This is a genomic window from Streptomyces hamibioticus, assembly GCF_047946815.1.
Lineage (GTDB): Bacteria > Actinomycetota > Actinomycetes > Streptomycetales > Streptomycetaceae > Streptomyces.
On sequence record NZ_JBKKQY010000001.1, the window covers coordinates 3859441 to 3974783 of the forward strand.

Annotated in this window: 75 protein-coding genes, 10 tRNA genes, 3 rRNA genes, 1 other RNA gene, 1 pseudogene and 1 riboswitch (2 of these 91 only partly in view); of the genes and pseudogenes, 54 read left to right on the forward strand and 36 right to left on the reverse strand. The window is 71.7% G+C overall.

The features are described from left to right. The 4 genes from ACLGIH_RS17420 to ACLGIH_RS17435 all read left to right on the forward strand — a co-directional run. On the forward strand, positions 1-27 hold the 3' end of the coding sequence (locus ACLGIH_RS17420; RefSeq protein WP_416526168.1) for a GNAT family N-acetyltransferase. 582 nt of this gene lie to the left of the window's left edge; the window shows 27 of its 609 coding nt (coding positions 583-609); the start codon falls outside the window, past its left edge; the stop codon is at positions 25-27. Between the two features lie 195 nt (positions 28-222). After that, positions 223-702, forward strand: a complete 480-nt coding sequence (locus tag ACLGIH_RS17425; protein WP_416529406.1) for a cupin domain-containing protein — start codon at positions 223-225, stop codon at positions 700-702. Continuing rightward, positions 699-1478: an SDR family NAD(P)-dependent oxidoreductase gene (locus tag ACLGIH_RS17430; protein ID WP_416526169.1), complete on the forward strand. Its 780-nt coding sequence runs from the start codon at positions 699-701 to the stop codon at positions 1476-1478. The genes ACLGIH_RS17425 and ACLGIH_RS17430 overlap by 4 nt, the downstream gene beginning before the upstream one ends. 355 nt (positions 1479-1833) lie before the next feature. After that, positions 1834-3837, forward strand: a complete 2004-nt coding sequence (locus ACLGIH_RS17435; protein WP_416529407.1) for a copper resistance CopC/CopD family protein — start codon at positions 1834-1836, stop codon at positions 3835-3837. A 110-nt stretch (positions 3838-3947) separates the two neighbouring features. Here the strand turns inward: ACLGIH_RS17435 and ACLGIH_RS17440 are convergent, their stop codons facing one another. Next, positions 3948-4391, reverse strand: a complete 444-nt coding sequence (locus tag ACLGIH_RS17440; RefSeq protein WP_416526170.1) for a hypothetical protein — start codon at positions 4389-4391, stop codon at positions 3948-3950. A gap of 207 nt (positions 4392-4598) precedes the next feature. On the opposite strand from ACLGIH_RS17440, the gene ACLGIH_RS17445 reads away from it, so the two are divergent. From ACLGIH_RS17445 to ACLGIH_RS17460, 4 genes are all read left to right on the forward strand, one after another. Then, a complete protein-coding gene (locus ACLGIH_RS17445) occupies positions 4599-5813 on the forward strand; it encodes a sensor histidine kinase (protein ID WP_416526171.1) in 1215 nt (404 codons plus the stop codon). After that, positions 5810-6493 carry a response regulator gene (locus ACLGIH_RS17450; protein ID WP_416526172.1) on the forward strand — a complete coding sequence of 228 codons (684 nt, stop codon included), beginning with the start codon at positions 5810-5812 and terminating at the stop codon, positions 6491-6493. The genes ACLGIH_RS17445 and ACLGIH_RS17450 overlap by 4 nt, the downstream gene beginning before the upstream one ends. Before the next feature lie 103 nt (positions 6494-6596). Then, complete coding sequence (locus ACLGIH_RS17455; RefSeq protein ID WP_416526173.1) at positions 6597-8768, forward strand: MMPL family transporter; 2172 nt, start codon at positions 6597-6599, stop codon at positions 8766-8768. Between the two features lie 233 nt (positions 8769-9001). After that, a complete protein-coding gene (locus tag ACLGIH_RS17460) occupies positions 9002-9694 on the forward strand; it encodes a hypothetical protein (protein WP_416526174.1) in 693 nt (230 codons plus the stop codon). Positions 9695-9824: 130 nt separating this feature from the next. Here ACLGIH_RS17460 and ACLGIH_RS17465 read toward each other — a convergent pair. Further along, positions 9825-9912, reverse strand: a tRNA-Ser gene (locus ACLGIH_RS17465). A gap of 72 nt (positions 9913-9984) precedes the next feature. Between ACLGIH_RS17465 and ffs the strand changes: the two genes are divergently transcribed. The 6 genes from ffs to ACLGIH_RS17495 all read left to right on the forward strand — a co-directional run bounded on the left by ffs (position 9985) and on the right by ACLGIH_RS17495 (position 19538). Continuing rightward, positions 9985-10083: signal recognition particle sRNA small type (ffs, locus tag ACLGIH_RS17470), an RNA gene on the forward strand. Positions 10084-10175: 92 nt separating this feature from the next. After that, positions 10176-12608, forward strand: a complete 2433-nt coding sequence (locus ACLGIH_RS17475; protein WP_416526175.1) for a DNA polymerase III subunit gamma and tau — start codon at positions 10176-10178, stop codon at positions 12606-12608. Positions 12609-12952: 344 nt separating this feature from the next. Then, positions 12953-14206, forward strand: a complete 1254-nt coding sequence (gene purD, locus ACLGIH_RS17480; RefSeq protein WP_416526176.1) for a phosphoribosylamine--glycine ligase — start codon at positions 12953-12955, stop codon at positions 14204-14206. 305 nt (positions 14207-14511) lie between these two features. Then, on the forward strand, positions 14512-16692 hold the full coding sequence (locus ACLGIH_RS17485; RefSeq protein ID WP_416526177.1) for a hypothetical protein: 2181 nt from the start codon (positions 14512-14514) through the stop codon (positions 16690-16692). 296 nt (positions 16693-16988) lie between these two features. Beyond that, positions 16989-18560, forward strand: a complete 1572-nt coding sequence (locus ACLGIH_RS17490) for a N,N-dimethylformamidase beta subunit family domain-containing protein (RefSeq protein WP_416526178.1) — start codon at positions 16989-16991, stop codon at positions 18558-18560. 69 nt (positions 18561-18629) lie between these two features. Beyond that, the gene (locus ACLGIH_RS17495; RefSeq protein ID WP_416526179.1) at positions 18630-19538 is read left to right on the forward strand and encodes a phosphoribosylaminoimidazolesuccinocarboxamide synthase; all 909 of its coding nucleotides are present in this window, start codon (positions 18630-18632) and stop codon (positions 19536-19538) included. A 51-nt stretch (positions 19539-19589) separates the two neighbouring features. On the opposite strand, the gene ACLGIH_RS17500 is transcribed toward ACLGIH_RS17495, so the two are convergent. The 8 genes from ACLGIH_RS17500 to ACLGIH_RS17535 form a co-directional block, all read right to left on the reverse strand. Then, positions 19590-19662: transfer RNA gene (locus ACLGIH_RS17500), tRNA-Gly, on the reverse strand. A gap of 23 nt (positions 19663-19685) precedes the next feature. Continuing rightward, positions 19686-20300, reverse strand: a complete 615-nt coding sequence (locus ACLGIH_RS17505) for a response regulator (protein WP_416526180.1) — start codon at positions 20298-20300, stop codon at positions 19686-19688. Continuing rightward, positions 20297-21529: a sensor histidine kinase gene (locus tag ACLGIH_RS17510; protein WP_416529408.1), complete on the reverse strand. Its 1233-nt coding sequence runs from the start codon at positions 21527-21529 to the stop codon at positions 20297-20299. The genes ACLGIH_RS17505 and ACLGIH_RS17510 overlap by 4 nt, the downstream gene beginning before the upstream one ends. Positions 21530-21558: 29 nt before the next feature. Then, positions 21559-22374, reverse strand: coding sequence for an ABC transporter permease (locus tag ACLGIH_RS17515; RefSeq protein ID WP_416526181.1), 816 nt, complete (start codon positions 22372-22374; stop codon positions 21559-21561). After that, positions 22371-23339, reverse strand: a complete 969-nt coding sequence (locus ACLGIH_RS17520; RefSeq protein ID WP_416526182.1) for an ABC transporter ATP-binding protein — start codon at positions 23337-23339, stop codon at positions 22371-22373. The genes ACLGIH_RS17515 and ACLGIH_RS17520 overlap by 4 nt, the downstream gene beginning before the upstream one ends. Before the next feature lie 176 nt (positions 23340-23515). After that, a tRNA-Gly gene (locus ACLGIH_RS17525) sits at positions 23516-23588 on the reverse strand. An 80-nt stretch (positions 23589-23668) separates the two neighbouring features. Then, positions 23669-23740 (reverse strand) — tRNA-Gly (locus ACLGIH_RS17530). Between the two features lie 114 nt (positions 23741-23854). Then, on the reverse strand, positions 23855-24172 hold the full coding sequence (locus ACLGIH_RS17535) for a histone-like nucleoid-structuring protein Lsr2 (protein ID WP_416526183.1): 318 nt from the start codon (positions 24170-24172) through the stop codon (positions 23855-23857). A gap of 339 nt (positions 24173-24511) precedes the next feature. On the opposite strand from ACLGIH_RS17535, the gene purS reads away from it, so the two are divergent. The 9 genes from purS (at position 24512) to purM (ending at position 33807) form a co-directional block, all read left to right on the forward strand. Continuing rightward, the gene (purS, locus tag ACLGIH_RS17540) at positions 24512-24784 is read left to right on the forward strand and encodes a phosphoribosylformylglycinamidine synthase subunit PurS (RefSeq protein WP_184818923.1); all 273 of its coding nucleotides are present in this window, start codon (positions 24512-24514) and stop codon (positions 24782-24784) included. Next, entirely contained in the window at positions 24781-25461 is a 681-nt protein-coding gene (gene purQ / locus ACLGIH_RS17545; protein WP_416526184.1) for a phosphoribosylformylglycinamidine synthase subunit PurQ, read from the forward strand. The genes purS and purQ overlap by 4 nt, the downstream gene beginning before the upstream one ends. Continuing rightward, positions 25458-27770, forward strand: a complete 2313-nt coding sequence (purL, locus tag ACLGIH_RS17550; RefSeq protein ID WP_416526185.1) for a phosphoribosylformylglycinamidine synthase subunit PurL — start codon at positions 25458-25460, stop codon at positions 27768-27770. The genes purQ and purL overlap by 4 nt, the downstream gene beginning before the upstream one ends. Positions 27771-27908: 138 nt before the next feature. Beyond that, the gene (locus tag ACLGIH_RS17555) at positions 27909-28391 is read left to right on the forward strand and encodes an ArsR/SmtB family transcription factor (RefSeq protein ID WP_416529409.1); all 483 of its coding nucleotides are present in this window, start codon (positions 27909-27911) and stop codon (positions 28389-28391) included. Positions 28392-28555: 164 nt separating this feature from the next. Then, the gene (locus ACLGIH_RS17560; RefSeq protein ID WP_416526186.1) at positions 28556-29389 is read left to right on the forward strand and encodes a M23 family metallopeptidase; all 834 of its coding nucleotides are present in this window, start codon (positions 28556-28558) and stop codon (positions 29387-29389) included. Between the two features lie 31 nt (positions 29390-29420). Beyond that, positions 29421-30218 (forward strand): maleylpyruvate isomerase family mycothiol-dependent enzyme, encoded by a 798-nt coding sequence (locus ACLGIH_RS17565; protein WP_416526187.1) that lies wholly within the window; start codon positions 29421-29423, stop codon positions 30216-30218. A gap of 73 nt (positions 30219-30291) precedes the next feature. Then, complete coding sequence (locus tag ACLGIH_RS17570) at positions 30292-31089, forward strand: META domain-containing protein (protein ID WP_416526188.1); 798 nt, start codon at positions 30292-30294, stop codon at positions 31087-31089. Positions 31090-31151: 62 nt separating this feature from the next. Next, complete coding sequence (gene purF / locus ACLGIH_RS17575; protein WP_416526189.1) at positions 31152-32678, forward strand: amidophosphoribosyltransferase; 1527 nt, start codon at positions 31152-31154, stop codon at positions 32676-32678. Positions 32679-32721: 43 nt separating this feature from the next. Continuing rightward, the gene (purM, locus tag ACLGIH_RS17580) at positions 32722-33807 is read left to right on the forward strand and encodes a phosphoribosylformylglycinamidine cyclo-ligase (RefSeq protein ID WP_416526190.1); all 1086 of its coding nucleotides are present in this window, start codon (positions 32722-32724) and stop codon (positions 33805-33807) included. 70 nt (positions 33808-33877) lie between these two features. Here the strand turns inward: purM and ACLGIH_RS17585 are convergent, their stop codons facing one another. After that, positions 33878-34132, reverse strand: coding sequence for a DUF3073 domain-containing protein (locus tag ACLGIH_RS17585; protein ID WP_416526191.1), 255 nt, complete (start codon positions 34130-34132; stop codon positions 33878-33880). A 306-nt stretch (positions 34133-34438) separates the two neighbouring features. Next, positions 34439-35533 carry a Leu/Phe/Val dehydrogenase gene (locus ACLGIH_RS17590; RefSeq protein WP_416526192.1) on the reverse strand — a complete coding sequence of 365 codons (1095 nt, stop codon included), beginning with the start codon at positions 35531-35533 and terminating at the stop codon, positions 34439-34441. A gap of 233 nt (positions 35534-35766) precedes the next feature. Between ACLGIH_RS17590 and ACLGIH_RS17595 the strand changes: the two genes are divergently transcribed. Both ACLGIH_RS17595 and bldC read left to right on the forward strand, forming a co-directional pair. Further along, positions 35767-36612, forward strand: a complete 846-nt coding sequence (locus tag ACLGIH_RS17595) for a DUF8083 family protein (protein ID WP_416526193.1) — start codon at positions 35767-35769, stop codon at positions 36610-36612. Between the two features lie 530 nt (positions 36613-37142). Then, the gene (bldC, locus tag ACLGIH_RS17600) at positions 37143-37349 is read left to right on the forward strand and encodes a developmental transcriptional regulator BldC (protein WP_003949541.1); all 207 of its coding nucleotides are present in this window, start codon (positions 37143-37145) and stop codon (positions 37347-37349) included. A 421-nt stretch (positions 37350-37770) separates the two neighbouring features. On the opposite strand, the gene ACLGIH_RS17605 is transcribed toward bldC, so the two are convergent. From ACLGIH_RS17605 to ACLGIH_RS17635, 7 genes are all read right to left on the reverse strand, one after another. Continuing rightward, a complete protein-coding gene (locus tag ACLGIH_RS17605) occupies positions 37771-37977 on the reverse strand; it encodes a DUF6274 family protein (protein ID WP_416526194.1) in 207 nt (68 codons plus the stop codon). Between the two features lie 402 nt (positions 37978-38379). Then, positions 38380-38454: transfer RNA gene (locus ACLGIH_RS17610), tRNA-Asp, on the reverse strand. Between the two features lie 93 nt (positions 38455-38547). Beyond that, positions 38548-42492, reverse strand: a complete 3945-nt coding sequence (gene hrpA / locus ACLGIH_RS17615) for an ATP-dependent RNA helicase HrpA (protein WP_416526195.1) — start codon at positions 42490-42492, stop codon at positions 38548-38550. A 103-nt stretch (positions 42493-42595) separates the two neighbouring features. Further along, positions 42596-42669: transfer RNA gene (locus ACLGIH_RS17620), tRNA-Phe, on the reverse strand. A 24-nt stretch (positions 42670-42693) separates the two neighbouring features. Continuing rightward, positions 42694-42768 (reverse strand) — tRNA-Asp (locus tag ACLGIH_RS17625). Positions 42769-42818: 50 nt separating this feature from the next. Further along, positions 42819-42891, reverse strand: a tRNA-Glu gene (locus tag ACLGIH_RS17630). 80 nt (positions 42892-42971) lie between these two features. Continuing rightward, entirely contained in the window at positions 42972-44624 is a 1653-nt protein-coding gene (locus ACLGIH_RS17635; protein WP_416526196.1) for a metallophosphoesterase family protein, read from the reverse strand. Positions 44625-44720: 96 nt separating this feature from the next. Between ACLGIH_RS17635 and ACLGIH_RS17640 the strand changes: the two genes are divergently transcribed. The 5 genes from ACLGIH_RS17640 (at position 44721) to ACLGIH_RS17660 (ending at position 49446) form a co-directional block, all read left to right on the forward strand. Further along, positions 44721-45071 carry a metallopeptidase family protein gene (locus ACLGIH_RS17640; RefSeq protein ID WP_416526197.1) on the forward strand — a complete coding sequence of 117 codons (351 nt, stop codon included), beginning with the start codon at positions 44721-44723 and terminating at the stop codon, positions 45069-45071. Positions 45072-45156: 85 nt separating this feature from the next. Further along, entirely contained in the window at positions 45157-45717 is a 561-nt protein-coding gene (locus tag ACLGIH_RS17645; protein WP_416526198.1) for a hypothetical protein, read from the forward strand. 282 nt (positions 45718-45999) lie between these two features. Then, positions 46000-48147: a DEAD/DEAH box helicase gene (locus ACLGIH_RS17650; protein ID WP_416526199.1), complete on the forward strand. Its 2148-nt coding sequence runs from the start codon at positions 46000-46002 to the stop codon at positions 48145-48147. Positions 48148-48254: 107 nt separating this feature from the next. Next, positions 48255-48327 (forward strand) — tRNA-Lys (locus tag ACLGIH_RS17655). A 258-nt stretch (positions 48328-48585) separates the two neighbouring features. Continuing rightward, positions 48586-49446: an SCO2400 family protein gene (locus tag ACLGIH_RS17660; protein ID WP_416526200.1), complete on the forward strand. Its 861-nt coding sequence runs from the start codon at positions 48586-48588 to the stop codon at positions 49444-49446. Positions 49447-49558: 112 nt separating this feature from the next. Here ACLGIH_RS17660 and ACLGIH_RS17665 read toward each other — a convergent pair whose 3' ends face one another. Next, positions 49559-51370, reverse strand: a complete 1812-nt coding sequence (locus ACLGIH_RS17665; protein WP_416526201.1) for a S8 family peptidase — start codon at positions 51368-51370, stop codon at positions 49559-49561. A 312-nt stretch (positions 51371-51682) separates the two neighbouring features. Then, entirely contained in the window at positions 51683-54682 is a 3000-nt protein-coding gene (locus ACLGIH_RS17670) for a helix-turn-helix transcriptional regulator (RefSeq protein ID WP_416526202.1), read from the reverse strand. Between the two features lie 361 nt (positions 54683-55043). On the opposite strand from ACLGIH_RS17670, the gene pglW reads away from it, so the two are divergent. After that, entirely contained in the window at positions 55044-59477 is a 4434-nt protein-coding gene (gene pglW / locus ACLGIH_RS17675) for a BREX system serine/threonine kinase PglW (RefSeq protein WP_416526203.1), read from the forward strand. Between the two features lie 70 nt (positions 59478-59547). Here the strand turns inward: pglW and ACLGIH_RS17680 are convergent, their stop codons facing one another. Both ACLGIH_RS17680 and ACLGIH_RS17685 read right to left on the reverse strand, forming a co-directional pair. Beyond that, entirely contained in the window at positions 59548-59892 is a 345-nt protein-coding gene (locus tag ACLGIH_RS17680; protein ID WP_416526204.1) for a hypothetical protein, read from the reverse strand. A gap of 55 nt (positions 59893-59947) precedes the next feature. Beyond that, a complete protein-coding gene (locus ACLGIH_RS17685) occupies positions 59948-60421 on the reverse strand; it encodes a hypothetical protein (protein ID WP_416526205.1) in 474 nt (157 codons plus the stop codon). A 257-nt stretch (positions 60422-60678) separates the two neighbouring features. Here ACLGIH_RS17685 and ACLGIH_RS17690 point away from each other — a divergent pair, with 257 nt between their 5' ends. The 4 genes from ACLGIH_RS17690 to pglX all read left to right on the forward strand — a co-directional run bounded on the left by ACLGIH_RS17690 (position 60679) and on the right by pglX (position 68000). Next, entirely contained in the window at positions 60679-61155 is a 477-nt protein-coding gene (locus ACLGIH_RS17690) for a hypothetical protein (protein ID WP_416526206.1), read from the forward strand. Further along, on the forward strand, positions 61155-62594 hold the full coding sequence (locus ACLGIH_RS17695) for a KGGVGR-motif variant AAA ATPase (protein WP_416526207.1): 1440 nt from the start codon (positions 61155-61157) through the stop codon (positions 62592-62594). Before ACLGIH_RS17690 ends, ACLGIH_RS17695 begins: the two co-directional genes overlap by 1 nt. Further along, positions 62591-64078: a hypothetical protein gene (locus ACLGIH_RS17700; protein ID WP_416526208.1), complete on the forward strand. Its 1488-nt coding sequence runs from the start codon at positions 62591-62593 to the stop codon at positions 64076-64078. The genes ACLGIH_RS17695 and ACLGIH_RS17700 overlap by 4 nt, the downstream gene beginning before the upstream one ends. 133 nt (positions 64079-64211) lie before the next feature. Beyond that, entirely contained in the window at positions 64212-68000 is a 3789-nt protein-coding gene (gene pglX / locus ACLGIH_RS17705; protein WP_416529410.1) for a BREX-2 system adenine-specific DNA-methyltransferase PglX, read from the forward strand. Between the two features lie 30 nt (positions 68001-68030). Here the strand turns inward: pglX and ACLGIH_RS17710 are convergent, their stop codons facing one another. Further along, the gene (locus ACLGIH_RS17710; protein ID WP_416526209.1) at positions 68031-68324 is read right to left on the reverse strand and encodes a winged helix-turn-helix domain-containing protein; all 294 of its coding nucleotides are present in this window, start codon (positions 68322-68324) and stop codon (positions 68031-68033) included. A gap of 165 nt (positions 68325-68489) precedes the next feature. Here ACLGIH_RS17710 and ACLGIH_RS17715 point away from each other — a divergent pair, with 165 nt between their 5' ends. From ACLGIH_RS17715 to ACLGIH_RS17765, 11 genes are all read left to right on the forward strand, one after another. Beyond that, positions 68490-68738 (forward strand): hypothetical protein, encoded by a 249-nt coding sequence (locus tag ACLGIH_RS17715; protein WP_416526210.1) that lies wholly within the window; start codon positions 68490-68492, stop codon positions 68736-68738. Next, positions 68738-69100 carry a hypothetical protein gene (locus ACLGIH_RS17720; protein WP_416526211.1) on the forward strand — a complete coding sequence of 121 codons (363 nt, stop codon included), beginning with the start codon at positions 68738-68740 and terminating at the stop codon, positions 69098-69100. The genes ACLGIH_RS17715 and ACLGIH_RS17720 overlap by 1 nt, the downstream gene beginning before the upstream one ends. Positions 69101-69267: 167 nt before the next feature. After that, positions 69268-73212 (forward strand): BREX-2 system ATPase PglY family protein, encoded by a 3945-nt coding sequence (locus ACLGIH_RS17725; RefSeq protein WP_416526212.1) that lies wholly within the window; start codon positions 69268-69270, stop codon positions 73210-73212. After that, on the forward strand, positions 73209-75947 hold the full coding sequence (gene pglZ / locus ACLGIH_RS17730; protein WP_416526213.1) for a BREX-2 system phosphatase PglZ: 2739 nt from the start codon (positions 73209-73211) through the stop codon (positions 75945-75947). The genes ACLGIH_RS17725 and pglZ overlap by 4 nt, the downstream gene beginning before the upstream one ends. After that, positions 75944-77290: a BREX system ATP-binding protein BrxD gene (gene brxD, locus ACLGIH_RS17735; RefSeq protein ID WP_416526214.1), complete on the forward strand. Its 1347-nt coding sequence runs from the start codon at positions 75944-75946 to the stop codon at positions 77288-77290. Before pglZ ends, brxD begins: the two co-directional genes overlap by 4 nt. Beyond that, entirely contained in the window at positions 77287-79485 is a 2199-nt protein-coding gene (locus ACLGIH_RS17740) for a DEAD/DEAH box helicase (protein ID WP_416526215.1), read from the forward strand. The genes brxD and ACLGIH_RS17740 overlap by 4 nt, the downstream gene beginning before the upstream one ends. Before the next feature lie 50 nt (positions 79486-79535). Then, a complete protein-coding gene (locus ACLGIH_RS17745; protein WP_416526216.1) occupies positions 79536-80666 on the forward strand; it encodes a dihydrofolate reductase family protein in 1131 nt (376 codons plus the stop codon). Between the two features lie 490 nt (positions 80667-81156). Beyond that, positions 81157-82278: an alginate lyase family protein gene (locus ACLGIH_RS17750; protein ID WP_416529411.1), complete on the forward strand. Its 1122-nt coding sequence runs from the start codon at positions 81157-81159 to the stop codon at positions 82276-82278. Between the two features lie 117 nt (positions 82279-82395). Next, a tRNA-Met gene (locus tag ACLGIH_RS17755) sits at positions 82396-82469 on the forward strand. Between the two features lie 414 nt (positions 82470-82883). Beyond that, the gene (locus ACLGIH_RS17760) at positions 82884-84008 is read left to right on the forward strand and encodes a PP2C family protein-serine/threonine phosphatase (protein ID WP_416526217.1); all 1125 of its coding nucleotides are present in this window, start codon (positions 82884-82886) and stop codon (positions 84006-84008) included. Between the two features lie 294 nt (positions 84009-84302). After that, positions 84303-84470: riboswitch (cyclic di-AMP (ydaO/yuaA leader) on the forward strand. 12 nt (positions 84471-84482) lie between these two features. Continuing rightward, positions 84483-85514, forward strand: a complete 1032-nt coding sequence (locus tag ACLGIH_RS17765) for a M23 family metallopeptidase (RefSeq protein WP_416526218.1) — start codon at positions 84483-84485, stop codon at positions 85512-85514. Here ACLGIH_RS17765 and ACLGIH_RS17770 read toward each other — a convergent pair. From ACLGIH_RS17770 to ACLGIH_RS17785, 4 genes are all read right to left on the reverse strand, one after another. Next, the gene (locus ACLGIH_RS17770) at positions 85504-86997 is read right to left on the reverse strand and encodes a PrsW family intramembrane metalloprotease (protein ID WP_416526219.1); all 1494 of its coding nucleotides are present in this window, start codon (positions 86995-86997) and stop codon (positions 85504-85506) included. The two genes, ACLGIH_RS17765 and ACLGIH_RS17770, sit on opposite strands and share 11 nt — an antisense overlap. Before the next feature lie 56 nt (positions 86998-87053). Continuing rightward, on the reverse strand, positions 87054-87890 hold the full coding sequence (trmB, locus tag ACLGIH_RS17775; protein WP_416526220.1) for a tRNA (guanosine(46)-N7)-methyltransferase TrmB: 837 nt from the start codon (positions 87888-87890) through the stop codon (positions 87054-87056). Positions 87891-87970: 80 nt separating this feature from the next. Continuing rightward, positions 87971-89203: an L-2-hydroxyglutarate oxidase gene (lhgO, locus tag ACLGIH_RS17780; RefSeq protein ID WP_416526221.1), complete on the reverse strand. Its 1233-nt coding sequence runs from the start codon at positions 89201-89203 to the stop codon at positions 87971-87973. Positions 89204-89251: 48 nt separating this feature from the next. After that, positions 89252-90676, reverse strand: coding sequence for an NsdA family TPR-like regulatory protein (locus ACLGIH_RS17785; protein WP_416526222.1), 1425 nt, complete (start codon positions 90674-90676; stop codon positions 89252-89254). A gap of 682 nt (positions 90677-91358) precedes the next feature. Here ACLGIH_RS17785 and ACLGIH_RS17790 point away from each other — a divergent pair. Continuing rightward, positions 91359-93563 carry an asparagine synthase-related protein gene (locus tag ACLGIH_RS17790; RefSeq protein ID WP_416526223.1) on the forward strand — a complete coding sequence of 735 codons (2205 nt, stop codon included), beginning with the start codon at positions 91359-91361 and terminating at the stop codon, positions 93561-93563. Between the two features lie 479 nt (positions 93564-94042). Here the strand turns inward: ACLGIH_RS17790 and ACLGIH_RS17795 are convergent, their stop codons facing one another. Beyond that, a complete protein-coding gene (locus tag ACLGIH_RS17795; protein ID WP_416526224.1) occupies positions 94043-95926 on the reverse strand; it encodes a sigma-70 family RNA polymerase sigma factor in 1884 nt (627 codons plus the stop codon). 175 nt (positions 95927-96101) lie between these two features. After that, on the reverse strand, positions 96102-96875 hold the full coding sequence (locus ACLGIH_RS17800; RefSeq protein ID WP_416526225.1) for a TetR/AcrR family transcriptional regulator: 774 nt from the start codon (positions 96873-96875) through the stop codon (positions 96102-96104). A gap of 370 nt (positions 96876-97245) precedes the next feature. Here ACLGIH_RS17800 and ACLGIH_RS17805 point away from each other — a divergent pair. After that, a pseudogene (locus ACLGIH_RS17805) lies at positions 97246-98656 on the forward strand (NAD(P)/FAD-dependent oxidoreductase). A gap of 172 nt (positions 98657-98828) precedes the next feature. Next, complete coding sequence (locus tag ACLGIH_RS17810) at positions 98829-100481, forward strand: ATP-binding SpoIIE family protein phosphatase (protein WP_416526226.1); 1653 nt, start codon at positions 98829-98831, stop codon at positions 100479-100481. A 39-nt stretch (positions 100482-100520) separates the two neighbouring features. Here the strand turns inward: ACLGIH_RS17810 and ACLGIH_RS17815 are convergent, their stop codons facing one another. Next, positions 100521-101795 carry an MDR family MFS transporter gene (locus ACLGIH_RS17815; RefSeq protein WP_416529412.1) on the reverse strand — a complete coding sequence of 425 codons (1275 nt, stop codon included), beginning with the start codon at positions 101793-101795 and terminating at the stop codon, positions 100521-100523. Between the two features lie 123 nt (positions 101796-101918). Here ACLGIH_RS17815 and ACLGIH_RS17820 point away from each other — a divergent pair, with 123 nt between their 5' ends. The 4 genes from ACLGIH_RS17820 (at position 101919) to rrf (ending at position 108219) form a co-directional block, all read left to right on the forward strand. Then, a complete protein-coding gene (locus ACLGIH_RS17820; protein ID WP_416526227.1) occupies positions 101919-102467 on the forward strand; it encodes a MarR family winged helix-turn-helix transcriptional regulator in 549 nt (182 codons plus the stop codon). 586 nt (positions 102468-103053) lie between these two features. Continuing rightward, positions 103054-104583: ribosomal RNA gene (locus ACLGIH_RS17825) — 16S ribosomal RNA — on the forward strand. Positions 104584-104892: 309 nt separating this feature from the next. Then, a 23S ribosomal RNA gene (locus ACLGIH_RS17830) occupies positions 104893-108015 on the forward strand. Positions 108016-108102: 87 nt separating this feature from the next. Continuing rightward, positions 108103-108219, forward strand: a 5S ribosomal RNA gene (gene rrf, locus ACLGIH_RS17835). Together the 16S, 23S and 5S rRNA genes form the textbook arrangement of a ribosomal RNA operon. A gap of 61 nt (positions 108220-108280) precedes the next feature. Here the strand turns inward: rrf and ACLGIH_RS17840 are convergent. Together ACLGIH_RS17840 and ACLGIH_RS17845 are read right to left on the reverse strand one after the other, a co-directional pair. Next, positions 108281-108958 carry a response regulator gene (locus ACLGIH_RS17840; RefSeq protein WP_416526228.1) on the reverse strand — a complete coding sequence of 226 codons (678 nt, stop codon included), beginning with the start codon at positions 108956-108958 and terminating at the stop codon, positions 108281-108283. After that, positions 108955-110229 carry a sensor histidine kinase gene (locus ACLGIH_RS17845; protein WP_416526229.1) on the reverse strand — a complete coding sequence of 425 codons (1275 nt, stop codon included), beginning with the start codon at positions 110227-110229 and terminating at the stop codon, positions 108955-108957. Before ACLGIH_RS17845 ends, ACLGIH_RS17840 begins: the two co-directional genes overlap by 4 nt. Before the next feature lie 220 nt (positions 110230-110449). Between ACLGIH_RS17845 and ACLGIH_RS17850 the strand changes: the two genes are divergently transcribed. Beyond that, positions 110450-110989: a GNAT family N-acetyltransferase gene (locus ACLGIH_RS17850; protein ID WP_416526230.1), complete on the forward strand. Its 540-nt coding sequence runs from the start codon at positions 110450-110452 to the stop codon at positions 110987-110989. A gap of 10 nt (positions 110990-110999) precedes the next feature. Here the strand turns inward: ACLGIH_RS17850 and ACLGIH_RS17855 are convergent, their stop codons facing one another. The 3 genes in view from ACLGIH_RS17855 to ACLGIH_RS17865 are tightly spaced (at most 18 nt apart) and all read right to left on the reverse strand, a layout consistent with a single transcriptional unit that may run on beyond the window. After that, on the reverse strand, positions 111000-112523 hold the full coding sequence (locus ACLGIH_RS17855) for a type VI secretion protein (RefSeq protein ID WP_416526231.1): 1524 nt from the start codon (positions 112521-112523) through the stop codon (positions 111000-111002). An 18-nt stretch (positions 112524-112541) separates the two neighbouring features. Beyond that, positions 112542-113954, reverse strand: coding sequence for an ATP-binding protein (locus ACLGIH_RS17860; RefSeq protein WP_416526232.1), 1413 nt, complete (start codon positions 113952-113954; stop codon positions 112542-112544). A gap of 12 nt (positions 113955-113966) precedes the next feature. Continuing rightward, on the reverse strand, positions 113967-115343 hold the 3' portion of the coding sequence (locus tag ACLGIH_RS17865) for an SCO6880 family protein (protein ID WP_416526233.1). The gene runs 183 nt beyond the window's last position; the window shows 1377 of its 1560 coding nt (coding positions 184-1560); its start codon lies off the right edge, out of view; it ends in the stop codon at positions 113967-113969.

The following is a 115343-nucleotide window of genomic DNA, read 5'->3' on the forward strand; positions in this document are numbered from 1 at the left end:
CGCCGGCACGCGGCCTTCGCGGGCTGAGGCCGGGGGGCGATGGCCTCCGCGGGCTTGGGGCCGGGGGGCGATGGCATGTGTGGGCTTGAGGCCTGGGGCGATGGGCATTTGCTTGGTTGAGGCCGGGGGCGATGGCATGTGCGGGCTGGATCCGCCGGGCAGCCGGCATCCCGGGCCGAGTTCGCCGGGGGTAGCCTTCACGGGGTGAGTCCGGTGACCCCTGTGACCCCCGAGGACCTCGTCGCGCACTACGGGCTGGAACCGATTCCCCGCGAGGGCGGCCGGTTCCGGCGCACCTGGGCCGGCCCCGAGCGGCCCGACGGCCGTCCGGCCGGAAGCGCGATCGTGGCGCTGCTGACCGCCCGCCCGGGGGACTTCTCCGCGCTGCACCGGCTGCCCTCCGACGAGATCTGGCACTTCTACCTCGGCGACCCGCTCGACCTGCTGCTGCTCGCCCCCGACGGCACGGCGCGCACGGCCGTGCTGGGCCCGGACGTCCTGGCCGGGCAGCACGTCCAGCTCACCGTCCCGGCGGGCACCTGGATGGGCGGGCGGGTCGCGCCGGGCGGCTCCTGGACGCTGTTCGGCTGCACGATGGCGCCCGGCTTCGCCTACGCGGACTACGAGCACGGCGACCCGGCGGGCCTCACGGCGCGCTACCCGGCGGTGGCCGCGCGGATCGCGGAACTGTGCCGTCCATGAGTCCGTTTCCGGGCGCGGGTCTGCTCGACGGCCAGGTCGCCCTGGTCACGGGCGCGGGCGGCGGCATCGGCCGGGGCATCGCCCTGCGGTTCGCGGAGGAGGGCGCCGCCGTCGCGCTGCACTGCCGTACGGCGGTCGAGGCGGCGCGGGACGTGGCCGAGCGGGTGCGGGAGCGGGGCGGCCGGGCGGTCGTGCTGCGGGCCGACCTCACCGACGAGGACGCCTGTCGACGGCTGGTGGCGGAGGCTTCCGAGTGGGGCGGGGGCCGGTTGACCGCGCTGGTCAACAACGCGGGTGTGCAGCCGGTGCGCGAACTCGCGGGGATGACGGCGGCCGAGTGGCGGGCCGTGGTGGACACCAACCTGACCAGCGTTTTCGCCTGCACGCAGGCGGCGGCGGAGGTGATGCGCGCGTCCGGCGGAGGCTCGATCACCCACATCGCCTCCATCGAGGCGGGCGCGCCCGCCCCCGCCCACGCGCACTACAGCGCCTCCAAGGCGGCGGTCGTGATGCACGCCCGCGCGGCGGCCCTGGAGTACGGCCCGTGGGGCGTCCGCGTCAACACCGTCTCGCCCGGCCTGATCGACCGGCAGGGCCTGGCCGAGGTGTGGCCGGACGGCGTACGGCGCTGGCGGGCGGCGGCGCCCACCGGCCGGCTGGGCCGCCCGGAGGACGTCGGTGACGCGTGCGTGTTCCTCACCTCTCGGCTGGCGTCCTGGGTGACGGGCCACGACCTGGTGGTGGACGGCGGGGTGACGGCACGACCGTCGTGGTGACGGCACGGCTGTCGTGGTGACGGCACGGCTGTCGTGGTGACGGCACGGCTGTCGTGGTGACGGCACGGCCCTCGTGGGAGCGGGGCTGCCCGAAGGTTGGGGCTCGGCCCGGGGCCGGGGCTGGAGCGGGGACGAGAGTGAGGGCCGGGGCGAGGGCGGGGCGGCTGTTCGAGTTGGGACCGGCTTTCGGGGGCCGGCCGGGGCCGGTTCCCGGAGAGCCCGGCCGTCCGGGTGAGCGCGGCGTCCCCCGCGTCCGTATCCCCCTGCGAGCGGTGGGTTCCGACGACGGAGATGCGACGTGGGATGTGCGGGAGCGCGGCAGGCAGGCCGGGGGCGTCGGGCGGTGCGGAGGGGGCTGCTGCTGGGAGTGGCACTGGTGCTCCTGCTCCTCGGCGGCACCGGCCCCGCGTCCGCGCACGCCACCCTCACGTCCTCCGACCCCGCGGACGGCACCGTCCTGGACCGGGCCCCGCGCCGGCTCACCCTGGCCTTCACCGAGTCCGTCGGCCTGCGCGACGACTCCTTCCGCGTCCTGGACCCCGACGGCCACCGGCTGCGCCTGGGGGAGGCGGGCCACGCCGGCGACCGGTCGGACACCGCCCGTGTCACCCTGCCGGGCGGGCTCGGCGAGGGCACGTACACGGTGGCCTGGCGGGTGGTGTCGGCCGACAGCCACCCGGTCTCCGGCGCGTTCACCTTCTCCGTCGGGAGGCCCTCGGCGACGACCGCCTCCGCGGACACCGGCCCCACCGAGGACCCGCTGACCAAGGGCCTGCACACCGGCGCCCGTTACCTCGCCTACCTCGCCGCTGCCCTGCTCATCGGCGCGGCGGCGTTCGCCCTGCTGTGCCGCCCGCCCGACCCGGCCGTCCTGCGCCGGCCGCTGGCGGCCGCGTGGTGGACCCTGCTGGCGGCCACCGTGTCCCTGCTGGCGCTCCGCGCGCCGTACGAGGCGGGGACCGGCCCGACGGCCGCCCTCGACGCCGGGGCGCTCGGCGACACGCTGACCTCCCGGCCGGGGGTGCTGCTGGCGGTGCGGGTGGGGCTGCTGATGTCGGCCGCGGTGTTTCTGGCGGGGGTTGCCCGCGGGGCGGGGCGGGTGGACGGGGCGTCACCGGCTGCGGAGACGGGACGGGCGGCACCGGCCTTGGAGACGGGACGGGGAACACCGGCCGGGGGTGCGGTCCTTGCCGCGGGTGGTGTCCTCGCCGTCCCCCTGGCGCTGACCTGGGCCGCCGCCGAGCACGCCGCCGCCGGGATCCAGGTGCCGGTGGCGATGGCGTCGGCGGTGCTGCATCTGCTGGCGACGGCGGTCTGGCTCGGCGGACTGGTCGCCCTGCTCCTCGTCCTGCGCCGGTCCACGCCCACGGCGCCGCTCCCGGCCGCCGTCGTCGCCCGGTTCTCCCGCACCGCGTTCGCCTCGGTGACCGTCCTCGTGGTCACCGGCGTCTACCAGTCCTGGCGCGGCCTCGGCTCCTGGACCGCGCTCACCGGCACGTCGTACGGCAGACTGCTGCTCGCCAAACTCGGCGCGGTGGCCGTGCTGCTGGCGGCCGCAGCGCTCTCCCGGCGCTGGACGGCGCGCCTGGTGACGGCCGACGCCCGGACGGTCGTACCCGCGCGTGAGCGTGTCCCCGAGCTGGTCGGGGCGCCGCCACTGCCTCTGGAGCCGGACCCAGAGCCCGAGCCGTACCCAGAGCCGGATCCGGAGCCGGACCGGGACCGGGGCCGGGACCGGAAACGCGACCGAAGGCCCGACCCCGCCCGAAAGCCCGACCCCGCCGCCGATGCTGACCCCGCCCCCGAGCCCTCTCCCGCCCCCGCCCCCGAGTCCGGATCCGCCCCGCCCGGCGAGCCCCGTCCGCCGCACGTCCACCGCCGGGCGCTGCGCCGCTCCGTGCTGGTGGAGGCCGCCGTCGCCGTCGTCGTCCTCCTCGTCACGAGCCTGCTCACCAGCACCGTGCCGGGTCGCGCCGAGGCCGAGGCGGCGCGGGCGGCACCGGCGGGCGCGCTGCCGCCCGCGTCCGTGACCACGATCCCCTTCGACGTGGGGGTCCCCGGCGGCCGGGGCCGGATGCAGATCACCCTCGACCCGGGCCGTACCGGCGACAACGCGGTGGAGGCCGTGGTCTTCACCGCCCAGGGAGGCCTGACCTCCGTCCCCGAACTGCGGCTGTCGTTCACCCTCCCCGACAAGGACATCGGCCCGATCGATGCCGAACTCGTCGACCGGGGCGGCTACTGGAGCGCGAACGCCCTCACGCTGCCGCTTCCCGGCGACTGGAGGATGAAGGCGACGGTCCGGGTCTCGGAAGTGGACCAGGCGAGCGAGTCCCGGCAGGTGCGGATACGTCCGTGAACAGGCGGCATCCGTCCGTGAGCAGGCGGCATCCGTCCGTGAGCAGGCGGCACCCGTCCGTGAACAGGGGCATCCGTCCGTGAACAGGCGGCCCCCCGCCCCCGGCCGACTCACCCACCCCCGCGCAACCGGCGCACGCCGAGCGCGCACACGCCGCAGACCGCGCCCCACACCCCGTTCACCAGGAAGAGCGGGAGCAGGGCCTGCGGCTGCGCGAGCGGCCCCTGGAGCCGCCCCGTCAGGAGGGGGGACAGCACCGCGCCGAGGACCAGGACGGCCAGCGCGTACCCCAGCCCGGCGGCGACCGGCGTCAGCACCGGCTCCCGCACCCGGCTCAGGCCGACGGCGAGGATCCAGGTCAGCGTGGTCACCAGGGTGAGGAGCAGCGGCGTCAGCGGCCGGCCGAGGACGTCGGTCAGGCCGGTGACGGAGAACAGCGGCCGAACCAGCGCGACGGTGATCAGCAGGGCCACCATCGGCCGGTTCAACCGGCGCAGGCGGGCGGAGAAGCAGGCGGGCGGAGAAAGGGGGTCGGTTCCGGGATCGGTGCTCATGGAGCCAGCCTCGGCGGCAGACCCGCCCCGCGGCGTCGGCCGCCGGCCGGTACCTGCCGTACCCCGCCGGTTGCGGCGCCCGGCCTCCGGCTACCCCCGCAGTTGCGGGGCGTCGGCCGTCCGGTCCCCGGGGGTTGCGGGGCCGGCCCCGTACGGTCCACCGCTCGGAGGACGGCACGGCGGGGGCGGTCTGCCTACGCTGGCGGCATGGTTTCCCGCGCGGTCCCCCGTCCGCGGCTGCCGCGCGGCCGTGCGGCGGACGCCGCCCTCGCCGGGGGTGTCCTGCTGCCGGTCGCCGTCGGCAGTCTGCGGTCGCTGTTCGGCGGCCGGGAGGAGACGTGGCAGAACACCGCCCTCGGCTGGGCGCTGCTCGTGGCCGCCTGCGCCGCCCTGTACGGCTGCCGCCGCCACCCGGTGCCGGTCGCGACCTTCGTACTGGCCGCCACCATCGCGTACTACCTGGTCAGCGCCTACGACGGCCCGCTCATGGTCGCGTTCGTGGTGGCCCTCTACATCGTCGCCGCCCAGGGCCTGCTGCGGGCGGCGATCGTCCTGGCCGTGCTCGGCCTGCTGCTCACCGGCACCGGGACGCTGCTGGGCAACGAGGACGTCAACGGCGTCGCCCTGTTCATGATGACCGGCTGGCTGGTGGGCGTCGTGGCGCTCGGCCGGGTGCGGCACAACCGGCTGGTCCTGGCGCGGGAGACGGAACAGCGCGCGGTGAGCGAGGAGCGGCTGCGCATCGCCCGCGAGCTGCACGACGTCGTCGGCCACCACCTCTCCCTGATCAACGTCCAGTCCGCGGCGGCCCTGCGCCGGCTGCGCAAGGACCCGGCCGGCGGTGCGGAGCGGGCACAGGACGCGCTCGGCGCCGTCAAGGACGCCAGCAAGGAGGCGCTGCGGGAGCTGCGGGCGACGCTGGGTGCGCTGCGGCAGGTCGGCGAGGCGGCCCCCACCGCGCCCGCCGCCGGCCTCGACCGGCTCGGTGAGCTGGTGGACTCGGCGCGGCTCGCGGGACTCGACGTCCGGGTGCTCCGCGACGGCGGCCGCGGGCCGCTGCCCGCCGAGGTGGACCTGGCCGCGTACCGCATCGTCCAGGAGTCGCTGACCAACGTCGCCCGGCACGCGCACGCCACGGCGGTCACCGTCCGTACCGAGCAGGGGCCGGGACAGGTCGTCGTCGAGGTCACCGACAACGGCCGGGGACCCGCCCGCACCGGTACCCCGGCCGGGAGCGGCATCAGCGGGATGCGCGAACGGGCCCGGGCACTGGGCGGCGAACTGACCGCCGGACCGGCCGCCGGACCGGCCGGGGACGGCGGCTTCACGGTCCGCGCCACCCTCCCGTGCCCGCACCTCCGGGACCCGGACCACCCGCGCCCCGGCCCCCCGCACCCGAACGGAGAGCCTCCTTGGACATGACCGGACCGGAACGGATCAGAGTCGTCCTGGCGGACGACCAGAGACTGGTGCGCGCCGGTTTCCGTTCCATCCTCGAGGACGAGGACGACATCGAGGTGGTCGGCGAGGCGGGCGACGGCGGCCAGGCCCTGGCCGCCTGCCGCGCCCACCGTCCCGACGTCGTCCTGCTGGACATCCGCATGCCCGGCGTCGACGGCCTCCAGGCCGCCCGCGACATCGCGGCCGACCCGCGCCTGACGGACGTACGCGTGGTCATCCTGACCACCTTCGACCTGGACGACTACGTCTACGGCGCCCTGCGGGCCGGCGCCAGCGGGTTCCTGGTCAAGGACACCGAGCCCGAGGAACTCGTGCACGCCGTCCGGGTCACGGCCCGCGGCGACGCCCTGATCAGCCCCTCCGTCACCCGCCGCCTCATCGCCGAGTTCGCCGGCCGGGTCCGCCCGCCCGAGCCCGGCCCGCGCCTGAACGCCCTCACCGAACGGGAGCGGGAGGTGATGCGCCTGGTCGCCGCCGGCCTGACCAACGACGAGATCGCCGCCCGCCTGGTGCTGAGCCCCGCCACCGCCAAGACCCACGTCAGCCGCATCATGACCAAGCTGGACGTCCGTGACCGCGCCCAACTGGTGGTGCTGGCGTACGAGTCGGGGATGGTCAGCCCGGGCTGGCTGCGGGAGTAGCCGGGCGGAGTACGACGGGCCGGGGGCCCGCAACCCGGGGAGTACGCCGGTCGCCCACCCGGGGCCGACGCGCGGCGGCACACCGGCGCCGGACGCTGCGCCCATGGACACACACAGCGTCAAGCCGGCGGCCGACGCCACCGCCGTCGCCGAACCCCGGGCCGGCGTCTTCGGCCGCCTCGCCTCCTGGTCCCGGCGCCACCGCTGGGCCGCGCTGCTCCTCTGGCTCGCCGTGGTCGCGGTCGTCACCGCCGGCGCGCAGAGCGCGGGCAGCGCCTACCGCAACGACTTCAGCCTCCCCGGCACGGACTCCCAGGCCGCCGCCGACCTGCTCGAACGGCACGGTGCGGCACAGGCGGGGGACAGCGTGCGGATCGTCCTCCAGGACGACGCCGGGCTGACCGGCGACCGCACGGCCGTCGAGAGGATGCTCGACCGGGTGCGCGACCTGCCCGCCGTCGCCGAGGTCCACAGCCCGTACGCCGACGCCGCCGCCGTCTCCGAGGACGGCACGATCGGCTACGCGACCGTCGTCCTGGACGACAAGGCGGAGGAGGTCCCCAAGGAGGACGTCACCCGGATCAGCGACACCGCGCAGGACGCGGCGGGCGACGGCCTGACCGTGGAGCTGGGCGGCGAGGCGGTGCGCGGCGCCGAGGAGGAGGGCGGCGGCGCGGCCGAGGGCGCGGGCATGCTGGCGGCGCTGGTCGTCCTCGTACTCCTCTTCGGTTCCCTGGTGGCCGCCGCGCTGCCCCTGGTGACGGCGCTGTTCGCGGTCGGCGGCGCGATCGGCCTGATCGCGCTGGCCTCGCACGTCCTCACGGTCGCCGACTTCACCCCGCCGATCATGATGCTGGTCGGCCTCGGCGTGGGCGTCGACTACGCCCTGCTGATCTTCTACCGCTACCGCCACGAACTCCTCGCCGGCAAGGACCCCGCCGCGGCCACCCGCACCGCCCTGGACGCCGCGGGCCGCACCGTCTTCTTCGCCGGCTGCACGGTCATCATCGCCCTGCTCGGCCTGGTCGCCCTGGGCCTGGGTGCCCTGCAGGGCGTGGCACTGGCGGTGGCCCTGACCGTTCTGGTCACGATGGCCGCCTCCCTGACCCTGCTGCCCGCCCTGCTGGCCCTGTTCGGCGCCCGCATCGAGCGGCAGGTGCGCAGGCGCGCCGCGAGGTCGGAGGCGAAGGGCGCGGTGGAGGGCCACCGCTGGCGCCGCCTCGCCACGGCGGTGCAGCGCCGCCCGCTGCCCGCTCTGCTGGCGGCGGCCGTCGCCCTGTTGGCCCTGTCCGGCCCGGCGCTCGACATGCGCCTGGGCTTCGCCGACGCGGGCAACGACCCGGCGACGTCCACCAGCCGCCAGGCCTACGACCTGCTCGCCGAGGGCTTCGGCCCCGGCTTCAACGGGCCCCTGGTGGTCGTCACCCAGGGCGGCGACGACGCGGCGACGGCGCTGCGCACGACGCTCACCGACACCCCCGGCATCGCGGCGACGACCCCGCCCTTCCCCTCCCGGGACGGCGAGGTGTCGACGCTGATCGCCTTCCCGGCCACCGCCCCCCAGTCCGAACCGACCGCCGAGCTGGTCCACACCCTCCGCGACGACGTGCTGCCCGCCCTGTCCGACCGCACCGGAGCCACGTACCTGATCGGCGGCCCCACGGCAGCCGCCCAGGACTTCGCCGACTCGGTCTCGGCCCGCATCCCGCTCTTCGTCACCATCGTCGTGGGCCTGTCCGCGCTGCTGCTGCTCCTCGTCTTCCGCTCGCTCTGGATCCCCGTGAAGGCGGCGGTCCTCAACCTCCTCTCCATCTCCGCGGCGCTGGGGGTGGTCACCCTGGTCTTCCAGCACGGCTGGTTCGGGGTGCAGCCCGGCCCGGTCGAGGCGTTCATCCCGGTGATGGTCTTCGCGATCGTCTTCGGCCTGTCCATGGACTACGAGGTGTTCCTGATCGCCCGCATCCACGAGGAGTGGGAACGCACCCGCGATCCCGCCCGTGCCGTCCGCGAGGGCCTGGCCGCCACCGGCCGGGTCATCACGGCCGCCGCGGCCATCATGATCGTCGTCTTCGCCGCGTTCGTGCTGAGCCCGAGCCGCATGCTCCAGCAGTTCGGCCTGGGCCTCGCGACGGCGATCCTGCTGGACGCGGTGGTGATCCGCTGCCTCGTCGTCCCGGCCGCCATGCACCTCCTGGGCCGCCACGCCTGGTGGCTCCCGGCCCTCCTGGCCCGCCGCCTGCCCCGACCGGCCCCGGAGCCGCGTGCGGAAGCCTGAAGCCCGCGGCGACGTGGCGGCCACCCCGGCGCGCCACGCCTCGGGGTGTCTCCGGCATGCCTTGACGGCATGTCGGCGGGCAGCAGCATCAAGTACTACGCTCTCGCCTCCTCACAACCCGACGACGACCCCCTTCCGGGTCCCGGAGAGAGCGGGGACGGACGCTTGAACCCCGGCCGCGAACAGCAGCAGAACCGCACTGCCCACAGAACGCCGGGACGGGCGGACGGCCGATGAACGACGTCGAGACGCAGGCGAACGGGGCTGCCGCCGAGCCCCCTCCGGGCGCCGGCGGCCGCGGTGGCCGTCGCCGAGGACTCCTCGCGGGGCTGGCCGTCGGCGGGCCGGCCCTGGTGCTCGCCGTGGCCGCGGCCGGCCGGCTGCTCGTCGGCCAGGACGGCGCCGGGGGGCGCGTGACGGAGGACGCGGCGGACGCGAGGTGGGCGGACGGCATCACTCCGCAGTGGATGAGCGAGGTGATGGGTGTCGGGGTCCCGGCGACGGCCCGGTCCCCGCAGGCCGCCTACGAGGTCACCTCCCGCTTCGACACCGGCCTCCTCACCTTCACGCTGACCAGGTCCGAGGCCGAGGCCTACCTGAAGCGGCATCCCCCGAGCGGCGCGTGGCTGGAGCCCACCTCCGCGCCTGCCGATGCCACCCCCCACGACTTCGCCCACCTCGGCCTCCGGGAACCGGAGGAGTTCGGGGCCGGTGTGCGCTACGGCTACGTCTGCCCCGGCACGGGCGGCGCCTCCGCGGCCCCCGGTGACCCATACGGCGCGCCCGGCGCCCACGACACGTCCGACGGACGCTGCGTCCGCCTGTACGCACACGAGTACTCGCCCCAGCGCACCCGCATCTACCTCCGCGCCCACTTCGAGCCGGGTATCAGCCCCCTCCCGGCCACCCCGGCCTCGCCGAGCTGACGGGTCAGTGAGGTGAGACACGGTCCCACCCGGCACGGCGTTTGCCGGCGACTGCACCTCTGACACGGACAACGCCGAAGGGCCCCACCGCAAGCGGTGGGGCCCTTCGACATCGTGCCCGGTGAGGCACTGGCGGAGGATACGAGATTCGAACTCGTGAGGGGTTGCCCCCAACACGCTTTCCAAGCGTGCGCCCTAGGCCTCTAGGCGAATCCTCCGCCGGAAACACTACATGACGACGGGGAGTGCTCGCGAACTCGTTCCCGGCCCCCCGGATCAGGTAACCTGGGCGCAGCCCCTCACGCGGCGCTATCTGACTGAACTCCCCCAGGGCCGGAAGGCAGCAAGGGTAGGTTGGCTCTGGCGGGTGCGTGGGGGGCGTTTGCGTTCCGTACCCGTGTCCCTCCCGTACGTGTTCCCCGTACCGGCCGCGTTCCCGGGGCCCGGTCGGTTGTCAGTGCGCGCCTATAACCTCGTATGCGTGTCGTCTCTCGCGCTGTACCGCCGCTACCGCCCCGAGTCCTTCGCCGAGGTCATCGGGCAGGAGCATGTCACCGACCCGCTGCAGCAGGCGCTGCGGAACAACCGGGTCAATCACGCGTACCTGTTCAGCGGTCCGCGCGGGTGCGGCAAGACGACCAGCGCGCGGATCCTGGCCCGCTGTCTGAACTGTGAGCAAGGTCCCACGCCCACGCCGTGCGGCGAGTGCCAGTCGTGCCGGGACCTCGCTCGCAACGGGCCGGGTTCGATCGACGTCATCGAGATCGACGCCGCTTCGCACGGTGGTGTCGACGACGCCCGTGACCTGCGCGAGAAGGCGTTCTTCGGGCCCGCCCGCAGCCGGTACAAGATCTACATCATCGACGAGGCCCACATGGTCACGTCGGCCGGCTTCAACGCGCTGCTCAAGGTGGTCGAGGAGCCGCCCGAGCATCTGAAGTTCATCTTCGCGACCACCGAGCCCGAGAAGGTCATCGGGACCATCCGGTCGCGTACCCATCACTATCCGTTCCGCCTGGTCCCGCCCGGCACCCTGCGGGACTACCTCGCCGAGGTGTGCCAGAAGGAGCAGATCCCGGTCGAGGACGGGGTGCTGCCGCTGGTCGTGCGGGCCGGCGCGGGGTCCGTGCGTGACTCCATGTCCGTCATGGACCAGCTGCTGGCCGGCGCCGGGGACGACGGTGTGACCTACGCCATGGCCACCGCCCTGCTCGGCTACACGGACGGTTCGCTGCTCGACTCCGTCGTCGAGGCCTTCGCCTCCGGGGACGGCGCCGCCGCCTTCGAGGTCGTGGACCGGGTGATCGAGGGGGGCAACGACCCCCGACGATTCGTGGCCGACCTGCTGGAGCGGCTGCGTGACCTGCTGATCCTCGCCGCCGTGCCCGATGCGGCGGAGAAGGGCCTCCTCGACCACCCGGCCGACGTCGTCGAGCGCATGCAGGCCCAGGCGCGGTCCTTCGGCGCCGCCGAGCTGAGCCGCGCCGCCGACCTCGTCAACGAGGGGCTGACCGAGATGCGCGGCGCCACCTCGCCCCGGCTCCAGCTGGAGCTGATCTGCGCCCGCGTTCTCCTGCCGGCCGCGTACGGCGACGAGCGGTCCGTGATGGCCCGCCTGGACCGCATCGAGCGCGGCGTGAGCTTCGCCACGGGCGCGGGCACGCCCGCGATGGGATACGCAGCCGGGTCCGATGCCCACGCGGCCCCAGCGGCCCCCGCCGCCCACCCCGGCAGCGGTGTCGCCGGCGGTCCGGTGCCGCCCGGGGGCGGTCCCGCGGCAGCCCGGGCGGCGGTACGGGCGTCCGGAGCCGTCACCGGGGAGGGCGAGGGCGGCGGCGCCTCCGGGCCCGCCCCGGCGGGCGCACCCGGGGGACAGCCCTCCGGTCAGCCCTCCGGTCGGCCTTCGGGGCAGTCTGCGGGTCCGGGTGCCGGGGCCGATGGCCAGGCTTTTGGTCCTTCGGCCGGGGGAGGCGGTCAGGCTTCCGCCCCCGCGTCTTCCCGTCCGGATCCCGCGTCGGCCTCCTCGACTCCGACTCCGACTCCGACATCGACTCCGACCCCGACGTCGGCCCCGCCCGCTTCTCCGTCCGCGCCCGGGGCCTGGCCCACCGCCGCCTCCGCGGGCAGCGGCCGGCGGCCCGGCGGCTGGCCCACGGCGGCACCCGCGGGCGGCGGCCAGGCGCCGACGCCCGCCACGCCCTCTGCCGCCACCGCATCCCCGGCCCAGTCCGCACCCCCCGCAGCCTCCGCCCCGGCCCCCGCGTCGGGCGGGGCGCACGGGTCGGCTGCCATGCCCCCGAGCGGTGGCCTCGACCCCCGCACGCTCTGGCCGAACATCCTGGAGGCCGTCAAGAACCGCCGCCGCTTCACCTGGATCCTGCTCAGCCAGAACGCCCAGGTGGCCGGCTTCGACGGCACCTCCCTGCAACTCGGCTTCGTCAACGCCGGAGCCCGCGACAACTTCCTGAGCAGCGGCAGCGAGGACGTGCTGCGGCAGGCGCTGGCCGAGCAGTTCAACGTCCAGTGGAAGATCGAGGCGGTCGTCGATCCGTCCGGCGGCTCGGCAGCCCCGCCGGCGGCAGGACCCTCCGGCGGTTACGGCGGCGGCACGCCCGGGCAGCGCCCCGCGGCGCCGTCCCCGGCCTCCCCCGCCTCCGGCCCCGCCGGCTCCTCCAGGCCCTCCGCGCCGTCCCCGGCGCCGCAGGCATCGGCGGCCCCCGCCCCGGCCTCCGCGCCCGCACCGGCGCCGGCTTCCGTCCCGCAGCCCTCGGCATCCGAGCGGCGCTCGGTCTCCATCGAGGACGACATCCCCGAGGACGACGACCCCGACCTCGACGAGTCGGCCCTCTCCGGGCAGGAACTCCTCGTCCGCGAGCTGGGCGCGACCGTGGTGGAGGAGATCGCCAACGAGTAGCGCCCCGGCGCCCGTCCGGCCCGGGCGAGGCGCCGCGGGCAGGGGCACCGAGGGCACGGCGCCACGGGCGGGCCGCCCGCCATGGGCAGACCGTCACGGGCAGGCCGCCACCCGCATGCGTCCCGGCAGGCCGCCACCCGGATGCCGTCACGGGCAGGACGCCATCCGCATGCGTCCCGGCAGGCCGCCACCCACGGGCCGTCGCGGGCAGGCGGTCATCCGCAGACCGCCACGGACAGTGCGCCGTCCTCAGGCCGCCACTGGAGAAACGTACGAACCCGCCACTCTCACCCCTTCGGAAGCCCGCACAAACCGTGCCCCCGTCCTCCCGTTAGGCTGGCCCCGTGAAGGTCCTCGTCATCGGCGGCGGCGCCCGCGAACACGCCCTGTGCCGCTCCCTGTCCCTCGACTCCGACGTCACCGCGCTGCACTGCGCCCCCGGCAACGCCGGCATCGCCGACGTCGCCGAGCTGCACCAGGTCGACGCCCTCGACGGTGCCGCCGTGACCGCGCTGGCCACCGAGCTCGGCGCCGAGCTGGTCGTCGTCGGACCGGAGGCGCCGCTCGTCGCGGGCGTGGCCGACGCCGTCCGTGCGGCGGGCATCCCGGTCTTCGGCCCGTCCGGGGAGGCCGCGCAGCTGGAGGGCTCCAAGGCCTTCGCGAAGGACGTCATGGCCGCGGCCGGCGTCCCCACCGCGCGCTCGTACGTCTGCACCACGCCGGAGGAGGCCGACGCGGCCCTCGACGCGTTCGGCGCCCCGTACGTCGTCAAGGACGACGGGCTGGCCGCCGGCAAGGGCGTCGTCGTCACCTCCGACCGCGACGCCGCCAAGGCACACGCGGCGGCTTGTGAGCGGGTAGTCATCGAGGAGTACCTCGACGGCCCCGAGGTCTCCCTCTTCGCCATCACCGACGGCGACAACGTCCGCCCCCTCCAGCCCGCCCAGGACTTCAAGCGCGCGCTCGACGGCGACGAGGGACCCAACACCGGCGGCATGGGGGCGTACTCCCCGCTGCCCTGGGCCGACCCGAAGCTCGTCGACGAGGTCGTGCAGACCGTCCTGCAGCCGACCGTCGACGAGATGCGCCGCCGCGGCACCCCGTTCTCGGGCCTGCTCTACGCCGGTCTCGCGATCACCTCGCGCGGTGTCCGCGTGATCGAGTTCAACGCCCGCTTCGGCGACCCCGAGACCCAGGTGGTGCTCGCCCGGCTGCAGACCCCGCTGGCCGGTCTCCTCATGGCCGCCGCCACCGGCAACCTCGCCGACCTGGAGCCCCTGCGCTGGAGCGACGAAGCGGCGGTCACCGTGGTCGTCGCCTCGCACAACTACCCCGGCACCCCGCGCACCGGCGACCCGATCACCGGCCTCGACGAGGTGGCGGCGCAGGACGCCCCGCACGCCTACGTCCTGCACGCCGGCACCCGGCGCGAGGGCGACGCCGTGGTCAGCGCGGGCGGTCGCGTCCTGTCCGTCACCGCCACCGGCGAGAACCTCACCGAGGCCCGCGACCGCGCGTACCGGGCCGTCGCCCGCATCGGCCTCGACGGCTCCCAGCACCGTACGGACATCGCGGCGAAGGCGGCCGCCGGCGCGTAGCGCCCCCTTCCGCTCACCCGGCGAACCTTCCAGGCCCCGGTTCCGTCTCCGGAACCGGGGCCTGGTCGTCTCCGGAACCGAGGCCTGATCATCGCTGTCCGTCATCCACCTTTCCCCAAAGCCATTCCATCGAGTGACCGATGCCCCCATACGGCTGACGGGCACCGAGCCCCCAACTAGGGTGCGGCGCAAGCGTTCCGGCACTTGGCCCACCGGCATTGCGATGTCAGTGGCGGGTGCCACAGTGGGGAAGTGAGCACCACCAGGCAGCGACAGGACAGAGAGGGAGGGGGCGAGGTTCGGTCATGACCGGTACGGGAGTGGAGGAGCGGGGCGCGCAGGCCGCGCGGTCCCGGGCCCTTGCCGTGCTGCGCATCCGCAGCCGGGCCCTGGCCGTCGCCCTGCTGCCGGCCGCAGCCGCCGTGATCCTGCTCGCGGGCGGGTCCACCGGCCATCTGACGGGCGCCGGCTGGGACGCGGCCCGCTGGGCCGTCGGCGTGCTCGCGTTCCTCGTGCTGCTGGCCACCGCCGGCATCGCCCTGGTCGTCGCCCGGGCCCGTCCCGCCGTCAGCCCGACGGTCCCGATCGCCGAGGACTCGGCCCCGGACCTGTACCGGATGGTCCGCGACCTGGCCGACCGGCTCGACGTCCCCGCGCCGTCCGCGATAGCGCTCACCCCCGACTGCGACAGCTGGCTGGAGGACCGCACCCACCCGGCCCACGGCCCTCCGCCGGAGGAGCCCGCGGACCTCGCGGGCCTGGACGGCCCCGCGCACCGCCGTTCGGCCGCCGCGCCCGTCCTGGTCATCGGCTCACCCTTCCTGTGGTGGATGCGCGTCGGCGAACTGCGCGCGGTCCTCGCCCCGGTCGTGGCCGGTACGGGACCGTCGGCGCACCCCGACATAGCCGCGGCCCGGCGCTTCGTCCGGGGCCTGGACGCCGCCGTGGCGGTGGCCTCCGCCGGGTCCCGCCGCCCGCTGTCCCGCGCGGTGTCCGCGGGCGTCGGCCGGGTGGTCAGGCTCCTGCTGCACAGCTGCCGGGTGCACGCCGCCGAGATGGAGCGCGGCGTCGCGGCCGCCGCCGCCGAGCGTGCCCAGGCGGTGGACTACGGACTGCGGATCGTCGCCCAGGAACAGGTGGGCCTGGCGTACGCGGGCTGGGACCGTCTGCTGACCCGGGTGGCGCTGCCCGCCTGGCGGATGGGGCGCTGGCCGTCCCGGCTGGACGCGGGCGTGGTCGCCGCGCTCACCGAGCTGTCCCGGCGCGACCGGCTGGCCGAGGGCTTCACCTCCCGCCTGGGCGAGCGCCCCGCCTGCGACCTGCTGGAGGAGCCCGGCGCGGTGGACGAGGCGGCTTCCCTCCTCGCCGCCCGCCTCTTCCACGGAGGGCCCGCGGAGTCCGGTCCGGACTGGGCGCCGGTGGAGTGGCACGAGTACCCCGAGGAGGTCGTCGACCGCACCTGGCGCACCGACGCCGCCCGGCTGCACCGCGTCCTGGACGCGATGGGCGTCCGCCGCACCGCCGCCCACACCGTGCCGGGCGCCGGCGCCGCCGACGTCTCCGCCCCGGACAGCTTCTCCACCACCGACCGCTTCTCCGCCCCGGCCCACTTCTCCACCACCGACCGCTTCTCCGCCCCGGCCCACTTCTCCGACTCCGCCGCCGGAGCCGACGGCCCGGGAGCCGAGGCCCCCACCCTGGCCCGCGTCCTCGACCACCTCGCCGACCCGACCGCGCCGCCCCCCGTCCGGACCACCGGCGGTCCCACCGCGCACGACGACCACGGTTCCCACCACGACGGGCCCGCGCCCACCGCCGAAGACCGCGAGGCCGACGAGACCGGCCGGCGACCCGACCCGGCCCACGCCCACACAGCCCGCCCGGACGCCCTCACCGACAACGCCCTCACCGAGAGCGCCTCCGCCGAGAACGCCCTCCCCGAGAACACCTCCGCCGAGGATGTCTCCGCCGAGACCGCCCTCCCCGAAGGCACCCTCGGCGCCGAGGACGAACTCGACGAGGACGGCCTGGACACCACTCCCCGTGGCGCCGCCCTCGCCGCCGGCCTCAGCGCCGAGCTCGCCCGCGAGGAGGCGGGCGCCGGCGGACCGGCCTCCTCCGGCACCGGCCCCGGCGGCGCGACGGCCTCGGCGGCACCGCCCGCGCCGCCCGTCCCGCCCGGCCCCGACCCCGCCCTCTGGGACGACCGCGCGCTCCCGCTCTTCCCCCCGCAGCCCCCGCGCAGCGGCCGTGAGCTGCTCGCCGACCACATCACCGCGATGGTGTGCTGCGCCGCGATGGACACCGCCGGCGCGACCCCCTGCCTGGACTGGCTCGACGGCCCCTCCCTCCTGATCGGCGGTGAGCGCGCGGCCGACCTGGCCCCCCGGGTCCTCAGCCTCGTCGAGACGGGTGACGCGGGCCCACTGCGCGCATGGCTGGCCGAACAGGGGATACGACCGGAAAAGCCGGTACGGCTGGTCTGACGGGCAGCCCCCACCACCAGGCACCCTCGCCGCACCAGGCACCCCCACCACACCGCCACCCCCACCACACCCGGCGGCCCCGCCCCGCCACCCCCGGACCCGATCCACCTGACCCCCCACCGCCCCCTCCGCAGGACCGAACCACCGTTCCGGACCCACGAGTTCCACTTTCGGCCAGTTCACGACGAGCAGTGACCGCACGCGTGCGAAATGTGATGTGCTGGGACCGATCGCGCACATGGCAATCGCGTACGTCATACGCACGACCACGGGGGCATGAGGGAGGGGAATGACCCATGGGGTCCGAGCAGGTCCGCCGCTGGGAGTCGGGAGCACTCGCGCACGCCGTGACGGACCCCTTCGGCCAGGGACCCGTGCCCTGGCTGCGTGGCGGGGAGACGTACTTCGGCGACGGCGGCCAGGTCGTCCCCTGGTACGTGGACCCGGACCACCCCGACCCGGACGCGGACGGCCCCGACACGGTCCCGCCCCGGGCCTCGTACGCGGGCGCCACGCCCGCGCCCGGCCGCACCGGCGCCGCCTCCCGCAGGCCCGGGGCGCCCCGCCGCCGATCCGACGGCGGTCCCCGCGCCGCGGACGACGTCCGCCTGCAGATCAAGGGCTTCACCTCCACGGGCGCCGCCGCTCCCGGCGAGGCGATCGACTTCCACGTCACCGTCGACCCGCCCCAGGAGTTCAGCGTCGACGTCTACCGGATCGGCCACTACGGCGGTGACGGGGCCGCCAAGATCACCACCAGCCCCCGGCTCTCCGGCATCGTCCAGCCCCCGCCGCTCACCGCCGACCGCACGGTCTCCTGCCACCACTGGTGGCTGTCCTGGCGGCTGCAGATCCCCTCGTACTGGAACGTCGGCGCGTACGTCGCCGTCCTCACCACCGCCGACGGCTACCGCTCCCACGTGCCCTTCACGGTCCGCGACGACCGCCCGGCCGACCTGCTGCTCGTGCTGCCGGACGTCACCTGGCAGGCGTACAACCTCTACCCGGAGGACGGCCGCACCGGCGCCAGCCTGTACCACGCCTGGGGCGAGGACGGCCGTCTGCTCGGCGAGGCCGACGCCGCCACCACCGTCTCCTTCGACCGCCCGTACGCGGGCGCCGGGCTGCCGCTGCACGTCGGCCACGCCTACGACGTCATCCGCTTCGCCGAGCGCTACGGCTACGACCTGGCCTACGCCGACGCCCGCGACCTGCACGCCGGCCGGGTGGACCCCGCCCGCTACCGGGGCCTGATCTTCCCGGGCCACGACGAGTACTGGTCCGCCGCCATGCGCCGCACCACCGAACTCGCCCGCGAGCACGGCACGTCCCTGGTCTTCCTCTCCGCCAACACCATGTACTGGCAGGTGGAGCTGTCCCCCTCCCCGTCCGGTGTCCCCGACCGCCTGCTGACCTGCCGCAAGCGCAAGGGGCCGGGCAAACCGGTGCTGTGGCGGGAGATCGACCGCGCCGAGCAGCAACTGCTCGGCATCCAGTACGCGGGCCGCGTCCCCGAGCCGCACCCGATGATCGTCCGCAACGCCGGGCACTGGCTGTGGGAGGCGACCGGCGCGCACGAGGGCGATGAGCTGGCGGACCTGGTGGCCGGCGAGGCCGACCGATACTTCCCGCGCACCCCGCTGCCCGAGCACGACGAACGGATCCTGCTCGCCCACTCCCCGTACACCGACGCGGACGGCGCCCGGCGCCACCAGGAGACGTCCCTGTACCGGGCACCGTCGGGCGCCTGGGTCTTCGCGTCCGGAACGTTCGCCTGGTCCCCGGCCCTGGACCGTCCCGGCCACGTCGACGCCCGTATCCAGCGCGCCACGGCCAATCTCCTGGACCGCATCTGCAAACGCGACTGACCCGCTGTCCGTGATCGTCCGGTCGTACGGGACAATCGACCCACTTGGACATAACCACGGGGAGGAACCGTGTCCGGATTCGTCGAAAAGCCCGAGCCGATCCAGGTTCCGGGCCTGGTGCATCTGCACACCGGCAAGGTGCGCGACCTGTACCAGAACGATGCGGGCGACCTCGTGATGGTCGCCAGCGATCGCATGTCCGCCTACGACTGGGTGCTGCCGACCGAGATCCCCGACAAGGGCCGCGTCCTCACCCAGCTGTCCCTGTGGTGGTTCGAGCAGCTCGCCGACCTGGTCCCGAACCACGTGCTGAGCACCGAGCTGCCCGCCGGCGCCCCCGCCGACTGGCAGGGCCGCACCCTGGTCTGCAAGTCGCTGCGGATGATCCCGGTGGAGTGCGTGGCCCGCGGCTACCTCACCGGCTCGGGCCTGGCCGAGTACGAAGAGTCCCGCACGGTCTGCGGCCTCGCCCTCCCGGAGGGCCTGGTCGACGGTTCGGAGCTGCCCGCCCCGATCTTCACCCCCGCCACCAAGGCCGAGGTCGGCGAGCACGACGAGAACGTCTCCTACGAGGAGGTCGCCCGCCGGGTCGGCGCCGACACCGCGGCCCGGCTGCGCCAGGCGACCCTCGCCGTCTACTCCCGCGCCCGGGACGTCGCCCGCGACCGGGGGATCATCCTGGCCGACACGAAGTTCGAGTTCGGCTTCGAGGGCGAGGGCGACGCGCACCTCGTCCTCGCCGACGAGGTGCTCACCTCGGACTCCTCCCGCTTCTGGCCGGCCGACCAGTGGCAGCCGGGCCGCGCCCAGCCCTCGTACGACAAGCAGTACGTCCGTGACTGGCTGACCTCGGCGGAGTCCGGCTGGGACCGCAGGAGCGAGCAGCCCCCGCCCCCGCTGCCGCAGCACGTGGTGGACGCCACCCGCGCCAAGTACGTCGAGGCCTACGAGCGCCTGACGGGCACCGGCTGGAGCTGACGGGCGGCAGACGGCAAAGGCCCCGGTCGATGACCGGGGCCTTTGATCCTGAGCGGACGACGAGGCTCGAACTCGCGACCTCAACCTTGGCAAGGTTGCGCTCTACCAACTGAGCTACGTCCGCGTTGCGCCGTGGCGCGAGAGCAACTATACCCAACCGCGCTCCCGCGCGAGACGCACCGCCGCATGACGGTTCTCCGCCCCGAGCTTGGTCACCGCCGACGACAGGTAGTTCCGCACCGTGCCCTCCGCGAGCGCCGCCCGCTCGGCGATCTCCGCGACCGGAGCGCCGTCGGCGGCCAGCTCCAGTACCTCCGCCTCCCGCGCGGTCAGCGGCGAGTCCCCGGCGGAGATCGCGTCGGCGGCCAACTCGGGGTCGACGTACCGGTTTCCGGCGTGCACCGTGCGGATGATCTCCGCGAGCCGCTGGGCGCTGACCGTCTTCGGCACGAACCCGCGCACCCCGGCCGCGAGCGCCCGCTTCAGGTGCCCGGGCCGCCCGTGCCCGGTCACGATCAGCACCCGGCAGCCGGGCAGCTCGGCCCGCAGGGATGTGGCGACCTTCACACCGTCCGCGCCGGGCATCTGCAGATCCAGGACGGCCACGTCCGGCCGGTGCGCCCGCGCCATCGCCAGCGCCTCCGGCCCGGTGGCCGCCTCGGCGACCACGACGAGGTCGTCCTCCAGCGCCAGCAGCGCGGCCAGCGCCCCACGGATCAGGTGCTCGTCGTCGGCGAGCAGCACCCGTACCGCATCGCTCACGACGAGACCTCCAGCACGGCCCCGGCGGTCAGCGGCACCTCGGCCACCAGCCGGAACCGGCCCCCGTCGGTCCGGCCCGCCTCCAGGGTCCCGCCCACCGCGGACAGCCGCTCGCGCAGGCCCGCCAGGCCCGATCCACCCGGTCCGGCGGTTCCGCCGCCCCCGGTCAGCCCGTCGTTCTCCACCGTCAGCACCACACTCCCCTTCGCCGTGCGCACCGCCACGGCGCACCGTTCCGCGTCCCCGTGCCGCAGCACGTTGGTGGTGGCCTCCCGCACCACCCAGCCGAGCGCGGACTGCACCTCGGCGGGCAGCCCGGCGGTCCCACCGGTCACCTCGCAGTCGATCCCCGCGGCCGTCAGCACACCGTGCGCCCCCGCGAGCTCGGCCTCCAGGTCGGCCTCCCGGTAGCCCCGTACGACGTCCCGCACCTCGCGCTGCGACTCCTGCGCGATGCGCTGCACCTCGATCATCTGCTCCACCGCCTCGGGCCGCTCCCGCCGGGTCAGCTGTACGGCCAGCTCGCTCTTGAGGGCGATCACGGCCAGGTTCCGGCCCAGGACGTCGTGCAGGTCCCGCCCGAACCGCAGCCGCTCCTCGGCGACCGCGAGCCGGGCCCGGTTCTCGCGGGCCTCGTCGAGTTCGTAGACGGCATTGAGCAGCCACACGGAGAAGACGGAGGCGAAGGCGAAGAATCCGGCCCCGATCAGGACGAAGCCCGCCGTGGCCAGCGCGGCGAGGCCGGGCCGGCCCAGCGCGAAGGACACCGACCCGGCCCCCACCGCGAAGCCGCCGACCAGCGCGATCACCCGCCGCCGGCAGCGCACCCCCAGCGCCATGGCGCCGGCCCCGAAGCTCAGCACGCCGCCGAAGACCCCACCGGCCGCGCCGTCGACCGCCTCGCCGGCCGGGCCGCGCTCCATGAAGGCGACGGCGCCGACGGCCAGGACCGCGGTGACGGTGCCGAGCACCCACAGCATCCGCACGGGCTGTGCCCGCCGGCCGCGGGTCCAGTCCAGCGCCCGCGAGGCGGTCACCATGCACAACGCGGCGTGCACCCCGACCAGCGCGACCAGCACGCTCGCGAGACCCACGTCCACCTGGCCGTACGCGGTCAAGCCGCTCGCGGCGAACTCGGTCACTCCGAAGAAGTGGTACGACCAGCGCGTGTACGTCTCCACCTTCTGCGGCGTGCTCTTCCGCCGCCACCACCGCTCCGGCCTGCGCATCTGCCCGCCCGCCCCGCTCTCCTCGTACGTCAGCGCCGCGGTTCCCAGCGGAACCACCGCCGTACAGCAAACACGGCGATCGCGGTCCAGGCCACCGCCGTCGCGAGGGCGCCCAGCGCCTCGTACGCCGACAGCTCTCCGGTCCAGCCGCCGCGCACCAGGGTGACGACGGGAGTCAGCGGCAGCAGCTCGCAGACGGAGGCCACCTTGTCCGGGAGCAGCTCCAGCGGGACGAACATGCCGGAGCCGATCATCGAGACGAACATCAGCGGCATGGGCGTGACCTGGGCGCTCTCGCCGGTGCGCGTGAAGCCCGAGGTGGCCGCGGCGAGGGCGCCGCACATCACGAGCCCCAACAGCAGGCCGACGACGGCCAGATGAGGCGCGGACGGCGCGGTCAGGTCGAGCAGGGCGGCGCATCCGGCCGCCAGCAGCAGGCATTGCAGCAGCCCGGTGGCGACGGCCGGCAACGCCGAGCCGGCCAGGATCTCGACGTCCCGCAGCTCGCCGGTGCGCAGCCGCTTCAGGACGAGTTCCTCGCGCCGGACGACGAAGACGCCGACGAGGGTCGAGTAGACGGCGAACAGCAGGGAGAAGCCGACCGCCGCGGGCAGGACCAGGGTGCCGACGGTCAGTCCGGCCTCGGCCAGGTCCATCTCCTCGGCCGCCGACAGCACGCTGACCGGCATCACCAGCGGCACGAACAGCCCGGCGACGAGCGCGCCCCTGCTCCGTCCGAGCAGCGTCAGTTCGGCGCGGGCGAGCGCCGTCATCCGGCTCATCGGCGTGGTGGCCGCCGCCTTCGGGGCGCGTGCCGCGGGCGCCTCGGTGTCGGTGACGCTCATGCCGCGTACTCCTTCGTCGTCTGTGCGGCCTCCGCCCCGGAGGCCTCCTTCGCGATGCCCAGGAACGCCTCCTCCAGGGACGCCGACCGCACGTCCAGGCGGCGCAGCTCCACCCGGGCCCGCTCGGCCCACACCAGCAGCCCGGTGGCCGCCCGCTGGAGTTCACGGGTGCGCAGCCGGACGGTCCGGCCGTCGGCCTCGTGCCCGGTCACGCCCAGTTCGGCGAGCGGCGGCAGATCGCCCACGAAGTAGCCCTCGGGCAGTTCGAAGGTGATCCGCGACGGCTGGGTGGCGGTCACCTCGGCCGGGGTACCGGTGGCGGCGATACGGCCGTCGTGCATGATCGCGAGCCGGTCGGCGAGTTGCTCGGCCTCCTCCAGGTAGTGCGTGGTCAGCAGCACCGTCGTACCGCCGTCGCGCAGCGCGCTCACCAACTCCCAGGTGCCGCGGCGCCCTTCGGCGTCCAGTCCGGTGGTGGGCTCGTCCAGGAAGAGCACCTCGGGGTCGCCGAGCAGCGCGAGTGCCAGGTCCAGCCGGCGCCGCTGGCCGCCGGAGAGCTGCTTGACCCGGACGCCGGCCTTCGACTCCAGCCCGACCAGCGCCAGCACCTCCGCCGGCGGGCGGGCCCCGGTCACACACCCCGCCCACATCCGCGCCGTCTCGGCGACGGTCAGTTCGGACGGGAAACCGCCCTCCTGCAGCATCACGCCGGTGCGCGGGCGGACGAAGGCCCGGTCGCTGTACGGGTCGTGTCCGAGGACGTGCACCCGTCCCCCGGCCGGGGCGGCGAGGCCCTCCAGCAGTTCGACGGTGGACGTCTTGCCGGCGCCGTTGGTGCCGAGCAGCGCGAAGACCTCCCCGCGGCGCACGGAGAAGGTGACCCCGCGCACGGCCTCGAACTCGCCCCCGTACACACGTCGCAGGTCGGTGACCTCAATCACGTGTTCGTGTCCGTTCGCTTCCATGCCCCCGAGCCTCCCGGCACGGCGGGCCCGGCTGCAGTGCGCGCTGTCACCACTCGGTATGACAAATGTCAGGCTCGGGCGCGGAGGAACGCGGGCACGGAGGGACGCGGGCGCGGAGAGGCTCGGGCGCGGACACGAAAAGACCCCGGTCCATCAGGACCGGGGTCTCATTCCCGAGCGGACGACGAGGCTCGAACTCGCGACCTCAACCTTGGCAAGGTTGCGCTCTACCAACTGAGCTACGTCCGCATTGCCCCCGACCGGCTCTCACCGATCGGTGCGGGCACCAGCCTACCTGATCCACAGGAGTGGTCCGGACGGCGATGCAGAGCGGGTGACAGGAATTGCACACTGCGCCTTCCCCCTGGAAGGGGGATGTTCTACTACTGAACTACACCCGCAAGCCCGTGAGCTGGGCTTTTCGGCCTCGCTCCGCGGCGTGCTCCAGACTTTAGCTGATCACCGGGGGTGTCACGCAAGTCGGTTGCCGCGCGGGGCTGCTGAGCGGCCGTCGGTCACTGCGCGGCGGCGAACGCCTCGTAGACCTTCTTGGGGATGCGCCCCCGCGCCGGCACCTCCATCCGGTTCGCCTGTGCCCAGGCGCGGACCGCGGCCGGGTCGGGGGCGATGTGCGTCTGCCGGTAGGCCTTGCCGGACCTCGACCGCTTGCGGCCGGCCTCCACGTAGGGCTCCAGCGCCTCGCGGAGTTTCCTGGCATTGGCTTCGTTCAGGTCGATCTCGTACATCTTGCCGTCGAGTCCGAAGGCGATCGTCTCCGCCGCTTCCGAGCCGTCGATGTCGTCAAAGAGAGTGACCACGACACGCTGCGCCACGAATATCGGTCCCTTCGTGCGGCAACTCCGCGATGACGTGCCAGGACGCCGCGAAGATGCCGACTGTTCGCCTGTTATTGGGCAAAGTATCGGCTATTGGCATTTCATTTGTACAGTGCTCGGCATTGCAATGGGAAGCCCGACTAAATCTCTCCGCGTGTCCGCCGCGCAATAGCCGTACCGGTGCGATGGAGGATCTTTCCCGAACCTTTTCGCCCAGGCCTCCGCCGATGCTGAATCGTGACAGGGGTCACGTACTTTCCTACAACACTACCCGCGTAGAATTTTTGTGCGGGTAGTCTGAAGGAACCTGCTCAGCACCACACACCGGGAGTGCCAGTGGCACGCGTCGTAGTCGACGTCATGCTCAAGCCGGAGATCCTCGACCCCCAGGGCCAGGCGGTGCAGCGCGCACTGCCGCGGCTCGGTTTCGAGGGGATCTCGGACGTCCGCCAGGGAAAGCGTTTCGAACTGGAAGTTGACGGGCCGGTCGACGAGGCCGCCCTCGCCCGCATCCACGATCTTGCGGAATCCTTCCTCGCCAACACCGTGATCGAGGACTTCACCGTCCGGGTCGAGGAAGCGGCGGAAGTCACGGAGGCCGTGAAGTGACCGCTCGTATTGGCGTCGTCACTTTCCCGGGCAGCCTCGACGACCGGGACACACAGCGCGCGATCCGCGTCGCCGGTGCCGAACCCGTGGCGCTCTGGCACAAGGACAAGGACCTCAAGCAGGTCGACGCCGTGGTGCTGTGCGGCGGTTTCTCCTACGGCGACTATCTGCGCGCCGGGGCCATCGCCCGCTTCTCGCCGGTGATGGACACCGTCATCGAGCAGGCGAAGGCCGGTCTGCCGGTCCTCGGCATCTGCAACGGCTTCCAGATCCTCACCGAGGCCCACCTGCTGCCCGGCGGCATGCTCGGCAACGACCACCTGCACTTCATCTGCCGGGACCAGAAGCTGCGGGTGGAGAACGCGGACACCGCCTGGACCGCCGACTACTCGGCCGGCCAGGAGATCCACATCCCGCTGAAGAACATGGACGGCCGCTACGTCGCCGACCGGTACACGCTGGACAAGCTGGAGGCCGAGGGCCGCGTCGCCTTCCGCTACCTGGACTTCAACCCCAACGGTTCGCTCAACGACATCGCCGGCATCACCAACGAGGCGGGCAACGTCGTCGGTCTGATGCCGCACCCCGAGCACGCCGTCGAGCCGCTGATCGGTACGGGCCGTACCGACGGCCTGCCGTTCTTCACCTCGATCCTCAAGAAGCTGGTCAACGCATGAGCCGCACGCCCACCCGTCTCCCACCGCCGCCCGACAACGAGGCCCTCCGGGCCGCTCCTTCCCGTCTGGACACGGTCGAGCACGCGGCCGCGACCCCCGACGTCGAGCTGCCCTGGGCCGAACTGGGCCTGAAGAAGGACGAGTACGAGCGGATCGTCGAGATCCTGGGCCGCCGCCCCACCGGCGCGGAGCTGGCCATGTACTCGGTGATGTGGTCCGAGCACTGCTCGTACAAGTCCTCCAAGGTCCACCTCCGCCAGTTCGGCGAGAAGGCCCCCGAGAGCGACGCCCTGCTCGTCGGCATCGGCGAGAACGCCGGTGTGGTCGACGTCGGCCAGGGCTACGCGGTCACCTTCAAGGTCGAGTCGCACAACCACCCGTCCTATGTCGAGCCCTACCAGGGCGCGGCCACGGGCGTCGGCGGCATCGTCCGCGACATCATCGCGATGGGCGCCCGCCCGGTCGCGGTCGTGGACCCGCTGCGCTTCGGCGCGGCCGACCACCCCGACACCAAGCGCGTCCTGCCGGGCGTCGTCGCCGGCATCGGCGGCTACGGCAACTGCCTGGGCCTGCCCAACATCGGCGGCGAGGTCGTCTTCGACGCCTGCTACCAGGGCAACCCGCTGGTCAACGCCGGCTGCATCGGTGTGATGCGGCACGAGGACATCCACCTCGCCAAGGCCTCCGGCGCCGGCAACAAGGTCATCCTGTACGGCGCCCGGACCGGCGGCGACGGCATCGGCGGCGCCTCGATCCTGGCCTCCGAGACCTTCGACGACGCCAAGCCGTCCAAGCGCCCCGCCGTCCAGGTCGGCGACCCCTTCCAGGAGAAGCTCCTCATCGAGTGCACCCTGGAGGCCTTCAAGGAGAAGCTGGTCGTCGGCATCCAGGACCTGGGCGCGGCGGGCCTGTCCTGCGCGACCAGCGAGCTGGCCTCGAACGGCTCCGGCGGCATGCGCGTCACCCTGGACGACGTCCCGCTGCGCGACTCCACGCTCTCGCCCGAGGAGATCCTCATGAGCGAGTCGCAGGAGCGCATGTGCGCGGTCGTCGAGCCGGACAAGGTCGACCGCTTCCTGGAGATCTGCGACAAGTGGGACGTCATCGCCACCGTCATCGGTGAGGTGACTGACGGCGACCGCCTGGAGATCTACTGGCACGGCGGCAAGATCGTCGACGTCGATCCGCGCACGGTGGCCCACGAGGGCCCGACGTACGAGCGCCCGTACGCCCGCCCCGGCTGGCAGGACGCCCTCCAGGCCGACGACGCGAACAAGCTGCCCCGCCCGGAGACCGGCGAGCAGCTCAAGGACCAGGTCCTGAAGCTGGTCGGCTCGCCCAACCAGGCCTCCAAGCAGTGGATCACCCAGCAGTACGACCACTTCGTGCAGGGCAACACCGTGCTGGCGATGCCGGAGGACTCCGGCATGATCCGCATCGACGAGGAGACCGGCCTCGGCGTGGCGATCGCCACCGACGGCAACGGCCGGTACGCCAAGCTCGACCCGTACACGGGCGCGCAGCTGGCCCTCGCGGAGGCGTACCGCAACGTGGCGACGACCGGCGCCAAGCCGCTCGCCGTCTCCGACTGCCTGAACTTCGGCTCGCCGGAGGACCCGGCGGTGATGTGGCAGTTCGCCGAGGCCGTGCGCGGGCTCGCCGACGCCTGTCAGCAGCTCGGCACCCCGGTCACGGGCGGCAACGTCTCGCTCTACAACCAGACGGGGGAAGCGGCCATCCACCCGACGCCGGTCGTGGCGGTCCTGGGCGTCATCGACGACGTCGCCCGCCGGACGCCGGCCGCCTTCCGGGAGGAGGGCCAGCTGCTGTACCTCCTCGGCGACACGCGTGAGGAGTTCGGCGGCTCGGCCTGGTCCCAGGTGGTCCACGACCACCTCGGCGGCCTGCCGCCCAAGGTCGACCTGGAGCGCGAGCGGCTGCTGGCCGAGATCCTGGTCTCCGCCTCCCGCGACGGCATGATCGACTCCGCGCACGACCTGTCCGACGGCGGTCTGGTCCAGGCGGTGGTGGAGTCGGCGCTGCTCGGCGGCAAGGGTGCGCGGCTGATCGTCCCCGACGGGCTCGACGCCTTCACCTTCCTGTTCTCCGAGTCGGCCGGCCGCGCGATTGTCGCGGTGCCGCGCTCGGAGGAGGTCCGCTTCAACGACATGTGCGGTGCGCGCGGCCTGCCCGCCACCCGCATCGGAGTGGTGGACGGGGACGCGGTTGAGGTCCAGGGCGAGTTCACCGTCACCCTGGACGAGCTGCGCGGCGCCCACGAGGCGACGATCCCGGCGCTGCTCGCGTAAGCGGCACACGCGCCGACGAGTCCCCGCCCGGTCCGCCGGGCGGGGGCTTCTTCGTGCCGCCACCGGTTGAACCGCCACCGGTTGAACGTAATTACGTACTTCCGTAATATCGAAGGTGTGGAACGGCTCGAACAGCGCGTGGCCGACCTCGAACGCCGCCTGGCGGCGCTGGAGGCGGCAGAGCGCACGGCACCCCGGCTCGGCGAGGGCGACTTCTGGGCCCTGGAAGGGCTGAAGGAACAGCTCGCGGAGCTGGGCGCGGCGGACGGCGGCGTCCTGTTCACGGGCGTCGTACGGCTGCCGGCCGGCGAGCGGTACGTCTGGCAGCACGGCACGCTGACCGAGGACCTGATGGACGCCGACTGGGCCGAGGCCGCCGAGGCGTTCGCGGCGCTCGGTCACCCGGTCCGGCTGCGCCTGCTGCGCGAGATCCTCGGCGGGCGGCGCACCGCCGCGGAGCTCGCCGAGCTGGACGAGGTGGGCACGACCGGCCGGATCTACCACCACCTGCGGCAGCTGACCGCCGCCGGCTGGCTGCACACCAGCGGCCGGGGACGCCACGAGGTGCCACCGGGCCGGATCGTGCCGTTGCTGGTGGCGCTGTCGACGGCCCGGCCCTGAACGGGAGACGCACGAGCGGGCCCGAGCACGAGCGGGCCTGAGCACGAAGCAGGACAGACCGAGCGGCGACGACACGACCGGTAACGACCACCACCGGTAACGACCACGACCGGCGACGGCACGACCGGCAACCACCACGAGCGGGACAGACCGAGGGGGACACGATGTCCGGACGCAAGCTCGCCATGACCGCCTTCCGATGCCTGATGATCGGGTTCTTCGTCCTGATCGCCGCGGACGTCGCCTTCGACCTGGCCCACCCCTGGTGGTGGGACTTCCTGCCCCTGCTCCTCGCCTTCCTGCTGATCACAGTGGTGAACCGCACCGGCGCCGACGCCCCCGCCGGCAAGCGGGCCGACCTCGAGCCCGTCGAGGTCACCCCGCCCGTGACCGGCCGCTGGTCCGCCCTGAACAGCCCGGCCGACCGCACCCCGAGCCATGGCACCCACGCCTACGGCCAGACCTACGCCATCGACATCGTCGCGGAGCCCGAGGACGGCGCCCGCCCCGGCTTCCGCGTCCTGTGGCCGCCGGTCCGGCCCAACCGTGACTTCCCGGCCTTCGGCGCCCCGCTCCTCGCGGTCGCCGACGCCACCGTCGTCCGCGCCACCGACACCCAGCGCGACCATCTCAGCCGCACCTCGCTGCCGGGGCTGCTGTACCTGATGCTGGTCGAGGCCGACGTGCGCCAGATGGCCGGGGCCCGCCGCATCGTCGGCAACCACGTGGTGCTCGACCTCGGCGACGGCACCTACGCGATGTACGCCCACGTCCAGCGCGGCTCGCTCGCCGTCCGGGAGGGCGAGCGGGTGCGCGCCGGGCAGCGGATCGCCCGCTGCGGCAACTCCGGCAACTCCACCGAGCCGCACGTGCACTTCCAGCTCATGGACTCCCCCGACCCGGACTCCGCCCGCGGCCTGCCCTTCACCTGGCGCGGCATCGGCGTGCCCCGCAACGGCGAGGTCTTCGAGGCGGCCGCCCCGACCGACGCCGCCTGAGCCCGTGCCCGAGCCGCATAGGCTCACCTCCATGCCCCCGGCCAAGAAGCGCACCCGCAGCTACGACCCCGTCAGGACCCGTACCGCCGTGCTCGCCCAGTTCGGCAACGTACGGGCAGCCGTCCGCACCCTCACTCCCGAACAGCTGGCGCTCCCCACGCGGCTCGGCGACTGGACCGTGCGGGAACTGGTCGCGCACGTCGGGATGGCGCTGACGGCCGTGGACCGGCTGCTGGCCGAGCCCGAGCCCGCGCGGCAGGACGGCAGACTGCTCGACTGGCCGTCCGCCATCGCCGCCGACGCACCCGCCATCGCCGGCACCGCCCGGCGGTCGGCCGCAGACCACCCCGACCTCGACGCCCACCTCGCCGACGTCGAACGGCGCTTCGCCGACCGCCTCGCCGCACACCCCGGCAGCCGGCTGCTGCCCACCAGCGCGGGCGCGCTGCCGCTGGCCGACTACGTCGTCACCCGGACCGTCGAACTCGTCGCCCACACCGACGACCTCAACGCCGCCGTGCCCGGCCTCGACGTGCCCTACGACCGGCAGGCGCTGGCCGCCGCCACCCGGCTGCTGGCCGACGCGCTCGCGGTGAAGGCGCCCGGCGGCTCGACGGAGGTGCGCGTTCCGCCGTACGCCGTGGTGCAGTGCGTCGAGGGCCCCCGGCACACCCGCGGCACCCCGCCCAACGTCGTCGAGACCGACCCGCTGACCTGGGTCCGGCTGGCGACCGGCCGGCTGGCCTGGAAGGACGCGCTCGACCGGGCGAAGGTCAGCGCGAGCGGGGAGCGCGCCGACCTCGGGGAACTGCTGCCGATCCTGGTGTGAGCCGAGAGGGAGCGAGGGCGCACGAGGGCGCACCGAGGGGGAACCGATCCTTCCCCGCCTCCGTCGAATCGGCATGTACAGGCAGAAGCGGCAGAACCACCACATCACCCTGACCGCGGCCGTCGCCGCGCTCGTCCCGCTCGCTGCGGCCTGCGGCACCGAGAAGGCGGACGGCGGCAGCGGCGCGGTCGGCGACGGCGGTCCGACCGTGACCGGCGTCCACTGGAGCGTCGACAGCGTCACCGTCGACGGCAAGACCCACCGGGCCCCCGAGGACGCCCGCGTCCGCATCGGGGATGGCGGCCGGGCGGAGGGCAACTTCGGCTGCAACACCTTCAGCGCCAATGCCGAGGTCGAGGGCGACCGGGTCCGGCTCAGCGACGCCGTGTCCACCGAGATGGCCTGCGACGACACGCCCATGGCCTTCGAGGAGACCCTCGCCCGCACCCTCACCGCGGGCCCGCTCACCGCCGAGGCCGAGGGCGACCGGCTCACGCTCACCACCTCCGACGGCGACACCGTCCGGCTGAGCGAACAGCCGGACGCCGCGCTGTACGGGACGAAGTGGACCGTCACGACCCCCGCCGGCCAGGACGGCGGGGAGGCGCACCTGACCTTCGACAAGAAGCAGGGGACCGTCTCCGGCAGCCTCGGCTGCAACCGCGTCAACGCCGAGGCCACGGTGCGCGACGGCCATATCACCCTGGGCGCTCCGGCCACCACCCGGATGGTGTGCGAAGACTCACTCATGGACATCGAGAAGCGGTTGCTGAGGCTCTTCGACAACAAGATCGATTACCGAATCGATCAGCAGACCCTCACGCTGACCAGCCCGAACGGCACCAGCGTCCGGGCCGTGGCCGGTCAGTGAGGCGCTGAGGGCGGCGGATCCCCAATTCGGACCAGTGGTCGATCTCGCCTACACTCGGTGGCGTGCCACGTGGTGACGGTCGACTCAATCACGATCTGCTCCCCGGTGAGAAGGGCCCCCAGGACGCATGCGGCGTCTTCGGTGTCTGGGCTCCGGGCGAAGAGGTCGCAAAGCTCACGTACTTCGGGCTCTACGCCCTCCAGCATCGGGGCCAGGAATCCGCGGGAATCGCGGTCAGCAACGGCTCCCAGATCCTCGTCTTCAAGGACATGGGCCTGGTCTCCCAGGTCTTCGACGAGACCTCTCTCGGTTCGCTCCAGGGTCACATCGCGGTCGGTCACGCCCGCTACTCGACCACCGGCGCCTCCGTGTGGGAGAACGCCCAGCCGACCTTCCGTGCCACCGGGCACGGCTCGATCGCGCTCGGCCACAACGGCAACCTCGTCAACACCGCCCAGCTCGCCGAGATGGTCGCCGACCTGCCCAAGCAGGAGGGCCGCACCCCGCGCGTCGCGGCGACCAACGACACCGACCTGCTCACCGCGCTGCTCGCGGCCCAGGTCGACGAGGACGGCAAGCCGCTGACCATCGAGGAGGCCGCCCACGCCATCCTCCCGCAGGTCAAGGGCGCCTTCTCGCTCGTCTTCATGGACGAGCACACCCTCTACGCCGCCCGTGACCCGCAGGGCATCCGTCCGCTGGTCCTGGGTCGGCTGGAGCGCGGCTGGGTGATCGCCTCCGAGTCCGCCGCCCTGGACATCTGCGGTGCCAGCTACGTCCGCGAGATCGAGCCGGGCGAGTTCGTCGCCATCGACGAGAACGGCCTGCGCACATCGCGATTCGCGGAAGCGAAGCCCAAGGGCTGTGTCTTCGAGTACGTCTACCTGGCCCGCCCGGACACCGACATCGCCGGCCGCAACGTCTACCTCTCCCGGGTCGAGATGGGCCGCCGCCTGGCCAAGGAGGCCCCGGTCGAGGCCGACCTGGTGATAGCGACCCCGGAGTCCGGCACCCCGGCCGCGATCGGCTACGCGGAGGCCTCCGGCATCCCCTTCGGCAACGGCCTGGTGAAGAACGCCTACGTCGGCCGGACCTTCATCCAGCCCTCGCAGACCATCCGCCAGCTCGGCATCCGGCTGAAGCTGAACCCCCTGAAGGAAGTCATCAAGGGCAAGCGGCTGGTCGTCGTGGACGACTCCATCGTCCGCGGCAACACCCAGCGGGCCCTGGTCCGGATGCTCCGCGAGGCGGGCGCCGCCGAGGTCCACATCCGGATCTCCTCCCCGCCCGTGAAGTGGCCGTGCTTCTTCGGCATCGACTTCGCCACCCGCGCCGAGCTCATCGCCAACGGCATGAGCATCGAGGAGATCGGCACCTCGCTGGGCGCCGACTCCCTGGCGTACATCTCCATCGACGGCATGATCGAGGCGACCACCATCGCCAAGCCGAACCTGTGCCGCGCCTGCTTCGACGGCGAGTACCCGATGGACCTGCCCGACCCCGAGCTGCTCGGCAAGCAGCTCCTGGAGACCGAGCTCGCCGCCGGTCCCGCCGCCACGGCCGCCGCCGACGCCATCCGTCGCCCGTAGCCGTCCGCGTTACCTGCCGTACGACACGAAGGTTCTCAAAGCCATGTCCGAGACAACTGGTGCCAGCTACGCAGCGCCTTCTTACAAAACAGCAGGTGTCGACATCGAAGCGGGCGACCGCGCCGTCGAGCTGATGAAGGAGTGGGTGAAGAAGACGCAGCGCGCCGAGGTCGCGGGCCTCGGCGGCCTGGGCGGCTTCGCCGGCCTCTTCGACGCCTCCGCCCTCAAGCGTTACGAGCGCCCGCTGCTCGCCTCCGCCACGGACGGCGTCGGCACCAAGGTCGACATCGCCCGCCGGATGGGCGTCTACGACACCATCGGCCACGACCTGGTCGCCATGGTCATGGACGACATCGTGGTGAGCGGCGCCGAGCCGCTGTTCATGACCGACTACATCTGCGTCGGCAAGGTCCACCCCGAGCGGGTCGCCGCCATCGTCAAGGGCATCGCCGAGGGCTGTGTGCTGGCCGGCTGCGCCCTGGTGGGCGGCGAGACCGCCGAGCACCCGGGCCTGCTCGGCGAGGACGACTTCGACGTCGCCGGTGCCGGTACGGGCGTCGTGGAGGCCGACCGGCTGCTCGGCGCGGACCGCATCCGCAAGGGTGACGCGGTCGTCGCCATGGCAGCGTCCGGTCTTCACTCGAACGGGTACTCACTCGTCCGGCACGTGCTGCTCGACCGGGCCGGCCTGGCCCTGGAGAGCCACGTGGACGAGCTCGGCCGCACCCTCGGCGAGGAGCTGCTGGAGCCCACGAAGATCTACTCGCTGGACTGCCTGGCCCTCACCCGCACCACCGAGGTGCACGCCTTCAGCCATGTCACCGGCGGCGGGCTCGCGGCCAACCTGGCCCGCGTGATCCCCGACGGCCTGCACGCGACCGTCGACCGCTCCACCTGGACCCCGGGCCCGGTCTTCGACCTCGTCGGCCGGACCGGCCAGGTCGAGCGCCTGGAGCTGGAGAAGACCCTCAACATGGGCGCCGGCATGATCGCGGTCGTGCCGCAGGAGTCGACGGACGTGGCGCTGGTGACGCTGGCCGACCGCGGCGTGGACGCCTGGGTGGCGGGCGAGATCACGGACCGGGGAGACCACGCCACGGGCGCGACGCTGGTCGGTGACTACGCCTGACCGAAGTGCGGGCAGCACAGAACCCGGTCGGTGACATCACGTCACCGACCGGGCAGTGTCCAGTACTAGGTCAAGCGCCGCGACGATGTCGCGAGGACTGGCCGTCCTCGTCCTCCTCGTCGTCGTCCTCGTAGAGGTCGGCGTACCGGGAGTACAGGTCGTCGTCGTCATGCTCATCGGCCTCGAAACGGTCGCCGTTCGGCGACTGGTTCGATGTCGATGCGCCCAGCTCCTCGGCCAGGCGTGAGAGGTCCGTCCCACCGCTGTTGTACTTCAGCTGGCGGGCGACCTTCGTCTGCTTGGCCTTGGCCCGGCCGCGCCCCATGGCTCGACCCCCTCAACGACGGGGCTCGACGGCCCCAGAGTCTTGACACGCGTTCATGGTCCCGAACGGGCTCTCCGTGGAGAGACCGGTCCGTAGGGCTTCCACGGTACCTGAGCCCGCGCCCATACGGTACGTCGCCCGCATGACGTGCCCGCGCCCAGGACCGCCGAGGCACCCCGTCCTCGCTGGTCAACCGCGATTTTAACCACTTATGGACGGTCGACCCGCCGGAAGAAGTGAGAGTTGTCTCCAACTCCGCCGGCGGGTACCGGCCGGACCTCGCGGCCCTCGGGGCCCCTTCCCCGATCAGCGCCGGCTACGCGCCTCCGCCATCCGCTGCTCGGCGATCCGGTCGGCCGCGGCGGCCGGCGGAATACCGTCTTCCTTCGCACGTGCGAATATGGCCAGCGTGGTGTCGTAGATCTTCGCGGCCTTCGCCCTGCACCGGTCGAAGTCGAAGCCGTGCAGTTCGTCCGCCACCTGGATGACCCCGCCGGCGTTCACCACGTAGTCCGGCGCGTAGAGGATCCCGCGGTCGTCGAGGTCCTTCTCCACGCCCGGGTGGGCGAGCTGGTTGTTGGCCGCGCCGCAGACCACCTTGGCGGTCAGCACCGGCACGGTGTCGTCGTCCAGCGCCCCGCCGAGCGCGCACGGAGCGTAGATGTCCAGGCCGGCGGTGCGGATCAGGGTGTCGGTGTCGGCCACGGCCAGCACCTCCGGATGCCGATCGGTGATCCGCCGGACGGCGTCCTCGCGCACGTCCGTGACCGTCACCCGGGCGCCCTCCTTCAGGAGGTGCTCCACCAGGTGGTGGCCGACCTTGCCGACGCCCGCGACACCGACCGCGCGGTCGCGCAGCGAGGGGTCGCCCCACAGGTGCTGGGCGGAGGCCCGCATGCCCTGGTAGACGCCGAACGCGGTGAGGACCGAGGAGTCGCCGGCGCCGCCGTTCTCGGGGGAGCGGCCGGTGGTCCAGCGGCACTCGCGGGCCACCACGTCCATGTCGGCGACGTAGGTGCCGACGTCGCAGGCGGTGACGTAGCGCCCGCCGAGCGAGGCGACGAAGCGGCCGTAGGCGAGCAGCAGCTCCTCGGACTTGATCCGCTCCGGATCGCCGATGATCACGGCCTTGCCACCGCCGTGCTCGAGGCCGGCCATGGCGTTCTTGTACGACATCCCGCGCGCGAGGTTCAGCGCGTCGGCGACGGCCTCCGCCTCGGTCGCGTACGGGTAGAAGCGCGTACCGCCGAGGGCGGGGCCCAGAGCGGTGGAGTGGACGGCGATGACGGCCTTCAGGCCGCTGGCCCGGTCCTGGCAGAGCACGACTTGCTCATGACCGCCCTGGTCCGAGTGGAACAGCGTGTGCAGTACATCAGCAGGTGCGCCGGTTACGTCGGTCACTGTGGTGACTCCTGAGTAAGTAGCGGCGGGTGGGAGGCGGCTCCCGTGCGGGTGGCGGGGGCCGTGGCACGAGATTAGAGCCTGGGGGTGCCTGCCCGCCGCACAGTGCTCAGGATCACCTCCGCACGGAGTACGCCCGTGCGACGATTTGCAGAGATTCCCGCCGTTTGTGAGCGGGTCCGTGAACGGGGCCCGGCAGGTTTTCGGACCGGCGGGCGGGGGAGGGAGCAGGCGTGCCCAAGGTGTCCTCGGTGATCGTGCCCTACGCCGCGTACCTGCGCGTGTACGAGCCGCTGGCCGCCTTCCCGGAGCCCGAGCGCGGCCACTGGGAGCGCTACGCCCGCCGCACCGACCTGCCCGGCTACCAGGACGAGCTGCGCCGCTCCCTGGCCGACCTGCTGCCCACCCCGCCGGTCGCGGTACCGGTGCACGAGAGCGGGGACGCCTTCGTGACGGAGGTCGACGGGGTGGTCTGCGTGTGCCCCTGGCGCACCCGGCTGCGCGGCTGGCAGGCCCTGGCCGAGCTGGCGGAGGACTTCCCCGCGCCGGTGCTGGACGCCGTCCTGCCCCCGGTCGTGCGCCGCCAGGCCGCCCAGGACTACGAGCGCTGGCTGGAGCGCAACCCCGACGCCCGCCCGTGGATCCGCACGTCGACCTGGCAGGTGCCGATCAACTGGTTCGTGCTGGTCTCCGACGAGGAGCGGGAGTACGACAAGGGCGGCGGGGACGGGGCGGCGCCGGTGCTGCGCTACCGGACGCCGATGGTGCAGGCCCGGCGGCGGGTGGCGCGGGGGCTGCGGGCGCTGAAGGAGGCCATGGACGAGGGGCCGCTGATCGACGGCCTGGTGGACGTGGGGCGCTGGCTGGAGGAGTTCCACCCCCGCTCCCTCGTCGAGCTGGACTACGGCGGGCTGGTGCACGCCCTGCCGGCCGGTGAGCTGGAGGACGACCACTCCGCGGCGGACGTGGCCGAGGGTATCGAGGCCCTTCGCCACGGTGACGGGGCGACGGCGGGGGCGGCGTACGGACGGCTCGTGGAGCGGTGGCGGTCGGTGCGGGACCGACGGTCGGCGAACTGATGTTTGACGTACCGCACGTTTTGAGGTTTTGTCTTGCGCTCCGAGGCTGGTTCGGCGGCTCGTCGGTGGGGTCGTTCGACGCGCGTCGACGTTCACTGATGCTTTGTCAACAAGGGACGTAGGTCCCGATCCGGGCTTAAGTGTCAAGCGTGACGGACCGCACGTACCCCACTCTTGCGCCGCTTGCCACTCCTCGTGCCAAAATAGGACAAGGAGCCCGGGGAGGGCTCCAGCCTTGCACGCTTTGGGGGGTCTGGTGACTCCTGATCGCGCTGTGACTGATCGTCACAGTGGCGTGACTGTCCGTTATGGCATGGTCCATCGGCTTCCGTCGCTGATGAACACCTGGGAGGGCAATTCCATCGGTTTGGCCGACGCGGCTGGACAGATGGTGTAGTTGTAGTGCCGAGGACAAGCCGTTCGTCCTATAACCGACTCGACTCGCGTCCGCCATTTCGGGCAACGCGGGTCAAGGTGCAGAATTTAGAGGAAAGAACCGAGAAGGTTCGGTTCTCCCGAGGAGGCCGCTCATGACCGCTCGCACCCCTGATGCCGAGCCGCTGCTGACCCCGGCTGAGGTCGCCACCATGTTCCGCGTCGACCCGAAGACGGTCACGCGGTGGGCGAAGGCCGGCAAGCTTACGTCGATCCGCACGCTCGGCGGGCACCGCCGCTACCGCGAAGCCGAGGTCCGCGCCCTGCTTGCGGGCATCCCGCAGCAGCGCAGCGAGGCCTGAACAACTGCATAACGGGGCGAAACGGCGGGTCCCCCAGCCTGCTCGACCGCCCGAACCACAGCTCCACACGACGCGGGTTCTGCCCCAACAGACCCGGATGCGTCGTCGATCGCGTCGGACTCCGCCGGGTCCGACGCGATCTTTTTGTGCCTGGTGACGGCTTCGCGGGGCCCTCTGTGCGCGAGCCTGTCGGAGTCTGGGGAGGGCTGTCGGATCGGCTGTGGGACGGCTCCCGCGACAGTGCAATTGCACATATTAAATTGACCAGTTGTAGGAGAGGAGTAAGTGCCACCGTTTCAAAAATTCATGCGGTGACACCCGTCACACGTCACGGCGCTTGTTGTCGTCGGTCCGGGTGCGCTAATGGAGGCTCGCGTTCCACCTGCCCGCTGTCGTACGGGTGTTGGGGCGGGGCGAGGGATCACGGGGATGAGGGGCGCTCGCCCTCGACGGCCTCCAGGGCCTCCTGCCGGCTCTCCGGGGGCTGCGGGGCGGGGGAGTCCAGCGCCAGCCGCAACAGGCGGTGGCAGATCGGGCAGTGCCGCATCAGATGGCGGTACGACGACGCGGCCGACAGGTGCGCGCGAAGCAGCGCCCGCGTCTCGTGCCTCGCCGATGCCGTCGCCATACGCCACCTCCGTCGGCCCACACGGGGTGCGGGGCCCTGCTTTTGGAGTACCGAGTGAATGTGACGCCGTCAAGGCCGCGGGAGGGCACCTGAGGGCGCACAGGGCCGCGGGAGGGCGCCCGGGGTGGTGGGCAGGGCCAGAGGTCCGGGCGGGCGAGCGCACCACCGCGACAGGGTGGCGAGTGTTGTGCGGTGTTGGGGGTGGGTGGGTGCATGCGGAAGGCCCGCACCAAGCGGTGCGGGCCTTCTTTGCTGCGGTCCTGACGGGATTTGCTGTGCCCGGTTGCGGCTGCGCCGCGGGCGCGGTCTCCACCTTGGCAGGGTGGCGAGTGTTGTGCGGTGTTGGGGGTGGGTGGGTGCATGCGGAAGGCCCGCACCAAGCGGTGCGGGCCTTCTTTGCTGCGGTCCTGACGGGATTTGAACCCGCGGCCTCCACCTTGACAGGGTGGCGAGCACTCCAAACTGCTCCACAGGACCAGGTTTTGCGGCGCTATTCGTGCGGTGCGCTGCGAGAAGAGACTCTACAGGAGGGCGGGCCCCCTGGCGAACTCACCCTCTGTGCCGCGCCCGTTACGGGACCGCCGCGTCGATCGCCTTCACGATCCGCTTGTCGGAGACGGGGTACGCCGTGCCGAGCGCGTGGGCGAAGTAGCTGACCCGCAGTTCCTCGATCATCCAGCGGATGTCCAGGACCTGCTGCGGAACCGGCCGGCCCTGCGGCATCTGCTCGAGCAGCCACGCGTACTCGTCCTGCATCTCGTGCACCTTCGCCATGCGCGTGGTGTCCCGCTGGACGTTCGTCGGCATCTGCTGGAGCCGCCGGTCCGCGGCGATCAGATAGCGCATCAGGTCCGGCAGCCGCTTCAGCCCCGCCTCGGTGACGAAACCGGGCTTCACGAGCCCGTCCAGCTGCTTGCGGACGTCCTGGAGGTTCGGCAGCAGTGCCGGGCTGCGTACGGCCTTCAGGCGCCGCTCACACGCCTGCCAGGCGGCCAGCACCTGCTGTACCTGCCCCACCGCGCGGACGGTCGTGTCGACGATGTCCGCGCGGACCTTGTCGTACAGCTTCCGGTACGACTCCTCGTCCCACGCCGGGCCGCCGAAGTCCGCGATGAGCCTGTCCGCCGCCGCCATGGCGCAGTCCTCGAACAGGGCCTGGATCGAACCGTGCGGGTTCGCGGACAGGCCGAGCTTCTGCTGGTTGGACAGTTTTTCGGACGCGAACTTCGCCGGGTTGACCGGGATGGTGCGCAGGATCAGCCGGCGCGTGCCCTTCCACATCGCCCGGGCCTGCTCGGCCTCGGTGTCGAAGAGGCGCACGGAGACCGTGTCCCCGTCGTCGACCAGCGCCGGGTACGCCTTGACCGGCTGACCGGCGCGGCGGGTCTCGAAGACGCGGGTGAGCGTGCCGATCGTCCAGTCCGTCAGGCCGGTGCGCTCCAGGGACTCACCGCCCTGCCGTGAGGCGGTGGCCGCCGCGGCCTGCGAGAGCGCCTTGCGCGCCTTGGGCTTGAGCCTGAGCTTCAGCGCCTCCAGGTCCTTGTCCTCGGCCAGTTTCCGGCGCCGTTCGTCGACGATCCGGAACGTGATCTTCAGGTGGTCGGGGACCTTGGACCAGTCGAAGTCCTCCGCCTCGAACGGCACGCCGACCATGCGCTTCAACTCGCGTGCCATGGTCACCGTCAGCGGCTCCTGGAGGGGGACGGCCTGGTCCAGGAACGCCCTCGCGTAGTTGGGCGCCGGCACGTAGTTGCGGCGGATCGGCTTGGGCAGGGACCGGATCAGCTCCGTGACGACCTCTTCCCGCAGGCCCGGGATCTGCCAGTCGAAGCCCTCGTCGGTGACCTGGTTGAGCACCTGGAGCGGGATGTGGACGGTCACGCCGTCCGCGTCCGCGCCCGGTTCGAACTGGTACGTCACCCGGAACTTGAGCGGACCCTGACGCCAGGAGTCCGGATAGTCGTCCTTGGTGACCTCGCCCGCCTTCTCGTTGATGAGCATCTCGCGCTCGAAGTCGAGGAAGTCGGGCTGCTCGTGGCGCTTGCGCTTCCACCAGGAGTCGAAGTGCGCGCCGGAGACGACGTGTTCGGGGATCCGCTGGTCGTAGAAGTCGAAGAGGGTCTCGTCGTCGACCAGGATGTCCCGGCGCCGCGCCCGGTGCTCCAGCTCCTCGACCTCGGTGAGCAGCCTGCGGTTGTCGGCGAAGAACTTGTGGTGGGTGCGCCAGTCGCCCTCGACCAGCGCGTGCCGGATGAACAGCTCGCGGCTGGCCTCCGGGTCGATCCGGCCGTAGTTGACCTTGCGCTGGGCGACGATCGGTACGCCGTACAGCGTGACCTTCTCGTAGGCCATCACCGCCGCCTGGTCCTTCTCCCAGTGCGGTTCGCTGTAGGTGCGCTTGATCAGGTGCTGGGCCAGCGGCTCGACCCACTCGGGCTCGATCTTAGCGTTGACGCGCGCCCACAGGCGGCTGGTCTCCACCAGCTCCGCCGACATCACGAACCGCGGCGGCTTCTTGAACAGCGCGGAGCCCGGGAAGATCGCGAATTTGGCGTTGCGGGCGCCCACGTACTCGTTCTTGTTGCCGTCCTTGACGTCCTTCATCCCGACGTGCGAGAGAAGACCGGCGAGCAGCGAGACGTGGATGCGGTCGGCCGGGGCGTCCTGGTCGTCGATGTGGATGCCCATCTGCTTGGCGACCGTGCGCAACTGGGTGTAGATGTCCTGCCATTCGCGGATGCGCAGGAAGTTGAGGTACTCCTGCTTGCACATCCGGCGGAAGGACGACGAGCCGCGCTCCTTCTGCTGTTCCCGGATGTACCGCCAGAGGTTGAGATAGGCGAGGAAGTCGCTGGTCTCGTCCTTGAAGCGGGCGTGCTGCTGGTCGGCCTGGGTCTGCTTGTCGGCGGGGCGCTCGCGCGGGTCCTGGATGGACAGCGCGGCCGCTATCACCATGACCTCGCGGACGCAGCCGTTCTTGTCGGCCTCCAGCACCATCCGGGCCAGCCGCGGGTCGACGGGCAGCTGGGCCAGCTTGCGGCCGGTCTCGGTGAGCCGCTTGCGTACGTCCTTCTGCCCCGGGTCGAGGGCGCCGAGTTCCTGGAGGAGCTGGACGCCGTCGCGGATGTTGCGGTGGTCCGGCGGGTCGATGAAGGGGAACTTCTCGATGTCACCGAGGCCGGCGGCGGTCATCTGCAGGATGACGGAGGCCAGGTTGGTGCGCAGGATCTCCGCGTCGGTGAACTCCGGCCGGGCGTCGAAGTCGTCCTCGCTGTAGAGCCGGATGCAGATGCCGTCGGACGTACGGCCGCAGCGGCCCTTGCGCTGGTTGGCGCTGGCCTGCGAGATGGGCTCGATGGGCAGCCGCTGCACCTTGGTGCGGTGGCTGTAGCGGGAGATCCGGGCGAAGCCGGGATCGATGACGTACTTGATGCCGGGGACGGTGAGGGAGGTCTCGGCGACGTTGGTCGCCAGAACGATCCTGCGGCCGGTGTGCGGCTGGAAGACACGGTGCTGCTCGGCGTGGGAGAGCCGCGCGTACAACGGCAGCACCTCGGTGAACCGGTACTTCTTCTTTTCCAGCGCGTCGGCCGTGTCCCGGATCTCCCGCTCCCCGGAGAGGAAGACCAGGATGTCGCCGGGCCCCTCGGCCATCAGCTCCTCGACGGCGTCGGTGATCGCGGTGATCTGGTCCCGGTCGGCGTCGTCGCCGTCCTCCTCCAGCAGCGGGCGGTAGCGCACCTCCACCGGGTACGTCCGGCCGCTGACCTCGATGATCGGGGCGTCGCCGAAGTGCCGGGAGAAGCGCTCGGGATCGATGGTCGCGGAGGTGATGACGACCTTGAGGTCGGGCCGCTTCGGCAGCAGCTGCGCCAGGTACCCGAGCAGGAAGTCGATGTTGAGGGACCGCTCGTGGGCCTCGTCGATGATGATCGTGTCGTAGGCGCGCAGCTCGCGATCGGTCTGGATCTCGGCGAGCAGGATGCCGTCCGTCATCAGCTTGACGAAGGTGCCGTCCGGATCGACCTGGTCGGTGAACCGGACCTTCCAGCCCACGGCCCCGCCGAGCGGGGTGTCCAGCTCGTCGGCGACCCGCTCGGCGACGGTGCGGGCGGCGATCCGCCTCGGCTGGGTGTGCCCGATCATGCCGCGGACGCCGCGGCCGAGGTCGAGGCAGATCTTGGGGATCTGGGTGGTCTTTCCGGACCCGGTCTCGCCGGCGACGATCACGACATGGTGGTCGCGGATGGCCGCCGCGATCTCGTCCCGCTTCTGGCTGACCGGCAGGGCCTCGGGGTAGGTGACGGCGGGCACGCGGGCGCGACGCTCGGTGACACGCTGCTCGGCCCGGTCGACCTCCGCCTCGATCTCGGCGAGAACGGCGGCGCGGGCCTCCGGCTTGCGGATCTTCCGCGCACCCTCGAGCCTGCGTCCGAGCCGGTGCGCGTCACGCAGCGACAGCTCGGTCAGCCGGGGGGCGAGGGTGCCGAGGGCGGGGGCGGGGTGCGTAGACATACGGTCTCCAGGATCTCATCCCGGCGAAAAACGTGGCTAACGCTTTTGCCGTCACCCACTGACATGCAGAAACCCCCGCCGATGAGCTCGACGGGGGTCATTGTGGCTGGGGCCGGGGTCGAACCGGCGACCTTCCGCTTTTCAGGCGGACGCTCGTACCAACTGAGCTACCCAGCCATGGGGTTTCACGTGAAACCTCAGCGGTCCTGACGGGATTTGAACCCGCGGCCTCCACCTTGACAGGGTGGCGAGCACTCCAAACTGCTCCACAGGACCATGTGGGGTGTGTGCGAACCAGCGAACCAAGTGTCGCACACCGTACTGCGTGCCCCCAACGGGATTCGAACCCGTGCTACCGCCTTGAAAGGGCGGCGTCCTAGGCCGCTAGACGATGAGGGCTATCGGCCCGCCTGGGCGCTTCTCAGCGCGTCGGGGACGTGAGAAGCATATGGGATGGCGGGAGGTATCGCCAAAACGGTTTACGGAGCCGGCCGGGATCCGGTGGGTGAGGGGGTGGCCGGGGAGGGTGCACCCGGGGAAGAGGTGTCTGCGGAGGGGGTGCCCGTGGAGGGGCTCGGCGACGGTGACGGGGTGGCGCCCGGCTGGTTCTCCTTCGGGAGGTGGCGGCTCACCTCGGCCGTCGTCAGGCCCAGCCCGCCCAGTTTGATCTCGTCCCAGGCCTGGAGGTGGCGGCTGTCCCGGTCGAAGTAGAGGATCGATGCCTGGATCGGGTCCGGGTACTTGCCCTCGATCGCGCGCAGGCCGCTGCCGCCGGTCGAGCCCTCGATCCGCAGCCGGGTGCCGAACTCCATGACCTCCATGTCGTCGCGGTGCACATGGCCGGCCAGCACCAGCGGCACCTCCCCGTCGACCTCCCGGGCCGCCGGCGGTTCATGGACGACGGCCACGTCCACCGGGGTGCCCGCGGCGCGCTGGTCGCGCAGGGCCGAGGCCAGGCGGGCGCCGGCCAGTTCCTGGGAGGCCTCCGCCCCCGGCTTCCTGGTGCGGTCGGGGGTGAACTGCGGGTCTCCCATGCCGGCGAAGCGCAGGCCCGCAACGGTCGTGGCCCGGCCGTCGTCCAGGACGTGGGTGTTCTTCAGGCCCTCGATGTAGCGCTGGGTGCTCATCGAGTCGTGGTTGCCGCGGACCCAGACGTAGGGGGCGCCGAGGTCCTCGATCGGGTCCAGGAAGCCGTTCTCGGCGGCCGAGCCGTGGTCCATCGTGTCGCCGGAGTCGACGATCACGTTCACCCGGTACTGCTTCACCAGCGAGGCGATGATCTTCCAGCTCGCCGGGTTGAGGTGGATGTCCGACACGTGCAGGACGCGGATCGTGGTCGGGTCCGGCCGGTAGGCGGGCAGCGTCGAGGTGGCGTCGTAGAGCTTGGTCACGTTCGTCACCAGGCGCGCCAGTTCCTTCTGGTAGACGTCGAACTCCGTGACGATGCTGCGCGCGTCGCCGACGACGGAGGGTGCGGAGGAGAGCAGGCCGGAGAACTTCGGCTCCAGGACGGAGTCCGGCCTCCAGGTCGCGTAGGCACTGCCGCCGGAGGCGAGCAGCAGGGTGAAGGCCAGGCCGCCGGCGGCCAGCGCGCGGCGGGGCCGGCGGTAGACCGCGAGGCCCAGGGCCGTGGCGCCCGTGACGACGGCGATGCAGGAGCGGACGGCCAGGTCGAGCGTGCCGTGCTCCACGTCCCGCGCGACCTCGTCCTGGAGGCCGGAGAGGCGCTCGGGGTGGTCGACGAGGGCCTGGGCGCGCTCGGGGTCGAGCTGGTCGACGTTCACGTCCAGGCGGACCGGCGCGGTGTGGCTGTCCAGTTGGAGGGCGCCGAGCGGGGACACGTTTATCTTCGTGCCGCCGGTGAGGGAGGGGCGCAGGGTCATCGTCGTGTCCATCGGGCCGACCGGGGCCCGTACGTTGCCGACGACCAGCAGGCCCAGCCAGGCGCCGAGCAGGACGACGGCGACGAGTCCTGCGGCGCGGGGCAGCGGGTGGGGCCGGGCGGCCAGCTCGACCGCGGTGGGCGACGGCCGGGAGCGGCGGCGGGCGAGGGCGTGCGGGGCCCTACGGGGTCGTGGGGTCTTCCGGAAGCGGGCGAGGACGCGCTGGACTGCGCCGGGGACGCGGGACATTGGTCCCGTATGCCCATGCGTGCGGGCGGATATGCGGACGGATACGCGGGCGGCGGGCGGCGCCCGTGCGGCTGTGTCGTACCCGACAATGGGCGTGTGCTGGAGATGACGCGTGAGGAGTTCGAGGAACTGGTCGCCGAGGCGCTGGACCGTATTCCGCCGGAACTGACGCGGCTGATGGACAACGTCGCGGTGTTCGTCGAGGACGAGCCCCCGGCGGACGATCCCGAGCTGCTCGGAATCTACGAGGGGACGCCGCTGACGGAACGCGGGGAGTGGTACGCGGGGGTGCTGCCGGACCGGATCACGATCTACCGGGGACCGACCTTGCGCATGTGCGAGACGCGCGAGGAGGTCGTCGCCGAGACCGAGGTGACCGTGGTGCACGAGATCGCCCACCACTTCGGCATCGACGACGCGCGGCTGCACGCCCTCGGGTACGGGTGAGGAACCGGCGGAGCGGGGCGCGTGTCCTCCTGTGGGGGACGGGAGTTGGGCACGGCGACTCCTTGACCCCCGGAGGTGGCTGCCCGTGCGCCGCTTGTACGTACCTGTCCGTCTGGCCGCCACGGCCCTGGCCGTCGCCGCCGCCACCGGCTGCATGAGCGTCGGTGACGACGCCTCGGGCGGGGGAGCCGAGCCGTCGCGGTCCGCCGGGGAGCGGGGCGCCAAGGAGCCGGACGGCGGTTCCCTGATGCCCGGCGGCGCCGGGTACGGCGCGGCGGCGGCCGACGGCGGACACGGCGAGGGCGAGAAGGGCAAGGGGAAGGGCAAGGGCAAGGACGCGGACCGGAAGAAGGGCGAGGGCGAGGAGACGGACGGGAAGCGCGGCGCGACCGCGGACCCCTCGCCGTCGGCGGACGACGGTGCGGCCGCCCCGCCGAAGGAGGAACCGGCCCGGCCGGCTCCCCCGCGGACGGCGGCGCCGGAGCCCACGGTCACGGAGCCGCCCGAGCCACCCCCGGCCAAGGAGCCGCCCGCGTCCCCGACCCCGGAGCCGACTCCGGCCGAACCGTCGTCCTCGGCACACGAGCCCCCGGGGCCCCAGCTGGCCCAGCGTGAGCCGGCACCGGAGGCCGGGGCGCCGGCCTAGTGCAGGTGACGGGCCTCGGGACGGGCCCGCGGCTCGACGGCGGCTGCCGCCGGAGGACCGCTGTACGAGGGTCGTGGGCAGCTCGGTTTGCCTTTGAGGGCAGTGGGTGCGTATGGTGGTAGATCGTTTGATCCCATTTGCCCGGCGCCAACGCAGAGCGCGCCGTGTGGCGCGTACTCTCCCTTGCCGTGGTGGACCGCATCGAGGCGGTCGTTTTGCGAATTGCGAATCACGGAGTTGACGGGCGCGTGCCGACGAGACTCCGGAAGGTTTCGCATTCGCATGTCCATCACCAGTACTGATCACGTCGTCGTGCCCGAGAGCATCGAGGACACCCCCGAGGCCGTACAGGCTGCCGAGCCCACCTTCGCGGACCTGGGCCTGCCCGAGGGCGTCGTCCGCAAGCTCGCGCAGAACGGCGTGACCACCCCCTTCCCGATCCAGGCCGCGACCATCCCGGACGCCCTGGCCGGCAAGGACATCCTCGGCCGCGGCCGCACCGGCTCCGGCAAGACCCTCTCCTTCGGTCTGCCGGCCCTGGCCCAGCTCGCCGGCGGCCGCACCGAGAAGAAGAAGCCGCGGGCCGTCATCCTCACCCCGACCCGGGAGCTCGCCATGCAGGTGGCGGACGCCCTCCAGCCGTACGGCGACGTGGTCGGCCTGCGGATGAAGGTCGTCTGCGGCGGCACCTCGATGGGCAACCAGATCTACGCCCTGGAGAAGGGCGTGGACATCCTGGTCGCCACCCCGGGCCGGCTGCGCGACATCATCAACCGCGGCGCCTGCTCCCTGGAGAACGTGGAGATCGCCGTTCTCGACGAGGCCGACCAGATGTCCGATCTGGGCTTCCTGCCCGAGGTCACCGAGCTGCTGGACCAGATCCCGGCAGGCGGCCAGCGGATGCTGTTCTCCGCGACCATGGAGAACGAGATCAAGACGCTCGTCGACCGGTACCTGAAGGACCCGGCCCTCCACGAGGTCGACGCCGCGCAGGGCGCGGTGACGACCATGTCGCACCACATCCTGGTCGTGAAGCCCAAGGACAAGGCGCCGGTCACCGCGGCCATCGCCTCCCGCAAGGGCCGCACCATCATCTTCGTCCGCACCCAGCTCGGCGCCGACCGCGTCGCCGACCAGCTGCGTGAGGCCGGTGTGAAGGCCGACGCGCTGCACGGCGGCATGACCCAGGGCGCCCGGACCCGGACGCTGGCCGACTTCAAGGACGGGTACGTCAACGTCCTGGTCGCCACCGACGTCGCCGCGCGCGGCATCCACGTCGACGGCATCGACCTGGTCCTGAACGTGGACCCGGCCGGTGACCACAAGGACTACCTGCACCGCGCCGGCCGCACCGCCCGCGCGGGCCGTACCGGCACGGTCGTCTCCCTGTCCCTGCCGCACCAGCGCCGCCAGATCTTCCGGCTGATGGAGGACGCGGGCGTCGACGCCACGCGCCACATCATCCAGGGCGGCGCCGCCTTCGACGCGGAGGTCGCCGAGATCACGGGCGCCCGGTCGATGACCGAGGTCCAGGCGGAGTCCGCGGGCAACGCGGCCCAGCAGGCCGAGCGCGAGGTCGCCCAGCTCACCAAGGAGCTGGAGCGGGCCCAGCGGCGCGCGACCGAGCTGCGCGAGGAGGCGGACCGGCTGCTCGCCAGGGTCGCCCGGGAGCGTGGCGAGGACCCCGCGGTGGTGCTCGCCGAGTCGGTCGCGGCCGGTGCCGCGGTCGAGGCGGAGGTCTCGGTGCCGGAACAGCCGGGCGCGCGGGACGTGGAGAAGGCCGAGCAGAAGACCGAGCAGAAGAGCGACCGGGGCGGGCGTTCGTTCGACCGGGACCGTTCCTTCGACCGGGACCGCGGTGGCCGTTCCTTCGACCGGCGCGACGACCGCGGCGGATTCAACCGTGACCGGGACCGCGACCGCGACCGGGATCGTGGCTACGACCGCCGGGACGACCGTGGCGGCTTCCGCCGGGACGACCGGAACGACCGCGGCGACCGCGGTGGCCGTTCCTTCGACCGGCGCGACGACCGCCGTGACGACCGCCGTGACGACCGTGGCGGCTTCCGTCGCGACGACCGGAACGACCGCAACGACCGCAACGACCGCGGTGACCGTAGCGACCGTGGTGGCTTCCGCCGCGACGACCGCGGTAGCCGTTCCTTCGAGCGCCGGGACGACCGTGGCGGCTTCCGCCGGGACGACCGCGGTGGCCGTTCCTTCGAGCGCCGGGACGACCGGGGCGGCTTCCGCCGGGACGACCGTCCCGGTCACCGCGGCAGCGACCGCCCGTTCAACCGCGACCGCCAGGGCGACCGCCCCGGCTTCCGCTCCGGCGGTCACGACCGTCCGTACGGCCGCCGTGACGACCACCGCGGTTCCTCCTTCGGCCGTCGTGACGACAAGCCGCGCTGGAAGCGCAACGGCTGACGCCGAGGCATGACAGACGCCCGACGCGGCCGTGTCTCCGATACCCGATCGGAGACCCGGCCGCGTCGGGCTATGCTCGGGGTGGCACCATCACACGACACCGCTTTGGGCCCTTAGCTCAATTGGCAGAGCAGTGGACTTTTAATCCATTGGTTGTGGGTTCGAGTCCCACAGGGCCTACCGGTGGCAGGGGGAGGCGGACGGTCTCGACCTGCTGGTCAGCGTCCGGGTCGGCTTCGGCCGGCTCGGGCGCTGTTGCGTTTTCCGGGGCCCTGCGCGCGCGAACGGGATCCACGCAGGAGCGTCACACGGGCTGCACGCCGTCCGGCCAAAGTCTCGCTAGCGTTGCTGATCGCTCGATCCCCTGTGCGAACGTGGCCAGGCCGTGGCCCACGCGGGCCGACGGCGCGTCGACCCAGGAAGACCGGAACACCGTAGATGGACTACTGCTCTTCATGCCGTCGGCATCTCAACGGCGCCCTGGTGTGCCCCGGGTGCGGTGCCTACGCCCCGGACATCGCCCCGCGCCACAGCCGGCACGACAGTTCGGTCAGCGACGCGACGGAGGAGGCCGGGGTCAGCCCCGTCCGGGAAGTGGCCCCGCCCGGCCCGGTCGCCGACGTCGAGGAGGTGCCGCCGGTTCGGCGGAGCGGAGGCCGGGCGGCACGCCGTCGCCAGCTGGCCCGCTGGAAGAAGAACAAGCGCCGGGCGGCGGTCGCGAGCACCGTCGCCCTGTTCGGCGGGGGCCTGATCGTCGCCACGATGGACCGCAACTCCCCGGACCGGGCACAGGCGGCCGTGGCGCCGGACAACAGGACGATGGGGGGCGTGGGGGAGGAGGCGTCCGAGCAGCGCCACCCGGGGTCCGAACCGGCCACCGGGCAGCCCGCCGAACCCTCTCCGCCCTCGACGCACACGCCTTCCCTGCCGCAGCCGCAGCCGCAGTCGCCGGAGACCGCTGCAACCGATGCCGTCGGTGCGGCCGATGCCGCCCGGCAGCAGTCCTCCGGGGCTCCGGCCCGCACGGCGCCGCAGGTCGCCCGGCCCGAGGCCGTTGCCCCGGCCGGGTCGGCCGCGACGTCGGCCCCGCAGTCGCGGAGCGTCGCCCCGGCCGCCGGCGACGCGTCCTCCGACCGGCCCGCCGGTGAGACATCCGCCGACCGCTCCGGTACGACGGAGCAGGAGCCGTCGGCGCCCGCGACCGCCGACGGCACGGATCCGGGCACGTCCCGGACGGGCCCCGCACTGGTGACGACGTCGCCGACGGAGATCTGTCTGCTCGGGGTGTGCCTGGGCTGACCGCTCGCCCGGCCGGTCCCGGCCGGACGAGCACGGGTCCACCGACGACAGCGCCCGGGCCGGCTTCGGCCGGACCGGGCGCCGCTTCGTCGGTGGGGGGTGGCGGCGGGGGTCAGAAGGTGAGGCTCCAGGAGTCGATGTAGCCGGTGTCACCGCTGTAGACGTCGGTGACGCGCAGCTTCCAGGTGCCGTTCGCGGCCACGCCGGAGGCGTCGACCGAGTACGTGGCGATGACGTTGTCGGCGCTGTCGCCGGAACTGCTGTTCTTCAGCACGGCGGAGGAGCCGTTCGGGGCCACGATCTCGATCTTCAGGTCACCGCGGTAGGTGTGCTTGATGTCGACGGCGATCTTGAGGCTCGCCGGGGCGTTGCCGCTCACGCCGGTCACCGCGATGGACGAGGTGACCGTCGCGTTGTCCCGGATGGCCACGTCGGCGGAGTTGGTGAACACGTTGCCGGTGGGCGGCTCGGTGCTGCCGGCGCCGAGGGTGGCCGCGGCGTCGGCGAGACCGGCGCCGCATCCGCCGGAGCAGGACCCGGGCAGCGGGCGGGCGTTGTTCTTGATCGCGGTCTCGATCTGGGCCGGCGTCATGGCCGGGCTCGCCTCGTTCATGAGCGCGGCGAGGCCGGCGATGTGCGGGGCGGCCATGCTGGTGCCCTGGTAGGCGGTGTAGGTCTCGCTGCCGACGCTGCGGGTGCCGGTGTTCAGGGTGGACCAGATGCCGTTCGCGGAGCTGACCGCGGTCTCGCCGCCGGGGGCGGCGATGTCGACGACGCTGCCGTAGTTGGAGTAGGAGGCCCGGTTGCCCTCGCGGTCGGAGGCGGCGACGGTGATGACGTTGTTGCAGCTGGCCGGGTTGAACTGGGCGGCGTTCAGATTGCTGTTGCCCGCGGCCACGACGACGGTCGTGCCGCGGTTCACCGCGCCGTTGATGGCGCTCTGGGTGCCGGAGTCGCACGCTCCGCCGCCGCCGAGGCTCATGTTGATGACGTCGGCGGGGTTGGGGTTGGCGGGCACGCCCGCGACGGAGCCGCCCGAGGCCCAGGTGATGGCGTCGATGATGTCGGCCGTCGTGCCACCGCACTTGCCGAGCACCCGGACGGGCTGGACGGTCGCGTTGTAGGCGATGCCGGCGACGCCCTTGTTGTTGCCGGTGGTGGCGGCGATGGTGCCGGCGACGTGGGTGCCGTGCCAGGAGTTGTTGGTGTCGCGGGCGGGGACCGGCTGGCCGTTGGCGTCGGTGCCGCACTCGCCGCGGTTCATCCAGTCGCCGGGGTCGGCGGCGTTGCCGTCCCGGCCGCCTCCGTCCTGGGCCATCCACGGGTCGGAGATGAAGTCGTAGCCGGCGATCACGTTGGCCGCGAGGTCGGAGTGGGCGACGTAGCCGGTGTCGATGACGGCGACGTTGACGCCTTCGCCGGTCGCCTTGTCCCAGGCGCCGGGGACGTTCATGCCGGCCGCGGTCTCGAAGAGGTCCCACTGGCGGTTGTACTCGGTGTCGTTCGGCTGCACCGCGGTGGCGTACATCCGCTGGTCCGGGACGACGTAGGCGACGTCCGGGTCGGCGCGGAAGGCGGCCATGACGTCGGCGGCGTCCTTCTTGCCGAGCTCCGCGCCGAGGTCGACCAGCGCGGCGCCGGTGCCCAGGCGGCGGTCGAAGCCGATGGCCTCGCCTGCCTTCTTGCCCTTGGCCTTGGCGTCCTTGTCGGCGGCGGCGTCCGACTTCGCCTCCGCGGCCTTGGACTTGTAGCCGACGATGAGGCGCTCGACGGGGTGTTCGGCGGGGGTGACGGGGGTGGCCGCCGCCGCGGCGGGCTCCTCCTGCGGTGCGGGGGCGGCGAGCGAGGTGACGGCGCCGGCGCCCAGCAGAGCGGTGGTGGTCACCGCGAGGACCGATATGCGAAGGGGTCTGAACCCGTTCAAGGGTGCTTCCTCTCGTGGTCGCAACGGCGTGCACACCCCGGCCGTGTTTGTCCCGGGCATGACATGCCGTTTCCCCGGGGCCGCGGCAGGGAGGTGTGGGGAGTGACGGCCCGGCCGCCCGGGCGGCGTGCGGAGAACCCGCCGCCGGTGCGGTCACCGGTCGGGTGGGGTGCGGGGGAGGACCGCGCGGAAGGTTCCGTTCCGCGGTCCGGCGCCCACCGGCCAGTGGCTGGAACCTACGGCTTCGGGAAAGGTCCGCCCATGGGGGAACCCGACGTCACGGATACCCAATTAACCCCCGCGGGCAGGGCGTTATGTCGCTTTGCCGCCCGCTTCTCCGGATTGGGCGGTGGCCAGCGCGGCCCACTGAGCGGCCAGGCCCTGCCGGGACGGCACCCCGAGCTTGCGCATGGCGCCGGACACGTGGTGCTCGACCGTGCGCGGGGACAGGTGGAGCGTGGTGGCGATCTCGCGGTTGGTGAGCCCGGCGGCGGCCAGTTCGGCGACCTCGCGTTCGCGGGGAGACAGCCCGGAGCCGTAGGAGGGCCGGCCGCGGGGGCCGGTCGGGCCGCTCGGCTCGTGCGAGCGCAGCAGGGCACGCACCCGTGCGGCGTCCCACACGGCGCCGAGTCCGGTGAACCGGTCCACGCAGGACCGCAGCGCGTCCAGCGCCCATGCGGCGGTCTCCTGGGCCGCACCGTCCCCGGCGGGCGCGACACCGTCCGCCGATCCGTCGGTGGGTGCCGGGAGGTTCCTCGCGTGCGGTGCGGTCAGATCCTCGGCCTCCGCTGCCGGCGGGTCTTCGGTGCTCCGTGCCGCAAGGTTCTCGGGTTCCGCTGCGGGCAGGGTCTTCACGCGCGGTGCCGGCAGGCTCGGGGCGTTCCGTGCCGGCAGGTCCTCCTCCGGCACCGCCAGATCCTGGGCGCCCGGCACCGGCAGGCCCTCGGCGCCCGGCACCGGCCCCGGCAGGCCCTCCGCTCCCGGTGCCGACAGGATCGAGCGGGCCGCGCCCTCCGTGGTCAGCGCGCAGGCGTAGGGATGCGGCAGGGCCGCGTAGTGCGCGGCGGCCCGCCGGTAGTGACCGGCGGCCTCACGCGCGGCCCCGGACAGCTCGGCGAGCACCCCGCGGGTCCAGGCGAGCGCGGCCACGGCGATGGGCGCGTCCGCACCGCGTACGCCGGCCTCGAACTCGTCGGCCATGCCGGCGGCCTCCGACAGCGCACCGCTCCGCGCCACGGCCTCCACCGCCCAGGGGGCCAGCTCGGCGGCCCACGCCCAGATGCCCTTCGCCCGCAGCGCCTGCCAGGCCGAGCGGGCCTCGCCCACCGCGGTCGGCAGGTCCTCGCGGGCCAGCGCGAGCCGGACCAGGGACGCGGAGGCCATCGGGGACAGGGCGGGCGCCGCGTCGAAGGGCAGGGGCATCTGCGGATCGACCGGCCAGGAGCGGGCGCCGCTCCAGTCACCCTGGGCGAGCGCCAGCATTCCGCGCACCACCCGGGCGTCGGAACAGATCACCGGCATCCCGGCGTTCGCCGCCAGGAACTCCTCGCACCGCCGGGCCAGCCCCGCCCACCGACCGGTCGCCCACTGCAGCCGCAGCCGCGTACCGAGGGCCGTGTGCTCCGTGAACGGCGCGCCGCTGCTGGACGCCAGGGCGATGCCCTCGGCCAGCAGTTCCTCGGCCCGCCGGTAGTGACCGAGCCAGACGGCGTACTCCACGCCGTTGCACAGCGCCCGCGCCACATGGCGACGGCATCCCGGGTCGGCGCTGTCCCTCGGCAGCGCCGCCAGCAACTGCCAGGCATCGGGGTCCCCCCAGCTCAGGGCGAGACCCGTGCGGTTGGCGGCGACGGCCATCCGCACGACGTCGTCGCCGCTTTCCTCCGCGACCCGGGTGGCACTCTCCAGCCACGCCTGGTGCACCCGCAGGGGAGTGTGGGCGCCGTAGGGCAGGACCAGTGCGGACATGGCCCGGGCGGCGAGGTCGGGCCGGTCGTCGCGGAGTTCGGCCGCGGCGCGTTCCAGCTCCTGCCAGCCCCGCTCCGGCAGACCGGCCTGATTGCACAGCAGCAGCCCGAGGTCCAGCCGCAACGCGCCACGCACCGACATCGGCAGCGCCTCGTCCTCGACGATCTGCGTCAGTACCTCGACGGTCTGGTCGGAGCGCAGACCGACCACCGCGCTGCGCGCCAGGATCGGCGCCAGCCGGGCCCGTGCCTGCGGTGGCACCGCCGGCGCGGCCAGCGTCCGCTCCAGCAGGCCGATCGCTTCGTGGTGCCGGCCGGCACCGGCGGCCGCCACGGCGGCCCGCTCCACCGCCCGCAGCCAGCCCCGGACCCGCCCGGCCGCCCGGTGGTGGCGGGCCAGCGACGTCCAGGGCACCGGCTGCCGGCGTACCAGGACATCGGCCGCCCTGCCGTGCAGCTCCTGCCGTACGGGCCCGGGAACCACCGCGTACACGGCGGCTCCCGCGAGCGGCACGGGAAACGCGTAGCGTCCCTCGGCGGTCTCCGTCAGCGCCGCGGCGGACAGCGCACCCAGCAGCGCGGCCCGGCCCGCGAGCCGCCCGAGGCCCGACACCTCGGCCAGCTCCTCCGCGGTCGCCGGTTCCCCCAGCACGGCGGCGGCCCAGACGACCGGCCGACGGGCCGGGGACAGCTCGGCCGCCCTGCCCAGCGCCAGCTGCGCCAGCCGCGCCGGCACCCCGACGGCGTCCACGTCGGCGGCCGTGATCCGCTGCCGGCCGGTGTCGCGCACGCCGGACAGCAGGTCGGTCACCACCCGCGCCACGCCCCCGGACACCTCGTGCAGGCGCGCCACCGCTTCCGGAGTGCACCGCTCCCCGAGAAGCTCGGCGGCGACCTGCCGCACCGTGCGCGCGTCCCACGGCCGGACCTCGTGGCGCAGCACGTCCAGCTCCGCCGGATAGTGCGGAGCGGGCACGCCCAACGGCATCCCGGGAGTCTCCAACTCCTCGGCGCGGTACGCCAGTACGACCGCCAGCCCCGGGCGGGGCCGCTCCAGCACGTCGCGCAGCCGCTGCCGTTCGGCACCGCTCGCGCGATGCACGTCGTCGGCGACCAGCAGCAGCCGGCCTCCCGGCCCGGGTTGCGGAAAGCTTTCGGCGTCGCCGCAACGCCACCGCAGGCACGTCGCTCCCAGTTGCCCGGCCAGGTGGCCCATCTGCTCGGCGAGCCGGCTCTTCCCCGTGCCCGCGGCCCCCTCCAGCAGGACCAGGGCCGGTGGCCCGCCCTCCCCGGCGAAGACCCGCTTCAGGCGGGCACGCCATGACTGGTCACAGCTCGCATTCACACCGGCCACCCCTACCGCGACCCGACAGGCATCCAGGCAGTCGAGGCGGGCATATTACATCTGACTTCTTCTGATCGGTCGGTGGCGTGTTTCTTTCGGGACTGAGGTTCGCCAGTCGGCTCCCGAGTCGTCGGGGCACCTTCGACCCTCGTCTGTGTGCCCCCGGCACTCAAGGAAGCGGCCGTCACCGCCGTACCGCCGAGGGGAGAGTCCATATTCCCGACATACGACCGACTGGGAATATGCCGACCACTAGGATGCCGTTGGAGACCGGTCTCCCCAGGCAACAGCCGTGTCGATGAGATGACCAGCGCCGGTTCCGCCGTTCCGCACCGACATCCCACCGCATGAGGAGGCCCTGGTGACGCCAGCCGCGCGGCCGTCCGCTCCCAAGCCCGGTCCGCCCCCGGCTCGCGAGCGCTGGTTCCAGCCGAGGCGCAGCGGCCATGCGTGGGAGCAGGACGGCCTGGATCACGTCCGGCAGCGTATGCCGAAGGCCGAGCCCTACCGGGCATGGGCGACGTTCCAGTTCACCGGCCCTTCCGGCCGGGTGAGCGAGTGCGACCTGCTGATCGCCGTGCCCGGCGGTGTGTACCTGCTGGAGCTGAAGGGGCATCCGGGCCGCGTGGTGAACCACGGGGACACCTGGCAGTTCCACGACGATCGTGTGCGCACGATCAAGAACCCTCTGCATCTCACGGATCTCAAGGCCAAGGAACTCAAGGAGCAGCTGGCGCGTGCCGCGCGCGCCATGAAGGAGGACCCCCGGCGGGTGCCCTTCATCAAGCCCGCCGTCTTCCTCCACGATCCCGACCTGGTGAGCGGACTCGACGAGTTCCAGCGGACCGGCGTCTACGGGCGCGATGGCGGCGGAAGCGGACTGCCGGGCATCTGGGAGGGGCTGCTACGCCTGCCGCCCGAGCGCGAGAGCTGGCGCGTGACCCCGCAGACCAGCCGGCTGCTCGAGGAGCTGATGAAGCGCATCGGGGTCAGCCACTCGACGGCTCACCTGCGCTTCGGCGACGACTGGCGGCTGGAGCCCCGGGCACTCGACGCGGGCCCCGGCTGGGAGGACCGCCTCGCCGAGCGGGACGACGGCCTGGTCCGGGAGAGCGGGCGGGTGCGGATCTACCTGGCCGGTGAGGCGGCGTCGCAGCAGCAGCGGCACCAGGTGGACCGCGCGGCCCGCCGCGAGTACCAGGTGCTGCAGGGCATCAACCACCGCGGCATCGTGCAGGCGGTACAGATCCAGGAACATGTCAGCGGCCCGGCGATCCTGTTCCGGCATCGCAAGTCCGACCTGCGTCTGGACGCCTACCTCGACGCGTACGGCGGCCGGCTCGCCCCGGAGGCCCGGCTGGATCTGGTGCGACAGCTCGCCGAGGCGGTCCGTTACGCCCACAACCGCTCCCTCTATCACCGCGCTCTGTCTGCCCGCTCGGTGTACGTGTCGGCGGCGGAGGACGGCAGCGATCCGGTGCTGCGCATCGCTGACTGGCAGACCGCCGCCCGCGACTTCAAGACGACCCTGCACCACACGCTCGGTGACACTCCGCTGGACGGGGACCTGATCGCCGACGTCGCGCAGGTGTACCTGGCCCCGGAGACCGACCAGGAGTTCGCGGACCCGGTCGATCTCGACGTGTTCGGCCTGGGCAGCCTGGCGTATCTGCTGCTCACCGGCCGCCCGCCGGCCGACCGCCGCAGCGCCCTGCTGGACCGGCTGCGAGAGGAAGGCGGGCTGCACCCGTACGCCGTTGCCGATGGTGTGTCCACCGCGCTGGACTCGCTGGTCTTCCGGGCGACCGCCGCGGACGTACAGGACCGGCTGACGTCGGCCGAGGAGTTTCTGCAACTGCTGGACGCGGCCGAGGCCGACGCCGCGGCGCCCGAGCCGACGGGCGCGGCTGCCGACCCCTTGACGGTGCAACCGGGCCAGCCGCTCGACGACACCTGGACGGTCGTCCGGGTCCTCGGCACCGGAGCCACGGCCCGCGCCCTGCTGGTGCGCCGAACGGAGGCCGGACCGGGAGGCGATCTCGAGTCCCCGAGGGTGTTCAAGGTCGCGCTGGACCACGACAAGGACGCCCGGCTCACCGCGGAGGCCGCAGCGCTCAAGGAGGTCGGCGGCGGCCGCATCGTGAAGCTGCTCGGCGAGCCTCGGGAACTCGGCGGGCGTATGGCCCTGGAGATCGAGTACGCGGGCGGCTTCCGGCCGCCCGGCGACCGGGAACCGGTGAGTCTCGGTTCCCGGCTGCGAGGCGAGGGCGCCCTCGGGTACGACCAGCTGGAGCGCTTCGGCAACGACCTCTTCGAGGCCCTGGACAGTCTCTCTGCGCGCGGGGTCCGGCACCGGGACGTCAAGCCGGACAACCTGGGTCTGTTCAAGCGCAGCGACGGCTCATGGCAGCTGATGCTGTTCGACTTCTCGCTGGCCGACGCATCCGATCAGGACCTGCACGCGGGCACGCGCGGCTATCTCGACCCCTTCCTGGGCGGCAGCCGGCGCGAGCGCTACGACGACCACGCGGAGTGGTACGCCGCCGCGGTGACCCTGCACGAGATGGCCTCGGGCGAGCGGCCTGTGTGGGGCGACGGCCAGGTCAACCCGCTCACCGCGACCGACGCCGAGCTGCACATCGCCGACGAACTGTTCGACCAGGCCCTCCGTGAGGGGCTGACCGCCTTCTTCCAGCGCGCCCTGCACCGGGACGTCGAGCAGCGCTACGACAGCCTGCGGGAGATGCAGGAGGCGTGGCGCCGACTGTTCCGCACGGCAGACAAGGCGCCCCCGGCCACCACGCCCGCGACGGTGGGCATGACGGTCGAGGACATCGAGGAGGCGCGCGACCGCGCCGCCGAGGCGGCGGAGTCGACCACACCACTGGACGCCGCGGGTCTGTCTCCCCGCGCGGTGTCCGTCGCCGCCGCTCTGGGAGCTTCGACGGTGGGCGCCCTGCTCGACATCGCCCCGCACACGATCTCCCGCGCGCGAGGCGCGGGCAACGTCATCCGCAAGGAGCTCAACCGCCGCCACCGGCAGTGGACCCAAGCCCTGCGCAAGCGTCCCGCCGCGCGCCCGACCGTGGCCGTGCCGGCGGACGCTCCCGACGAGGCACTGGAGTCGGTGGAGACACTGGCGGCGCGGCTCACCCCGCCGGAGGGCAAGCGCCGTACGAAACCCCGCCCCGACGTCGTACGGGCGACCCTGCAACTGTCCGGCGCCGAGCCGTTGGAGCTGTGGCCCGCCCAGTCGGCCATCGCCCGGGCCCTGGGTATCAGCCAGCCCACGGTCTCCCAGCACCTGCAGGCCGCGATCGAGCTGTGGTCGGCGCTGCCCTGGCTGCGCCGCGTCCGGGACGAGATGGTGGCGATCCTGTCCGAGCAGGGCAGGGTCATGACCGCCGAGGAACTGGCCGTCGACCTCCGCGCTCGGCACGGAGCGGGCGCCGGGGATCCCGCGGACACGCTGGCTCAGGCGCTGGCCGTGGTCCGGGCCGCGGCGGAGGTGGAGGCCCGCAAGCGGGACGAGCCCACCGGACCCGACGACGAGCCTCCGGCACGGCTGGCGGTGCTGCGGCGCGGCGGCCGGGTGCTGCTGGCCCTGGAGGACCAGCCGGGCACCGACGACCCGACGCCGGCCGAACTCGCGGACTATGCGGCCCTGCTCGGTGAGGCGGCCGTGGAGGTCGCGGGACGTGATCCGCTGCCGGGCCGGGCGACGGTGCTGCGGGAGCTGCGGGCGGTACCCGCTCCCGAGGGCATGGCGGCCATGGCCGACACCCGGCTGGTGGACCTGGCGGCGGCCATGGCCCCCGGCGTCGCCGTCTCACCGCGCCTGGAACTGTTTCCGCTGGATCTGGACCTGGCCCGGGCCCTGCGCATCTCCCAGGCCCCGGCAGGCGTGCGCGCCGACAGCGGGATCAGCACCGCGGACCTGGTGGCCCGGGTCCGTGCCCGCTTCCCCGGCTTGACGGTGCTGGCCGACACCACATACGTGGAACTGGAGGAGGCCCTCGCACAGACCGACTTCCCGCTCGCCTACGACCACCAGCGCAAGCGGTTCATGCCGCGAGTCCGGGAGACGACCGGCACGCACTACGAGCCGTCGGTCTCCCTGCTGACCAGCACGGGCGCCCTTATTGCCGCTGCGCAGAGCGAGCTGGCTCTGGGCAACGACCCCCGCCGGGTCATGGCGGCACGGCTCCAGGCCGCCCGGCGGCGCGGTGGCTTCCTGGCGCTCACCGTCAAGGCCCCGGAGCTCCCGGGCGTCGCGGAACGCCTGGCGGAGCGCTTCGACGTCGTCCCGGTCTCGCTGGACGACCTGTTCCTCGCGGCGCTGAGGGACCTGGCCGCCGAGAACGGCGTCGAATGGCAGGCGCTGCTGCGTGCGGATGCCGCGTTCGCCGCCTCGGGGACGCTCGGTGCCGGCCTTGCGTCGTATGCGCGGGCCGCGACCGAGCGGGTGGCCGACCGCGTGGTGGGCCTCGCCGAGCAGTCGGACCCGCGGACCGTGCTCTTCGCTCATGAGGCCGGGCTCACCGCTCGCTACTGGGCGGCCGGCGGCCGGGAGTTGCTGGTGAAGCTCCAAGGTGCCGCCCGCCGTCCGTCGGAGGCCCCCTACGGCCTGTGGCTGCTGGTCCCCATGGAGGACCCGGACGCGTCACCCGCACTGGACGGGCGCACGGTGGACATCGTGGACCAGGTGAGCGAATGGGTCCGTGTGAAGGGACTGTTCCTCAAGGAGCTGAAGTCGCAGGCCGCGGCGGCGGGCGAGCCGGCGAGCCGCGTCTGACGCGTGTCGAGGGCCTCTTCCCGGCGTGGTGTGTGAGCAGGTCGGTCCCGTCGCCGACGAGGCGACGAGGTCAGGGCAGGCGGTGTCCCATCTTCGCCGACCGCCGGTTGTACCCCTTCGTGTCCCACCACTCCTCCAGCAGGGCACGGACAAGGTGCACGAGTTGCCGCAGCCGCTCGGGTTCCGGGGCAGGCGAGTCGAGGACGTCCGTGAAGGACTTGTCCTCCCAGGGAAGGGTGACGGCCCAGTGCTCGTCCGGCAGGCCCGGCCGGGCCACCCGCAGCCGGTACGTCAGCAGGGCGTGGCCCTGGGGAAGGCGGTCGACCGACAGATCGTCGATGCCGAACCGCACGCTGCCGTCACCGGTGGTGTACGAGCGGGCAAGTGCCTGCTCGGCCGGTGTCTGTGCCGTCATGTGCGCTCGCCTTCCCCGGGCCGTCAGTGCGGACTCACTCGAGCCTACGCGGCACTCAGCACTTGGCAGCGGCGGCGGAGGCGGCGGTCTGGTTGACCTTGTACGCCGTCAACAGGTCGTTCGTTCCGGCCGGAGTACCGATGATCGTCCGAAACTTCTCGATGTTCGGGCAGGTGTTCGTGTACGTGGAGAACCCGCCACGGCCGTTCGGACTTCCGGACCATATGGCCGTGCTGATCTTCTTGTCCATGGTCTTGTTCCAGCCGTGGCGAGCCTTGATGTGCTTCCATCCCCACGTCTTGGTGCCGCAGCGCAGGGTGTAGAACTTCGGGCCACGGTAGTACTTGCGGACGATGTACTTACGGCTGTGCTTCTTGCACGTGGCGTCGATGCTGTCGGCAGCCGGGCCGACGATCCTGTCGTTCGATGCCGGTGCGGCGGAGACGGCACCGACGGGTATGAGCAGAGCCGCTGCGGTAGCCGCAACGGTGAGCGCGGAGTTGACTGCGCGGAAGGAAGTGCGACGCAAGCTGTCCCCCTTGAGGAATCGCCTCCGTGGTCAGCGGAAGCGCGTGTTTGTTCGGGCCCGCGGTCTCGGGCCGCATTCAGCCCAACATGGCTGGCTGAGTTCCGGCAAGGAGGTTTTCAGGCCGTAATGGATCTTCCGGATTCAATAAGCGGCCTGAGAGTTGACCCGGCGGTCCCCTCCCCGACGGACGCGCGCAGCTTGTCGGATACAGGGCCGGTCGGGGTCGTTGTCCAAGCTCCGCGGCTAAGATCCACGATGTGCCGGAGACCTTACAAGAGGATCATTTCGCCAAGGCGGCCAAGCGTCACTTCGACGACGCCGACTACGTCCACCGTGACAGTCGCCTGCCGACCGCCGACCACCTCTACGGCTTCGCGGCGGAGTGCGCCGTCAAGAGCCTTCTCCTGCGCTTCACCGACGTGCGGATGGGCCCGTCCAACAAGCCGGAGATCGCCCACCCCGAGCCACCGGAGGACGAACCCGGCCGCACCCTGCAGTTCGGCCATGTCAATGAGCTGATCAGAGAGATCAAGCTGCTGGCCCGTGGCCGGGGCGGCGCACCGCTGCACACGGCGCTCGACAGTGACCTGCGCGTGTTCAGGAGATGGCACGTCAGTACCCGCTACTCCGATGGGACTTATGCGCAGGCCGAGATGGTGGAGCGCCGCCGGGGCGCGGCCCGTCGCATACTCTCCCTGCACGAACAGGCTTTGCTCAACGGAAGGCTCCCCTGATGCCCGGCGCGTTCCCCGTCCGCTTCGACCAGGCCAGGCAGCGCGCCTTCGAAGCCGCACGCGAGGTCGCCGGGCAGGGCTTCCCCGTGGTACTGGTCCGTGACGTGCTCGGCCGCTTCTCCCTCGTCGTCGATGACGCCGGGAAGGACAAGGGGGCGGTGCGCGGGTTGGTGGCGGGCTGGGAGACGGCGTTCTCCGAGGGGCTGGGGCCGTACCGTTCCGGCCAGCCGGTCCTCCTGGCCTCGGACATGTTCTCGGCGGACGCCCTGCTTGGCTCGCCGCGTGCGGTGGCCGATCAGGACGGCCCGTCCGGGCCGGGCTCCGTCCGTTTCCTGGACAACACGGTCGTCGGCGAGGACTGGGCCCTGGTCCGCACGCCGGAGAACGGGACAGCCGGTGGCCGACCGCACCGCACCGCCCTGTACGGCTTCAAGGGCGGTGTGGGGCGTACGACGGCGATGGCGGTCCTGGCACGGCACTTGGCCGACCGAGGCCACGCCGTCCTCGTCGTCGATCTCGACCTCGAGTCCCCGGGCGCGGGCCCCCTCCTCATGGGCCGGGAGCTGCCTCCGCACGGGCTGGTGGACCACATGGTCGAGGACGCGGTCGGCAATGCCGACGGCCTGGAGATCGTGACCCGCACCGCCTATGACCCGCCTCGCGCGGAGGACGGCCGGTTCGGTGAGCTGTGGGTGGCCCCGGCCAGGGGCAGGGGCACGCCGGGCGCCCGCTACTCGTACGTCGACAAGCTGAACCGCGTGTACGCGGACACCGCCGACGCGTCCTTCGCGGACCGGCTGGAGCGAGCCGTGGGCGCGTGCGAGGACATGATGGAGCGGGACAGCGACACCGCCCGGCGTCCGGACGTCGTCCTCCTCGACAGCCGGGCCGGCATCCACGACGTCGCGGCCGTCACCATCTCCCGGCTCAGCGACCTCGCCCTGCTGTTCGCCGCGAACAACGACCAGGCGTGGATGGGCTACAAGGACCTGTTCACCGCCTGGCAGCTCTCGGGGCAGGCGGTGAACATCCGGGGGAAGCTGCGCATGGTGGCGTCGATGGTGCCCGACTCCGTGCACTACCCCATGGAGGCCTACCTGGAGGACTTCCGCAAGCGCGCCTTCGAGTGCTTCGACGAGGTCCTCTACGACACGGTCGCAGCGGTCGATGTCGAGGCCGAGGACGCCCTGGCCGAGGCGGTGGCCGCGGCGAAGGACGACGTGTTCGCTCCGCCGCTGACCGATGACCAGGCTCCGCACTCAGCCATTCCGATCCTGTTCGACCCCGGCTTGGTCGGCATGGACGCGATCAACGCGCCGGGCTGGCAGAACCGCGCGTTCGTGACGGCCGCGTACCGTGACTTCCTGGCCGGGGCCACTTCGCTGATCGAGCAGGCCCTGACGCCCGGCGGGGACCAGGAAGGGACGCGAGACAGGTGACGAACGAGGCCGCCCTCACCGCCCACGAGTACCGCGACCTGATGACGGCGGCGCTGCGGGAGTCGGTCTACGCCGACACCCGCCGGCCCACCGCTCACACCCTGTTCATGCCGGACTCCCACCGCACCGCCCTGTACGTCGACAACGTGGTGGTGCCGGGCGGGCGAGGAGTCGGCAAGACGTTCTGGTACCACACGCTGCTGGACGAGCGGCTGCGCGAGCTCGCCGCCGACGAGTATCGCATCAACCGCCTGCGCCGCCTGCGGGTCCACCCCGGTCACGGACTGGACCTGAACTCCGAGTGCTACCCCGGGCCGCCCGACCTGCGCGCGCTGGTCGAGGCGCGGGAGGACCCGTACGACATCTGGTACGCGGTGCTGCTCACGGCCCTCGGGCAGGAGGAGCTGCGCGGGCTGCTGGAGTGGCGCGACAGGGTCGCGTGGGTCCGGACCCACACCGGTGCGGCGCAGCGCACCCTGGAGAAGGCCGACCGCGAAGCATACGAGGCGAACGTCGTCCATCTGCTGCTCTTCGACGCGCTGGAGCATCTGCACGGCGATCGCGCGGAGGCGGACCGGCTGGTCGGCGGCATCCTGCGGCTGGCGCTGCAGATGCGGTTCGGGACGCGGAACATCCGGCTGAAGGTGTTCATCCGCCCGGACATGTTCGAGGCCGCGAAGCTGGCCTTCGCCGATGCGTCGAAGTTGTCGGGGTACGCGGCGGCCCTGGAGTGGTCGCAGACCGATCTGTACGGACTGCTCTTCCACTGCATGGGCAACGAGGAGGAGGAGTATCCCGAGCTGGCGTCGCGCTTCCGCCGGATCACCTCCGGCTGGGAGACGGAAGCGGCGGGCACGCGACACGTGCCGCCGATGCTGCTGCGCAACGACCCCCGGATCCAGGAGGACCTGTTCCGGGAGATCGCCGACCCCTTCATGGGAGGCAACTACCGCAAGGGCAAGCCCTACACGTGGCTGCCGAACCACCTGATGGACGGCAACGGCAAGACGAGCCCGCGCAGTTTCCTCCAGGCACTGGCGACGGCGGCCGACGCGACGCGCAGGAGCAACCCCGGGCACGATCGTGCCCTGCACCACGAGGCGATCCGCGCCGGTGTGCAGGACGCCTCGAAACGGCGCGTGGGCGAGGTGGGCGAGGACACACCCTGGGTGAAACTGGCGATAAAGCCGCTCGCCGGCTGCCAGGTGCCCATCGAGGAGGAGCAGGTCCTCCAACTGTGGCGGGAGGCGGACCTGCCCAGCCTGCTCGCCGAGGACGCGGCGCGGTACGTGCAGGCCGACCGGCCCGAGCTGGTCCGCACCGGCCCGCGCCATCCGGACGACCTGCCCCGTCTCATCACCGAGCTGATCGACCTGGGCGTGATGACGACACCGCGCAGCGACGGCCGGCTGGACCTGCCCGACGTGTACCGGATCGCGTTCGGCCTGGGGCGTAGAGGAGGCGTGCCCAAGCCGAGGCGATAGCCGTCGCTCTGCTCGCCCCAGGCCTGCCGGTCGGCGAAGCCGACCTGGCAGGATGGGCTGGCACGCCGTGTCCACACGGCGGGTCGGTCGGGATGGAGAGTGTTCACCGGTGTCGTCTGCGGAAGTCCAGGGCGTGGAATCGCCCGCATCGCCCTCGGAGAGCGCCACGCCGCGCCACGAGACGCTGCTGAAGGATCTGCAGAAGCAGGTCGCGCTGCTGGAGCAGGATCTCAGGGAGCGGGCGGCGGAGGAGAAGTTCGCTCCGTCGCTCCGGACGGAGTACGACCGCGCGCACGGCAAGGGCCGCACCGGTGCCCCCTACGAGACCTGGCTCGACGAACGGCTCGTGCAGATCGCCGCCGCCTGGGTGCTGGGCTGCGTGTTCGTCCGGTTCAGCGAGGACAACGGGCTGATCCCGGACGCGTGGCTGTCGGGCCCCGGTGAGCGGCTGGCGGAGGCGCAGGACCGCCACGACGACCATTTCCGGAAGCACCCGGAGCACAACGACCGGGACTGGCTGGTGGCGGCCTTCAAAGCGCTCAGCGATGCGCATCCAACGGCAGCGGGCCTCTTCGACGAGCGGTTCAACCCCCTGTGGGAGGTCACCCCGTCCTATCGGGCCGCTACCCGCCTGCTCTCCTTCTGGCGCGAACGCGACGAGGAGGGCCGGGTCCGACACACGTTCGAGGACCCCGAGCTGAACACGCGTTTCCTCGGTGACCTGTACCAGGACCTGTCCGAGCACGCCCGCAAGACCTACGCGCTGCTGCAGACGCCGGTCTTCGTCGAGGAGTTCATCCTCGACCTGACCCTGGAACCTGCGGTGGAGGAGTTCGGTCTCGACCCGGTGTGGAAACACCGGCCCGATGGCTGGCGGGGCGAGGTCGACGAGGACGGTCAGGTCCGGGGGCTGCGCTGCATCGATCCGGCGTGCGGCTCCGGCCACTTCCTGCTCGGTCTGTTCCAGCGGATCCTCGCCAAGTGGCGTGAGCTGGAGCCCGGGACGGATCGGTGGATTCTCATCCGGCGCGCACTGGAATCGGTCCACGGCGCCGACAAGAACCCGTTCGCGGCGTCCATCGCGCGTTTCCGGCTGCTTGTCGCCGCGCTGAAGGAGGGGGGCGTACGGGAGCTTCAGCGGGCGCCGGCGATGCCTATTCGGGTGGCGGTGGGGGATTCACTGCTGCACGGGCGGGAGGCCGGGCAGGAGGCCGACGCGACCTTTGACGACCTTGTGCGCAGAGAGGTTTTCACGTATCGCACGGAGGACGTGGACGAGTACGTGCGGGAGGTGGACCTGCTGGGGCGCGGTTCGTATCACGTGGTGGTGGCGAACCCGCCGTACATCACGGTCAAGGACAAGGAGGAGAACCAGAATTATCGGGACGTGTACTGGGCCTGCTCGGGCAAGTACGCGTTGTCGGTCCCGTTCGCCCAGCGGATCTTCGAGCTGGCGGTGCGGGCGGGGGGCAGCCATCAGAACGGTGGCTTCACCGGGCAGATCACGGCGAACTCGTTCATGAAGAGGGAGTTCGGCAAGGTCCTGATCGAGTCGTTCTTCCACGGTGGGCCGTACAAGGACCCGAAGAACAGGCGGAAGCGCGACTTCGGTGGTGTGGACCTGACGCACATCATCGATACGTCCGGAGCCTATATCCCGGGGCATGGCACGCCGACGGTGATTCTGATCGGCCGGAACCAGGTGGCTCGCCAGGCCAAGCCCATTCGGGCCGTGCTCGGCGTGCGCGGCGAGGCGAGCATTCCTGACGAAGGCTCACTTGGGCCGGTGTGGGTGGCGATCACCGAGCAGGTGGGGAAGCCGGGGAGTGAGTCGGAGTGGGTGAATGTTATTGATCGCCCACGCGAGAGTTTCGCGAAGTATCCATGGAGTCTCTCAGGCGGAGGTGCGTCTGATACGTTCCAGCGTATTGAGGGCCGCCGTCGACGTCTGGCGAGTGTACTGGATCGGCCCATTGGGTTTGCCAGTTTTCCCGGGCAAGACGAGGCTTTCTTCCTTTCGGAATCCTGGTTTCGTAATCGTCCCGACGCGGCTGATCTCAAACGCATGTTGATTACCGGCGATGTTGTCCGTGATTGGTCCGAGAGGTGCGATGTTCCCGCGCTGGTTCCGTACGAATCGGATCTCCGGCCTATCCCCTTCGATATTGAAACCGAATGGGGAAGGCATCTGTGGCGTCTGCGTCAGTCTTTGGGCGCCACTACGGGGTTCGGTGGAATCACGCGCCTCGAAGCGGGAGAGCCATGGTGGACATGGTATCGATGGGTTGCGGAGCGATATCAGTCACCATTGTCAATTACCTTTGCGTTCGTTGCCACGCACAACCACTTTGTTTTGGATCGTGGCGGTAAGGTGTTCAAGCAGTCCGCTCCTGTTATCAAGCTGCCGGAAGGTGCAAGCGAGGAGCGGCACCTCGAAATGATGGGGGTTTTGAACTCATCGGTCGCTTGTTTTTGGCTGAAGCAGGTAAGCCAAGGGAAGGGAGGGAGCGGGCTTGGTCGTGGCGTGCAAGATGAGGAGTGGGAGGAGCGATACGAGTTCACTGGTACTAAACTTCAAGAGTTCCCTCTGCCGGCGGTGTTCCCTGTTGCTCTCGCGGGGGAGCTTGATGCTCTTTCTCAGAAGCTGGCCGAGTGTGATCCTTCAACTGTTATTGCGTCCGACGTGCCTACTCGCCCTGCCCTTGACGAAGCCAGCAAAGCTCAGCGCCGCATCCGCTCGCGGATGATCCTGCTGCAGGAGGAACTGGACTGGACGGTATACGGGGCATATGGGCTGCTCACCCCCAAGGAAGCCGCAGCCGCGACCCTGCCCGGTGAGCCTGCCGAGCTGACGGATGACGATGTGCCGCTACTCCAGCTCGGGCAGCGGGCCTTTGAGATGGTGCTGAAGCAGAAGGTTGACGCTGGAGAGACTGAGACCGCCTGGTTCGTGCGGCATGGTTCTGAGGACACCGCCGTCTCCAGCATCCCCGCATCATGGCCCGAGGCCTACAAGAAGGTCGTACAGGCCCGGCTGGACCTCATCGCCTCCAACAAAGACATCCGACTGCTCGAACGCCCCGAGTACAAGCGACGCTGGTCCACTGAACCCTGGGAAAAGCGTGAGGCCGCCGCGCTCCGTGCCTGGTTGCTGGACGCTGCTGAGCGGGAGGAACTGTGGTTCGGGGAGCGGGGTGAGTACACCGCACCCCGCACGCTCACCGTCTACCAGCTCGCCGACGCCCTGCGTCACGACGAGGACGTTCAGTCCGTCGCCGCCCTCTACGCGGCCGACCACCTCAAGAAGCCCGACGCATCCCTCGCCACCGTTCTCCAGGCCGTGATCGAGAACGAGCACGTCCCTTACCTCGCCGCCCTCCGCTACAAGGAGTCCGGCCTGCGCAAGCGTGCCCAATGGGAGCGGGTCTGGGAGCAGCAGCGCGAAGAGGACCGTACCGGCGAGCGGCTCGACATCAAGGTCCCGCCGAAGTACACGGGCGCCGACTTCCTCCGGCACTCCTACTGGTCGAACCGCGGCAAGCTCGACGTGCCGAAGGAGCGTTTCATCTCCTACCCCGGCGCCTCCACCGACAGCGACCCGTCCCTGCTGCTGGGCTGGGCCGGCTGGAACCACCGGGATCAGGCCGAGGCCCTCGTCAACCTCATCAGCGACCGCGCCGAACAGGACGGCTGGAGGCGGGAGGACCCGCGCTTCGTGCCGCTGCTGGCCGGGCTGCTGGAGATCATGCCCTGGGTCCACCAGTGGTACGACGAGTACGACGAGGAGTGGGGCGACAGTCCCGCCCGCGAGTTCCAGACGGCGCTGAACAAGGGCTGCGCCGACCGCCATCTCTCCGAGGCCGATCTGCGTGCATGGCGCCCGGAGAAGCGGCGGGGTGGACGAGCCAAGGCCGCCGAGTAGCGATACGGCAGTTGTGAAGGGACGGGACCGTCAGTCGGCGGTCCCGTTCTCGTTCTGAGAGCCATCGGTGTTGGGTTCCGCACGCACGAAGGTTCCCTTGATGGGCACGGTGATGACCAGCCCCTGTTCGCGGAGGTCCCGTACGGCCCGGCGGATGGTGTTGACGGCGACACCGTACTGCTCGGCAAGGTCACGTTCAGCGGGCAGACGTGCGCCCACGGGCAGTCGCCCGGTCCGGATCTCCTCGGCGATGTGATGCACCACCTGCAGATACACGTAGACGTGACTTGCCGGGTCTGGTCTCCAGTCGCGCTCATCGGCCATAGCTGAACGCTAAGGCGCTGGCTAGCGACACACCACGTACGGGTGCAACCGTATGCTTCCTATTGCTACCTGATGCTTCCTGATGCAACCTAGTTCCAGTAAACAGAAGCCCCGGCGGCCTGGCAGGGCCCCGGGGCATGGCCAACGCTAGGTAGGAGCGTCGACGTGCCCAACCTTATCCGCCGCCTGACCCACCGCCTCACCCTTCTCCTCGGCCCCGGCACCGGAACCCACCGAGCCACCGCCCCTCGCCACCTCAACCGCCCGACGCCCACCCGCACCGCTCAGCCCTCGGCACCGCCCTGCCTCCCCCTCCCGCACTCCCCGTACTGCATCCACCTCCCCCTCGACGGCACCGACTCCCGGCTCGTCCGCCCCTACCTCACCGGCTGCGTCGAAGGTGGGGCCGCCTGATGGAAGGCTTCACCGCGCTCCGGCTGCTGCCCTGGCTGTCGGCCGAAGGCAAGCCCTGTTTCCTCGCCCCCGGCGACCACGGCGGCCTCGTGTCCCGCCTCGCGGACGCGACGGAGGCCCGGCAGCTCGCCGAAGGGATGGACGTCCTCGGCAGTGCTCGCCGTGTGCTGGACGATCCCCTGTCCCCGAACGCCGAGGTCCGCTACACGGCGATCCGGCTGACCGAGTGCCTCGCAGACGCCCTCCGGGTCGCCGAGTCCCGCGGCCGACGCCTGCCCGTGGTGGACGACGCCGCCGAGGATGACCGGGACGCCGCTCCCGGCCCCGGCGAGGCCACCTCCGATCCCGGGGCCGGACTCTGACCGCCACCACACCCACCGCACCGCTCCTCGCGCACACCCGCCTCCGCCGCCCCGCCGAGCTGGCAGGATGGAGGGCGTGTGTGCGGGGCCCGGGTGACCGCCGGGCCGCGCCGGGCAGCCGGCCGGGTGGCGGCCGGGCGGGACGTTGTGGGAAGCAGGGGCGGCTGATGGCCAGGGGCGGCGGAAATGTCGTACTGAGGGACGTTCTCGACATCAAGGAGGACGCCCACGCCGGCGACTTCAAGATCGAACTGTCTCGGGGGTTCGGCGACGCCTCGGCCGGCTCCGTGGCGGACTATGTCGTCACCGAGCAGCTGGCCAAGGAGTTCGACAAGGCACTGCGGCTGGTCCGCGGCGCCGTGCGGAAGAGCAGCTCCTACGCCGCCTACCTGCACGGATCGTTCGGTTCCGGTAAGAGCCACTTCCTGACCGTGCTGCACGCCGTGCTGAACGGCGAGCCGTCCGTCCAGGCCAAGCCCCGCCTGCGCGAGGTCGTCGCGGAACACCGCGAGTGGCTCGGCGGCCGGAAGTTCCTCATGGTGCCCTACCACCTGATCGGTGCGGCCAACCTGGAGTCCGCCCTGCTCGGCGGCTACGTCAAGACCGTCCGGGCGCTCCGCCCCGACGAGCCCGTACCGACCGTGTACAAGTCGGACGCGCTGCTCGCCGACGCCCGCACCCTGTGGAAGTCCATCGGCGACGAGGCGTTCATCCGGCTCCTGGCCACCGCCGTCACCGCCCCGGCGGCCGGGGACGGCCTCGCCCCCATCGGGGCCGGTGCCGGAGGCGTCCTCGCGCCCATCGGCGCCGGAGCCGCCGCCGCGCCGTGGACGGCGGAGGATCTCAAGGCCGCCTTCGCCGCGCCCGCCGGCGACCCGGGCCGTGAGCGGCTGGTGTCCGCCCTCGTCAACGGGCACATGAAGTCGTACGCCGGCGGCGCGGACGGGTTCCTGTCCCTCGACGACGGCCTCAGCGAGATCAGCAAGCACGCCCGCAGGCTCGGGTACGACGGCGTGGTGCTCTTCCTCGACGAACTGATCCTCTGGCTGCAGGCGCGGATGCGGGAGCGGACCTGGGTCAACGAGGAGATCCAGAAGCTCGTCAAGCTGATCGAGTCGGACAACCCCGACCGGCCGGTGCCGATCATCTCCTTCATCTCCCGCCAGCGCGACCTGTCCCAGCTCGTCGGCAAGGACATCCTCGGCTCCGACGTGCAGAACATGGAGCAGGCGCTGGAATACCTCAAGGAGCGCTTCACCGTCATCAACCTGGAGGACCGCAACCTCCCGGAGATCATCAAGGAGCGGGTGCTCAAGCCGAAGCCGGGCCAGGAGGAGGTCCTGGAGGCTGCCTTCCGGGGCGTCGACAAGTCGAACCAGCAGGTCAAGGACGTCCTGCTGGACGACAAGGGCGTCACGAACGCCGACTGGGAGGACTTCCGTGCCGTCTACCCGCTCTCGCCCGCCCTGCTGAACGTCCTCGTCGCCCTCTCCGGCGCGCTCCAGCGCGAGCGCAGCGGTCTGAAACTCGTCCAGCAGCTGCTGGAGCGGAACGCCGACGCCCCGCTCGGGAGGCTCATTCCCCTCGGCGACCTGTGGGACGTCCTCGTCGACGAGACCGGGGCCGCCTTCACCGACCAGCTCGCGCACGAGGCGGAGGCCGCGAAGAAGTTCCACGCCAAGGCGCGCCAGCACCTGCTGAAGAAGTACGGCCGCGCGGATCACCCCGACTTCCTCGCCGACGACCGCTTCGTCAAGACGCTGCTGCTCGCCGCCCTGGCCCCGGAGGTGCCCGCGCTGCGCAGGCTCACCGGAGGGCGGCTGGCCGCCCTCAACCACGGGTCCGTGCACTCGCGGACCGTGCCGGTCGGCGACAAGGTCGTCGAGCGGATGGCGGCGCTGCAGGGCGAGTTCATCACCGAGGTGCGCACCGAGGGCGACACCGACCCCGTCTTCTCGCTGCACCTGTCCGACCTGGACATCGAGCCCCTGCTCGGCGCCGTGGTCGGCGAGGACAAGGACGGCGTGCGCCGGGTGTGGGTGCGCGACCGGTTGTGGGAGCTGTTCGGTGTCCGGCGCGGCAAGCAGGACGAGATCGTCGACCAGAAGGACATCGTCTGGCGCGGCACCAAGCGGACCGTGGAGTTCGTCTTCGGGAACGTCTGCGACTCCCGGAAGCTGTCCGACGAACAGTTCAGCCCCGCCACCGACGGCAGCATCCGCTTCGTCGTCGACTACCCGTTCGACGAGGATGACGACCGGTCCCTGTCGTACGACTACCAGCGGGTCAAGGAACTCCAGCAGAACGGCGTCGAGGAACCCACCCTCGTATGGCTCGCAGACTTCTTCTCCGAGCAGCGCAAGGCCCAGCTCGGCCGGCTGATGCGGATCTCCTTCCTGCTGGAGCGCAACCGGCTCGACGAGTTCACCCGCAACTACGCGCCCGACGACCGCGCCAAGATCCGGCGGCAGCTGGAGATGGGCCGGGACAACCTCACCCGCACCCTCGTGGACTCCCTGGGTGAGGTGTACGGCATCGCCCAGCCCCGGGAGGGCACCAAGGGCGCCGAGGTGGTCGGCGGGCGGCACGTGCTCTCGTTGCTGCCCGCGTTCCAGCGGCCCGAACCCGAGGGCGGCAAGACGTTCGCCGACAACGTGCAGCACCTCGCCGACGGCGTGTTCTCCGCGCTGTACGACAAGCACCCCGACTTCGGACCCGACCCGCGCAGCGGCCAGCGCAAGGCCGTCACCGTGGGCGAACTGCGCACCACCCTGGAGTGGATCACCCGGGCCATGGACGAGGAAGGCCGGGCAGAGATCGACAGCAAGCAGGACCTCGCCACGGTCAAGCGCATCGTGGAACCCCTGGAGATCGGCACCGTCCACGACGGACCGCTGGTGCTGCGCGCCGACTGGCGGACCCGGATCAACCAGGCCGCCGCCAAGCACGGCGAACGGGAGCTGCTGGGCGTCGAGAACATCCGCCGCTGGATCGCCGAAGACCTGGGCTACCAAGGACTCGACCGGCAGATCGAAAACCTGGTCATCGCCGTGTACGCCCTGCTCGACGACCGCGCCTGGGAGCGTTACGGACAGCCGGAGAGCGCGGCGCCCGACCTGACGGCCATCGGCCCCGGCTGGTCCCTGCGCGCTCAGCCGCTGCCCGACAAGGACGTGTACGAGACGGCCCGGGACCAGGCCGCACGCCTCTTCGGTATCCCCTCCAAACCGAACCCGTACGCGCGCCACGTCAACAAGCTCGCGGACGACGTGCGCAGCAAGGCCGGGAAACTGGAGGACGACGTCGCGGCCGTCCGCGCCACCCTGGACCGGCACGCGGCACTGCTCGGACTCGACGGCAGCGATCCGGCCCCGCGCACGAAGGTCCTGCGGGAAGCCGCCGGGCTGCTGGCCCGGCTCGGCCGGCACGCCACCGACGCCACCGCACTGGTCGAGGAACTCGCCGGCCTCTCCTACGAGACGCCCGCCCGGGAACTGGCGCACGCCATGGAGAGCGCCGAGCAGGTCCTGGCGGTCCTGGACGCCACCGACTGGCGGCTGCTCAAGAGCGTCCGCGAGCTGACCGGCCGGGACGACAGCGTCGGCGACCGCGCGAGCCGGCTCCTCGCCCAGCTTGCCGAGACCGGGCGTGCCTCCGAGTTCGAGCGGTCGCTGGTACCGGTGCTGAGCGGCGTTCGGGAGACGGCGATGGCCGTCGTCGACGCGGCGCTGAAGGTGGAGCGGGCCGTCCCGCTGCCCCCCGAGCCGCCCGTCCCGGGGCCTGCCCAGGTGTCCCTGACCGACCACGGAGACCCGGACGTGCCCTCGCAGCCCGTCCTCCCGCGCCCCGCCGCCGGGGAACCGGACGTTTCCGCGCCCGACAGGACGGGGGGTGCCCGCGCCGTACCGTCCGCCCGCGGCGTCCGCCGGGTCATCGGCGCCGGGAGCAGCGGCCTGGAGAACCTGATGACCGAGCTGGCAGCCGTGCGCCGGGAGATCGAGGAGTTCCGCGCCGGTCACCCGGACACCGAGGTGGAGATCATCTGGCGGGAGGCCGACGGCAGCCCGGGGGCCGTCGAGGAGAGCGGCGGCGATGCCGGAGGCAGGCGTTGACGACTACGCGACCGGTCGTCGGACGGCGTGCGATCGAGGTCCTGCTGCAAGCCGAGCTGCCGGGCGCCGGAAACCGGCGGCTGATGCTGGTCGACGCCGTCTACGAGGCGCGCGGCCAGGAGACCGAGTTCGCCGTGCGCATCGACGGCCGGACCCACTGGGTCCGGGTGAGCGACCAGGACTCCGTGCTCGGCATCACCGACGCCTGGCGACGCCACCGCGCCGAGGCCAAGGCGGACGGCACCGACGTCTTCGTCGTCACCGGACAGGTCCCGGCCGACCAGCTCGGCTGGGACCTCAGGGCGCATGCCCTGCGTCACCACCCGCTGGCCGTGGATCGCGCCGACATCGTCAAGCAGCTCTTCGGCGCCGCCGACCTGGACACCCGTATGGCCGGCGAACGCTGGCTCCTCGACGCCCTGCTGGAGGCCGAACCGGTCGACGGCTGGCCGCGTGCCGGTGCCCTCCTCACCCGCGACCGGGCGGTGCGGGCACTGATCGCCGCACGGCTCGGACTCGGTGACACCAGCGCCGACACCCTCGACCTCGACGCCGACACCCTGTTCACCTGGTCCCGAAATCCGGCCGGACCGGCACGCTTCGCCGCTCTGCCCCCCGCCGAACGCGACGGGATCGGCGCCTGGCTCGCCCAGACCGTCGGCTTCGCCGCCCCCACCCTCCTGGCCCTCGCCGCCGACGGACGAGGCTCGGACGCTCTCCCCCTGGGGGCGCTCGCCTCCGCCGCACTGTCGTCGACGTCGGCCGAGGCGGCAGGCTTCGCCCTCGGCACCCTGTTCGGCTCGGCACTGAGTTCCTTCGATGCGCTGCAGCCCTTCGCCAACGCCGCCACCGGAGTCCTCAGCCGGTGGATCGCCCAGGCCGAAGGCAGCGGACCGCAGCGCACCGAGGCCAGGGACCGCGTTCTGGACGTCCTCGACCGCGCCGACCGGCTCGCCGCCGATGCCCGGCTCAGCCCACTGATCGGCGCGGACCGGCTGCTCCCGTCCGGCTACCAGGCACGGCTGCGGCGACTCGCAACCACCCTGAACGGGCCCGCGGCACCCGCTGAAAGAGCGCTGCGCGAACTGACGGAGCACCAGCTCAGCGGCCTGTACGCCGAGTCCACCGAGACCGCGCGAACCGCAGTCCGGCTCGTGCGGTGGATGCAGGCACCGCTGCCGGCAGTGGAGTCTGTGGCTCACGGCGTACGTTCTCACCTTGGCTCCTCCGGCTGGGCAGACCTGGCCGTCGGGGTACTGGCCGAGGGAGAGACCTCGTTGGACCCCGCCGTAGCGGACGCCTACCAGCGGCTGATAGCGGCCGTACGCGCCCGCCGCGCCCGGCTCGACGAGGCGTTCGCGAACCGGCTCGTCCGGTGGACGGAGAACGCCTGCCAGCAGGCACCCGGCGGTGCCCTGCTCATCGAAGACGTCCTCGCCGAGGCGGCGGCGCCGCTCGCCCGCGACGGAGGCAGGCCGCTGATCCTGGTTCTCGACGGCATGAGCGCCGACATCGCCGTCCAACTCGCCGGTGAGCTGGACCGGCGGGTATGGACAGAAGTGGTGCCCAAGCCCCGTGAGGGCAGCCTGGCGGCCCGGCAGGCCGCGGTGTCGATGCTGCCATCGGTCACCCGCACCAGCCGTGCCTCGCTGCTGTGCGGCCACCCCGCCGAGGGCGGGCAGGACAGGGAGCGGGCGGGGTTCGTCGCCTTCTGGAAGAAGCGTCACCGGGGCGCACACCTCTTCCACAAGGGCGGCTTCGAGGGACCTCCCGGCCACCGGCTCGCCCCCGAACTGCTCCAGGCGCTGGCCACCGACGACATCGTCGCGGTCATCGTCAACACCATCGACGACGCGCTGGCCGACGGCCGGGAAGGCGCCCGTGGCCGGTGGTCGCTGAGCGACATCGCCAGACTGCCCGACCTGCTCAACGCCGCACGCGACTACGGCAGGCCCGTCGTGCTCGTGTCCGATCACGGCCACGTCCTCGACCGCACCGCGCGCGGACAGCAGCCGTCCGTGGCCGACGGAGCACAAGGCGCCCGGTGGCGCACCGGCACCCCGGGCGACGGCGAGATCGCGGTGGCCGGACCACGGGTACGGACCCCCGGCGGCCGAGCGGTGCTGCCGTGGCGCGAGGACCTGCGCTACACAGCCCGGCAGGCCGGATACCACGGCGGCGCCTCCCTGGCCGAGGTCACCGTCCCCGTGATCACCCTCGTACCGTCCGCGGACCAGATCCCCGCCGGATGGACCCTGCTGCCGATCGAGCGTACCGCCCCCGGCTGGTGGCACGGCAGGGACGAGGACGCGCCCACCGAACCGGTGATCGACGCGGAGCCCGCGGCAGGCCGGACCCGTCGGGCCAAGCGTGAGCCGCAGAGCGAGGGCATCTTCATGGTGCCCGGACAGGGCACCCCCGGAGAACGGACCGTGCAGTCGGCCCCGTACAAGGCGCAACGCGAGTTCGTACGTCTCGCCCCGGCCGACAAGGCGGTCGCCGCCGTACTCGACGCGCTGCTCGAGGCGGGCGGAAAGCTGTCGCCCGGTGCAGTGGCGGCGGCGGCGCAGGCGGCCACCGGGAAATCGCAGCGCAACCCCGAGCGCTTCGCCACCGTGCTGGAACGCCTTCTCAACATCGACGGCTACCCCGTACTCCAGCTCGTCGAGTCCGGGCGCACCGTCCAGCTCGACAAGGCGCTGCTCGCCCAGCAGTTCCTCGGAGACAGGACATGACAGGCACGCACGTGGCAGGAACCGACATCAGTCTCGCCCGCCGACGCGACGTGATCGACGCCCTGCGGCGAGGCACCGTGCCACAGGCGGGCCTGGGCCTGTTCGCCGTCGGCCTGGAACGCTTCACGGCCGCCCTCGACGACGACCTGGCCACCGTGACCCGCGGCGGCTCGGCCTTCCACGCCCTGCGCGGCGAGTACGGCTCCGGCAAGACCTTCTTCGCGCGCTGGCTCGCCGAACGGGCCAAACGGCACGGCCTGGCCGTGAGCGAGGTGCAGATCTCCGAGACCGAGACTCCGCTGCACCGGCTGGAGACCGTCTACCGCAGACTCGTCGAACGCCTCACCACGGCCACCCACCCGCCGTCCGCCCTTCGGGCGGTGGTGGACTCCTGGTTCTACGCGCTCGAGGAGGAGGTCCTCGCCGGCGGGGACATCGCCGAGGAGGACGAGGCCGCACTGGCCGAGGCGGTCGACGAACTCCTGGAGCGCCGGCTCGCCGACGTCGCCCGCACCACGCCCGCCTTCTCCGCAGCCCTGCGCGGCTACCGGCGAGCCGTGGCAGCAGGGGACGGCGCAGCCGCCGAGGCGCTGATCGCCTGGCTCGGCGGGCAGCGGTCCGTGGCGGCGTCCGCAAAGCGGGCCGCCGGTGTGCGAGGCGACCTCGACCACTTCGCCGCCCTCGGCTTCCTCCAGGGCCTGCTCACCGTTCTACGGGACTGCGGGCACCCCGGGCTGCTTCTCGTCCTCGATGAAGTCGAGACGCTCCAGCGGGTGCGCAGCGACGTGCGGGAGAAGTCCCTCAACGCGCTGCGCCAGCTCCTCGACGAGATCGACGCCGGACGCTTCCCCGGGCTGTTCCTCGTCATCACCGGAACCCCTGCCTTCTACGACGGCCGACAGGGCGTGCAGCGGCTGGCGCCGCTCGCCCAGCGACTCGCCACCGACTTCACCACCGATCCGCGGTTCGACTCCCCGCGCGCCGTGCAGCTGCGGCTGCCCGGCTTCGATCTGACGTCGCTCGGCGAACTGGGCCGCAAGGTGCGCGATCTGTACGCGGGCGCCGCCCGCCATCCCGACCGACTCACCGAACGGGTCGGTGATCCCTACCTCGACGAGCTGGCGCGCGCGGTCACCGGGACGCTGGGCGGCAAGGCCGGCATCGCGCCCCGGCTGTACCTGCGCAAGCTCGTCGCCGACATCCTCGACCGGGTGGACGAGTTCGCCGACTTCGACCCGCGGGCCCACTACGCCCTCACCGTGAACACCGCCGAGCTGACGGAGACCGAACGGAGCGCGGCCACCAGCGCCGGGGACATCCCACTGGACCTGGACACCTCATGAACACAACCGGCGCCGGTCAGAGTGCATGCGGCGAGGAGGGAGCCGCGGACGTCTTCGACCTTCTCGACCCGGTCCTCGGCCACCACATCGTCAACTCCCTGGGCTGGCGCTCTCTGCGTCCCCTGCAAGAGGCGGCGACCGAACCGCTCCTGAGCGGCGAGGACGCGCTTCTGCTCGCCCCCACGGCCGGAGGCAAGACCGAAGCAGCCGTCTTCCCCCTCCTCACCCGCATGAACCGGCACGGCTGGAAGGGCACCAGCGTGCTCTACGTCTGCCCGCTCAAGGCCTTGCTCAACAACCTGCACCCACGGCTCCGCACCTACACGGAATGGCTGGGCCGCACCGCCGAACTGTGGCACGGCGACGTCACCACACCACGTCGGCGCCGAATCCTCGCCCAGCGACCCGACGTCCTCCTCACCACGCCGGAGTCCCTGGAGTCGATGCTGGTGAGCACGAAGGTGGACCACTATGCCTTCTTCTCCGGTCTGCGCGCCGTCGTGGTCGACGAGGTCCACGCCTTCGGGGGCGACGACCGTGGCTGGCACCTGCTGGCGGTCCTGGAGCGGTTGAGTCGTGTCGTGGGACGGTCGCTGCAACGGGTCGGGCTGTCGGCCACAATCGGCAACCCGCACCAGCTGCTGGCATGGCTCCAGGGCTCGGGAGAGCAGCGGCGCCCTGCCCGGGTCGTGGCCCCTCACCTCGCCGAGCCGTCCGGCGGCGGTGCGACGGCCGGGTCCTCGCCGTCCGCCGCGCCGCCTCCCGGCGACGTCGAACTGGACTACGTCGGTTCTGTGGCCAACGCCGCGACGGTCATCGCCGCCCTGCACCGAGGCGAGAAGCGCCTCGTCTTCTGTGAGAGCCGCCGAACGGTCGAGGAACTCGGCGAGCGCCTGCGGGCCAAGGGCATCACCACCTTCCTGTCCCACGCGTCGCTCTCCGTGGACGAGCGCCGGCGTGCGGAGGCCGCCTTCGCCGAAGGACGCGACTGTGTGATCGTCTCCACCAGCACTCTCGAACTCGGTATCGACGTGGGCGACCTCGACCGTGTCATCCAGATCGACGCCCCCTCCACCGTCGCCTCCTTCCTGCAACGCCTTGGCCGAACCGGTCGGCGCCCCGGCACCGGGCGTAACTGCCTCTTCCTCGCCCTCGACGGCGAAGGGCTGCTCTCCGCCGCTGCGCTCCTGCTCCAGTGGTCCCGCGGCTGGGTCGAACCGGTCGTCGCACCACCGGAGCCCCGCCACCTGGTCGCCCAGCAACTGCTGGGGCTGTGCCTGCAGGAACGGCGTGTCGGCGAGAACCTGTGGCAGGAGTGGTGGAACGGCATGGGTCCCTTCGGCCCCGGTGCGGCTCCCGTCGTGCGCCACCTCGTGGAACAGGGATACCTGGAAGAGGACGGCGGCCTGCTCTTCATCGGCCCCGAGGCAGAACGCCGCTACGGTTACCGCCACTTCATGAACCTCACGGCGATGTTCACCGCTCCGCCCGAGTTCACCGTGTACAACGGCCGCAGCGAGATCGGCCGCACCGATCCGGACCTGCTCACCGAGCACATCGAAGGCCCGCGCAAGCTGCTGCTCGCCGGGCGCAGCTGGCTGGTGACCTACATCGACTGGAGCCGGAAACGCTGTTTCGTCGAACCGGCCGACGAAGGCGGACGCGCCCGCTGGAGCGGCTTCGCCGCCGCACGCGTCCGGTCTTTCGAACTCGCCCGCGGCGCGCGTGACGTGCTGCTCGGCCAGGACCCGCCGGTCCGTCTGACGCCTCGCGCGACCGCACAGCTCACCGAGGTCCGCGCCCGGCACCTGCACACCGCCCACCCCGGCGGCACCCTCATCGCCCGGCACTCCGACGGCGACGTCCGCTGGTGGACGTGGGCCGGTCAGCGAGCCAACGCCACCCTCGCCGCATCCTTGCCGTCCGTCGTCATACCGCACCGGCGGGCCGACGACCGGTCCATCCGGCTCCGCGACGACGTCACTCCCGAGAGCTGGCGAACCGCTGTCAGAGAAGTGACCCCGGGACTGTGCCTGCCCGAGGTCGACGAGCGGGCCGTGCGGGGCCTGAAGTTCGGCGAAGCGCTACCGCACCGGCTCGCGGTGGCGACACTCGCCGCGCGCACCGCCGATGTGCGGAACGCCGGCCGGGTCCTGGCGGAACCAGTGCAATTCGTCCGGCTCACAGATACCTAGGTCGCCCCACCGTCCACCCATACCGTCCGCTCGCGTCCCGGAGCCCGCCGATGCCCCTCCCCCACGTCCTGCTGTCCGCGGCCGTCTCCCTCGACGGCTACCTGGACGACACCGGCCCCGAGCGGCTGCTGCTGTCCGGCCCGGCCGACTTCGACCGGGTCGACGAGGTACGGGCCTCCGTGGACGCCATCCTGATCGGCGCCGGCACCATCCGCGCCGACAACCCGCGGCTGCTGGTCAACTCGCCCGGGCGACGGGCCGCCCGGGTCGCCGCGGGCCGGCCGGAGTACCCGCTGAAGGTGACCGTCAGCGGCACGGGCGAGCTGGACCCGACGGCGAACTTCTGGCACACCGGCGGCGACAAGGTCGTCCTCACCACCGACCGGGGTGCCGAGCGGGCCCGGGCGCTGGGGCTCGCGGCCGACGTTGTGGCGCTGGGTGCCGAGGTGGAGTGGCGGGCCGTACTGGAGTACCTGCACGACGGACGGGGCGTACGGCGGCTGATGGTCGAGGGCGGCGGCACCGTCCACACCCAGCTGCTGCTCCAGGGCCTCGCCGACGAACTCCAGCTCGTCCTCGCGCCCATGCTCGTCGGCGACCCGGACGCGCCCCGCCTCTTCGGCCCCGGCGGTTACCAGCGCGGGCGGCTGCGCCTGGTGGAGGCGCGGCGGATCGAGGACGTCGTGCTCATGCGCTACGAGCCCACCGCCCCCGGCACGGGCAGCGCCGTGACCGCCGCCGACCGGCACTGGCTGGCGCTCGCCTGCGAACTGGCGGAGCTGTGCCCGCCGTCCCGGACCGCGTTCAGCGTGGGGGCGGCGGTGGTCGCCGCGGACGGGACGGAACTCGCGCGCGGGCACTCACGGGAGGGCGGTGACCCCGTCGTGCACGCGGAGGAGGCGGCCCTCGCCAAGGTCGACCCTCAGGACCCGAGGCTCGCGGCCGCCACGGTGTACAGCAGCCTGGAACCCTGCGCCCGCCGTGCCTCCCGTCCCGCGCCCTGCGCCCGGCTGATCCTCGACGCGGGCGTGCGGCGCGTCGTGACCGCGTGGCGGGAGCCGGACACCTTCGTGGCCGGCGCCGACGGCAGCGGGCTGCTGGCGGCGGGCGGCGCGGACGTGGTCGTCCTGGAGCAGTACGCCGAGCGGGCCAAGGCCCCCAACCGCCACCTCCTGGACTGACCGACCGCTGTGCCGTGGGCTGGCCGACCGTTGTTTTCTGGGGTGGCCGACCGTTGTGCCGTGGGCTGGCCGACCGTCGTCTCCTGGGGTGGCCGACCGCTGCTTCCTGGATCGACCGGCTGCCGTCTCCCGGGCCGTCCTGCCGTCGTCTCTTGGGGCCTGACCGCTGGTTCCTGGATCGACCGACCGCCGTTTCCCGGGCAGACCGACCGCCGTCTCCCGGGCTGACCGAGGGCCCTCTCCCGGGCCGACCGGCCTCCACCTTCCGGGCCGACCGGCCCTCACCTCCGGGGGCGACCGGAGCGGCGGCCGATCGGCCCAATCCGACCTGCGGCCCGCCCACGGCCCGGGCACGCTGCCAGTGACCGTCCCGGAGGCCGACGCGGAGGTGGCGATGAGGTCAGTGGGCAGGCGGGCGACGGCCCTGGTCGCCGGGTTCCTCGCCGCGGGGCTGCTCGCCGCGTGCGGTCAGGAACCGGGCAGCCGGTCGATGGTGCGGGCGCTGCCCGCCGACGCCGAGTTCGCCCACCCCGGCGTGCTCGTCAGCCGGGCCCAGCTGGACACCGTACGCGAGAACGCCACCGCCGGCCGGGAGCCGTGGCTCACGGCGTATCTGAGCATGCGGGACAGCGACTACGGGTCGTACAAGCACCGGGCCCGGCCCTTCGAGACCGTCTTCTGCCCCGCCGGGAAGAAGGCCGGCCGCGGCTGCGAGGAGGAGCGTGAGGACGCCATCGCCGCCTACACCCAGGCCCTGCTGTTCGCCGTCAACGGCAAGGAACAGCACGCGGCCAAGGCCCGGCAGATCATGGACGCCTGGTCGGCGAAGCTGAGGGAGCACACCGGGGACAACGCCGGGCTCCAGGCCGGGTGGACCGCGTCGACCTGGGCCCGGGCCGCCGAGATCGTGCGGTACACGCCGGGCGCGGGCTGGCCGGCCGACCGGGTACGGCGCTTCGAGGAGATGCTGCGCACCGCCCACCTGTCCGTGCTGACGGAGAAGGTCCCCGACTTCAACGGCAACTGGGACCTGATCATGACCGACGGCGCGATCTCCGCCGCCGTGTTCCTCGACGACCACAAGGCCTTCAACGACGCCCTCGAGCGCTTCCGGGACCGGGTGCCCGCCTACTTCTACCTGGAGAAGGACGGCAGGCTGCCGCTGACTCCGGCCGGCAGCTCCATCGACACCCCGAAGCGGCTGGCGTCGTACTGGTTCGAGCAGACGGAGTACAAGGACGGCGTCACCCAGGAGACCTGCCGGAACTTCGCGCACGTCGGCTACTCGATCGCCGCCACCGCGCACATCGCCGAGACCGCCTGGCACCAGGGCGTCGACCTGTACGGCGAGGCCGAGGAGCGGCTGAAGGCCGCCCTCGACCTGCACGCCCGCCACCAGCTGGCCGGGTCGGCGCCGAAGTGGCTGTGCGGCGGCAGGACCGAGCGGAACCTGGGGCCCGACCTGGAGGTCGCCCTCAACCACCTGGAGAACCGGCTCGGCCTCTCCGTCCCCACCGCGCACGAACTCGCCGCGAAGATGCGGCCGGCCGGCACCGACGACCTGTTCGTCTCCTGGGAGACCCTGACCCACGCGGACAACCCGGGGGAATGAGCAGGGAGCGGGAGGGCGCGGGAGGGCGGTGAGAAGGGCGCGGGAAGGAGTGGGACGGGTCACGCACAACCCGTGTGCTTCGCGTCCCGCACATGGCGTACACTGGTGACACAACGACGCGGGGTGGAGCAGCTCGGTAGCTCGCTGGGCTCATAACCCAGAGGTCGCAGGTTCAAATCCTGTCCCCGCTACTGAAGGCCGACGGCCGGAATCCATAAGGGTTCCGGCCGTCGGTGTGTTTGCACCTCCCTCTGTGCCCCCTGCGCTCCATGGGTCCCGTGTGCCCCGTGCGCCCCATGCGCCTCCTGTGCTGCTCCCTGCGCCTCCCTTCGGCGGTTACGTCATCCGGTCGGCCCTCACCGCTCGCTCCCCGCCCCCACCGGGGGAAACCTGGACGGGCGGGACGGGAAGCGGCGTGGCCGTGTGTGCGTGGCGGGAGACGAGTGGTGCGGCCTGGTGATCAGGACGGGGGACCGGACGAGGGCCCGTACGGAGGCTCGGACGAGAGCCCGAATCCCAGACGGCGCCGGACCGGCCGAACTCCCACGCACTCCGCCCCCACGCACTCCGCCCCCACGCCGTCCGCTCCCGCCCCGCCCGCCCCCGTGCCCCCGGTCTCCGCACCGCCCGGTCCCGGCCGCCGCGAGCCGCGGCGCATCCCGTACGCCCGGACCCTGGTGCGCCTGCTCCCGGTGCTGCTGATCGTCGGCGGTGCCGTGTACGACGTCTTCACCCCCCGGTACTTCACCGCCGGGCCCCTGTACACGGCCGCGCCCCTGATCGCCGCCCCGCTCTACTCGCGGCGCGGCACGGTGCTCACGGGGGCGGCGACCGTCGCCGTCGTGAGCACGTTGCAGCTCACGCTCGGCGTCGCCCATCGGATCGACTCGATCACCGAGCTGATCACCATCGCGACGGTCGCGGTCCTCGCCGTCCTGGTCAACGCCTTCGTGCGGCGGACCGGCGAGCGCCTCGCCTCCGCCCGCGAGATCGCCGAGGCGGCCCAGCGGGCGGTGCTGCCCGAGCCCGCGGAGCGGATCGGCGGCTTCGAGATCGCGGCCCGCTACGAGGCGGCCCAGGCGGACGCCTTCATCGGCGGCGACCTGTACGCCGTGCAGGACAGCCCGCACGGGGTCCGGCTCATCGTGGGGGACGTGCGCGGCAAGGGCATGGGCGCGGTGGCGGCGGTGGCCGTGGTGATCGGGGCGTTCCGGGAGGCCGCCGAGCAGGAGGCGACGCTGGAGGCGGTCGCGCAGCGGCTGGAGCGGGCGCTGGCCCGCGAGGGTGCCCGCCGTGCGGGGCTGGACGCCTACGAGGGCTTCACCACCGCCGTACTCGCCGAACTCCCGCACGGCGACGGGGTCGTGCGCCTCGTCAACCGCGGCCATCCGCCGCCGCTGCTGCTGCACGCCGACGGCACCCTGCGCGCGCTGACCGCCTGCCACACCGCCCTGCCGCTCGGCATGGGGGAGCTGGGCGGGTGGCCCGACCGGGCCGAGGAGACCGGGTTCCCCGGCGGGGCCACGCTGCTGCTCCACACCGACGGGCTGTCCGAGGCCCGCGATGCCCGCGGTGCGTTCTACGACCCCCGGGCCCGGCTCGCCGGCCGGGTGTTCCGGCGTCCCGGCGAACTGCTCGACGCGCTCGCCGACGACGTGCACCGGCACACGGGGGGCGGCACGACGGACGACATGGCGCTGCTCGCCGTGCGCCGGCCGCACGGTCCCTGACCACCCGCCCTCATCATCCGCCCCTGATCACCCGTTCTTGATCATTGTCACGAGTCGTGACCGGTCGAGCGCCCTCCGATAACAACTGATACAACGTCAGGTGTTGAAACTTGAACGACGGCGGGTGGGGCTGCGCTGAGGCCGAGTCAACTCGCCCGGTTTTCGCCGCTCCTGGGGCCTGTGTCCGTGGCGAGATCGTTAATGATCAAGAGGAACGGCTTGGAATAAGAGCCTCGGGTCTATTAACGTTCGATAACGCAGCGCGGTCGTCCCAGCCGTCACAGAAGGCGGCTCCGCGCGCACGCGCCGAATCCTTCGCAGAGATGCGCAGGAACCGGGGAACCACCACCTTGGGGTGAATCGCGCGTATGGCGCCGTGGAGACACGGCTCGTATACGCGCGTAGGAGACCTTCCTGCTCCGAACCCGTCAGCTAACCCGGTAGGCGGAGAAGGAAGGAAAGGAGTACGCCCACGTGGCGTCCAACCGGCCTGCCCCCGAGGCCCCGTTCGTGCCGAACCAGCGCGACAGCGACACCTTCGCCTATGGCGCACCCCGCAGCGACGACGGTCCGTGGGAGGAGTGGAACCCCACCGCGGAGTCCGTCCGGCCCGTCCGCGGCCGGCACCGTGTCGCCAAGCAGCGCGGCGGACTCGCCCGCAGCTCCACGGTCCTCGGCGTCGGTGTCATAGCCGCCGTCGGAGCGGGCGGCATGGCCAGCGCGCAGACCGGCAAGCCGCCGGTGTCGATCTCCATGCCCGACCTGCCGAACGTCGGCTCCCTCATCTCGGACGAGGAGAAGGCCCCCGAGGGCTCCGCGACGCCGCTCAGCAACCTCGCCGTGGCGTCCGCGGACACCGACGAGGGCGCCGCCGACGCCGGTGAGGCGCTGCGGGCGCGGATCATGGCGCAGGCCGAACAGCAGCAGGACCAGGTCGAGAGCAAGGCCGCCGCCGAGGCCCGGGCCGCCGCCGAGAAGAAGGCCGCGGAGGCCGCCGAGAAGGCGGCCCAGGAGGCGGAGGCCAAGGCCGCGGCCGCGAAGAAGAAGGCCGAAGAGGAGGCCCGCAAGAAGGCCGAGGCCGAGCGGCTGGCGCAGCTCGCCAAGCAGTACGCGCTGCCGACCTCCTCGTACACCATCTCCTCCACCTTCGGGCAGGCCGGTGCCTACTGGTCCTCCGGCCACCACACCGGCCTCGACTTCGCCGCACCCACGGGCACGCTGCTCAAGGCCGTGCACAGCGGCACCATCACGTCCGCCGGCTGGGACGGGTCGTACGGCTACAAGACGGTGCTCACCCTCGATGACGGCACCGAGATCTGGTACGCCCACCAGTCCTCCATCAGCGTCAGCGTCGGCCAGAAGGTCACCACCGGCGAGGTCATCGGCCGCGTCGGCGCCACGGGCAACGTGACCGGGGCCCACCTCCACCTGGAGGTGCACCCCGAGGGGTCCGGCTCCGGCGTGGACCCGCTGGCCTGGCTGCGGAGCAAGGGCCTCAACGTCTGACGCCCTCACGGTCACTCCGCCCTGAACCCCGGCGGTCCTGGCGGCGACCCCCCGACGTCAGGGCTGCCGGTTGTGCCGGTCGCGCTGGTTGCGCCGGTTCATGAGCGGTACGGGTGGTGGTACGGGTCGGCGGGTACGGGGCGTACGGTGCGTGCCGCCCGTAGGGCCCGTACGGCTGGTGCGGGCCGTACGCGGGCCAGGGCGGGGGCATCACGGGTACCGGCGGTGCCGTGGCCCGGGCCGCGTAGTCCAGGGCCGGGCGCGCTGCCTCCCGGCGCCGCCACAGCTCCTCCAGCAGCCGCCGTTCCCGTACGACGAAGTCGGCGCCCGCCCTGCCCCGGCCGCCCCGGTGCCGGAGGAACGCCAGCGAGGTCGCGTACGCCTCGTACTCCGCCACCGCCCGTGCCGCCGCCTTCCCGGCGTGGCGCCGGGCGTGGTCGCGGGCGATGCGGCGGGCGCGCATCGAGCCGAGCGCGAAGGGCTCGGCCGGCGCCAGCCACCCGGCCGCGACGTACGCGGCCAGCTCGGCCCGGACGGTGCGCAGCCCGCGCTGCCGGGTCCAGATCACCAGCCAGGTGAGCAGGCCGAACACGGGCACCATGAAGGTCGCGTACACGGCGAAGAAGCCGTACTCGCCGAAGGACGTCGAGCCGTTCCACAGGGCGTGCATGCCCATCGCGAGGAGCAGTCCGGCCGGCGGGAGCAGCATGCGGCGGACGCGTCCGGCCCGCCGGGCGTCCGCGGACAGCGCGGCGATGCCGAAGCCGATGCCGGTGAGCACCGTGAAGAGCGGATGGGCGAACGGCGACATCACGATGCGGACGAAGAACGTCGCCGCGGTGACGGAGGCGATGCCGCGGTCTCCGGCGAGCTGGTCGGTGCCGAAGGCGGTGCCGAGGTAGAGGATGTTCTCGGTGAAGGCGAAGCCGGTCGCGGTGACGCCCGCGATGACGACGCCGTCGAGGATGCCGGTGAAGTGGTGGCGGCGGAAGAGGAAGACCAGGAGGACGGCGGCGGCCTTCGCGGTCTCCTCGACGATCGGGGCTATGACGGTGGCGCCGAGTGTGTCGGCGCCGGTCGGGTCGGCGGTGGCCGTGGCTATCCAGCGGGTCGCGAAGCTGTTGGCGACGATCGCTATCAGTGCCGCTGCGCAGGCGCCCCAGGCGAAGGAGAAGAGCAGGTCGCGCCAGGGGCCGGGCGCGACGCGGTCCAGCCAGCGGAACGCGGCCAGCAGGAGGGGGACGGGCAGGACGGCGAGTCCCAGGCCGACCAGGAAGCCCTCCGTGCCGGTCTGCTCGCGGACCAGGGCCAGGATGACCAGGCCGGAGAGGGCGAGCAGGGTGCTCAGAGCGCCGTAACGCACCCAGGTGCGTTGCCACCAGCGGGGCTGGTGCGGGTTGTGGCCGGTGGTGCGGGCCAGGTGGCGGATCGGGGGCGGGTACGGCGACTGGTCCGGCGGCTGGTACGGCGGGCAGGTGGCCACGGCATCGACCCTAACGAGACGGGGGCGCCGACCTCGGCGAGCGGGCGGGGTCGGCTTCAGGCACCGGTGGGGTGATCTTTTCGGCTGGGGTGTACGCGGCGGAAGAGCAGGTCGTTCACCACATGACCCTTGTCCAGTCCCTGGCCCTCGAAACGGGTCAGCGGACGGTGGGCGGGACGAGGCGCGAAACCGCCGTCGGGCTGGGTGTTCTCGAAGTCGGGGTGTGCGGTGAAGACCTCGAGCATCTGCTCGGCGTACGGCTCCCAGTCGGTGGCGCAGTGGGCGATGGCGCCGGGCTTGAGCCGGGAGGCGGCCAGGGTGAGGAACTCCGGCTGGATCAGCCGGCGCTTGTGGTGCCGCTTCTTGGGCCAGGGGTCGGGGAAGTAGACGCGGAGCCCGTCGAGGGAGTCGGGGGCGAGCATCTCGCGGAGCAGGATGATCGCGTCGCCGTTGCCGACGCGGATGTTGGTCAGGCCGTCCTGGTCGGCGAGGTTGAGCAGGTTGCCCTGGCCGGGGGTGTGGACGTCCACGGCGAGGATGTTGGTGTCCGGGTCGGCGGCGGCCATCCGGGCGGTGGCCTCGCCCATGCCGAAGCCGATCTCCAGGACGACGGGGTTGGCGTTGCCGAAGAGATCGGTGAGGTCGATGACGCGTCGGCCGTCGATGTCCAGCCCCCACTTGTGCCACAGCCGCTGAAGGGCGTCCGCCTGGCCGGCGGTCACCCTGCTGCGGCGCGGCTGGAAGCTCCGGATCCGCCGCTCGAAGTGCGCACCGGCGGGGTCGGCCTTGGGGCCGTCGGGGAAGCGGGGTTCGCCCTTTGCCCGGGCGCGGCGGAGCGACCCGCCGGGCGCGCGACCGGTGGGGTGTTCGGGGGCGTGGTGGGAGTCAGACACAGTGGAGTCGATTTTACGGTGTGTGCGGTTTGCCTTTGCCTTTGCCTTTGCCCGCGGCGCCGCGGGCGGCGCCCCGCGTCTCAGCAGCGGCCCAGTGCCGTCAGTGCTCTGCGGGCCACCTCCCGGCCGATCGGCAGGGACGCCGTCGCCGCCGGGGACGGCGCGTTCAGTACGTGGACCGCCCGTGACCCCTCCCGGATCAGGAAGTCGTCCACCAGCGTCCCGTCCGCCAGGACGGCCTGCGCCCGCACCCCCGCCGCCGTCGGCACCAGGTCGCCCTCCGTCACCGCGGGCAGCAGTCTGCGCACCGCCGTCGTGAAGGCTCCCTTGGCCAGGGAGCGTCGCAGCTCTCCCGCTCCGTACCGCCAGTGCTGCCGGGCGATGTGCCAGGAGCCGGGCCAGGTGAGCGTGGCGGCCAGCTCGCGGGGGCGCAGCACGCCCCAGCCGTAGCCCTCCCGGGCCAGGGCCGGCACCGCGTTGGGCCCGATGTGCACGCTCCCGTCGATTCCGCGGGTCAGGTGCACGCCGAGGAAGGGGAAGGCCGGGTCCGGGACCGGGTAGACCAGGCCCCGCACCAGCTCCGGTCGCGCCAGCTCGTAGTACTCGCCACGGAAGGGGACGATCCGCATCTCGGGGTCGTCCCCGGTCATCCGGGCGATCTCGTCGCAGTAGAGCCCGGCGCAGTTGACCAGGACCCGGCCGCGGACCACGTCACCGGATCGCGTACGGACCGCGACACCGAGGGACGGGCGGCGGTCGATGCGGACCGCCTCCGCGCCGTAGCGGATCTCCGCGCCCGAGGACTCGGCCAGCTGCCGGGCGACGGCGACGTAGTCGCAGGTGCCGGTCGTGGCGACGTGTATCGCCGCCAGGCCGCGGACCTCCGGTTCGTACTCCGTGATCTGGGCGGCGCCCAGCTCGCGGACCGGGATGCCGTTCTCCCGGCCGCGCTGGACCAGGGCGTGCAGCCGGGGCAGCTCCGCGCGGTCGGTGGCGACGATCAGCTTGCCGGTGACGGAGTGCGGGATGTCGTACTCCGCGCAGAATTTCACCATCTCCGCGGCGCCCCGCACCGCGTAGCGCGCCTTGAGGGAGCCGGGGCGGTAGTAGATGCCGCTGTGGATCACTCCGCTGTTGCGGCCCGTCTGGTGGCGGGCCGGGCCCGGTTCCTTCTCCAGCACCGTTACCCGTGTGCCCGGGGCGGCGCGGGTGATCGCGTGCGCCGTCGACAGGCCGATGATGCCGCCGCCGATCACCAGCACGTCGCAGTCGTAAGCGATCACCTGTTCCACCTCCCGGGTTCGATAGTGCACTGCGCCACTGACAATCGCCTCAAACCCGGGAGCGGGCGCGGCTTCGGATCAGGCCGGGGTCATCAGGAGCGGACGGGCGCGCTCGCGCAGTTCCACGACGCGCGGCTCGTCACCGTACGGCTCCAGGCGGTGCAGCAGGTCCTTCACGTACTCGGTGGTGCGGGCCGAGGAGATGCGGCCGGCCACCTCCACCGCCCGCACGCCCTGCTCGCAGGCCGCGTCCAGGTTGCCCGACTCCAGTTCGGCGACCGCCGACACGACCAGGCGCAGGCCGTGGGAGCGGACGAACTCCTCCGTCGGTCTGGACAGGGCCTGCTCCGTGAAGCGGCGGACCTGGCGTGGGGCCTTCAGATCGCGGTAGCACTCGGCGGCGTCGGCGGCGAAGCGGTCGTAGGAGTAGAAGCCGAGCCAGTTCGGGTCGCTGTCGCCGGGCCGGGCGCGCTCCAGCCAGCTCTCGGCCGCCTTGAGGGCGCCGCCGGCCGCCTGCGCGTCGCCGGCGCGCGCGTGTGCCCGGGCCTCGACCAGCCGGAAGAAGCTCATGGTGCGGGCCGTGGCCAGCCCGCGGTTGCGTTCCAGGGCCGCCTGGGCGAGGTCCACTCCCTCGTCGCCGAAGCCGCGGTACGTGGCTTGGAGGGACATCGAGGCGAGCACGTAGCCGCCCAGGGGGACGTCCGCCGCCGCGCGGGCCAGGCGCAGGGCCTGGATGTAGTAGCGCTGGGCCGCCTCCTGCTGGCCGGTGTCGAAGGCCATCCAGCCGGCCAGTCGGGTCAGTTCGGCGGCGGCGCCGAACAGGGCGCGGCCGACATCGTCGGAGTAGGAGCCGAGCAGGAGGGGCGCGGCCTCGACTCGTAAGCACTCGGGCACCATGGACGATCGCCAGTCGCCGCCGCCGTACTTGGAGTCCCAGCGACGGGCGTCCTCGGCGGCCTCGCGCAGCTTCTGCACATCACTGTGGCCGACTTTGATCGGTGCGCCGGAGCCCTCCACCGGGCTCGCGTCCCGCGCCACCGAGCTGTCGGCCGGGGTTATCAGCCACCGCGAGGCGGGCGTTGCGTATGCGCTCACTGCGAACGAGCCGGCGAGCGACTGCCAGATGCCGCCGCCACCCGCGCGGCGGCCGGCGAGGTCGAGACGGTACAACTCGGTTGCCGAGCGCACCGCCTGTCCCACGTCTCTGGGGAAGGCGAGGCCCACTTCGGGCGCGGGGTCGGCGTCGGCCAGGCCGATCTCGTGGAGCGGCACCGGACGGCCGAGCTTCTGGCCGATGGCGGCGGCGATGAGGTGCGGCGCCGCACCCTGCGGCACCATGCCCTTCGACACCCAGCGCGCCACGGACGTCTTGTCGTAGCGAAGTGTCAGGCCTCGTTGGGCGCCAAGGTCGTTGACGCGTCGTGCGAGGCCTGCGTTGGAGATTCCCGCGAGGGCGAGAACGGCGCCGAGCTTTTCGTTCGGCCCGCGTTGCTCCCTGGACATGCGCCACCCCTCGACACAGACGGCTGCCGCGCTGGCATAACCATGCGGCATTCGTAAACCCAGCGTAGTTCGCCGCATCCCAAGCGTTAAGAGGCATTGTTCCGGATGGCGGGATTGTGGTCCGTACTGAAGTGCGGCCTCTGTACGGACTGTTGCCGTGTGCTCCCGATGTGTGGCCGTGCGCCCGCCCGTGCGCTCTACTCCGGCCATCGGGGGAGCGGTTCCATGGGCCGTGCGTGGGTCGGCCCGCTGTACTGGATCCAGCGGGCTGGGGGACACCGCCGCCTTCATCCCCGCGGGCGGCGGACCGGTCCGGGAGGCGTGGCCCGTCTCCCGGACTGCGCGCCGGACCAGGGGCGCGCGGGCCTGTACGGAGCGTGTTCGAGCGTGTCTCCGTGACGGCGATTTGGCCGAAAATCGATCCCGCCTCTTTCGGGTGACGACCGCTCCCACCATGGCAGTTGAGGGCGCGTTGGGTGTCTTTGGGGCGCGTAACGGGGGCGCATTCGCGTCGAAGTCCTGGCGGACGGACGGAGTGTCGGCGTCCACGCGCGCGCTTCGCAGGGGCGCACGGGAGGGAGCACAAGCGGCTCCGCCGACGCTCCGGGGGCGCACCCTTCATGGCAGCATGGGGAACCAGTTCGTACGGTGCACTGGTTGTCCACAGCCTGTGGAGGCGGCGATGCGGTGGTTGGTGGGATGGAGCAGCACCGCCTCGGGAGCCGTGGGGAGCGCGGGGTTCGCGGAGGCCGGGGGGCCTGGCGGGCCCGTTGGTGCCGGGGGAGCCGGCTCCGCGGGGGCCACCGGGTACGACGGCGAGACCGTGCACCCGGTCGGGTCCCAACTGCTGTGGGGCGACCCCGATCCGCTGTGGGCCGTCGGTGACTGGCGCCCCGACGAGGTGCGCGTCGTGTCCGCCGACCCCCAGACCCGCATCGCCGTCCTCGGCATCTGCGGCGCGACGGACGAGCAGCTGCGGGTCGCGCTGTTCGCCGCGCGGGGCGGCGCGCTCCGGCACCTGACCGCCTGGCCCGGCAGCTACACGGCCGTCGTCCAGGTGGGCCGGCGGGTGATGGTCTGCGGCGATCTCGCGGGCGCGCGCCCGGTGTTCTACACCCCCTGGGCCGGCGGCACGGCGTACGCCACGGCGGCGCTGCCGCTGGCCGACCTCATCGAGGCCAACCTCGACTTCGGTCATCTCGCCGCGCTGCTGGCCGCTCCCGACGTACCGGCCGCGCTGGACGACTCCACCCCGTACGACGGCGTGAAGCGCATTCCCCCGGGGCATGCGCTGATCCTGCGTGCCGGGGCGCGCGAGATCGCCGGGTACGAGCCGGTGGCCTCGCTCGCGGTGGCGGCCCCCGCGGCCGACCCGGACAGCGCGGTGGACGGCGTACGGGACGCGCTGGTGGAGGCGGTGCGGACGCGGCTCGCCGCGCCGCGGCACGTGCCGGGCGACGGCATCGACCCCGGGCCGGTGCCCGGCATGGGCCCCGCGGAACGGCGTGCCGCGCGCGGGATGCCGGTGCCGGGGATCGGGGCGGATCTGTCCGGGGGACCGGCGTCCGGCACGCTGGCGCTGCTGGCGGCCGGGCTGCCGGGGATGCCGGGGATGCCGGGGGCCGTGCTCGGCCACGGGGCCGGCGCGGGCGAGCGGCTGCTGGCCGTCACCTTCAACGACCTCGCCGTCGGCGGGCGGGAGGCCGAGCTGGAGCGTGCCGGGGCGCTGGCGGGCAACCCGCGGCTGCACCACGTGGTGGTCACCGGAGGCGAGGAGGCGCTGCCGTACGCCGACCTGGACGGGCCGCTGACGGACGAGCCGGGGGCGTGCCTGGTGGCCGCGGCGCGGCACCGGATGCGGCTGGCGGCCGGGAGCGCGGACCACTTCACCGGGTACGGCGCCCGGCAGGTGCTCGACGCGCACCCGGCGCGGCTGGCCGACCTGCTGATGGACCGCAAGCGGCGTCATCTGGTGCGGCCGGTCGCGGCGCTGGCCAAGGCGGACGGGTCGGTGATGGTTCCGGCGCGGGTGTACGCCGCGGCGCGGCGGCTGGCGCGGACGCCGTACCGGGTGGGGCTGGAGGCGCTCGCCGAGCAGCTGCGCCGCCGGCGGTTCGACGTGATGCCGGGCGGGGCGGCGGGCGGTGGCGGCGACTGGGCCGGGGCGGGCGCCCTGGAGGCGTCGCTCGCGGCACTGACCTGGGGCAGACCCGGGCCTGCGGCACGGTGGCTGACCGGGGAGGCGCTGGCTGAAGTATCGGTTCGGCTGCAGACGGCGATGCAGCGGTCGGGGGTGGGGCCGGGGCAGCGGCCCGGTGACTTCCGTGCGCGTGCGGCGCTGGCCCGGCAGGCGGCGGAGGTGCGGGTGCTGGAGCAGGCCGCGGAGATCCGCTCGCAGCGGCTGCACGTGCCGTTCCTCGACAACCAGGTCGTGCGCGCGTGCCGGGCGCTGCCGGAGGCGCTGCGGGTGCGGCCCGGAGCGCGGGGGGCGATCCTGCGTACGGTGCTGGAGGGTGCCGGGGTGAGCGAGCTGCCGAGCGGCTGGGGGACCCCGACCCAGGCAGTGGCGACGGCGACGGCGCGGGCGGGGGTGCGGGTGGCGGCGGACACCTTGCTGGGGTTGTTCGAGAGGCCGCTGCTGGCGGAGGCGGGGTTGGTCGAGGCGCGGGTCGTGCGGAAGGCCCTGCGGGCGGCCGCGGCGGGGGAGGCGTTGCCGTTGGACGGGCTGGCGGACCTGATCTCCCTGGAGCTGTGGCTGCTCCGGCTGCTCGCGCGGCGGGGCACGTGCTGGACGGGAACGCCCGCGCGGGCACGCGCGGTACCGGCGGGGATCGTGCCGCAGCGGGGGGCGTTGGGCGGCGGGGTGCCTCGGGCGGTGCGGCAGTAGGCGCGTGCGGGTGGTCGGGGGTGTGCGTCTTATGCCTGCGGCGCCTGTGCGGGTGGGGTGGGGGTGTGCGTCTTATGCCTGCGGCGCCTGTGCGGGTGGTCGGGGGTGCGCGTCTCATGCCTGCGGCGCCTGTGCGGGTTCGGTGGGGGTGCGCGTAGCGCCCAGGGTTCGGTGGGTGGTTCGGGGCCGCGCCGGGGGGTGTCCGTCCTCGGAACGTCGCGGAATCGGTCTGTTGTAGAGGGTGCCCGTGTTGACGCGACAACCGCTGCGGGCGGACACCCCCCGGCACGTCCCCTTCCCGCCGCGGGCGGCTGCGGGCAGCGCCCAGGTCGGTCGTCCCTTCCCGCCGTGGGCGGCTGCGGGTGGCGGATCGGGCCAGGCGTCGCTTTCGCGCCGCGGGCGGCTGCGGGCGCGGACCTCGCTGGGCCCGGGCGCGGGCGGTACGCCGTTCCGCCGGGCTGCGTGACGCCCCGCCGTCGCTACGTGCAGGTGAACCGGGATTCCGCCCAGTCCGCGAGTGCCACGTTGTCGAAGGGGCCGTGCGGTTCGACCACCAGTCGTACCGTCTCCCGGCCCGCGACGTTCACCTGCACGGGAACCGCCGGATCGCCACCCTTGACGATCCCGGACCGCCAGAGCTGGACCCCGTCGGCATGGACCGAGAAGCGGACCTTGCCGAGCTTCATCGTCAGGTCGTCGACGCCGACCAGGGCGTCGTACGAGGAGCACTCGCGGTTGAGGTCGATGGTGACCGCGGAGCGCCCGTGCACCGTGACGCCGTGCGCGTACCGCTCGTCGGCGATCGACACCTCCGACCGCTGCCACGCCCAACTGCTCTCCCCCAGCCGCATCTCGGGCCGCGTACCGTCACCGGCGACGTCGTACGACAGCTCACTCCAGCGGTAGACCTCCGGGGCGGGCGGAGGTGGAGTCGGTGGTGGCGGGGAGGGTGAGGGAGGAGGTGGCGGCGTCGGTGGCGGCGTCGGTGTCGGTGTTGGTGTGAGGGGCGGCGTGGGCTTCGGGGTGGGGGGTGGTGTCGGCGTCGGTGTCGGGGTCGGCGTGGGTGTGAGGGGTGGTGTCGGGGGCTCGGCTGCCGCCGGTGGGGCCGGCCTCGGTGGTGGGGGAGGTTCCGGTGACGGCTGTGCCGCCGGTGCGGACGCCGCAGGGGCCGCCTTCGGCGGTGGCGGCGGGCCCGGGCTCTCGCTGCCGGCCAGGGCCAGGACCACCGCCGCGATTCCCGCGGCCACGACACCGGCGGCGATCCCCGCCTTCACCGGCGCCCCCAGCCCTTCGGACGCCGCCGCCCCGCCCGACGCGCCGCCGCTCGACGCCGCCGCTGCCCCGGCGGCACCCGCCGTTCCCACGCCACCGGCGAGGAACCCGGCCGCCTTGGCGTACCCGGCGGCGCCGAACCAGCCGATGACCGCGACGGGTACGACGGCGGGGATACCGCTCGCCACCTCCTCGATCTGGCTGGCGGCCAGCCGGCACCTGACGCACTCCTCCAGATGCTTGCGCAGACCCCGCTCCGCCCGGGTGCGCAGCCGGCCCCGGGCGTACGTGCCGAGCCGGTCGGCATAGCGGGCGCACTCCTCGTCGTCCGCGAGGGTGGCGCTGACGTGGGCCTGGAGATAGGCCTGTTTCAGACCCTCGCGGGCCCGGCTGGCAAGCACGCGCGTGCCGTTGGCGTCCAGGCCGAAGAGCGTGGCGACCTCGCTCGGCGACTCGTCCTCCACCTCCGTGTGCCACAGCACGGCCTGCCAGCGCTCCGGCAACGACCGGAACGCCTGCATGGCCAGGGACTGCTCGGCCTCGTGCAGGGCGCGCACGTCGGCGCCCAGTTCCAGCGTGTCGTCGTCCGAGACCGCCGTCCCCCGTGCCGACTGCGCGGCGAACACCGCGAAGTCGTCGACCAGCTGCTCCCGCCGCGCCGACCGGGTCCAGCCGGCCGCGACCCGGCGGACGGAGGTGAGCAGATACGCGCGGACGGCGTGCTCGGGACCCGAACCGCCGCGCACCGCCTGCAGCATCCGGGCGAAGACCTCGGCGGTCAGGTCGTCAGCCGTGTGGGCGTCCCGGCAGCAGGTGCGGGCGTACCGGCGCACCGCATCGGCGTGGCGCCGGTACAGCTCCTCGTACGCGGAGTCGTCGCCCGAGCGCATCCGTCCGATCAGCTCGGCGTCGGACGGCGTCAGCTCGCGCGGCGGCGGCAGCACGCTGTCCTCGTGCAGCTCGCGCTGGGCCGGGACGCCGGGCCCGTCCTCGGGCACGGCCGCCGGCCCGCCCTGGCTCGGCACCTGCGGCAGACCGCCGGGCTCCGTGTCTCCGTCGTCGGGTGATCCGCCCCGTTCGTCAACGCTCATCGCGGAAAGCCCCCGCCGCCTGACCGATCCGTCCTGAACATCGGGTCAGCGTGTCACAGGGGCTCACGGACGGTACCCCGCAGTAGGCACCATCACCCGTCCGTGGGGAATCGCCCGAACGCAGTACTGAAGACCATTCGTCCGGGGAAGGCTCAAGCGCCCGCGCGCGGCCGGCTCACGCCGGTCGTGAGCGCAGCCCCTCCAGCAGGATGTCGAGCAACCGCGCCGACGCCGCCGCCTGCTGCGCCGCGTCCGGCAGCGAGGGCGCCGCCGTGGCTATCACCAGCAGTACGTCCGACACCGACACGTCCGGCCGCAGTTCCCCCGCCGCGCGCGCCCGCTCCACGAGCCGGCCCACGACCTCCAGGAGCGCAGCCGCCCCGGCGTCGTCCACCGCGGAGTCCCCGCCGGAGGCCGGGAGCGGCTCCTCCGGCACCAGGCGCAGTTCGCCCGGGGCCGGCTGTATCCGCTGCGGCGGCACCCGCGGCTCCACGGTCACCGATCCGTCGGCGCGCTCGTCCGCCACCCCGACCCGCAGCACCTGCGGCGGCAGCAGCCGGACGGCCCCGGAGGCCACCGACGTCCGCAGGAAGCGCGACAGCGCCGACCACGGCTCGTCCTCCTGGCCGAGCGCCGCCCGCGCCTGATCGGTCAGCCGGGCCGTCTCCTCCTCGGCTATCCGCCGCACCAGGACGTCCTTGCTCGGGAAACGCCGGTACACCGTGCCGACCCCGACCCGGGCGCGGCGCGCCACGTCCTCCATCGGCGCCCCGTACCCCAGTTCCCCGAACACCTCGCGCGCCGCGCGCAGCACATGCTCCAGATTGCGCTGGGCGTCCACGCGCAGCGGCGTCGTGCGCGAGGCCTCCCCGCGTCCGTTGCCCGTCGCGGCGCTCATCGTGCCGCCGGTCGCGACGGTGGTCGACCAATGAGGGTCCTGAACATGCATGACAATCCCCCGGTAATGACGTCTCCCCCCGGAGACTCCCCGCCATCGAAAGCCGGAGCGTGCGGATGGGGCCCGCTTTCCGGCCCCGCCCGTCGCGGACCCGATGAGCACATCCCCCACACCCCGTCGACACGAACATAGTTGAGCGAGGGTCAATTCAGAAGGGGCAGGTTCCGCACGGAGCGCCCCTCGATCGGAGTACGGATCGTATACGTCCCGAATGCGTCCCCTCCCGATTGCCTCCGGGACGCCGCTGACCTGGTCGTTTCCCCGGCGGCGCGGCAAGTCGCCCGGGATCGCGCGTCCGGGGGCTCCGGTCACACAAATCGCCGGGCCTGTGGACAAACGCAAGCGGCGGGTGCGTCATGGGATGGTGAAGGAACGTGCGCGCATTCTCGTTGTCGGCGGCGGCTACGTCGGGATGTACACGGCCCTGCGGCTGCAACGCAGGCTCAAGGCCGAGCTGCGTCGGGGCGAGGCCGAGATCACGGTCGTGACGCCCGACCCTTATATGACGTATCAGCCGTTCCTTCCCGAGGCGGCCGCCGGATCGATCTCCCCGCGGCACGTCGTCGTGCCGCTGCGCCGCGTCCTCGACCGGTGCCGGGTCGTCATCGGCGAGGCGCGGTCCGTCGACCACACCGCCCGCACCGCCACCGTCACCACCCTCGCCACCGAGGAGGAGGGCCGGGGCGCCCAGCGGCTGTCCTACGACCATCTCGTCCTCGCCCCCGGGTCGGTCTCGCGCACCCTGCCCATCCCCGGCCTCGCCGACCACGGCATCGGCTTCAAGACCGTCGAGGAGGCCATCGGCCTGCGCAACCACGTCATCGAGCAGATGGACATCGCCTCCTCCACCCGCGACCCCGCCCTGCGTGACGCCGCCCTCACCTTCGTCTTCGTCGGCGGCGGCTACGCGGGCGTGGAGGCGCTCGGCGAACTGGAGGACATGGCCCGCTACGCAGCCCGCTACTACCACAACGTCAAACCCGAGGACATGAAGTGGATCCTCGTCGAGGCGACGGGCCGCATCCTGCCCGAGGTCGGCGAGGACCTGGGCCGCTACACGATCACCGAACTGCGCCGCCGCAACATCGACGTGCGCCTGCGGACCCGGCTGGAGTCGTGCGCCGACCGCGTCGTCGTCCTCAGCGACGGCTCCCGCTTCCCCACCCGTACCGTCGTCTGGACGGCCGGCGTCAAACCCCATCCGTTGCTGGACGCCACGGACCTGCCCCGCGACGGGCGCGGCCGGCTCAAGTGCACCCCCCCGGCTGACCGTCGAGGGCGTCACGCACGCGTGGGCCGCGGGAGACGCCGCCGCCGTCCCCGACGTCACCGCCGGGGGCGCCCCCCGGACTCCGGGCTCCGGGGGCGAAGCCGGCAGGGACTGCGCCCCCAACGCCCAGCACGCCCTGCGCCAGGCCAAGGTGCTCGGCGACAACATCGCCCACGCCCTGCGCGGCGAGCCCCTTGAGACCTACGCGCACAAGTACGCGGGCTCGGTGGCCTCCCTCGGCTTCCACAAGGGCGTCGCGCACGTCTACGGACGCAGGCTCAAGGGCTACCCGGCGTGGTTCATGCACCGCGCCTACCACCTCAGCCGCGTCCCCACCGTCAACCGCAAGGCGCGCGTCCTGGCCGAATGGACCCTCTCCGGCCTCTTCAAACGGGAGATCGTCTCGCTGGGTTCACTCGAACACCCCCGGGCGGAGTTCGAACTCGCTGCCGGTGGAAAGCCTTCCCAGGAGCCCCCGGACAACCCGAAGGGGTCGTCCTGACCGCACCCAGGAACTCCACCGGCCGGCCCGGCGTCTGACGGATGTCGGTCCGGTCGGCACCCTGCCAGACTGGTCCACCACCGCGGGCGGGCCGCCGCTCGCCCCCGCGCGGCCCCCGGGGCCCCGGCCGGTCCCGGAGCCGGCCGCCCACAACTACACGAGGCAAGGATTCGTGAACTTCACGCGCTGGAGCGCCCGATTCCCCGGTACGCAGCGCCGCGCAGCCGCGCGGACCGACACGACGACGATCACCCCCGACCGACGGGGAGACGGCTCCGTGCCCGCCGCCCGCGCCGAACAGCTGACCGACGATGCGCCGCACATGCCCGCCGTCGACGACGTGCCGGTGCGCGACGTCCTCGACCGCGTCCCCGCCCTCGTCGCCCTCGTCCACGGCCCCGACCACCGCATCGCCTACGTCAACGACGCCTACACGGCGGCCTTCGGCGTCCGCCCCCTGGGCGAGCGCGCCCACGAGGCCCTCCCCGAGCTGGCCGAGCTGGGCCTCTTCCCGCTCCTCGACCAGGTCCAGCGCAGCGGCCGCCCCCGCACCCTGAAGTCCCGCAAGGCACCCGACGGCCGCTCCTACACCTTCACCTGCACCCCGGTCACCGAGGACGGCCGGCACGACGGCCGGGGCGTGCTGGTCTTCGCCACCGACGTCACCGACCACGCCGAGGCCGCCGAACGCCTGCGCGCGAGCGAACGCCGACAGCGCGAAACCGCCGTCACCCTCCAGCGCTCCCTCCTCCCCCAGGAGCTGGACCAGCCCGACGACCTGCGCATCGCCGCCACCTACCACCCCGGCGGCACGGAAGCCGCGGTCGGCGGCGACTGGTACGACGTGATCACCCTCGGCGGCGGCCGCACCGCCCTGGTCATCGGCGACGTCATGGGCCGGGGCGTGAGGGCCGCGGCGGTCATGGGCCAGCTCCGTACGGCGGTGCGGGCCTACGCCCGCCTCGACCTGCCCCCGCACGAGATCCTCCAGCTCCTCGACGGCCTGGCCACCGAGATCGACGCCAACCAGATCGCCACGTGCGTGTACGCCATCCACGACCCCAACGAGGGCCGGCTGGTGTACGCCTCCGCCGGGCACCTGCCCATCCTGGTCCGCGACGAGAGCGGCCGGGTCCTGCGCGCCGACGAACCGACCGGCCCGCCGCTGGGCACCGGCGGCTGGATCCACACCTCCGGCTCCGTCCCGCTGGGCCCCGGCTCCACCGCCGTCCTCTACACGGACGGCCTGGTGGAACGCCGGAACGAGGATCTGGACGAGGGCATCGCCGCCCTGCAGGGCGCCCTGGCCGGCGCCACCGGCACGCCCCAGGTGGTCTGCGACCGCCTGGTCCGCTCGGCGGGCGTCACCGCCGACCACGACGACGACGTCGCCGTCCTGGTCCTCCAACACCCGGCGCGCAGCGGCGCGGAGAGCGAGTTGTTCCGCAACGCCGCGCTGGAACTGCTCGGCGGCGTCGAGGCGGCCCCACGCGCGCGTGCCTTCGCCTCGGGCGTCCTGACCAGCTGGCGCTTCCCCGCCGACCTGCACGACCTGGGCGTCCTGGCCGCGAGCGAACTGGTCGCCAACTCCCTCCAGCACGGCACGCCCCCGATGCGGCTGCGCCTGCGCCGCACCGACCGCCGCCTCATCATCGAGGTCACCGACGGCGACGACCACCTGCCCAGACGCCGTCGCGCGGAACCGGTGGACGAGTCCGGCCGGGGCATCGCCATCGTCGCGACGATCGCCTCCAACTGGGGGTCCCGGCGCACACCGGGCGGGGGCAAGGCGGTGTGGTGCGAGTTCGTCCTGCCGGACCACTGACGCGTCCTGCCGGAGCAGCCACCGGGGCCCCGGGCCGGGTCAGGCCTCGGCGGTCACCGGCTCGGCCGGCGCACCGCCCTGTGTGACCACCCGGCTGCCGGCCTGCGACGGCTGGTTCTGCATGTCGGTGAGCTGCCGCCCCAGCCGCACCGCCAGCACGGTGATGCCCAGCGAGAACAGCAGGAACGTCACGATGTACGGCCCGTGCAGCGAGGCCCCCAGCGGCCCGCCCACCGCGGGCCCGACGGCCAGCGCGAGCTGCTTCACCAGGGCGAACGCGGAGTTGTACTGCCCGGCCATCCCGGCCGGCGCCAGATCGGCGACCAACGGGGCGACCGTCGGCGACAGCATCGCCTCGCCCAGCCCGAACAGCGCGTACGTCGAGATGAACGCGGCCGTCGCCATGGCCTGGCTGCCGTGCCCGAGTCCCGCGTAGCCCGCCACGGCCCACGCGACGGCCCAGATCAGCCCGACCGCGGCTATCACCCGCGACCGCTTGCGCCGCTCCACGAACTTCAGCACCGCGAACTGCGCGACCACGATCACCAGCGTGTTCGCCGCCAGTGCCGTACCCAGCCCGGACGTCGATATCCCGGCGGCCTCCACGCCATAGGCGCTCAGTCCCGATTCGAACTGGCCGTAGCAGGCGAAGAACAGCACGAAACCCAGCACACACAGCTGGACCATGGCCCGGTTGCCCAGCAGCTGCTTCCAGCTGCTGCGCACCGGCTGCCCCGGGGCCTGAGCCATACGGGGCGAGTGCGGCATCCGCACCGTCGCCATGACGGCGACCAGCACCAGGAACACGGCCGCCTCGACGGCGAACAGCAGGGTGAACGACGCGGCGCTGGAGGTGTCGACCAGATGACCGCCGATGAGCCCGCCGACGCCGAGCCCCAGGTTCTGCAGGAAGAACTGCATGGCGAACGCCCGTGACCGGGTCTCCGCCGTCGAGCAGTCCACGATCATCGTCGCGAGCGCCGGCTGCATCACGGCCTGTCCCGCCCCCAGCGCGGCGGCGGACAGCAGCACCGTGCCGGACCGGCCGGACACACCCAGGCTCAGCGCTCCGAGCGCGGCGGTGACCAGGGCGGCGACCAGCACCGGCAGCGGGCCCCGCCGGACGATGACCCGCCCGGCGAACGGCAGCACGATCAGCGCGGCCACGGCGAAGACGGCGAGCACGAGACCCGCCGTCACAGCACCCAGCCCCCGCACCTGCGCCACATAGACGTACAGGTAGGGGACGGTGAAACCGAGCCCGAACGCGCTGAGTGCGTTGCCCACGTGGATCCGGCGCATCGCTGCGCCCATCGCCCTGGTCACGTTCACCTCTCTCAGGAGTTAGGAGTGAAGACTTCGAAACTAAACTTCGAAACTAAAGAGTACACAGCGAAGGACTTCAAGGCAAAGCAGTGGCGTGCCATACTGCGTCCCATGGGCGACACCTCAGAGGCCGGCGAGCCGACACTCGAAGAACAGATCGCCGCCTACCAGCGCGAGTTCCAGGACCTCGACCCCCAGGTCGAGAAGATCGTTTCGGCGCTGTCCCGCCTGAACCGCCGTATGAACGTCGCGTACGGGCGCCAGACGGCCGACCTCGGCATCAGCAACGCCGAGTGGGAGGTCCTCAAGGCGCTCGTCCTCTCCGGTGCCCCCTACCGCCTGGGCCCCGGCGACCTCGCCAAGCGCCTCGGCCTCACGCCGGCCGCCATGACCCACCGCATCGACCGCATGGTCGCGGAGGGGCTGGTCACCCGGGAGCGTGATGAGACCAACCGGGTGCGCGTCATCGTGGAGCTGACCCATGAGGGCCGTCAGAAGTGGCTGGAGGCGATGCGCCTGGCCTCGGTCTTCGAGGAGGATCTCCTCCAGGACCTCTCCCCGGACGAGCGGACGACGCTCGGCGAGGTCCTCACCCGCCTGCTGCGCAGGGTGGAGGACGCCCAGCCGGACGCCGGCGGGCGGCTCAGCGACCTCGACTGACGAGACCGGAAGGCAACGGAGAGCGAGCCGGGGAGCGAGCCGGAGAGGGAGGAGCAGGGGCGCTTGACAGCCACCTGCCCGATCCGTAAGGTTCTTCGGGTTGCCGCAGCGCCGTAACGGTTCTGCGACAGCACTTCCACCGCGCTAGCGGCACCTCAAACCACCAGCACGACCTCCCTCCGGGAACGATTTCGGCATGCCCGTTTTCCATTCCCACCGCGAGTTCACCTCGATTTGGGATTCACGGAGAGAGTCCGCTAAGGTTTGGGACGTCGGAAGGGCCCAACGGCCCGGAAGACAAACCCCGCTGACTGGGGGTCAGGTCGAGAAAAGGATCTGATAGAGTCGGAAACACCGAAGGGAAGCGCCCGGAGGAAAGCCGCGAGAGAGTCTCTCGGGTGAGTACAAAGGAAGCGTCCGTTCCTTGAGAACTCAACAGCGTGCCAAAAGTCAACGCCAGATATGTTGATACCCCGTCTACCGGACCATTTTGGTCTGGTGGCGAGGTTCCTTTGAAAAAATACAGCGAGGACGCTGTGAACGGCCGGGGATATTCCTCCTGGCTGTTCCGCTCCCGTGAAAAGCATTCACGGAGAGTTTGATCCTGGCTCAGGACGAACGCTGGCGGCGTGCTTAACACATGCAAGTCGAACGATGAACCTCCTTCGGGAGGGGATTAGTGGCGAACGGGTGAGTAACACGTGGGCAATCTGCCCTGCACTCTGGGACAAGCCCTGGAAACGGGGTCTAATACCGGATACAACCACTGGGGGCATCCTCTGGTGGTGGAAAGCTCCGGCGGTGCAGGATGAGCCCGCGGCCTATCAGCTAGTTGGTGAGGTAATGGCTCACCAAGGCGACGACGGGTAGCCGGCCTGAGAGGGCGACCGGCCACACTGGGACTGAGACACGGCCCAGACTCCTACGGGAGGCAGCAGTGGGGAATATTGCACAATGGGCGAAAGCCTGATGCAGCGACGCCGCGTGAGGGATGACGGCCTTCGGGTTGTAAACCTCTTTCAGCAGGGAAGAAGCGAAAGTGACGGTACCTGCAGAAGAAGCGCCGGCTAACTACGTGCCAGCAGCCGCGGTAATACGTAGGGCGCAAGCGTTGTCCGGAATTATTGGGCGTAAAGAGCTCGTAGGCGGCTTGTCACGTCGGTTGTGAAAGCCCGGGGCTTAACCCCGGGTCTGCAGTCGATACGGGCAGGCTAGAGTTCGGTAGGGGAGATCGGAATTCCTGGTGTAGCGGTGAAATGCGCAGATATCAGGAGGAACACCGGTGGCGAAGGCGGATCTCTGGGCCGATACTGACGCTGAGGAGCGAAAGCGTGGGGAGCGAACAGGATTAGATACCCTGGTAGTCCACGCCGTAAACGGTGGGCACTAGGTGTGGGCAACATTCCACGTTGTCCGTGCCGCAGCTAACGCATTAAGTGCCCCGCCTGGGGAGTACGGCCGCAAGGCTAAAACTCAAAGGAATTGACGGGGGCCCGCACAAGCGGCGGAGCATGTGGCTTAATTCGACGCAACGCGAAGAACCTTACCAAGGCTTGACATACACCGGAAACATCCAGAGATGGGTGCCCCCTTGTGGTCGGTGTACAGGTGGTGCATGGCTGTCGTCAGCTCGTGTCGTGAGATGTTGGGTTAAGTCCCGCAACGAGCGCAACCCTTGTCCCGTGTTGCCAGCAGGCCCTTGTGGTGCTGGGGACTCACGGGAGACCGCCGGGGTCAACTCGGAGGAAGGTGGGGACGACGTCAAGTCATCATGCCCCTTATGTCTTGGGCTGCACACGTGCTACAATGGCCGGTACAATGAGCTGCGATACCGCGAGGTGGAGCGAATCTCAAAAAGCCGGTCTCAGTTCGGATTGGGGTCTGCAACTCGACCCCATGAAGTCGGAGTCGCTAGTAATCGCAGATCAGCATTGCTGCGGTGAATACGTTCCCGGGCCTTGTACACACCGCCCGTCACGTCACGAAAGTCGGTAACACCCGAAGCCGGTGGCCCAACCCCCTTGTGGGGAGGGAGCTGTCGAAGGTGGGACTGGCGATTGGGACGAAGTCGTAACAAGGTAGCCGTACCGGAAGGTGCGGCTGGATCACCTCCTTTCTAAGGAGCACTTCTAGGCTGCCTCGGCAGTCCAGAGGCCAGTACATCAGCGAGTGTCTGATGCTGGTTGCTCATGGGTGGAACGTTGACTACTCGGCACACTCGGTCTGTTCGGGCCGCTAGTACTGCTCTTCGGAGCGTGGAACGCGGACTACGGGAGGCGGGGGTGTCGGGCACGCTGTTGGGTATCTGAGGGTACGGCCGTGTGGCTGCCTTCAGTTGCCGGCCCCAGTGCACTCGGGAGTTTTTTCCGGGGTGATGGGTGGTTGGTCGTTGTTTGAGAACTGCACAGTGGACGCGAGCATCTGTGGCCAAGTTTTTAAGGGCGCACGGTGGATGCCTTGGCACCAGGAACCGATGAAGGACGTGGGAGGCCACGATAGGCCCCGGGGAGTCGTCAACCAGGCTTTGATCCGGGGGTGTCCGAATGGGGAAACCCGGCAGTCGTCATGGGCTGTCACCCGCTGCTGAACACATAGGCAGTGTGGAGGGAACGCGGGGAAGTGAAACATCTCAGTACCCGCAGGAAGAGAAAACAACCGTGATTCCGGGAGTAGTGGCGAGCGAAACTGGATGAGGCTAAACCGTATACGTGTGAGACCCGGCAGGGGTTGCGTGTACGGGGTTGTGGGATCTCTCTTCCACGGTCTGCTTACCGTGGGACGAGTCAGAAACCGTTGATGTAGGCGAAGGACATGCGAAAGGTCCGGCGTAGAGGGTAAGACCCCCGTAGTCGAAACGTCAGCGGCTCGTTTGAGAGACACCCAAGTAGCACGGGGCCCGAGAAATCCCGTGTGAATCTGGCGGGACCACCCGCTAAGCCTAAATATTCCCTGGTGACCGATAGCGGATAGTACCGTGAGGGAATGGTGAAAAGTACCCCGGGAGGGGAGTGAAATAGTACCTGAAACCGTGTGCCTACAAGCCGTGGGAGCGTCGCTGATGGGCTTGCTCATCAGTCGTGACTGCGTGCCTTTTGAAGAATGAGCCTGCGAGTTTGCGGTGTGTTGCGAGGTTAACCCGGGTGGGGTAGCCGTAGCGAAAGCGAGTCCGAATAGGGCGTTTTTAGTAGCACGCTCAAGACCCGAAGCGGAGTGATCTAGCCATGGGCAGGTTGAAGCGGAGGTAAGACTTCGTGGAGGACCGAACCCACCAGGGTTGAAAACCTGGGGGATGACCTGTGGTTAGGGGTGAAAGGCCAATCAAACTCCGTGATAGCTGGTTCTCCCCGAAATGCATTTAGGTGCAGCGTCGTGTGTTTCTTGCCGGAGGTAGAGCACTGGATAGGCGATGGGCCCTACCGGGTTACTGACCTTAGCCAAACTCCGAATGCCGGTAAGTGAGAGCGCGGCAGTGAGACTGTGGGGGATAAGCTCCATGGTCGAGAGGGAAACAGCCCAGAGCATCGACTAAGGCCCCTAAGCGTACGCTAAGTGGGAAAGGATGTGGAGTCGCAGAGACAACCAGGAGGTTGGCTTAGAAGCAGCCACCCTTGAAAGAGTGCGTAATAGCTCACTGGTCAAGTGATTCCGCGCCGACAATGTAGCGGGGCTCAAGCGTACCGCCGAAGTCGTGTCATTCACATATTAGCCCCAACGGGTGTGTGGATGGGTAGGGGAGCGTCGTCTGCCGGGTGAAGCAGCCGCGTAAGCGAGTTGTGGACGGTTGACGAGTGAGAATGCAGGCATGAGTAGCGATACAAACGTGGGAAACGTTTGCGCCGATTGACTAAGGGTTCCTGGGTCAAGCTGATCTGCCCAGGGTAAGTCGGGACCTAAGGCGAGGCCGACAGGCGTAGTCGATGGATAACCGGTTGATATTCCGGTACCCGCTGTGAAGCGTCAAACACTGAGCATCGTGATGCTAAGGCCGTGAAGCCGTCGTGTGCGTCTTCGGACAAGCACGGAGTGGTGGAGCCGCCGAACCAAGCGGTTAGTAGGTGAGTGATGGGGTGACGCAGGAAGGTAGTCCATCCCGGGCGGTGGTTGTCCCGGGGTAAGGGTGTAGGACGTCAGGTAGGTAAATCCGCCTGGCAATAGTCTGAGACCTGATGCCGAGCCGATTGTGGTGAAGTGGATGATCCTATGCTGTCGAGAAAAGCCTCTAGCGAGTTTCATGGCGGCCCGTACCCTAAACCGACTCAGGTGGTCAGGTAGAGAATACCGAGGCGTTCGGGTGAACTATGGTTAAGGAACTCGGCAAAATGCCCCCGTAACTTCGGGAGAAGGGGGGCCATTTCTGGTGATGAGTCTTGCACTCTGAGCTGGGGGTGGCCGCAGAGACCAGCGAGAAGCGACTGTTTACTAAAAACACAGGTCCGTGCGAAGCCGTAAGGCGATGTATACGGACTGACGCCTGCCCGGTGCTGGAACGTTAAGGGGACCGGTTAGTCACTCTTCGGGGTGGCGAAGCTGAGAACTTAAGCGCCAGTAAACGGCGGTGGTAACTATAACCATCCTAAGGTAGCGAAATTCCTTGTCGGGTAAGTTCCGACCTGCACGAATGGCGTAACGACTTCTCGACTGTCTCAACCATAGGCCCGGTGAAATTGCACTACGAGTAAAGATGCTCGTTTCGCGCAGCAGGACGGAAAGACCCCGGGACCTTTACTACAGTTTGATATTGGTGTTCGGTTCGGCTTGTGTAGGATAGCTGGGAGACTGTGAAGCTCGCACGCCAGTGTGGGTGGAGTCGTCGTTGAAATACCAGTCTGGTCGTGCTGGATGTCTAACCTGGGTCCGTGATCCGGATCAGGGACAGTGTCTGATGGGTAGTTTAACTGGGGCGGTTGCCTCCTAAAGGGTAACGGAGGCGCCCAAAGGTTCCCTCAGCCTGGTTGGTAATCAGGTGTTGAGTGTAAGTGCACAAGGGAGCTTGACTGTGAGACCGACGGGTCGAGCAGGGACGAAAGTCGGGACTAGTGATCCGGCGGTGGCTTGTGGAAGCGCCGTCGCTCAACGGATAAAAGGTACCCCGGGGATAACAGGCTGATCTTCCCCAAGAGTCCATATCGACGGGATGGTTTGGCACCTCGATGTCGGCTCGTCGCATCCTGGGGCTGGAGTCGGTCCCAAGGGTTGGGCTGTTCGCCCATTAAAGCGGTACGCGAGCTGGGTTTAGAACGTCGTGAGACAGTTCGGTCCCTATCCGCTGTGCGCGTAGGAGTCTTGAGAAGGGCTGTCCCTAGTACGAGAGGACCGGGACGGACGAACCTCTGGTGTGCCAGTTGTCCTGCCAAGGGCATGGCTGGTTGGCTACGTTCGGGAGGGATAACCGCTGAAAGCATCTAAGCGGGAAGCCTGCTTCGAGATGAGGACTCCCACCCACTTGATGGGGTAAGGCTCCCAGTAGACGACTGGGTTGATAGGCCAGATATGGAAGCCGGGTAACCGGTGGAGTTGACTGGTACTAATAGGCCGAGGGCTTGTCCTCAGTTGCTCGCGTCCACTGTGTTGGTTCTGAAACCACGAACAACCCGCCCATGTTTGGGTAGCTGGTTGGTTGTTTGTTTCATAGTGTTTCGGTGGTCATAGCGTAGGGGAAACGCCCGGTTACATTCCGAACCCGGAAGCTAAGCCTTACAGCGCCGATGGTACTGCAGGGGGGACCCTGTGGGAGAGTAGGACGCCGCCGAACAATTTTTGGGAGAACCCCGCACCGGAAACGGTGCGGGGTTTTCTGCGTTTAAGAGACTTTTTCAGGACGGCTGCACCAGCTTGGTGTCGTACGCCAGGATCACCGCCTGGATGCGGTCCCTGGAGCCCGTCTTGGCCAATATGCGGCCCACGTGGGTCTTCACCGTCGACTCGGCCAGGTGCAGACGGGTCGCGATCTCCGTGTTCGTCCAGCCCTGGCCGATGACCGTGAGGATTTCGCGCTCCCGGTCCGTCAGTGGTGCCAGTCGAGGGTCGTCCGGCGGTGCGGTGTCCGTGCCCGCGGCCGTCTGTGCCGGCAGGTGCTGGGCGTAGGCGTCCAGCAGGCGGCGGGTCAGGCTGGGGGCCACCACGGCGTCTCCCGACGCCACCGCGCGGACGCCGGACAGGAGTTCCTCCGGCTGGGCGTCCTTCACCAGGAAGCCGGAGGCGCCCGCGCGGAGGCCGGCGTGGGCGTACTCGTCGAGGTCGAAGGTCGTGAGGATCAGAACCCGGGTGCGGTCCCCGGAGGCGACGATGCGGCGGGTGGCCTCGATGCCGTCGAGGCCGGGCATGCGGACGTCCATCAGGACCACGTCGGGGTGGAGTTCGGACGTCTTCCGGACGGCCTCGCTGCCGTTGGCCGCCTCGCCCAGCACCGTCATGTCGTCCTGGCTCTCCAGGAGCATCCGGAAGCCGAGGCGTTGCAGCGGCTGGTCGTCGGCGATGAGGACGGTGGTCACTGCGGTGTTTCCTCCGGGAGGTGAAGACGGACGCGCCAGCCCTGCTCGGGCAGCGGACGTGGACCGGCCTCAAGTGTGCCGCCGTACAGGGCGGTCCGCTCCCGCATTCCGGGAAGTCCCCGGCCGCCGGTCGGGGCGACGGGTCGGCCGCCGCGGCCGGTGTCGGTGATGGTGAGCGTGACGGCGCCGCCGTCCTCGTAGGAGAGGTCGATGTCGGCGGTGGCGCCCGGGCCCGCGTGTTTGAGGGTGTTGGTCAGGGCCTCCTGGATGACGCGGTAGACGGCGAGCTGGCGGCCCGCGGGGAGGTCGGCGTGGCCGTGGACGGCGGCGCGGACGGGGAGGCCTGCCCGGCGGACGCCGTCGATGAGCGGGTCGAGGTCGGTCAGGGTCGGCTGGGGGGCCAGTTCGGCCTTGGGCCGGTCCTGCGGGTACCGCCCGCCCCGTCGGTCCCCCTCGTCCTCGCGCAGGACGTCGAGGAGGCGGCGGAGTTCGTCCAGGGCCTGGCGGCTGGTGTTGCCGATGGCGTCCAGGGCTTGCGCGGCCCGCTCGGGGGACTTGGCGGCGGCATACCGGCCACCGTCGGCCAGGCCCGTGATGACCGACAGGTTGTGGCCGATGATGTCGTGCATCTCGCGGGCGATGCGGGCGCGTTCCGCGGCGGCGGCGAGCTGGGCCTGCTGGTCGCGCTCGATCTCCAGGCGGCGGGCGCGGTCCTCGAGGGCGGCGGTGTAGTTCCGGCGGGTGCGGACCGTGACGCCGATGAGGGCCGCCACGGTGATGGACATCAGCTGGGCGCCGATCTGCTGGTCCCAGGACTGCTCGCCGTGCCGGGCGACCATGACGAAGACCGGGGTGAGCACGAGTGCCGTCGCCCACCACAGGGAGCGCAGCGGCAGGCGCAGGGCGATGTGGAAGACGACGAGCAGCTGGAGCATGGCCGCCTGGAGGACGGCCCCGGTCCAGGCGTTGACGAGGGCGACCGGGGCCATGGCGAGCAGCACGGCCCCCGGGTGGCTGCGGCGCCACAGGAGGGGGATCGTGAAGCCCAGGCTCATGGTGAGGACGAGCCAGGCGGGAACGTCGAGGTTGTGGGCGATGTGGCGCCAGCCCCCGCCGGCGTAGTCGATGAGGGCGGCCGTCAGCCAGAAACCGGTGAGGTGCAGGTCCCACAGCAGCGGGTGGCGCCGGTCGAAGGCGCGCACCCGATGGCTGATCCGCTGTATGTACTCGGTGAGGGGCTCGGCCGAGCGGTCTTCGGTCACGGCGTCCATGGTGACGGGTGCGCGTGTCCTACGTCCCGCCGCTTCTGCGTCGCCGCCGCCGATCGTCGGCCGGCCGCCGGTGAGGTCGTATGCCTGGTCATGCTTCGATGCTCGCCACGGAGCCGGCCGCGCGCGTCGGACCGCGGTCCGTATAGGGGATGAGCGGTGTCGTACCCGGGTACTACGGTGGCCCGCATGACCCCTGACCCGCGCCGTGTCTCCGCACCCGGTGACTACGATCCGCGCCGTCCGCGCCGAGGAGTGGCCCGCCGTGCGCGAGTTGCGGCTGCGGGCGCTGCGGGACCCGGTGGCGCACCTGGCCTTCCTGGAGACCTACGAGGCGGCGGCGGCACGGCCCGAGTCCTACTGGCAGGAGCGGGCGGCCCGGGCTGCCGAGGGGCAGCCGACGGCGCAGCAGATCATCGCCGAGGGGCCGGGCGGCCGGTGGCTGGGGACGCTGACCGTGCTGATGGAGGAGGCCGGTACGACGGACTGGGCCGGGTTCCCGGTCGAGCGCCGGCAGGGGCATGTGGTCGGCGTGTTCGTACGGCCCGAGTGGCGGGGGAGCGGGCTGACCAAGGCGCTGTTCGACGCCGGGCTGGAGTGGGCCTGGGGGCGTGGCGCCGAGAGGGTGCGGCTCATCGTGCACGAGGCCAACGGGCGGGCGCAGGGGCTGTACCGGAAGGTGGGGTTCGCGCCGAGCGGGGTGACGGTGCCGCTGGCGGACAACGCCGGGGAGGCCGAGCTGGAGTTCGTCCTCGACCGGTGAGGCGGTGCGGCTAGACCGGCAGTTCGTCGTGTGGCCAGCGGGCGCGGCCCTGTTCGCGGGACCGGAGCAGGGCCAGGGTGGGCAGTCCCCGGTCCGCACCTGAGGCCAGCAGTTCCGGCAGCTGGGGGAGGGGAGCCACGGCGGCGACGTCGTCCAGGACGAGGGTCAGTGGTGGGTCGAGCCGACCGGAGGATGACCGTTCGGCCATGCGCCGGCCGCGCTCGACCACGCTTGCGACGAGTGCCGTCAGCAGCGGCATCGCGCCGGGGTTCGTCCGGGGGTCCTCGATGGACTCGCCCACCACGTAGAGGCTTCCCCCTTCGTGGACGAAGGAATCCAAGGCAAGGGCATCTGTTCGATTGGGAGTGCACGCCTCGCGGACATTGACCGTGGAGAGGGCGAGCAGTGCCCGGGCCGTCAGCTGGTGGGCCATGTCCCGGCGTTCGGGGTGGGCGGTCAGGGCCGCCTCGAGTTCGCCGGCGGCGCCGGGGGCGGCCTTGGGGTTCGTACGGAGGATGCGTACGGCGTCCTGGACCTGGCTGCCCTGGGACCAGCGGTGCACGTGGCGGACGGTGCGGCCGTCGACGGCGGCGGCGTGCAGGTAGCTGCGGAGCAGGGTTTCGGCGGTGTCGCCGACCGCTTGGTCGAGTTTGGCGGTGGGGCGTACGGGGGTGAGGAGGGCGGCGGCCCGGTGGGTGGCCGTCTGTTTGTCCTCGCAGCCCGCGGTGGGGGACCAGTGCAGGCGGGACGGGGTGTCGCAGAGGTGGGTCGGGTCGTAGAGGTGGACGGGGCCGAGTTTGGCCCGGGCGTCCTTGGTGTCCTGCCAGAGGGCGGGGTTCGAGGTGAGGACCAGGGCGGGGCCCTCCGCGTCCTGCAGGGCCTGGGTCGCGGTGGAACGGCGGGTGTCCGGTGGGCCGTAGTGCACCGAGGCTTCGGTGCGGTGGGCTTCCCACCCGCCCAGCCGTCTGCCCTCGGGCACAGTGGTCGGGGGCTCGGGCTCCTGCTGGGGTGCCGTCGCCGTCTCCCGCTGCGGTGCCCTGGGAGTGGGTACCTCGTGCACCACTTGCGTCGGCTCCTGCTCCTGCTCCTGCTCCTGCTCCGGTGCCGGTGCCGGTGCCGGTGCTTGCGCCTGCCCCGGTGTCTCCACCACGGCCTTCGCCGCTTCCGCCCGCCTCCGCTGCCGTACCGCCCTCCAGCGGGCCAGCGTGCCCAGGGCGAACACCGTCAGCACGACCAGCACCATCAGCTGGCCGATGAGCAGGCCCCAGAACAGCCCGTACCCGGAGAGCCCGGCCGCGGGCGCGTCGGGCCAGGCGCCGGGGATGTCGTGGGGCTCGGCGATCAGGCGGCGCATGGCCAGCGGGGTGCGGGCGAAGGTGACGCCGGCGGGCCAGGAGCCGTGGGCGAACAGGCCGGCGAGGCCCGTGGCCGTCCAGACCAGCACGGTCATGCCGAGGAGGAACGCGAGTATGCCGACCAGCAGGCCGTCGGGGATGCCGCCCTGGCCGTCGCGGCGCTGGTCCTCCGGTCTCATGCGTTCCTCCCCCGCGCCCTACGCCACCGTCGATTCGGACGAGTCGCCGAGGTGCTGTTCGACGAAGGCCGCCGCCCGCTCCTCGGCCTCCAGCTCGGCGGCGCGCAGCGCGTCGTCGGCGAGGTCGCTGGACGACTCGGTCATCGCGCGGTCGGTGAAGACCAGCGGGCGTTCGGTCTCGGTGACCAGGTGTTTGACGACCTGGACGTTGCCGTTGACGTCCCACACCGCGATGCCCGGGGTGAGGGTCGGGATGATCTCCACGGCCCAGCGGGGCAGGCCCAGCACCTTGCCGGTGGCCCGTGCCTCGTCGGCCTTCTGGGCGTAGATCGTCCGGGTCGAGGCCATCTTGAGGATCGCCGCCGCCTCCCTCGCCGCCGCCCCGTCGACGACGTCCGACAGGTGGTGCACCACCGCCACGAAGGACAGGCCGAGCCGGCGCCCGAACTTCAGCAGCCGCTGGAACAGCTGCGCCACGAACGGGCTGTTGATGATGTGCCAGGCCTCCTCGACCAGGAAGATGCGCTTCTTCCGGTCGGGGCGGATCCAGGTGTGCTCCAGCCAGACACCGACGATCGCCATCAGGATCGGCATGGCGATGGAGTTGCGGTCGATGTGGGACAGGTCGAACACGGTCAGCGGCGCGTCCAGGTCGATGCCCACCGTGGTCGGGCCGTCGAACATGCCCCGCAGGTCACCGTCGACGAGCCGGTCCAGCACCAGGGCGACGTCCAGTCCCCAGGCCCGTACGTCGTCTATGTCGACGTTCATCGCCTCGGCCGACTCCGGCTCGGGGTGCCGTAGCTGCTCGACGATGTCGGACAGCACCGGCTGGCGCTCGACGATGGTCTCGTTGACGTAGGCGTGCGCGACCTTCAGCGCGAAGCCGGAGCGTTCGTCCAGCCCGTGCCCCATGGCGACCTCGATGATGGTCCGGAGCAGGGCGAGCTGACCGGTCGTGGTGATCGCCGGGTCGAGGGGGTTGAGCCGGATGCCGTGGTCGAGGGCGGCCATCGGGTCCAGACGGATGGGCGTTATGCCCAGTTCCTGGGCGATGAGGTTCCATTCGCCGACGCCGTCCTCGCCCTGGGCGTCGAGGACGACGACCTGGCGGTCCTTGAAGCGGAGCTGGCGCAGGACGTACGTCTTCTCCAGCGCCGACTTGCCGTTGCCGGACTCCCCGAGGACCAGCCAGTGCGGGGCGGGGAGCTGCTGGCCGTACATCTGGAAGGGGTCGTAGATGTAGCCCTTCCCGGAGTACACCTCGCGTCCGATGATGACGCCGGAGTCGCCGAGGCCGGGCGCGGCGGTCGGCAGGTAGACCGCCTGGGCCTGGCCCGTGGAGGTGCGGACCGGCAGGCGGGTGGTCTCCACCTTCCCGAAGAGGAAGGAGGTGAAGGCGTCGGTGAGGACGGACAGCGGGTCCCGCATCAGGCTCAGCCCCTACCTTCGGATGCCGGTGGCGAACGGAAGTGTGTTCACGAAGGCGCGGTGGTGCTCGCGGTCGCACCACTCCAGTTTCAGGTACGACTTTCCGGCCGAGGCCCTTATGGTCCGCTTGTCGCGTGCCAGCGCCTCGGGGGAGCGGGAGGAGACGGTGATGTAGCCGACCAGGTTGACGCCCGCGGCCCCGCTCGCGAGGTCCTCGCCGCGCTGGTCCAGGCGGCTGTGGGCGGCGATGTCGCGGGGGTCGACGGTGCGGTTCATCTTGGCGGCGCGGGAGGCCTCGGCGGCGTCGTTGGTCTTCTCGGTCAGCATGCGCTCGATGGCCACCTCGGTGGGTTCGAGGTCCATCGTCACCGCGACCGTCCGGATGACGTCCGGGGTGTGGACGAGGAGGGGGGCGAGGAAGTTGACGCCGACGGGGGTCATCGGCCACTCCTTCACCCAGGCCGTGGCGTGGCACCAGGGGGCGCGGGTGTTGGACTCGCGGGTCTTGGCCTGGAGGAAGACGGGCTCGGTGGCGTCCAGCTCGGCCGGCCAGGCGTTGCGCTTGGTCATCGCCTGGATGTGGTCGATCGGGTGGTCCGGGTCGTACATGGAGTGGATGAGGGAGGCCAGCCGCCCCTGCCCGAGGGGCTGCCGTACCCGGATGTCGGCCTCCTGGAGGCGGGAGCAGATGTCGGTCAGCTCACGCGCCATGACCACGGCGAGCCCCGCGTCGCGGTCCAGCTTGCGGCCGTGCTGCGGCCGGGCCGCCCGTGCCATGGCGTGCGCCTCGGCGGCCAGCTCTCGGGTGTAGTGCATGCAGGCGACGAGGTAGGCGCGGTGCTGCTCGCTGCTGGTGGACACCATCGACTGCAACTGCTCGTACGACTGCTGCAGCCAGGGCAGGGACCGGTCGTCCCCGCGGACGGCGACGTCCTTGGCATGGGCGTCGGGGTCGGCGGGGAGGGTGCGGGCGAGCATCTGCAGGCGGGTGACGAAGCCGTCGCCGTTGGCGACGTGCTTGAGCAGTGTGCCGAAGCGGTCGACCAGCGCCTCCTGGTCCTCGGAGTCGCGCAGGCCGACGCCGGGGCCCTCGATCTCGATCGCGGCGGTCACCGTCTTGCGGTCGGCGTGCAGCAGTACGGCGATCTCGTCGGGCCCGAACGGCGCGGACAGCCAGGTGATGCGGCCGATGCCGGGCGGCGGGCCGACCTCGATCTCCCGCCCGTCGAGCCGGGTGCCGGCCTCGATGACGCCGGAGCGGTAGGTGGCCCCCTGCCGGAGGGTGCGCTTGTAGCTGCGGTTGATCTCGAACCACTTGTAGAACGTCCGCTGCTTGTACGGCACGTAGACCGCCGCCAGCGCGAGCATCGGGAAGCCGGCGAGCAGCAC

Coding starts and splice junctions, on each gene's coding strand:
- ACLGIH_RS17660 (WP_416526200.1), top strand. CDS start 48,586: ATGGACTACTGCTCTTCATGCCGTCGGCATCTCAACGGCGCCCTGGTG.
- ACLGIH_RS17820 (WP_416526227.1), top strand. CDS start 101,919: ATGGGCGACACCTCAGAGGCCGGCGAGCCGACACTCGAAGAACAGATC.
- bldC (WP_003949541.1), top strand. CDS start 37,143: ATGACCGCTCGCACCCCTGATGCCGAGCCGCTGCTGACCCCGGCTGAG.
- ACLGIH_RS17510 (WP_416529408.1), bottom strand. CDS start 21,529: ATGCGCAGGCCGGAGCGGTGGTGGCGGCGGAAGAGCACGCCGCAGAAG.
- ACLGIH_RS17585 (WP_416526191.1), bottom strand. CDS start 34,132: ATGGGGCGCGGCCGGGCCAAGGCCAAGCAGACGAAGGTCGCCCGCCAG.
- ACLGIH_RS17720 (WP_416526211.1), top strand. CDS start 68,738: ATGGAAGGCTTCACCGCGCTCCGGCTGCTGCCCTGGCTGTCGGCCGAA.
- ACLGIH_RS17860 (WP_416526232.1), bottom strand. CDS start 113,954: ATGCGGGACCCGCTGTCCGTCCTCACCGACGCCTTCACCTCCTTCCTC.
- hrpA (WP_416526195.1), bottom strand. CDS start 42,492: ATGTCTACGCACCCCGCCCCCGCCCTCGGCACCCTCGCCCCCCGGCTG.
- ACLGIH_RS17565 (WP_416526187.1), top strand. CDS start 29,421: ATGCCCCCGGCCAAGAAGCGCACCCGCAGCTACGACCCCGTCAGGACC.
- ACLGIH_RS17740 (WP_416526215.1), top strand. CDS start 77,287: ATGAACACAACCGGCGCCGGTCAGAGTGCATGCGGCGAGGAGGGAGCC.
- ACLGIH_RS17790 (WP_416526223.1), top strand. CDS start 91,359: ATGCGGTGGTTGGTGGGATGGAGCAGCACCGCCTCGGGAGCCGTGGGG.
- ACLGIH_RS17695 (WP_416526207.1), top strand. CDS start 61,155: ATGCCCGGCGCGTTCCCCGTCCGCTTCGACCAGGCCAGGCAGCGCGCC.
- ACLGIH_RS17570 (WP_416526188.1), top strand. CDS start 30,292: ATGTACAGGCAGAAGCGGCAGAACCACCACATCACCCTGACCGCGGCC.
- ACLGIH_RS17445 (WP_416526171.1), top strand. CDS start 4,599: ATGGTTTCCCGCGCGGTCCCCCGTCCGCGGCTGCCGCGCGGCCGTGCG.
- ACLGIH_RS17680 (WP_416526204.1), bottom strand. CDS start 59,892: ATGACGGCACAGACACCGGCCGAGCAGGCACTTGCCCGCTCGTACACC.
- ACLGIH_RS17815 (WP_416529412.1), bottom strand. CDS start 101,795: ATGGGCGCAGCGATGCGCCGGATCCACGTGGGCAACGCACTCAGCGCG.
- ACLGIH_RS17460 (WP_416526174.1), top strand. CDS start 9,002: ATGAACGACGTCGAGACGCAGGCGAACGGGGCTGCCGCCGAGCCCCCT.
- purL (WP_416526185.1), top strand. CDS start 25,458: ATGAGCCGCACGCCCACCCGTCTCCCACCGCCGCCCGACAACGAGGCC.
- ACLGIH_RS17430 (WP_416526169.1), top strand. CDS start 699: ATGAGTCCGTTTCCGGGCGCGGGTCTGCTCGACGGCCAGGTCGCCCTG.
- ACLGIH_RS17485 (WP_416526177.1), top strand. CDS start 14,512: ATGACCGGTACGGGAGTGGAGGAGCGGGGCGCGCAGGCCGCGCGGTCC.
- ACLGIH_RS17855 (WP_416526231.1), bottom strand. CDS start 112,523: ATGAGACCGGAGGACCAGCGCCGCGACGGCCAGGGCGGCATCCCCGAC.
- purM (WP_416526190.1), top strand. CDS start 32,722: ATGTCCGAGACAACTGGTGCCAGCTACGCAGCGCCTTCTTACAAAACA.
- ACLGIH_RS17795 (WP_416526224.1), bottom strand. CDS start 95,926: ATGAGCGTTGACGAACGGGGCGGATCACCCGACGACGGAGACACGGAG.
- ACLGIH_RS17440 (WP_416526170.1), bottom strand. CDS start 4,391: ATGAGCACCGATCCCGGAACCGACCCCCTTTCTCCGCCCGCCTGCTTC.
- ACLGIH_RS17560 (WP_416526186.1), top strand. CDS start 28,556: ATGTCCGGACGCAAGCTCGCCATGACCGCCTTCCGATGCCTGATGATC.
- ACLGIH_RS17710 (WP_416526209.1), bottom strand. CDS start 68,324: ATGGCCGATGAGCGCGACTGGAGACCAGACCCGGCAAGTCACGTCTAC.
- ACLGIH_RS17800 (WP_416526225.1), bottom strand. CDS start 96,875: ATGCATGTTCAGGACCCTCATTGGTCGACCACCGTCGCGACCGGCGGC.
- ACLGIH_RS17650 (WP_416526199.1), top strand. CDS start 46,000: ATGTCCATCACCAGTACTGATCACGTCGTCGTGCCCGAGAGCATCGAG.
- ACLGIH_RS17745 (WP_416526216.1), top strand. CDS start 79,536: ATGCCCCTCCCCCACGTCCTGCTGTCCGCGGCCGTCTCCCTCGACGGC.
- ACLGIH_RS17455 (WP_416526173.1), top strand. CDS start 6,597: ATGGACACACACAGCGTCAAGCCGGCGGCCGACGCCACCGCCGTCGCC.
- brxD (WP_416526214.1), top strand. CDS start 75,944: ATGACAGGCACGCACGTGGCAGGAACCGACATCAGTCTCGCCCGCCGA.
- ACLGIH_RS17520 (WP_416526182.1), bottom strand. CDS start 23,339: ATGGAAGCGAACGGACACGAACACGTGATTGAGGTCACCGACCTGCGA.
- ACLGIH_RS17750 (WP_416529411.1), top strand. CDS start 81,157: ATGGTGCGGGCGCTGCCCGCCGACGCCGAGTTCGCCCACCCCGGCGTG.
- ACLGIH_RS17605 (WP_416526194.1), bottom strand. CDS start 37,977: ATGGCGACGGCATCGGCGAGGCACGAGACGCGGGCGCTGCTTCGCGCG.
- ACLGIH_RS17515 (WP_416526181.1), bottom strand. CDS start 22,374: ATGAGCGTCACCGACACCGAGGCGCCCGCGGCACGCGCCCCGAAGGCG.
- ACLGIH_RS17450 (WP_416526172.1), top strand. CDS start 5,810: ATGACCGGACCGGAACGGATCAGAGTCGTCCTGGCGGACGACCAGAGA.
- ACLGIH_RS17635 (WP_416526196.1), bottom strand. CDS start 44,624: ATGTCCCGCGTCCCCGGCGCAGTCCAGCGCGTCCTCGCCCGCTTCCGG.
- ACLGIH_RS17490 (WP_416526178.1), top strand. CDS start 16,989: ATGGGGTCCGAGCAGGTCCGCCGCTGGGAGTCGGGAGCACTCGCGCAC.
- ACLGIH_RS17785 (WP_416526222.1), bottom strand. CDS start 90,676: ATGTCCAGGGAGCAACGCGGGCCGAACGAAAAGCTCGGCGCCGTTCTC.
- ACLGIH_RS17725 (WP_416526212.1), top strand. CDS start 69,268: ATGGCCAGGGGCGGCGGAAATGTCGTACTGAGGGACGTTCTCGACATC.
- ACLGIH_RS17845 (WP_416526229.1), bottom strand. CDS start 110,229: ATGGACGCCGTGACCGAAGACCGCTCGGCCGAGCCCCTCACCGAGTAC.